The 114358-nt window shown below is 62.6% G+C and carries 101 protein-coding genes and 2 pseudogenes (2 of these 103 only partly in view); 62 read left to right on the top strand and 41 right to left on the bottom strand.

Annotation, left to right across the window (positions count from 1 at the left end):
* The 5 genes from AC0L2M_RS16010 to topA all read right to left on the bottom strand — a co-directional run.
* A protein-coding gene (locus tag AC0L2M_RS16010) for an MFS transporter (protein WP_473535325.1) crosses the window boundary here: on the bottom strand, window positions 1-1016 show its 5' portion. 160 nt of this gene lie to the left of the window's left edge; only the first 1016 of its 1176 coding nucleotides appear in the window; it begins with the start codon at window positions 1014-1016; its stop codon lies off the left edge, out of view.
* A gap of 21 nt (window positions 1017-1037) precedes the next feature.
* A complete protein-coding gene (locus AC0L2M_RS16005; protein WP_473535324.1) occupies window positions 1038-1772 on the bottom strand; it encodes an NUDIX hydrolase in 735 nt (244 codons plus the stop codon).
* Between the two features lie 73 nt (window positions 1773-1845).
* Window positions 1846-2298, bottom strand: coding sequence for a DUF983 domain-containing protein (locus tag AC0L2M_RS16000; RefSeq protein ID WP_128244821.1), 453 nt, complete (start codon window positions 2296-2298; stop codon window positions 1846-1848).
* The gene (gene rnr, locus AC0L2M_RS15995; protein WP_128244822.1) at window positions 2298-4604 is read right to left on the bottom strand and encodes a ribonuclease R; all 2307 of its coding nucleotides are present in this window, start codon (window positions 4602-4604) and stop codon (window positions 2298-2300) included. The genes AC0L2M_RS16000 and rnr overlap by 1 nt, the downstream gene beginning before the upstream one ends.
* Before the next feature lie 6 nt (window positions 4605-4610).
* The gene (gene topA, locus AC0L2M_RS15990) at window positions 4611-7250 is read right to left on the bottom strand and encodes a type I DNA topoisomerase (RefSeq protein WP_128168997.1); all 2640 of its coding nucleotides are present in this window, start codon (window positions 7248-7250) and stop codon (window positions 4611-4613) included.
* A gap of 429 nt (window positions 7251-7679) precedes the next feature.
* Here topA and AC0L2M_RS15985 point away from each other — a divergent pair, with 429 nt between their 5' ends.
* Window positions 7680-8426, top strand: a complete 747-nt coding sequence (locus tag AC0L2M_RS15985) for a cytochrome c biogenesis CcdA family protein (protein ID WP_023801091.1) — start codon at window positions 7680-7682, stop codon at window positions 8424-8426.
* A 68-nt stretch (window positions 8427-8494) separates the two neighbouring features.
* Here AC0L2M_RS15985 and AC0L2M_RS15980 read toward each other — a convergent pair whose 3' ends face one another.
* Complete coding sequence (locus AC0L2M_RS15980; protein ID WP_473535323.1) at window positions 8495-10177, bottom strand: caspase family protein; 1683 nt, start codon at window positions 10175-10177, stop codon at window positions 8495-8497.
* A gap of 383 nt (window positions 10178-10560) precedes the next feature.
* On the opposite strand from AC0L2M_RS15980, the gene glmU reads away from it, so the two are divergent.
* The 3 genes from glmU (at window position 10561) to AC0L2M_RS15965 (ending at window position 14742) form a co-directional block, all read left to right on the top strand.
* Entirely contained in the window at window positions 10561-11922 is a 1362-nt protein-coding gene (glmU, locus tag AC0L2M_RS15975) for a bifunctional UDP-N-acetylglucosamine diphosphorylase/glucosamine-1-phosphate N-acetyltransferase GlmU (RefSeq protein ID WP_023801093.1), read from the top strand.
* Window positions 11923-12080: 158 nt separating this feature from the next.
* On the top strand, window positions 12081-13904 hold the full coding sequence (glmS, locus tag AC0L2M_RS15970; protein WP_128168999.1) for a glutamine--fructose-6-phosphate transaminase (isomerizing): 1824 nt from the start codon (window positions 12081-12083) through the stop codon (window positions 13902-13904).
* Window positions 13905-13983: 79 nt separating this feature from the next.
* A complete protein-coding gene (locus tag AC0L2M_RS15965) occupies window positions 13984-14742 on the top strand; it encodes a DUF502 domain-containing protein (protein ID WP_031255660.1) in 759 nt (252 codons plus the stop codon).
* Here the strand turns inward: AC0L2M_RS15965 and recG are convergent.
* Entirely contained in the window at window positions 14694-16781 is a 2088-nt protein-coding gene (gene recG / locus AC0L2M_RS15960) for an ATP-dependent DNA helicase RecG (protein WP_473535369.1), read from the bottom strand. The two genes, AC0L2M_RS15965 and recG, sit on opposite strands and share 49 nt — an antisense overlap.
* Before the next feature lie 334 nt (window positions 16782-17115).
* Here recG and AC0L2M_RS15955 point away from each other — a divergent pair, with 334 nt between their 5' ends.
* The 5 genes from AC0L2M_RS15955 to AC0L2M_RS15935 all read left to right on the top strand — a co-directional run bounded on the left by AC0L2M_RS15955 (window position 17116) and on the right by AC0L2M_RS15935 (window position 23996).
* Window positions 17116-17403, top strand: coding sequence for an FAD assembly factor SdhE (locus AC0L2M_RS15955; protein ID WP_473535322.1), 288 nt, complete (start codon window positions 17116-17118; stop codon window positions 17401-17403).
* A 13-nt stretch (window positions 17404-17416) separates the two neighbouring features.
* Window positions 17417-20914, top strand: coding sequence for a transcription-repair coupling factor (gene mfd, locus AC0L2M_RS15950; RefSeq protein ID WP_023801099.1), 3498 nt, complete (start codon window positions 17417-17419; stop codon window positions 20912-20914).
* Between the two features lie 96 nt (window positions 20915-21010).
* Window positions 21011-22180, top strand: coding sequence for an IS5 family transposase (locus tag AC0L2M_RS15945; RefSeq protein ID WP_473535321.1), 1170 nt, complete (start codon window positions 21011-21013; stop codon window positions 22178-22180).
* A 240-nt stretch (window positions 22181-22420) separates the two neighbouring features.
* Window positions 22421-23794, top strand: coding sequence for a class II 3-deoxy-7-phosphoheptulonate synthase (locus AC0L2M_RS15940; protein WP_473535320.1), 1374 nt, complete (start codon window positions 22421-22423; stop codon window positions 23792-23794).
* Window positions 23685-23996, top strand: a complete 312-nt coding sequence (locus AC0L2M_RS15935) for a dihydrofolate reductase family protein (protein WP_473535368.1) — start codon at window positions 23685-23687, stop codon at window positions 23994-23996. The genes AC0L2M_RS15940 and AC0L2M_RS15935 overlap by 110 nt, the downstream gene beginning before the upstream one ends.
* On the opposite strand, the gene AC0L2M_RS15930 is transcribed toward AC0L2M_RS15935, so the two are convergent.
* Both AC0L2M_RS15930 and AC0L2M_RS15925 read right to left on the bottom strand, forming a co-directional pair.
* Window positions 23993-24781 carry an RES family NAD+ phosphorylase gene (locus AC0L2M_RS15930; RefSeq protein WP_473535319.1) on the bottom strand — a complete coding sequence of 263 codons (789 nt, stop codon included), beginning with the start codon at window positions 24779-24781 and terminating at the stop codon, window positions 23993-23995. The two genes, AC0L2M_RS15935 and AC0L2M_RS15930, sit on opposite strands and share 4 nt — an antisense overlap.
* Window positions 24741-25115: an MbcA/ParS/Xre antitoxin family protein gene (locus AC0L2M_RS15925; protein ID WP_091593990.1), complete on the bottom strand. Its 375-nt coding sequence runs from the start codon at window positions 25113-25115 to the stop codon at window positions 24741-24743. The genes AC0L2M_RS15930 and AC0L2M_RS15925 overlap by 41 nt, the downstream gene beginning before the upstream one ends.
* Window positions 25116-25350: 235 nt before the next feature.
* On the opposite strand from AC0L2M_RS15925, the gene AC0L2M_RS15920 reads away from it, so the two are divergent.
* From AC0L2M_RS15920 to AC0L2M_RS15910, 3 genes are all read left to right on the top strand, one after another.
* On the top strand, window positions 25351-25770 hold the full coding sequence (locus AC0L2M_RS15920; protein ID WP_473535318.1) for a GFA family protein: 420 nt from the start codon (window positions 25351-25353) through the stop codon (window positions 25768-25770).
* Between the two features lie 95 nt (window positions 25771-25865).
* Entirely contained in the window at window positions 25866-26225 is a 360-nt protein-coding gene (locus AC0L2M_RS15915; RefSeq protein ID WP_091593617.1) for a diacylglycerol kinase, read from the top strand.
* A gap of 97 nt (window positions 26226-26322) precedes the next feature.
* Complete coding sequence (locus AC0L2M_RS15910; RefSeq protein ID WP_473535317.1) at window positions 26323-26904, top strand: hemerythrin domain-containing protein; 582 nt, start codon at window positions 26323-26325, stop codon at window positions 26902-26904.
* 3 nt (window positions 26905-26907) lie between these two features.
* Here the strand turns inward: AC0L2M_RS15910 and AC0L2M_RS15905 are convergent, their stop codons facing one another.
* Both AC0L2M_RS15905 and AC0L2M_RS15900 read right to left on the bottom strand, forming a co-directional pair.
* Window positions 26908-27495 carry a DedA family protein gene (locus AC0L2M_RS15905; RefSeq protein ID WP_473535316.1) on the bottom strand — a complete coding sequence of 196 codons (588 nt, stop codon included), beginning with the start codon at window positions 27493-27495 and terminating at the stop codon, window positions 26908-26910.
* Window positions 27492-28055 carry a DUF1003 domain-containing protein gene (locus tag AC0L2M_RS15900; RefSeq protein ID WP_473535315.1) on the bottom strand — a complete coding sequence of 188 codons (564 nt, stop codon included), beginning with the start codon at window positions 28053-28055 and terminating at the stop codon, window positions 27492-27494. Before AC0L2M_RS15900 ends, AC0L2M_RS15905 begins: the two co-directional genes overlap by 4 nt.
* Window positions 28056-28144: 89 nt before the next feature.
* Between AC0L2M_RS15900 and AC0L2M_RS15895 the strand changes: the two genes are divergently transcribed.
* From AC0L2M_RS15895 to gltX, 4 genes are all read left to right on the top strand, one after another.
* A complete protein-coding gene (locus AC0L2M_RS15895; RefSeq protein ID WP_473535314.1) occupies window positions 28145-28858 on the top strand; it encodes a DNA-3-methyladenine glycosylase I in 714 nt (237 codons plus the stop codon).
* A 145-nt stretch (window positions 28859-29003) separates the two neighbouring features.
* Window positions 29004-30749, top strand: a complete 1746-nt coding sequence (locus tag AC0L2M_RS15890; protein ID WP_473535313.1) for an NAD+ synthase — start codon at window positions 29004-29006, stop codon at window positions 30747-30749.
* Between the two features lie 571 nt (window positions 30750-31320).
* Complete coding sequence (locus AC0L2M_RS15885) at window positions 31321-33126, top strand: ABC transporter ATP-binding protein (protein WP_473535312.1); 1806 nt, start codon at window positions 31321-31323, stop codon at window positions 33124-33126.
* A 195-nt stretch (window positions 33127-33321) separates the two neighbouring features.
* The gene (gene gltX, locus AC0L2M_RS15880) at window positions 33322-34695 is read left to right on the top strand and encodes a glutamate--tRNA ligase (RefSeq protein WP_473535311.1); all 1374 of its coding nucleotides are present in this window, start codon (window positions 33322-33324) and stop codon (window positions 34693-34695) included.
* Here the strand turns inward: gltX and AC0L2M_RS15875 are convergent.
* From AC0L2M_RS15875 to AC0L2M_RS15855, 5 genes are all read right to left on the bottom strand, one after another.
* Window positions 34613-35773: a DUF2865 domain-containing protein gene (locus AC0L2M_RS15875; protein WP_473535310.1), complete on the bottom strand. Its 1161-nt coding sequence runs from the start codon at window positions 35771-35773 to the stop codon at window positions 34613-34615. The genes gltX and AC0L2M_RS15875 overlap by 83 nt on opposite strands.
* A gap of 326 nt (window positions 35774-36099) precedes the next feature.
* Entirely contained in the window at window positions 36100-38442 is a 2343-nt protein-coding gene (locus AC0L2M_RS15870) for an NADP-dependent malic enzyme (RefSeq protein ID WP_236374289.1), read from the bottom strand.
* Window positions 38443-38807: 365 nt separating this feature from the next.
* The gene (locus AC0L2M_RS15865) at window positions 38808-39182 is read right to left on the bottom strand and encodes a type II toxin-antitoxin system VapC family toxin (protein ID WP_287343043.1); all 375 of its coding nucleotides are present in this window, start codon (window positions 39180-39182) and stop codon (window positions 38808-38810) included.
* The gene (locus AC0L2M_RS15860) at window positions 39182-39400 is read right to left on the bottom strand and encodes an AbrB/MazE/SpoVT family DNA-binding domain-containing protein (protein ID WP_268929459.1); all 219 of its coding nucleotides are present in this window, start codon (window positions 39398-39400) and stop codon (window positions 39182-39184) included. Before AC0L2M_RS15860 ends, AC0L2M_RS15865 begins: the two co-directional genes overlap by 1 nt.
* 70 nt (window positions 39401-39470) lie before the next feature.
* On the bottom strand, window positions 39471-39668 hold the full coding sequence (locus AC0L2M_RS15855; protein WP_473535371.1) for a hypothetical protein: 198 nt from the start codon (window positions 39666-39668) through the stop codon (window positions 39471-39473).
* A 283-nt stretch (window positions 39669-39951) separates the two neighbouring features.
* Between AC0L2M_RS15855 and AC0L2M_RS15850 the strand changes: the two are divergent.
* Window positions 39952-40341, top strand: a pseudogene (locus AC0L2M_RS15850) (alpha/beta fold hydrolase); the annotation flags it as partial.
* 186 nt (window positions 40342-40527) lie between these two features.
* On the opposite strand, the gene AC0L2M_RS15845 reads toward AC0L2M_RS15850, so the two are convergent.
* Complete coding sequence (locus AC0L2M_RS15845) at window positions 40528-41475, bottom strand: LysR family transcriptional regulator (RefSeq protein WP_473535309.1); 948 nt, start codon at window positions 41473-41475, stop codon at window positions 40528-40530.
* A gap of 139 nt (window positions 41476-41614) precedes the next feature.
* Between AC0L2M_RS15845 and AC0L2M_RS15840 the strand changes: the two genes are divergently transcribed.
* Complete coding sequence (locus AC0L2M_RS15840) at window positions 41615-42583, top strand: MBL fold metallo-hydrolase (protein WP_473535308.1); 969 nt, start codon at window positions 41615-41617, stop codon at window positions 42581-42583.
* A 354-nt stretch (window positions 42584-42937) separates the two neighbouring features.
* On the opposite strand, the gene AC0L2M_RS15835 is transcribed toward AC0L2M_RS15840, so the two are convergent.
* Both AC0L2M_RS15835 and AC0L2M_RS15830 read right to left on the bottom strand, forming a co-directional pair.
* Window positions 42938-43843: an alpha/beta hydrolase gene (locus AC0L2M_RS15835; protein ID WP_027155121.1), complete on the bottom strand. Its 906-nt coding sequence runs from the start codon at window positions 43841-43843 to the stop codon at window positions 42938-42940.
* A 317-nt stretch (window positions 43844-44160) separates the two neighbouring features.
* Window positions 44161-44571, bottom strand: coding sequence for a DUF1761 domain-containing protein (locus tag AC0L2M_RS15830; protein ID WP_287175236.1), 411 nt, complete (start codon window positions 44569-44571; stop codon window positions 44161-44163).
* Window positions 44572-44729: 158 nt separating this feature from the next.
* Between AC0L2M_RS15830 and AC0L2M_RS15825 the strand changes: the two genes are divergently transcribed.
* Entirely contained in the window at window positions 44730-45278 is a 549-nt protein-coding gene (locus tag AC0L2M_RS15825; RefSeq protein ID WP_287289736.1) for a TetR/AcrR family transcriptional regulator, read from the top strand.
* Between the two features lie 132 nt (window positions 45279-45410).
* On the opposite strand, the gene AC0L2M_RS15820 is transcribed toward AC0L2M_RS15825, so the two are convergent.
* The gene (locus AC0L2M_RS15820) at window positions 45411-46190 is read right to left on the bottom strand and encodes an SDR family oxidoreductase (RefSeq protein WP_473535307.1); all 780 of its coding nucleotides are present in this window, start codon (window positions 46188-46190) and stop codon (window positions 45411-45413) included.
* 119 nt (window positions 46191-46309) lie between these two features.
* On the opposite strand from AC0L2M_RS15820, the gene AC0L2M_RS15815 reads away from it, so the two are divergent.
* Window positions 46310-47140, top strand: a complete 831-nt coding sequence (locus tag AC0L2M_RS15815; protein WP_473535306.1) for a UDP-2,3-diacylglucosamine diphosphatase — start codon at window positions 46310-46312, stop codon at window positions 47138-47140.
* Between the two features lie 236 nt (window positions 47141-47376).
* Window positions 47377-48594 (top strand): annotated as a pseudogene (locus AC0L2M_RS15810) (MFS transporter).
* Here AC0L2M_RS15810 and dgcA read toward each other — a convergent pair.
* Complete coding sequence (dgcA, locus tag AC0L2M_RS15805) at window positions 48565-49548, bottom strand: N-acetyl-D-Glu racemase DgcA (protein ID WP_287258019.1); 984 nt, start codon at window positions 49546-49548, stop codon at window positions 48565-48567. The pseudogene AC0L2M_RS15810 and the gene dgcA sit on opposite strands and share 30 nt — an antisense overlap.
* Window positions 49549-49648: 100 nt before the next feature.
* On the opposite strand from dgcA, the gene AC0L2M_RS15800 reads away from it, so the two are divergent.
* The 4 genes from AC0L2M_RS15800 (at window position 49649) to AC0L2M_RS15785 (ending at window position 53774) form a co-directional block, all read left to right on the top strand.
* Window positions 49649-50836 carry an ABC transporter permease gene (locus tag AC0L2M_RS15800; RefSeq protein WP_027155114.1) on the top strand — a complete coding sequence of 396 codons (1188 nt, stop codon included), beginning with the start codon at window positions 49649-49651 and terminating at the stop codon, window positions 50834-50836.
* Between the two features lies 1 nt (window position 50837).
* Complete coding sequence (locus AC0L2M_RS15795; RefSeq protein WP_473535305.1) at window positions 50838-51656, top strand: ABC transporter ATP-binding protein; 819 nt, start codon at window positions 50838-50840, stop codon at window positions 51654-51656.
* Window positions 51657-51670: 14 nt separating this feature from the next.
* Entirely contained in the window at window positions 51671-53044 is a 1374-nt protein-coding gene (locus AC0L2M_RS15790; protein ID WP_473535304.1) for an MlaD family protein, read from the top strand.
* Window positions 53045-53159: 115 nt separating this feature from the next.
* Window positions 53160-53774: an ABC-type transport auxiliary lipoprotein family protein gene (locus AC0L2M_RS15785; protein ID WP_473535367.1), complete on the top strand. Its 615-nt coding sequence runs from the start codon at window positions 53160-53162 to the stop codon at window positions 53772-53774.
* Between the two features lie 127 nt (window positions 53775-53901).
* Here the strand turns inward: AC0L2M_RS15785 and AC0L2M_RS15780 are convergent, their stop codons facing one another.
* A complete protein-coding gene (locus AC0L2M_RS15780) occupies window positions 53902-59736 on the bottom strand; it encodes a kinesin (RefSeq protein WP_473535366.1) in 5835 nt (1944 codons plus the stop codon).
* Window positions 59737-60039: 303 nt separating this feature from the next.
* Here AC0L2M_RS15780 and AC0L2M_RS15775 point away from each other — a divergent pair, with 303 nt between their 5' ends.
* From AC0L2M_RS15775 to AC0L2M_RS15760, 4 genes are all read left to right on the top strand, one after another.
* Window positions 60040-61164, top strand: coding sequence for a pentapeptide repeat-containing protein (locus AC0L2M_RS15775; RefSeq protein WP_473535303.1), 1125 nt, complete (start codon window positions 60040-60042; stop codon window positions 61162-61164).
* Window positions 61165-61380: 216 nt separating this feature from the next.
* Window positions 61381-61749, top strand: a complete 369-nt coding sequence (locus AC0L2M_RS15770; RefSeq protein ID WP_027151987.1) for an Hpt domain-containing protein — start codon at window positions 61381-61383, stop codon at window positions 61747-61749.
* A gap of 100 nt (window positions 61750-61849) precedes the next feature.
* A complete protein-coding gene (locus AC0L2M_RS15765; RefSeq protein WP_006334837.1) occupies window positions 61850-62170 on the top strand; it encodes a 2Fe-2S iron-sulfur cluster-binding protein in 321 nt (106 codons plus the stop codon).
* Between the two features lie 207 nt (window positions 62171-62377).
* Complete coding sequence (locus AC0L2M_RS15760; RefSeq protein ID WP_287320811.1) at window positions 62378-63406, top strand: NAD(P)/FAD-dependent oxidoreductase; 1029 nt, start codon at window positions 62378-62380, stop codon at window positions 63404-63406.
* Window positions 63407-63448: 42 nt separating this feature from the next.
* Here AC0L2M_RS15760 and AC0L2M_RS15755 read toward each other — a convergent pair whose 3' ends face one another.
* Window positions 63449-64066, bottom strand: a complete 618-nt coding sequence (locus tag AC0L2M_RS15755) for a DUF922 domain-containing Zn-dependent protease (RefSeq protein WP_031255671.1) — start codon at window positions 64064-64066, stop codon at window positions 63449-63451.
* 84 nt (window positions 64067-64150) lie between these two features.
* Here AC0L2M_RS15755 and folP point away from each other — a divergent pair, with 84 nt between their 5' ends.
* The 3 genes from folP (at window position 64151) to folK (ending at window position 65958) form a co-directional block, all read left to right on the top strand.
* Entirely contained in the window at window positions 64151-64993 is an 843-nt protein-coding gene (folP, locus tag AC0L2M_RS15750) for a dihydropteroate synthase (protein ID WP_473531022.1), read from the top strand.
* Between the two features lie 109 nt (window positions 64994-65102).
* On the top strand, window positions 65103-65462 hold the full coding sequence (gene folB / locus AC0L2M_RS15745; protein ID WP_023801135.1) for a dihydroneopterin aldolase: 360 nt from the start codon (window positions 65103-65105) through the stop codon (window positions 65460-65462).
* Window positions 65446-65958, top strand: a complete 513-nt coding sequence (gene folK, locus AC0L2M_RS15740; protein WP_473531021.1) for a 2-amino-4-hydroxy-6-hydroxymethyldihydropteridine diphosphokinase — start codon at window positions 65446-65448, stop codon at window positions 65956-65958. Before folB ends, folK begins: the two co-directional genes overlap by 17 nt.
* A 48-nt stretch (window positions 65959-66006) precedes the next feature.
* Here the strand turns inward: folK and AC0L2M_RS15735 are convergent, their stop codons facing one another.
* Together AC0L2M_RS15735 and AC0L2M_RS15730 are read right to left on the bottom strand one after the other, a co-directional pair.
* Window positions 66007-66555: a DUF924 family protein gene (locus tag AC0L2M_RS15735; protein WP_031255672.1), complete on the bottom strand. Its 549-nt coding sequence runs from the start codon at window positions 66553-66555 to the stop codon at window positions 66007-66009.
* An 18-nt stretch (window positions 66556-66573) separates the two neighbouring features.
* The gene (locus AC0L2M_RS15730) at window positions 66574-68409 is read right to left on the bottom strand and encodes a monovalent cation:proton antiporter-2 (CPA2) family protein (protein WP_091593667.1); all 1836 of its coding nucleotides are present in this window, start codon (window positions 68407-68409) and stop codon (window positions 66574-66576) included.
* Between the two features lie 253 nt (window positions 68410-68662).
* Here AC0L2M_RS15730 and AC0L2M_RS15725 point away from each other — a divergent pair, with 253 nt between their 5' ends.
* Window positions 68663-68929 carry a hypothetical protein gene (locus AC0L2M_RS15725; RefSeq protein WP_023801139.1) on the top strand — a complete coding sequence of 89 codons (267 nt, stop codon included), beginning with the start codon at window positions 68663-68665 and terminating at the stop codon, window positions 68927-68929.
* A gap of 263 nt (window positions 68930-69192) precedes the next feature.
* Here AC0L2M_RS15725 and AC0L2M_RS15720 read toward each other — a convergent pair whose 3' ends face one another.
* The 4 genes from AC0L2M_RS15720 to AC0L2M_RS15705 form a co-directional block, all read right to left on the bottom strand.
* Window positions 69193-69747, bottom strand: coding sequence for a hypothetical protein (locus tag AC0L2M_RS15720; RefSeq protein WP_023801140.1), 555 nt, complete (start codon window positions 69745-69747; stop codon window positions 69193-69195).
* Between the two features lie 190 nt (window positions 69748-69937).
* Window positions 69938-71026 (bottom strand): YcjF family protein, encoded by a 1089-nt coding sequence (locus tag AC0L2M_RS15715; RefSeq protein WP_128172363.1) that lies wholly within the window; start codon window positions 71024-71026, stop codon window positions 69938-69940.
* On the bottom strand, window positions 71023-72537 hold the full coding sequence (locus AC0L2M_RS15710; RefSeq protein ID WP_128172364.1) for a YcjX family GTP-binding protein: 1515 nt from the start codon (window positions 72535-72537) through the stop codon (window positions 71023-71025). The genes AC0L2M_RS15715 and AC0L2M_RS15710 overlap by 4 nt, the downstream gene beginning before the upstream one ends.
* 228 nt (window positions 72538-72765) lie before the next feature.
* Window positions 72766-73269: a SixA phosphatase family protein gene (locus AC0L2M_RS15705; protein ID WP_128172365.1), complete on the bottom strand. Its 504-nt coding sequence runs from the start codon at window positions 73267-73269 to the stop codon at window positions 72766-72768.
* A 264-nt stretch (window positions 73270-73533) separates the two neighbouring features.
* Here AC0L2M_RS15705 and dksA point away from each other — a divergent pair, with 264 nt between their 5' ends.
* Complete coding sequence (gene dksA, locus AC0L2M_RS15700; RefSeq protein ID WP_006202025.1) at window positions 73534-73950, top strand: RNA polymerase-binding protein DksA; 417 nt, start codon at window positions 73534-73536, stop codon at window positions 73948-73950.
* A 98-nt stretch (window positions 73951-74048) separates the two neighbouring features.
* Here the strand turns inward: dksA and AC0L2M_RS15695 are convergent, their stop codons facing one another.
* The gene (locus tag AC0L2M_RS15695) at window positions 74049-74795 is read right to left on the bottom strand and encodes a flagellar biosynthetic protein FliO (protein WP_287175215.1); all 747 of its coding nucleotides are present in this window, start codon (window positions 74793-74795) and stop codon (window positions 74049-74051) included.
* Between the two features lie 369 nt (window positions 74796-75164).
* Here AC0L2M_RS15695 and cckA point away from each other — a divergent pair, with 369 nt between their 5' ends.
* Both cckA and AC0L2M_RS15685 read left to right on the top strand, forming a co-directional pair.
* Complete coding sequence (gene cckA / locus AC0L2M_RS15690; protein ID WP_287183352.1) at window positions 75165-77735, top strand: cell cycle histidine kinase CckA; 2571 nt, start codon at window positions 75165-75167, stop codon at window positions 77733-77735.
* Between the two features lie 188 nt (window positions 77736-77923).
* On the top strand, window positions 77924-78634 hold the full coding sequence (locus tag AC0L2M_RS15685) for a purine-nucleoside phosphorylase (RefSeq protein ID WP_128183088.1): 711 nt from the start codon (window positions 77924-77926) through the stop codon (window positions 78632-78634).
* Here the strand turns inward: AC0L2M_RS15685 and AC0L2M_RS15680 are convergent.
* The gene (locus AC0L2M_RS15680; RefSeq protein WP_287175211.1) at window positions 78631-78936 is read right to left on the bottom strand and encodes a ribbon-helix-helix domain-containing protein; all 306 of its coding nucleotides are present in this window, start codon (window positions 78934-78936) and stop codon (window positions 78631-78633) included. The two genes, AC0L2M_RS15685 and AC0L2M_RS15680, sit on opposite strands and share 4 nt — an antisense overlap.
* Before the next feature lie 267 nt (window positions 78937-79203).
* Here AC0L2M_RS15680 and AC0L2M_RS15675 point away from each other — a divergent pair, with 267 nt between their 5' ends.
* From AC0L2M_RS15675 to AC0L2M_RS15665, 3 genes are all read left to right on the top strand, one after another.
* Window positions 79204-79599, top strand: coding sequence for a VOC family protein (locus AC0L2M_RS15675; protein ID WP_128244852.1), 396 nt, complete (start codon window positions 79204-79206; stop codon window positions 79597-79599).
* 79 nt (window positions 79600-79678) lie between these two features.
* Complete coding sequence (locus AC0L2M_RS15670; RefSeq protein WP_128244853.1) at window positions 79679-80227, top strand: gluconate 2-dehydrogenase subunit 3 family protein; 549 nt, start codon at window positions 79679-79681, stop codon at window positions 80225-80227.
* Between the two features lie 44 nt (window positions 80228-80271).
* A complete protein-coding gene (locus tag AC0L2M_RS15665; protein WP_287138575.1) occupies window positions 80272-81843 on the top strand; it encodes a GMC family oxidoreductase in 1572 nt (523 codons plus the stop codon).
* 67 nt (window positions 81844-81910) lie between these two features.
* Here the strand turns inward: AC0L2M_RS15665 and AC0L2M_RS15660 are convergent, their stop codons facing one another.
* Window positions 81911-82306 (bottom strand): hypothetical protein, encoded by a 396-nt coding sequence (locus tag AC0L2M_RS15660; RefSeq protein ID WP_473531132.1) that lies wholly within the window; start codon window positions 82304-82306, stop codon window positions 81911-81913.
* A 292-nt stretch (window positions 82307-82598) separates the two neighbouring features.
* Between AC0L2M_RS15660 and urtA the strand changes: the two genes are divergently transcribed.
* From urtA to AC0L2M_RS15630, 6 genes are all read left to right on the top strand, one after another.
* Window positions 82599-83909, top strand: coding sequence for an urea ABC transporter substrate-binding protein (gene urtA, locus AC0L2M_RS15655; protein ID WP_473508514.1), 1311 nt, complete (start codon window positions 82599-82601; stop codon window positions 83907-83909).
* Window positions 83910-84034: 125 nt separating this feature from the next.
* Window positions 84035-85651, top strand: coding sequence for an urea ABC transporter permease subunit UrtB (gene urtB, locus AC0L2M_RS15650; RefSeq protein ID WP_473535365.1), 1617 nt, complete (start codon window positions 84035-84037; stop codon window positions 85649-85651).
* A complete protein-coding gene (urtC, locus tag AC0L2M_RS15645; RefSeq protein WP_473496682.1) occupies window positions 85648-86880 on the top strand; it encodes an urea ABC transporter permease subunit UrtC in 1233 nt (410 codons plus the stop codon). The genes urtB and urtC overlap by 4 nt, the downstream gene beginning before the upstream one ends.
* A gap of 3 nt (window positions 86881-86883) precedes the next feature.
* On the top strand, window positions 86884-87630 hold the full coding sequence (urtD, locus tag AC0L2M_RS15640) for an urea ABC transporter ATP-binding protein UrtD (protein ID WP_473531016.1): 747 nt from the start codon (window positions 86884-86886) through the stop codon (window positions 87628-87630).
* 70 nt (window positions 87631-87700) lie between these two features.
* A complete protein-coding gene (urtE, locus tag AC0L2M_RS15635; RefSeq protein ID WP_091593695.1) occupies window positions 87701-88396 on the top strand; it encodes an urea ABC transporter ATP-binding subunit UrtE in 696 nt (231 codons plus the stop codon).
* Between the two features lie 449 nt (window positions 88397-88845).
* Complete coding sequence (locus AC0L2M_RS15630; RefSeq protein WP_287222160.1) at window positions 88846-89022, top strand: hypothetical protein; 177 nt, start codon at window positions 88846-88848, stop codon at window positions 89020-89022.
* A 31-nt stretch (window positions 89023-89053) separates the two neighbouring features.
* Here AC0L2M_RS15630 and AC0L2M_RS15625 read toward each other — a convergent pair whose 3' ends face one another.
* From AC0L2M_RS15625 to AC0L2M_RS15600, 6 genes are all read right to left on the bottom strand, one after another.
* Window positions 89054-89860, bottom strand: a complete 807-nt coding sequence (locus tag AC0L2M_RS15625) for a DUF72 domain-containing protein (protein ID WP_473531015.1) — start codon at window positions 89858-89860, stop codon at window positions 89054-89056.
* Between the two features lie 201 nt (window positions 89861-90061).
* On the bottom strand, window positions 90062-92983 hold the full coding sequence (gene uvrA, locus AC0L2M_RS15620) for an excinuclease ABC subunit UvrA (protein ID WP_473535302.1): 2922 nt from the start codon (window positions 92981-92983) through the stop codon (window positions 90062-90064).
* A gap of 763 nt (window positions 92984-93746) precedes the next feature.
* On the bottom strand, window positions 93747-93965 hold the full coding sequence (locus tag AC0L2M_RS15615; protein WP_473531130.1) for a hypothetical protein: 219 nt from the start codon (window positions 93963-93965) through the stop codon (window positions 93747-93749).
* A gap of 157 nt (window positions 93966-94122) precedes the next feature.
* Window positions 94123-94728 carry an ATP-dependent Clp protease proteolytic subunit gene (locus AC0L2M_RS15610; RefSeq protein ID WP_027151958.1) on the bottom strand — a complete coding sequence of 202 codons (606 nt, stop codon included), beginning with the start codon at window positions 94726-94728 and terminating at the stop codon, window positions 94123-94125.
* 21 nt (window positions 94729-94749) lie between these two features.
* Window positions 94750-95208, bottom strand: coding sequence for an SRPBCC family protein (locus AC0L2M_RS15605; protein ID WP_473535301.1), 459 nt, complete (start codon window positions 95206-95208; stop codon window positions 94750-94752).
* 19 nt (window positions 95209-95227) lie between these two features.
* Entirely contained in the window at window positions 95228-95542 is a 315-nt protein-coding gene (locus tag AC0L2M_RS15600) for an ArsR/SmtB family transcription factor (protein WP_287214918.1), read from the bottom strand.
* A gap of 237 nt (window positions 95543-95779) precedes the next feature.
* On the opposite strand from AC0L2M_RS15600, the gene AC0L2M_RS15595 reads away from it, so the two are divergent.
* On the top strand, window positions 95780-96295 hold the full coding sequence (locus tag AC0L2M_RS15595) for a single-stranded DNA-binding protein (RefSeq protein ID WP_023801162.1): 516 nt from the start codon (window positions 95780-95782) through the stop codon (window positions 96293-96295).
* Window positions 96296-96427: 132 nt separating this feature from the next.
* Window positions 96428-96853, top strand: a complete 426-nt coding sequence (locus AC0L2M_RS15590) for an OsmC family protein (RefSeq protein WP_473531010.1) — start codon at window positions 96428-96430, stop codon at window positions 96851-96853.
* 86 nt (window positions 96854-96939) lie between these two features.
* On the opposite strand, the gene AC0L2M_RS15585 is transcribed toward AC0L2M_RS15590, so the two are convergent.
* Both AC0L2M_RS15585 and AC0L2M_RS15580 read right to left on the bottom strand, forming a co-directional pair.
* A complete protein-coding gene (locus AC0L2M_RS15585; RefSeq protein WP_023801164.1) occupies window positions 96940-97569 on the bottom strand; it encodes a MarC family protein in 630 nt (209 codons plus the stop codon).
* Window positions 97570-97647: 78 nt separating this feature from the next.
* Window positions 97648-98184 carry a hypothetical protein gene (locus AC0L2M_RS15580; RefSeq protein WP_473490241.1) on the bottom strand — a complete coding sequence of 179 codons (537 nt, stop codon included), beginning with the start codon at window positions 98182-98184 and terminating at the stop codon, window positions 97648-97650.
* An 85-nt stretch (window positions 98185-98269) separates the two neighbouring features.
* Between AC0L2M_RS15580 and AC0L2M_RS15575 the strand changes: the two genes are divergently transcribed.
* Window positions 98270-99124, top strand: coding sequence for a helix-turn-helix transcriptional regulator (locus AC0L2M_RS15575; RefSeq protein WP_473531009.1), 855 nt, complete (start codon window positions 98270-98272; stop codon window positions 99122-99124).
* 189 nt (window positions 99125-99313) lie between these two features.
* Window positions 99314-102124: a DNA gyrase subunit A gene (gyrA, locus tag AC0L2M_RS15570; RefSeq protein ID WP_473531008.1), complete on the top strand. Its 2811-nt coding sequence runs from the start codon at window positions 99314-99316 to the stop codon at window positions 102122-102124.
* Window positions 102125-102184: 60 nt separating this feature from the next.
* Here gyrA and AC0L2M_RS15565 read toward each other — a convergent pair whose 3' ends face one another.
* Entirely contained in the window at window positions 102185-102337 is a 153-nt protein-coding gene (locus tag AC0L2M_RS15565) for a hypothetical protein (RefSeq protein ID WP_128168117.1), read from the bottom strand.
* Window positions 102338-102662: 325 nt separating this feature from the next.
* On the opposite strand from AC0L2M_RS15565, the gene coaD reads away from it, so the two are divergent.
* The 13 genes from coaD to AC0L2M_RS15500 form a co-directional block, all read left to right on the top strand.
* A complete protein-coding gene (coaD, locus tag AC0L2M_RS15560) occupies window positions 102663-103163 on the top strand; it encodes a pantetheine-phosphate adenylyltransferase (protein ID WP_473531007.1) in 501 nt (166 codons plus the stop codon).
* 73 nt (window positions 103164-103236) lie between these two features.
* The gene (locus AC0L2M_RS15555) at window positions 103237-103827 is read left to right on the top strand and encodes a peptidylprolyl isomerase (RefSeq protein ID WP_091594018.1); all 591 of its coding nucleotides are present in this window, start codon (window positions 103237-103239) and stop codon (window positions 103825-103827) included.
* A 28-nt stretch (window positions 103828-103855) separates the two neighbouring features.
* Window positions 103856-104368, top strand: a complete 513-nt coding sequence (locus AC0L2M_RS15550) for a peptidylprolyl isomerase (protein ID WP_091593716.1) — start codon at window positions 103856-103858, stop codon at window positions 104366-104368.
* A complete protein-coding gene (locus AC0L2M_RS15545; RefSeq protein WP_473531006.1) occupies window positions 104365-104763 on the top strand; it encodes a hypothetical protein in 399 nt (132 codons plus the stop codon). Before AC0L2M_RS15550 ends, AC0L2M_RS15545 begins: the two co-directional genes overlap by 4 nt.
* 12 nt (window positions 104764-104775) lie before the next feature.
* Window positions 104776-105891, top strand: a complete 1116-nt coding sequence (gene queA / locus AC0L2M_RS15540) for a tRNA preQ1(34) S-adenosylmethionine ribosyltransferase-isomerase QueA (protein WP_473535300.1) — start codon at window positions 104776-104778, stop codon at window positions 105889-105891.
* Window positions 105884-107014, top strand: a complete 1131-nt coding sequence (gene tgt, locus AC0L2M_RS15535) for a tRNA guanosine(34) transglycosylase Tgt (RefSeq protein WP_473535364.1) — start codon at window positions 105884-105886, stop codon at window positions 107012-107014. The genes queA and tgt overlap by 8 nt, the downstream gene beginning before the upstream one ends.
* A gap of 231 nt (window positions 107015-107245) precedes the next feature.
* The gene (locus tag AC0L2M_RS15530) at window positions 107246-107482 is read left to right on the top strand and encodes an Lrp/AsnC ligand binding domain-containing protein (RefSeq protein WP_095492825.1); all 237 of its coding nucleotides are present in this window, start codon (window positions 107246-107248) and stop codon (window positions 107480-107482) included.
* A 419-nt stretch (window positions 107483-107901) separates the two neighbouring features.
* Window positions 107902-109314, top strand: a complete 1413-nt coding sequence (locus AC0L2M_RS15525) for a circularly permuted type 2 ATP-grasp protein (protein ID WP_473535299.1) — start codon at window positions 107902-107904, stop codon at window positions 109312-109314.
* Window positions 109315-109515: 201 nt separating this feature from the next.
* Window positions 109516-110457 (top strand): alpha-E domain-containing protein, encoded by a 942-nt coding sequence (locus tag AC0L2M_RS15520; protein WP_023801177.1) that lies wholly within the window; start codon window positions 109516-109518, stop codon window positions 110455-110457.
* A gap of 61 nt (window positions 110458-110518) precedes the next feature.
* Window positions 110519-111313, top strand: a complete 795-nt coding sequence (locus AC0L2M_RS15515) for a transglutaminase family protein (RefSeq protein WP_023801178.1) — start codon at window positions 110519-110521, stop codon at window positions 111311-111313.
* A gap of 32 nt (window positions 111314-111345) precedes the next feature.
* Window positions 111346-112077 (top strand): proteasome-type protease, encoded by a 732-nt coding sequence (locus AC0L2M_RS15510; protein ID WP_023801179.1) that lies wholly within the window; start codon window positions 111346-111348, stop codon window positions 112075-112077.
* 55 nt (window positions 112078-112132) lie between these two features.
* A complete protein-coding gene (locus AC0L2M_RS15505; RefSeq protein WP_473535298.1) occupies window positions 112133-113542 on the top strand; it encodes a pyridoxal phosphate-dependent decarboxylase family protein in 1410 nt (469 codons plus the stop codon).
* Between the two features lie 126 nt (window positions 113543-113668).
* Window positions 113669-114358: the 5' portion of a DeoR/GlpR family DNA-binding transcription regulator gene (locus tag AC0L2M_RS15500; protein WP_473535297.1), read on the top strand. 78 nt of this gene lie beyond the right edge of the window; 690 of the gene's 768 nt are visible here — the first part of the coding sequence; the start codon lies at window positions 113669-113671; the stop codon falls past the right edge of the window.

Here is a 114358-nt window from a genome sequence, read left to right as displayed (position 1 = left end):
GCAGCGTTGGCCGAGGCCAGGTCGTGGCCGGAAAGCTGCGAGCCGAGATGGGCCAGGCCGATCGTGTACATGGCGGCGACGACGCCGCCCCAGACGAACAGAAGCGCCGCCATCAGATGCCAGTTCTGCGCGAAGTGCGGCATGAAGATGGTGCCGGCAAGCCCGATGGTTGCACAGGCCAGAAGCAGATAGCGGCGGTCGCTGACACGGTCGCTGATCATGCCGAGCGGGATCTGCAACAGCACGTTGCCGAGGCCGATCATGGTGAGCAGCAGGGCGGCATCGGCCTCGGAGTAGCCGATGCGGTTGCCATAGACGGGAAACAGCGCAAAGCCACCGGTCTCGACCGCGCCGAACACCAGCACCGCAGCGGTCGCCGTCGGCACCAGCCAGATGTAGCGCAGGAAGTTGCTGGTTTCGCCGTTGGAGACGATCGTCGGGCTCTCGTTGCGTGCCGCCAGAACTGGAATGGCGGCCAGCGTCACCAGCGCCATGATGACGCCGAAGGGCAGGAAGCCGGCGCTGCCGAGTTGGGCGAACAGCCACGGCCCGGCGGCAAAGCCGAGCGACAGCACGGTGGCGTAGATGCCGAGGACGAGACCGCGCCGGTGCGGCGGCGCCGATGTGCTGATCCAGAATTCCGATAGGATGAAAAGCACCGTCAGCGCGATGTGCAGCAGGACGCGCAGCGGAAACCACATCCAGAAGTCCGGTGCGAAATGGAAGCCGACAAAGGCCAGCACTCCGGTCGCGATCATGGCGAGCATCGTCCTGGCGACGCCGAACCGCATCGCCAGCGGGGTGGCGAGCGGTGCGCCGGCGATCGAGGCGAGGCCGGCGACAGCGGTGTTGAAGCCGATCATCGACGCCGAATGGCCACGCGTTTCGAGAATGACGCTGAGCAGCGGCATGCCGAGGCCGATGGCGATGCCGACGACGCTGATCGACGAGATCGCCGCGATCATCGGCAGCCAATGGACGCGATCTTCGACCTCTTGCTGGGTATCGACTGTCATGGGATGTGAATGCTCTATGCTCTAAAGAATTTCGCGAACGAAGCGATTGCCGACAAGCCGGTAGAACGGCACGAAACCACCGGGGCGCAGCAGCGGATCGTCGAGGAGCCGCTTGTCCAGCTCCCCCAGGATAGCCCTGGTGATGTCGGGCACATCAGCTTCTCTGGCCTTGGCGAGCGGCAGCCAGACCAGTTCCTCCAACTCGTTGGTCGGACCGCCGTCGGGCAACTCCACGACGACGTCTTCGCGCCAGGCGCTGAAGAAGCGCGTGTCGAAGCGCCGCACCTGGTTCGGCGGGGTGATGGCGCGCGCGATGAAGCGCAGCGCTTCCAGCGACGGTCTCACGCCGTGCTCGGCAAAACCCTGCCAATCGCGCCTGGTCGTGGCGAAGGCGCCCTTCTGGCCGATCAGCAGGCCGGCTTCTTCATAGGTCTCGCGAATGGCCGACAGGGCGATGGCGCGGGCGCGGGCCGGGCTGGTGCGGCCGACGCCGGCGGTCAGCCTCGCCTGTTCCTCAGGGTGCAGCGCTGTGGCAACGGGAATTCGACCGTCGGCCGGATCGGTGCGGCCACCGGGAAAGACGAATTTCCCCGGCATGAAGGCGTGACCGGCGTGGCGCCTGCCCATCAGCACCAGGAACTCGGCGCCCTTGCGGTCGAGCAGGATCAGCGTCGCGGCGTCACGCGGGCGTATAGGCCTGGCGTCGAGCGCGATCGGCTCAACCTTGTCGACTTCCGCCTTGGTCATAACGTCCATGCGCACGACCTAGCGGAATCTTCTTCGATGCGAAAGTGGCGTCCAGCCATGCCGATTTGCGCCAGCCTCGGTTTCAAGCCTCGGGATGCGACTCGATCAGATCTTCTTCCCCGCCGAAGCCGTGCATATAGAACGCCCATTGCAGGCCGATGACGGCGCCCTTGACCGGCTGCAGCAAGACGATCGCCATGAGGATGGTCAGCGGCACCCAGATGGCGACGTGCTGCCATGTGGACAGAGTGGAGGCCGCTTCGACACCCATGAAGGCGCCGAGCACGATGTGGCCGACGATGGCCACCACCAGGTAGGCCGGCAGGTCGTCGGCGCGGTGGTGATGAAGCGCCTCGCCGCAATGATCGCATTTGTCGACGGTCTTGACGAAGGCGCGAAACAGCTTTCCCTCGCCGCAATGCGGGCAACGGCCAAGCGCGCCACGCTTCATCGCCGTCCACAGCGGGCGGGCGATCCGGCCCGAGTGCTGTTGGCCGCCGAAAACCTGTTCGTTCTTTTTCAGATCGCTTGGCATTACCGTCTCCTGCCGCGCGAGCCTGGACGCGATTGCGACGCACGGGCGCGGCCCTTGGCCTTGTGAAACGACCGTTTGGAGCCGGGCAGCGGCTTTGGGTCGGTCAGCATCTCGAAACGCATCGCGCCGGCCATAGGCGCCACCTCGATCAGGCGAACCTCGACGCGGTCGGCAAGCTGATAGCCCTTGCCGGTGCGTTCTCCGAAAAGCGATCGGGCAGTTTCGTCGTATATATAGTAATCGCCGCCCAGACTTGACACCGGAATGAAACCATCTGCGCCATACTGCGGCAATTGGACAAATAGTCCCGATTTGGTGACGCCCGAAATGCGTGCATCGAAGCGATCGTCGACACGCTCTGCCAGATAGGCGGCGATCAACCGGTCGACCGTGTCGCGCTCGGCGGCCATGGCGCGGCGCTCGGTGGCTGAGATCAGCGCAGAAACTTCTTCCAGCCGCTCCGCTTCATCCTGCGTCAGTCCGCCTGCACCGAAGCCGAGCGCGGCAATCAGCCCGCGATGCACGATCAGGTCGGCATATCTGCGGATCGGCGAGGTGAAGTGCGCATAGCGTTTCAGGTTGAGGCCGAAATGACCGATATTGCTTGGCGAATATTCGGCCTGCATCTGCGTGCGCAGCACCACCTCGTTGACCAGCCCCTCATGGTCGGCGCCGCGGACGCGATCCAGGATGCCGTTGAACTGGTTTGGCCGCATCTGGGCGCCGCGCGCCAGCGAAAGGCCAAGCGTCTGCAGGAATTCACGCAGCGATTCCTGCTTGGCCAGCGAAGGTGCGTCATGGATGCGGTAGACCAGCGCCTGTCGTTTCGCCTCCAGCGTCTCGGCCGCCGCGACATTGGCCTGGATCATGAATTCTTCGATCAGCTTGTGCGCGTCGAGCCGCTCCGGCACGACGACGCGGTCGACGGTGCCGTCCTCCTTGAGCAGGATTTTCCGCTCCGGCAGTTCGAGCTCAAGCGGCTGGCGCGTCTCACGACCGCGCTTCACCACGGCATAGGCGTCCCACAGCGGCTTCATCACCGTGTCGAGAATCGGGCCGGTCTTGTCGTCCGGCGCGCCGTCGATCGCGGCCTGCGCCTGGCGATAGGCGAGTTTTGCCGCCGATTTCATCATGATGCGGTGGAACGAATGCCTGAGCTTGCGGCCATCGGCCGAGAAGGTCATGCGGACCGCCAGCGCCGGGCGGTCCTGGCCTTCGCGCAGCGAACAAAGGTCGTTGGAGATGCGCTCCGGCAGCATCGGCACGACGCGATCCGGGAAATAGACCGAGTTGCCACGCTTCAGCGCCTCGCGGTCGAGCGCGGTGCCATAGCGCACGTAAGCGGCGACATCGGCAATCGCCACGGTAACGACCACGCCGCCGGGGTTCTTCTCGTCTGGATCTGCTGTCGCGAACACGGCGTCGTCATGGTCCTTGGCGTCGGCCGGATCGATGGTGATCAGCGGCAGGTCGCGCCAGTCTTCGCGGCCGGCCACCGTCGCCGGTTTGACCGCCTCCGCCTCGGCGATGACGTCTGCCGGGAAAATATGCGGAATGTCGTGCGCGTGGATGGCGATCATCGAGACCGCCTTTTCGCTGGTCAGCGAACCCAGCACCGCCAGCACCTTGGCCCTGGGCAGCCCGTAGCGGGAGGCCCGCGCCGGCTCGACCTCGACCAGATCGCCGTTCTTGGCGCCGTTCTGGAATTCCTTGTCGACGACCAGCTCCGGCTGGCGCCTTTCGACAGGCTCGATGCGGAAGGTACCGTCCTGCAGCACGCGAAAAACGCCGAGAACAGCATCGGTGCGCTTCTCGAAGATCTTCATCACCCGCCCGGTATAGGCAGGGCCGGTCGCATCATCGGTTGGAAAGGTCTTGGCCAGCACGCGGTCGCCAATGCCCGGTGTCGGGCCGCCGCCGCCGCGCGACACGCGTATCGCTATGACAGGAGGCTCGCCGTTGCCCACCGCTTCGGTTGGGTGCGCCAAAAGGACGCCGTCGGCATCGCGGCCAAAGATGTCGAGCACGGCGACATGGGCGAGGGAGCCGACGCGGGCGAGCCGCTTGCGCTCCTTGGTCAGCAGGCCTTCATCCTGCAAGTCGCGCAAAACGTCCTTCAGCCAGATACGGTCCTCGCCGCGCAGTGCGAACGCCTTGGCGATGTCGCGTTTGCCTGAGCGATCCGGATTTTCGGCGATATAGCGTAGGATTTCGTCGCGGGACGGCCGGTAATCATCCTTGACCTTGGCCCGGGTGTCGGCGGTGCGCAGATCGCCATGACTTCTTCCGGATACCCTGCGCGCCACGATGCACTATCCCTTTTTGTTGGCCACTTTCTTGGCCGCCATTTTTTGGGCCGCCGGTTTTTTGGCCGCAGGCTTTTTGGCAGGTGCGGCCGCTTTGCGGAAGGGCTTTCTGCCGCCATTGCCGCCCTTGGCTTCCTTTTCGGCAATCAGCGCCACCGCGTCTTCGATCGTCACCGACTGCGGGTCCTTGCCCTTCGGCAGCGTCGCATTGACCTTGCCGAAATTAACATAAGGCCCGTATTTGCCGTCACGCACGACGATCTTGCCGCCGCCCGCCGGATGCTCGCCAAGTTCCTTCAAGGCGGCGGGCGTGCCGCCATTGCGACCGCCGGGGCCTTTCAACTGCTTCTCGGCGATCACCGACACGGCGCGGTTGAGACCGATCGAGAACACGTCCTCGATGTTGTCGAGATTGGCGTAGGTGCCGTCATGCAGCACGAACGGACCGTAGCGCCCCAGCCCGGCCGAGATCATCTTGCCGGATTCCGGATGCTTGCCGACGTCGCGCGGCAGCGACAGCAGGGCGAGGGCTTTTTCGTGGTCGATCGAATCGACGGTCCAGCCCTTGGGCAGGCTGGAGCGCTTGGCTTCCTTGCCGTCGCCGCGCTGGACATAGGGCCCGAAACGACCACTGCGCAGCGTGATTTCCTCCGCTGTGTAGGGGTCCTTGCCCAGCACCTTGGTGCCATCCTCGCCATTGCCGTTTTCGGCATTGGGGTTGGCGGCGTCGCCGAGCTGGCGGGTGAAGGAGCATTCGGGATAGTTCGAGCAGCCGACAAAGGCGCCGAATTTGCCGAGCTTCAGCGACAGGTTGCCGGTGCCGCATTTCGGGCAGATCCGCGGATTTGAACCGTCTTCCCGTGCGGGAAACACCAGAGGCGCCAGTTCCTCGTTGAGGGCGTCGAGCACGTCGGTGACGCGCAATTCCTTGATGTCGGCGACGGCGCCTGAAAAATCCTTCCAGAAATCGCGCAGCACATCCTTCCAGGCGAGCTTGCCGTCGGAAATCTCGTCGAGTTTTTCCTCGAGCGAGGCGGTGAAGTCATATTCGACATAGCGCTCGAAGAAGCTCTCGAGGAAGGCCGACAACAGTCGGCCCTTGGCCTGCGGCAACAGCTTGCGCTTGTCCATGCTGACGTAGTCGCGGTCCTCCAGCGTCTTCAGGATCGCCGTGTAGGTCGACGGCCGGCCGATGCCGAGCTCTTCCAGCTTCTTGATCAGCGAGGCTTCCGAATAGCGCGGCGGCGGTTCGGTGGTGTGCTGGGTGGCGTTGATGGCCTCGCGGTCGAGCTGTTCGCCGGCACGGATCTCGGGCAGACGGCGGTCTTCCTCGTCTTCCGCATCCTCGTCCTTCTGGTCGGTATAGGCGGCAATGAAGCCATCGAAGCGAACGACCGAACCGACGGCGCGAAGCTCCGCGCTGCGGGCGCCGTTGACCGCCTCGATTTCGACCGTGGTGCGCTCGATCTCGGCTGGCTGCATCTGGCTGGCGATGGCGCGTTTCCAGACAATCTCGTAAAGCCGCGCCTGGTCGGCATCGAGATATTGCCTGACCGAAGCCGGCGTGCGCATGAAGTCGGTCGGGCGGATGGCTTCGTGCGCTTCCTGGGCGTTCTTGGCCTTGGTGGTGTAGTTGCGCGGCTTTTCGGGCAGGTATTTTGGGCCGAACTCTTTTGCGATCGCATCGCGCGCGGCTGATATCGCCTCGGGCGCCATCTGCACGCCGTCGGTTCGCATATAGGTGATCAGGCCGGTGGTCTCGCCGCCGATGTCCATGCCTTCATAGAGCCGCTGCGCCACCTGCATGGTGCGGCTTGCCGAAAAACCGAGGCGCGAGGAGGCGGCCTGCTGCAGCGTCGAGGTGGTGAAGGGCGGGCCTGGATTGCGCCTGGTCGGCTTGGCTTCGACCGACAGCGCCTTGAAGGTCGCGCCATCCAGCATCGCCTTGATGTCGTCGGCCTGCGCCTTGTTCGAAATGTCGAGCTTTTGCAGTTTCTTGCGATCGAAGGCGGTCAGCCGCGCCTCGAAATTATCCTTGCGCGGCGTGCCGAGAATGGCGGCGATCTGCCAGTATTCCTCGCGGATGAAGCGCTCGATTTCCAATTCGCGGTCGCAGACGAGGCGCAGTGCCACCGACTGGACGCGGCCGGCGGAGCGGGCGCCCGGCAGCTTGCGCCACAGCACGGGCGACAGCGTGAAGCCGACGAGATAGTCGAGCGCGCGGCGGGCGAGATAGGCGTCGACCAGCGGCGCATCGATCTGGCGCGGATTGGCCATCGCTTCCAGCACCGACGATTTGGTGATGGCGTTGAAGACGACGCGGCTGACCGGCTTGTCCTTCAGCGCGCGCTTCTGCTTCAGCACTTCCAGAACATGCCAGGAAATGGCTTCGCCCTCGCGATCCGGGTCGGTGGCGAGGATCAGGCCGTCGGCGTCCTTGACCGCCTTGGCGATGTCGGCAAGACGTTTGCTCGAGGCGGTGTCGACAGCCCAGGACATGGCAAAATCCTCGTCCGGACGCACCGAGCCATCCTTGGCCGGCAGATCGCGGACGTGGCCGAACGAGGCCAGGACCTTGTAGTTCTTTCCGAGGTACTTGTTGATTGTCTTCGCTTTGGCCGGCGATTCGACGACGACGACGTCCATGAGGTCTCATATCAGCTGTGGTGCGGCAGAAGAATTCCGCTGCGCGCGACGAAATCTCGTATAATTGTCGCTCACATGGCCGTGCTTTTGCATCCGGTCAAGGGGAAGCGCCCAAAATGCAGTCCTGCTTTGAGCGCGCAACCTAGGGATGCGTCATGTGATATCCGCTATCCTGGATAGGGAGAGCGGCTGCCCTGATCGTTGGACAAACCGGCAATGAATCCGGGAGAACGGGACAAATACTTCCGCCGATATAAGAGAAACATCGATCACGCGCCAGCCCTGGTTTGAAGAGACGGGCGGCATGATGCGACGTTGACGGGCGAGACAGGCGTGGCAAGCGGCCGTCTGCGACTTGCCACGCGATGGTGATTGGCGGATCGGCGCGGTCGCGGCTATATGGCAGCGCAAACCATCAGGAGTTCGGGAATGGCGTTGGATATCGGCTATGTCAGCGCGGTCGGGGCGGGGGCGATCTCGTTCCTGTCGCCTTGCGTGCTGCCGCTGGTGCCGCCCTATCTCTGCTATATGGCCGGCGTGTCGGTCGATGATTTCCGCGGCAATGCCGGCGTCACCGCCAAGGCCGACGCACGCGGCGCGCTGCTTTTTGCCTCGATCGCCTTTGTTCTCGGCTTCTCGACCGTCTTCGTGGCGCTGGGCGCCGGCGCCTCGACCATTGGCCGGCTGCTGCGCGTCTGGCAGGAGCCGCTGGGGATGGCGGCTGGCGTGCTGATCATCCTGATGGGTCTGAACTTTCTCGGCATATTGCGCATCCCGATGCTGTCGCGCGAGGCGCGCTTCCAGTCGCAGGGCAAGCCGGCCAGTATCGTTGCCGCCTATGTCATGGGACTGGCCTTCGCCTTCGGCTGGACACCCTGCATCGGACCGGTGCTGGGGCCGATCCTGACGCTGGCCGGCGGCCGCGAGACGGTCGGCGAGGGCGCGGCTCTGCTTGCCGCCTATTCGCTTGGCCTCGGCATACCGTTCCTGGTCGCGGCGCTGTTTTCCGGCGCCTTCATGCGCTTTCTCGCAAAATTCCGCGTCCATCTCGGCCGCGTCGAAAAGGCAATGGGCGCGCTGCTGGTCGTCGCGGGCGTGCTTTTTCTGACCGGCGGCGTGCAGGCTGCATCCTACTGGCTGCTGGAGAATTTCCCGGTGCTGGGGCAGTTGGGGTAGGTCTGTACCCGCAAACCCATGCTGGCCCACAGAATTTGACCTATACTCAATCTGCGACAAAGATACTGCTACTGAATTGGTGCCATTTTGTCTATTTCAACAACGCCTGCACACTCTCCGCCTACATGGTAGAATTTCCCTTTACCTCTGTTACCGTTTATCTTTCCGTTTAAAATATTGCTTTCTTTTTTCCCCTCGTGAACAAAGCGATGTATTATTCTTAAGGTGCCATCGCTCGCGATTTTTCCTTCCCACTTTGGGGCAGAAATCTTACCGCTTTTGATCGAAACATTTGCTGTAATCTCCCGCCACCCGCACAACGAATTGGTGGCACGTCTCGTCAAAGCCCATCTTCCGTCGAAAGCACTTAAACCGGCAGACCCTGCACCCGTGCAACGACCCTCTCGTGCCTCCATTCCGTCAGCACAAAGAAGGGGGCAGACCCTAGCCCGAATTGCTTTCAGCCCTTTTAGAAGGTCGCCCGTCGGCTCGACCGACGCGAGCTTAATCCCTTGCCGCTTCGCATAGTCGTTCAAAGCTTTCTGGCTGGCGGAACCCCATTTTCCGTCGACCTGGCCAGTAAGGCATCCGATTCGGGCCAACTCCCTCTGGGTGGAAAGAGCAAGTTCGCCGGAGCCATCAGAATCTACTGAAGACCTCTCCGGTTGGACTTCCGGATTGGGATGTTCAAGCCTGGCGACGGTCTTGACGTCGTCTGAAGCCTTTGCGACAGGCCTCCCTTGCACGCGATCTTGTTCTGCCTTTTGTCGATCAGTCGCCTGCCGTTGCAAATCGACCCGACTGTTTATTGCGTCGATCTTTAACTTGGCTAGGGCTACAAACGCGCCATTCGGATATTGCTGTAGGTACGCTTGAAAGAAACTCTTGTCCGCCGAGTCCTTGATCGTTTCCCAATAAGCGATCTCAACCGCATTGTCAGGCCCGACTGGTACCGGCGTGCGGGCGGATTCCGCCTTCGGCTCCTGAATCGGGAGAGGATTCAACACCACATCGCCCGTGAGCGAGGAATTGTCCCATGGAACTTGCTTTCCATACGTCGCTTCGAGCACATCTCGTCGCACATGAACGAGGTCGCGGGTGATATCCTGCCCCGGCGTGCCGAGATGCCTGAGCAATGCAGTTGTGAAGGGGGAGTTTCTACCTGACCCGTCGAATGCCACGTTGCCCGGCTGCGTTGCGAATGCGATGAGAGAACCGACACCGCTGCCAAGCTTGGCTAGACCCCGACCCACAGAACCGGATCGTGTTCCCATCGACCGGGCAAGATTCTCGGCGAGCGGGTTGTCCCGGCAGGCATCGAGGAAGACAAGATTGACCTTAGAAGCGCGCTCCATCGCCGCAAGAACAAGGTCCATCGGCAGTGTCTCGAAATCGAGGTCGTCATAGGACGACAGGTGAGCATCCACAGGCGCCATATAATTGTTGCCGTTAACCTGCAGGCCATGCCCGGAATAATAGAACAGCGCAATGTCCGCCCTATCGAGCTTCTTGATAAAGTTCCGTATCGTGACACGCATCCTGGCCAAATCGAGATCCAGACCGGTCACTACCTCGAAGCCCAAATCTTTCAATTTGGCGGTCATGTCGCTGGCATCGTTCGTGGGGTTAGGAAGTCCGTGTACGTTTTGGTACGCCGAATTACCCATCACCAGCGCAACGCGCCTATCTGCGAGCGCATCCGCCGAAACAGCTGTAAACAATAAGATGAGGATAAAACGAACGCTGCGCATGGCAGGAACAACTCCCCCCGAGCGAACGTATCAGATGCTAATATAACGGAAAAGACCTATCACTGGCAGGAAATGGCCAGATCATTGCCCATGCTTCCACGTAAGGAGCGTAAGTCGTGCAGGGTGGCTGTTTGAATTCATTCCATCTCCGATGCCAATTTCCGCGCAAACGCCAAGGCTTGGCGGCTGCAGCCGCTGCAAAAGCTGAAACCGGAGATGTAGGGTAACCACCTGATCGCCCGCCTAGACCTACTGATCAAAAGTCAGTTGCTCGACCACCTCACCGGAATTTAACCGCATTGGTGCAGCATGGCGCCAAATGCTAGTGAAATTCTGGGCTAGACATGCCTTGATTCCCAACCCTCTTCATACGGTCGGATTCCATGAGCCAGAGAACCTGCCTGTCCGTCATTCTCGCCGCCGGCGAAGGCACGCGCATGAAAAGCGCCGTGCCAAAAGTGCTGCACCCGATCGCTGGCCTGCCGATGGTCGCCCATGTCGTCAAGGCTGCGGAAGCCGCAGGCAGCGGCGATCTGGCGCTGGTGATCGGCCATGGCGCCGACGAGATGCGCAAGGCCACGCAAAAGTTCGCGCCGAAGGCGGAGACCTTCGTCCAGGACAAGCGGCTCGGCACGGCGCATGCCGCGCTGGCGGCTCGCGATGCGATCTCAAAGGGTTACGACGACATCCTCGTCATGTTCGGCGATACGCCGCTGATCGATCCGGAGGTGCTGACGGCTGCGCGCCTGAAGCTGACTGATGGCGCTGCCGTCGTTGTGGTCGGCTTCCGCAGCTCAAATCCGTCCGGCTATGGCCGGCTGATCGAAAAGGGCGGCAAGCTCATCGCCATCCGCGAGGAAAAGGACTGCACCGACGAGGAGAAGAAAATCACCTTCTGCAATGGCGGGCTGATGGCGGTTGCAGGCAAGCACGCGCTGCAGCTGCTCGACCAGGTCGGCAACGACAACGCCAAGGGCGAATATTACCTCACCGACATCGTCGAGATCGCAAGCGGGCAAGGCCTTAATGTCATCGCCGCAGAAGCCGGCTTTGAGAATGTGCTCGGCATCAACAACCGTGCCGAACTCGCTGCGGCGGAAGGCATCTGGCAGGCGCGCCGGCGGCGCGAAGCCATGCTCTCCGGGGTTTCCCTCATCGCGCCCGAAACCGTATTCTTTTCATACGATACCGAGATCGGCGCCGATACGATCGTTGAGCCCAATGTCTGGTTCGGACCGGGCGTGACAATCGCCACCGGCGCCAGGATCCATGCCTTCAGCCATATTGAGGGCGCCACGATCGCTTCGAATTGCGATGTCGGCCCGTTTGCACGGCTGCGGCCGGGCGCCGATCTCCGGCAAAAAGCCAAGGTCGGCAATTTCTGCGAGGTCAAGCAGGCGACGGTCGAGGAGGGCGCCAAGGTCAATCACCTGACCTATATCGGCGATGCTCGCGTCGGCGCCGGCGCCAACATCGGCGCTGGAACCATCACCTGCAATTATGACGGCTACTCGAAGTTCTTCACCGATATCGGCGAGGGCGCTTTCGTCGGCTCGAATTCGTCGCTGGTGGCGCCTGTCACAATCGGCAAGGGCGGCTACATCGCTTCGGGCAGCGTGATCACCGAAAGCGTGCCCGACGATGCGCTCGCCTTCGGCCGCGCCCGCCAGAGGACGCTGCCCGGCAAGGGCAAGGAATTGCGCGAGCGTTTTGCTTCGGCTGCGGCTGCCCGGAAAAAAGGCTAGCCTGGCTGCGGTAATCGGATTGCCAGCGCACTCGGTCATGGTGCATCTGTGCAGAACCGTTCCGGCTGATACGGAACAAAACGCAATGTGATTTTCGCGGCAGCCCGGCCAACCCTAAATAGCGCCGGGTTTTCATGCCGGAATCGGGGGCAACGTCTATGTGCGGTATCGTCGGAATCGTCAGTCACTCGCCGGTCGCGCCACTGATCGTCGATGCGCTGAAAAGGCTCGAGTATCGCGGTTATGATTCGGCCGGCGTCGCCACCGTCGAGCACGGCCAGCTGGCGCGTCGCCGCGCCGAGGGCAAGCTGATCAATCTCGAACGCCGGCTGAAGGACGAACCGCTCGACGGCATGATAGGCATCGGCCATACGCGCTGGGCGACGCATGGCGTGCCCAACGAGACCAATGCGCATCCGCATTTTTCCGACGGCGTCGCCATCGTCCACAACGGCATCATCGAGAATTTCGCCGAATTGCGCGACGAACTGATGCGCGACGGCTACACATTTTCATCGCAGACCGATACCGAGGTCGTCGCACACCTGGTGGGGCGCGAACTGGCCAGGGGCCTGCAGCCGGTCGAGGCCGCGCACCAGGCGCTGAAGCGGCTGGAAGGCGCCTTTGCGCTGGCCATCATGTTCACGGGAGACGAGGATCTCATCGTTGGCGCGCGCAACGGCCCGCCGCTGGCCGTAGGCCATGGCGATGGCGAGATGTTTTTGGGCTCCGACGCCATCGCGCTTGCCCCCTTCACCAATTCGATCACCTATCTGGAGGATGGCGACTGGGCGGTGGTGCGCCGCAACGACGTCGCCATCTTCGACATGGACGGCAACAAGGTCGACCGCAAGCGCCAGCAGTCGCTCAGCACCAGCTTCATGGTCGACAAGGGCAACCGGCGCCATTTCATGGAGAAGGAAATCCATGAACAGCCCGAGGTGATCTCGCACACGCTGGCGCATTATGTGGATTTCGTTGGCGGCGTCTCGAAGCCGCTCGACTTGCCGTTCGATTTCGCCAAAATCGACCGGCTGGCGATTTCGGCCTGCGGCACTGCCTATCTGGCCGGCCTGATCAGCAAATACTGGTTCGAGCGCTATGCGCGGCTGCCGGTCGACATCGATGTCGCTTCGGAATTCCGTTACCGTGAAATGCCGCTGTCGAAGACAGACGCCGCCTTCTTCATCTCGCAATCGGGCGAGACCGCCGACACGCTAGCCTCGCTGCGCTATTGCCGCAAAGCGGGCATGAAGATCGGCGCGGTCGTCAATGTCCGCGAATCGACGATGGCGCGTGAATCCGACGTTATCCTGCCGACGCTGGCCGGGCCGGAGATCGGCGTCGCCTCGACCAAGGCCTTCACCTGTCAATTGTCGGTGCTGGCCTCGCTTGCCGTGCGGGCCGGCGTGGCGCGCGGTACGATTTCGCAGGAACAGGAAACGACGCTGGTCCGCCAACTGTCGGAAGCGCCGCGCTATGCCAACCAGGTCCTGAAACTCGACGGCCAGATCGAAAAGGTCGCGCGCGACCTCTCGCACTACAAGAACGTGCTCTATCTTGGCCGCGATACCAATTTCCCGCTGGCCATGGAAGGCGCGCTGAAGCTCAAGGAAATCTCCTATATCCATGCCGAGGGCTATGCTGCCGGCGAGCTGAAGCACGGGCCGATCGCGCTGATCGACGAGAACATGCCGGTGATCGTCATTGCCCCGCATGACCGGATTTTTGAAAAAACCGTGTCGAACATGCAGGAAGTGGCGGCGCGGGGCGGCAAGATCATCCTGATCACCGACAGCAAGGGTGCCGCGCACGCCACGGTGAAGACGATGGAGACGATCGTGCTGCCGGACGTGCCGGAAATCATCTCGCCGATCATCTACGCGCTGCCGATCCAGATGCTGGCCTATTTCACCGCGGTGTTCATGGGCACCGACGTCGACCAGCCGCGCAACCTGGCGAAATCGGTGACGGTGGAATAGGCGTGGTTTAAAAAATTCGCAGTTCCAAAGCCGGATGCGGTTCATTAATGTCGCGCCGCAATCAGCGCTGCGGTGAACCATGTCCGATGCTTCCAAGACCTCAGGCATGACCCGGCTGCGGAATTACTTTCTGACAGGCTTTGTCGTCTGCGCGCCGCTGGCGATCACCGCCTACATCGCCTGGTCGTTCATCGGCTGGGTCGATTCCTGGGTGAAACCCTATATTCCGGCGCGTTACAACCCCGATAGCTATCTGCCGGCGCCGGTTCCGGGATTCGGGCTGATTGTCGCCTTGATCCTGATCACCCTGATCGGTTTCCTGACCGCCAATATCGTCGGCCGGGCTATCGTCCTGTTCGGCGAGCGGCTGCTCGGCCGCATGCCGCTGGTGCGCGGCATCTATGGGTCGCTGAAGCAGATCTTCGAGACCGTGCTGTCGAACAAGGGCGACATGTTCCGCCAGGTCGGGCTGGTCGAATACCCGCGCAAGGGCGTCTGGTCGCTGGTCTTCGTTGCCAGCGAGAAGGAAACCGAGATCAACCAGAAGCTCGACCAGGAGGGTGATCCGCTGATCGCGGTGTTCATGCCGTGCACGCCCAACCCGACCACCGGCTTCCTGATGTATGTGCCGAAATCCGATATCGTGCTGCTCGACATGACGATCGAGGACGGCGCCAAGCTGATCGTTTCGGCAGGGCTGGTGGCGCCGGCGGTCAAGACGAACATGGTGACGTTGAACGGCAAGCCGATCGGCGGCCAGATCGGCAATCCGCCGGTGGATGCCGAGCCTCAGCCGGCGCGCAAGAGCCGCACCGCCTCGTCGCGTCCGAACAAATAGAGCAGCATGCGAAGGGCGGCGCCGCGTTCGGATTGCAGTTCCGGATCGCGCGACAGGATCAGCCGCGCGTCGTCGCGAGCGGCTTCGAGCAGGTCGGCATGCGCCTCGATGCGCGCCACCTGGAAGCCAGGGGTGCCGGACTGGCGGGTGCCGAGCAACTCGCCTTCGCCGCGCAGCTTCAGATCCTCCTCGGCGATGCGAAACCCATCCTCGGTTTCGCGCATCACCGACAGCCGGCGCGTTGCCGTCTCGCCGAGCGGATCCTTGTAGAGCAGCACGCAGGACGACGGTTTTTCGCCGCGACCGACCCGGCCGCGCAACTGGTGCAACTGAGCGAGGCCGAAGCGCTCGGCATGCTCGATGACCATGATCGTCGCATCCGGCACATCGACGCCGACCTCGATGACCGTGGTGGCGATCAGGATGCGTGTCTCGCCGGCCTTGAAGGCGCGCATCGCCTCGTCTTTTTCGGCGCCCTTCATGCGGCCGTGCACCAGGCCGATCCGGTCGCCGAACAGCGGCTTCAAGGAGGCAAAACGGTCCTCCGCCGACATCAGCTTGATCTCTTCGGACTCCTCGACCAGCGGACAGATCCAATAGATCTTCTGGCCGTCGGCGACTGCGTCGCGCATGCGGCCGACAAGTTCGTCGAGCCGCTCGAGCGGCAGGGTGACGGTGCGGATCGGCTGGCGCCCGGCCGGTTTTTCCGTCAGCTTCGACACATCCATGTCGCCGAAAGCAGTCAGCACCAGCGTGCGCGGGATCGGCGTCGCCGTCATCACCAGCATGTCGGGCGCGTCGCCCTTGGCGGTGATGGCCAGCCGCTGGTGGACGCCAAACCGGTGCTGTTCGTCGATGACGGCGAGGACGAGGTCGTGGAACGTCACCGTTTGCTGGAACAGCGCATGGGTGCCGACGACGATGTCGATCTCGCCACTGGCCAGGCCGGTCAGCGTCTCGGCGCGCTCGCGGCCCTTTTCGCGGCCGGTGAGGATGGCGATGCGCAGGCCGGCTTGTTCCGCCAACGGCGCAATCGTCGCAAGATGCTGACGCGCCAAAATTTCGGTCGGCGCCATCAATGCCGCCTGGCCGCCGGCCTCGACAGCGCGCGCCATGGCGAGCAGCGCGACAACCGTCTTGCCTGACCCGACATCACCCTGCAGAAGGCGCAGCATGCGTTCGGGGTCACCGAGATCGGCATTGATTTCGGCAAGCGCCATTTCCTGCGAATTGGTCAGCGAATAGGGAAGGGCGGCGCGCAGCTTTTCGACGAAGCGGCCGTCGCCGACCAGCGGCCGGCCGGACAGGCGGCGGACTTTTGCGCGCACCAGCGCCAGCGACACCTGGCCTGCCAGAAACTCGTCATAGGCGAGACGCCGCCAGGCCGCGCCGTCGACGGACACGTCGATCGGGTCGGCGGGATTGTGGATGCGGGAGAGAGCATCACCGAAGGCGGGAAAGCTGCGGCGGCGCAGAAACTCACCCTCCTGCCATTCCGGCAGCACCGGCAAGCGAGCGAGCGCCTGGCCGATTGCCCGGCGCAGCACTTTTCCCGAGAGGCCGGCGGTGAGCGGATAGACCGGCTCGACCAGCGGCAGGTTTTCCACTTCGCTGGCCAGCGCGATGTGGTCGGGATGAACCATGGTCGGGCGGCCGTTGAACCATTCCATGCGGCCGGAGACCACGACATGCTCGCCCTCCGGCATCGCCTTTTCGAGATAGGCGGCATGCGCATGGAAGAACGTCAGCGCGATCTCGCCGGTGTCGTCATGGGCGTAAACCCGGTACGGCACCGATCGGTTGCCGCGCGGCGGCGGCTGGTGGTGATCGATGCGCACTTCGAGGGTGACGATCGCGCCTTCGACCGAACCGGCGATGCCCGGCCGGTTGCGGCGGTCGATCACCGAATGCGGCAGCACGAACAGAAGATCGCCGGCACGTGCGGGGCGGCGGTCGCCGAGATCGGCCGGCACGATTTTCTCGATCAGGGCGCCGACCTTCGGCCCGACGCCGGCAAGCGAGGTGATCGGGACAAACATCGGATCGAGGAGGGAAGGTCTCACGGGTGAGAGACCACGCGATGTCGGCGCTCACCCCCCTCTGGCCTGCCGGCCATCTCCCCCTCAAGGGGGGAGATCGGCAGCTTTGCCGACAGCGTGCCTTCTACAGCATTGGAGATTTGCGAAAGCAGAAACAACATCCAATCTCCCCCCTTGAGGGGGAGATGTCCGGCAGGACAGAGGGGGGTCTTAGCGCCGACGGTGTCAGGAGTGTATGTCACACCGGGATGTTAGACACCCGCCGGACCGTTGCAAGGCTGACACCGCGCTCTATCCACGCTATATGCGCCGCTTCAGGCAAGGATGCTGGACAATGACCGGAACAAGACGATCAAGCGAGGGGCTCGACGCCCGCCGCCGCAAGCTTCTGTTTCGATCCTGGCATCGCGGCATGCGCGAAATGGACCTTATTCTCGGCAGTTTCGCAGACGACGAGATCGGCGGCTTGACCGGCGACGAACTCGACCAATATGAGAGGCTCCTCGAAATTGCCGACACCGAATTCCTGCCCGTGATCACCGGCGAGCGGCCGATTCCGGCTGACATCGACTGTGCCGTCCTGCAAAAAATCCTGGCGTCGCGCCAGGCGATGACATTCTGAAATACGTGATTCCATGAGCCTGATCCCCACAATCGGCCTGCCGAAAGGCCGCGCCGGCCAGTTCATCGTCGACGGCGTCGCCGATGGTTACGAAGCCTTCGCGCTGGTGCAGGCCGCGCACGAGATCGCGCCCGACAAGCCGGTGCTGTTCGTGGCACGTGACGGCCAGCGCCTGCCTGCGATCGTCGAGGCGCTTTCCTTCGCCGCGCCTGGCCTGCCGGTGCTCGGACTGCCGGCCTGGGATTGTCTGCCCTATGACCGCGTTTCGCCCGGCTCGGATGCAGCCGCGCGGCGCCTGGACGCGCTCACCGCGATGATCGCGTTGGCAAAAAACCCGCACCGCGCCGTCATCCTGACCACCGCCAACGCGCTGCTGCAGCGCATTCCGCCGGCAAGCCTTGTCGAGGCGCAGACATTTCACGCCAAACCCGGCAACCAGATCGACATGAACGCACTGGCGTCGCGGCTGGAGATATCAGGCTTCGAGCGGGTGCCGACCGTGCGCGGCGTCGGCGAGTTCGCCGTGCGCGGCGGCATTCTGGACCTGTTGGCGCCGGGCTGGACGGAAGCGCTCAGGCTCGATTTCTTCGGCGATACGCTGGAATCGATCCGCGTCTTCGACGCCGCCACGCAGCGCACCACCGGCCAGCGCAAGTCGATGGCGCTGCAGGCGATGAGCGAAGTGGCGCTGACGCCGGAGACCATCAGCCGCTTCCGCCGCTCCTACATCGACGCTTTTGGCGCGCCCTCGCGTGACGATGGGCTCTATGCGGCGGTCAGCGAGGGACGGCGTTTTGCCGGCATGGAGCACTGGCTGCCGTTCTTCTACGAGCGGCTGGAGACGGTGTTCGACTATCTGCCGGACACGCCTGTCGTGTTCGATCATCTGGCGCATGAGGCGCTGGCGGAGCGCCATGCGCTGATCCTCGACCATTACGAGGCGCGCAGGAAGCAGGCCGACGGCGCGCTGAAGGACGCCGTCCCCTATAAGCCGGTGCCGCCCGACCTGCTTTATCTGTCGCCGGAAAACCTCATCGCCTCGCTTGGCCCGCGCGAGGCGATCGACTTCACGCCGTTCGACGCGCCCGACGCCGGCGCCAGGAAAATCTTCCATGCCGGGTCGCGGCACGGCCGCAGCTTCGTCGAGGAACGCGCCGACCCCAACGTCAACGTCTTCGACGTCGTTGTAAAACACATCGCCGACGAGCGCGCCGCCCGCCGTCGCGTCGTCGTCGCCGGCTGGACCGAAGGTTCGCTCGACCGGCTCGGCCAGATCCTGGCCGAGCATCATCTCGGCAACCTCGAGCCGGTGGCTACGCTGGCCGAGGCGGAAAAGCTCGAACCGGGGCAGGCGGGACTTGCCGTGCTGCCGCTCGAATCCGGCTTCGAGACCGAGAAACTGGTCGTCGTCGCCGAGCAGGACATTCTGGGCGACCGGCTCATCCGTCGCTCGAAGCGCAAGAAGCGCCCTTCCGATTTCATCGCCGAGGCCTCGGCTTTGTCCTCCGGCGACATCGTCGTCCATAGCGACCACGGTATTGGCCGCTTCATCGGGCTGCGCACCATCGAGGCGATCGGCGCACCGCATGATTGCCTCGAAATCCATTACGCCGGCGACGACCGGCTGTTCCTGCCGGTGGAGAACATCGAGCTTTTGTCGCGCTATGGCTCGGATTCGGCCGAAGCGACATTGGACAAGCTTGGCGGCGGCGCCTGGCAGTCCAGAAAAGCGCGGCTGAAGCGGCGGCTGCTCGACATGGCCGGGCAGTTGATCCGCATCGCCGCCGAGCGGCATATGCGCGCTGCCCCTTCGCTGGTGCCGGCAGACGGTCTCTATGACGAATTCGCCGCGCGGTTTCCCTATGAGGAGACCGACGACCAGCAGACGGCGATCGATTCGGTGATGGGCGACCTGGGCGCCGGCAAGCCGATGGATCGGCTGATCTGCGGCGATGTCGGCTTCGGCAAGACCGAGGTCGCACTTCGCGCCGCCTTCATTGCGGCGATGGAAGGCTTTCAGGTCGCGGTGGTGGTGCCGACGACGCTGTTGTCGCGCCAGCATTTCAAGACCTTCTCGCAGCGCTTCTCCGGCCTGCCGATCCGCGTCGCCCAGGCCTCGCGGCTGGTCGGCGCCAAGGAACTGGCAGAGGCCAAGAAAGGCATCGCCGACGGCACCGTCGACATCGTCATCGGCACTCACGCGCTGCTCGGCTCGTCGATCTCGTTCAAGAATCTCGGCCTGTTGATCATCGACGAGGAACAGCATTTTGGCGTCAAGCACAAGGAACGGCTGAAGGACCTGAAGAGCGACGTGCATGTGCTGACGCTGTCGGCGACGCCGATCCCGCGCACGCTGCAACTGGCATTGACCGGGGTGCGCGAACTGTCGCTGATCGCCACGCCGCCGGTCGACCGCCTGGCTGTGCGCACCTTCATCTCGCCCTTCGACCCGCTGGTCATCCGCGAGACCCTGCTGCGGGAACGCTACCGCGGCGGTCATTCCTTCTATGTCGTGCCGCGCATCAGCGATCTGGCGGAAATTCATGATTTCCTTCGTGAATCCGTGCCCGAGCTAAAGGTGGCTGTCGCTCACGGCCAGATGCCGCCCGGCGAGCTCGACGACATCATGAACGCCTTCTACGACGGCCAGTACGATGTGCTGTTGTCGACCACCATCGTCGAATCCGGCCTCGATATCCCGACCGCCAACACGCTGATCGTGCATCGCGCCGACATGTTCGGCCTGTCGCAGCTCTACCAGCTGCGCGGCCGCGTCGGCCGCTCGAAGGTGCGCGCCTATGCGCTGTTCACGCTGCCGGCCAACCGCAAGCTGACCGATACCGCCGAGCGCCGGCTGAAGGTGCTGCAGTCGCTCGACACGCTCGGCGCCGGTTTCCAACTCGCCAGCCACGATCTCGACATCCGCGGTGCCGGCAATCTTCTCGGCGAGGAGCAGTCCGGCCACATCAAGGAGGTCGGCTTCGAGCTCTACCAGCAGATGCTGGAAGAGGCCGTCGCCGAGGTCAAGGATTCCGGCGAGGTGCAGGATGGCGGCTGGTCGCCGCAGATCGCCGTCGGCACGGCGGTGATGATCCCCGAAAGCTATGTTCCGGACCTGCAGCTGCGGCTGGCGCTCTACCGCCGCCTCGGCGATCTCGAAAACACCGAGGAGATCGACGCTTTCGGCGCCGAGCTGATCGACCGCTTCGGACCGCTGCCGGAGGAAGTGAAGCATCTGTTGAAGATCGTCTTCATCAAGGCGCTGTGCCGCAAGGCCAATGTCGAAAAGCTCGATGCCGGGCCAAAGGGCGTCGTCATCCATTTCCGCAAGCGCGAGTTCTCCAACCCCGTCGGGCTGGTCACCTTCATCGGCGAGCAGGGTTCGCTGGCCAAGATCCGGCCGGACCACAGCGTCGTTTTCGTCCGCGACTGGCCGACACCTGAAAAGCGGCTGGCCGGTTCAGCGGTCGTCATGACGCAGCTGGCAAGGCTGGTGGAGAAGGCGGCTTAGCGCGGCTCAGCTGGCTCCCCCTTCTCCCCTAGTGAGGGCTTTGCACAGAATCGGATTGGTGATTCCGTGGGCAAGGAAGAGAGGGAGATGATTCGGATGGTCGATCGTGTTCTTGGTCAACTGAGTCTGGCGGACGGGCTGGCGTGGTCGGATACGACGCAGCTCGACCAGATTGCGACCGTCATCGACTGGATGCCGATCCGGGCACTTCTTGGTCAGCGCAGCGGGCCGGGCAAGGGCAACACCAGCTATCCAGCCGAGACATTGCTGCGCTGTCTGTTTTTGGGCGTGTGGAACAATCTCAGCGACCCCGCCCTTGAGATGCAACTGCGCGACCGGCTGTCGTTCCGCCGCTTTGCCGGCTTCAGCCTGTCGGACCGCACGCCGGACCATTCGACGCTGTGGCGCTTCCGCGAAGAGCTGAAGCGCGACGGGCTGATTGATCGGGTGTTCGAAGAGATCACCCGGCAGTTTGAGCAGAAGGGCCTGATCCTCAAGCGCGGCACGCTGATTGATGCATCGTTCATGCGGGCCGCCGCCCGCCCACCGGCGAAGCCGAAGAAGGGTGAGGAGACGTCGGCGAGGCCATCGGCCGACCCCGATGCGCGTTGGGGACGCAAGGGCAAAAAGACGGTGTTCGGCTATAAGGTGCACAACGGCGTCGACGAGGCTCACACGCTGATCCGGCGGATGCACTTCACCGATGCTTCGATCACCGACACCGAGCCGGCCGACACGTTGATCTGCGGCGACGAGGAGGCGGCCTATGGCGACCAGGCCTATTACACCCATGCCCGGCATGCCCGGCTTAAGCAGGCCGGCATCAAGGACCGGTTGATGCATCGGCCCAACAAGCACCATCCGCTGACGCCGCGCCAGAAGCAGCGCAACCGCCTGATCTCCAAGGTGCGGGCGGCGGTGGAGCGGCCGTTTGCGGTGTTCAAGCAGCGCTACGGCATGCGGCGGCCGCGCTTCTTCAACCTGGCGACCAACCGGACGCAGTGTGCTTGCCGGCTGCAGCTACAATCTGCAACGGGCGACCGCCGTTCTCTTCCCGGTGAGGAAGCCGGCATGAGGGGGCGGAGTCTGCCCAAAATCCGCCGAGGGGGGCCAATTGGGCCCCCGAGGCGGCAAAAATGCCCTGCAACCGGGCGAATGTGGCTTGATTGCGGTTCAAAAAACGCCCCATGCGCCATCTGCGTCAAACTTCGGCCCCCGTGCAAAGCCCTCCTTGTGGGAGAAGGTGGCCGCGAAGCGGTCGGATGAGGGGTGTTCCAGCTTGGCAACCGTGCTCCGGCCAACACCCCTCATCCGTCTTGGCGCTGCGCGCCAATCCACCTTCTCCCACAAGGGGAGAAGGAAAGACAGGCGGCGAGCTTGCGCCATTCGCCACCACCGAAATTCCGGTCTAGAATAGGAAATCGGCTTCGTGTATGGAGCCGCGATCCCGTATTGGGGCGAAATGGCGGGCTATAACACCCGCTGGAAGGAATTTTGGGTGCAACGATGACGAAATGGTCGCCGAATTCGTGGAGAGCAAAGCCGATCCAGCAGGTTCCTGCCTATCCGGATCTTGCCGCGCTGAAGAACACGGAAGCCCAGCTCGCCACCTTTCCACCGCTGGTTTTTGCAGGTGAGGCACGCAAGCTGAAGAAGCAGCTTGCGACCGTCGCTGCCGGTGACGCATTCCTTCTGCAGGGCGGCGATTGCGCCGAGAGTTTTGCCGAACATGGCGCGGACAACATCCGCGACTTCTTCCGCGTCTTCCTGCAGATGTCCGTGGTGCTGACCTTCGCCGGCGCGCAGCCGGTGGTGAAGGTCGGCCGTGTTGCCGGCCAGTTCGCCAAGCCGCGCTCGTCGGACGCCGAGACCAAGGGCGGCGTGACCCTGCCCAGCTATCGCGGCGACATCATCAACGGCATCGAGTTCGACGCCAAGTCACGCATTCCCGATCCCGCACGCCAGGAGATGGCCTACCGCCAGTCGGCGGCGACGCTCAACCTGTTGCGCGCTTTTGCGCAGGGCGGCTACGCCAGCCTGGAGAACGTGCATCAATGGATGCTCGGCTTCGTGTCCGACAGCCCGCAGGGCGAGAAATACGAGTCGCTCGCCAACCGCATCACCGAGACGATGGACTTCATGAAGGCTGTCGGCATCACCTCGGAGACCAATTACGCGCTGCGCGAGACCGACTTCTACACCAGCCACGAGGCGCTGCTGCTCGGCTACGAGGAGGCGCTGACCCGCGTCGATTCGACCTCGGGCGACTGGTATGCAACCTCCGGCCACATGATCTGGATCGGCGATCGCACCCGCCAGCCCGACCATGCCCATGTCGAATACTGCCGTGGCATCAAGAACCCGCTGGGCCTGAAATGCGGCCCGTCGCTGACGCCGGACGGCTTGTTGCAGCTCATCGACCTGCTCAATCCGGAAAACGAGCCCGGCCGGCTGACGCTGATCGCGCGCTTCGGCTCCGACAAGGTCGCGGAGCATCTGCCGAAGCTGGTGCGCGCAGTGCAGAAGGAAGGCCGCAGCGTGGTGTGGTCGTCGGACCCGATGCATGGCAACACGATCGAGGCCGCCGGCTACAAGACACGGCCGTTCGACCGCATCCTGAAGGAGGTGCAGAGCTTCTTCGAGGTGCATCGCGCCGAAGGCACGCATCCGGGCGGCATCCATATCGAGATGACCGGCAAGAACGTCACCGAATGCACCGGTGGCGCCCGCGCCATCACCGCCGAGGAATTGCAGGACCGCTACCACACCCATTGCGACCCGCGCCTCAACGCCGACCAGGCGATCGAACTGGCGTTCCTGGTCTCGGACCTGCTCAAGAAGACCCACCCGGTTCAGCACAAGCAGGCCGTCAACGGCTGATTTCAGTCACCATCGATCAGATCTTGCCGCGCATCTGGCACGCGCCGGTCTGATCGACGAGTACCGGCTATACATCCACCCGGTCGTGCTTGGCGGCGGCAAGCCGTACTTCCAGTCCGGCCTGTCGCTGACCTTGAAGCCGCTCGGTAAGGAAAGCCTTACCCAGGGCGTGACGCTGCTGCGCTACGCACCCGCCGGCTAGCGCCCGCGCTTCCAGCGCAGTCCGTCGAGCCGGGGATCGGCGGCAAACGCCGTCCTCGAAAACTCGATCCGCCTTTGCGGGAACTCGCAGATCGCCTGCACGCCGAAGGCGCCCAGCCTGATGCGCCAGGTGTGGGGTTCCAGCGGTTTCGGCTTGGCAAAGCCGCTGCATGCCAGCAGCGCCACATTAGCGCCTTTCGGGTCGCGCACGGAGCGATAGCGGATCGCCTCCAGCCCGGCTTCGCGAGCGACATCGGCAATATTTTGGCAGGCCGCATAGTCGGTCGGGTGCGTCCACGCCGCTGCGTCGCGGTCGAGCGGCGGCCGCGCCAGGTCGATCACCTTTGTGCTGCGTATCGCTGCGGCGAAGGCGGTGTATTCGGCGGCGTCGCGTGGCCACGGCGTAGCCGGCGATTCGGCGAAGAACAGCAGGCGGTAAAAAGCCATCTCAGAGACGGCGGTCATAATGGTTTCCGCCGCATAGTAGACGCCCTTGGTCCTGCCGGCGCGGCGGAAGCGCGAACCGTGCGGATAGATCGAGCCGTAGCGGAAGGGCGTTGCCAGGAGATAATGCAGATGCCGGCATTCCAAGGGGATTTGCGGCTTGGTTTCCTCGATCAGGTCTTCGAGGACGGCCTGCTCGTCGAGCGTGTCAACGACTTTCAATGTCGAGACGCGGTGCTGCGCCTCGACCATGCGCCAGTATTTGCCATCGAGCCCATGCTTGCCACCTCGTTTGGCGGCTTCAGACGAGAGCGCGTCGGGAGTCCAGATAGGCGATGACATCGACAAGCCCTGATATCGTCACGATTTTTTCGAGCGGGGTGCCATCGAAGGCCGTGTTGGCATTCTTCAGCCATGCCCGGGCGACGGTCTCGTCGCCGCCGACAATGGCGTCGAGCGAGCGGAACAGGCGGACGAACAGCACGGCAAGCTCGAACGGCTTGGTTCCACGCTCAAGCAGGAATTCCTGCCTGCGCATGCGCGAAACCGTGGCTTCCGAAACCCCGATGATGGAGGCCAGCATCCTGGCGGTAATGTCCAGCAGGTCGGCGGCGCGCAGCGTCGCCTTGGTCAGCACTGCGTTTTCGGCCGTGTTGGCGGCGAGATTGGGTTGCATTGTCGGCAGCGTCTCCTTTCTGATGAAAATATAGCGCACAAAAATTCATATGGAAAGATATTGCTTTAACAATTGGCGGACCGTCGAGAGGCTGTTGGCGCGGCCTGCCGCTTTGTCCAAACCGTGCTGTGCGGAACACGCCCCTCGAATGTCGCATTCGCTTGAGCACGGCCGCTGCAAAACTGGAATCCTGGCAAGGGACGCCGAGGATCACGGCTGCGTCGGGAGGCCCGAGATGGACAACACACATAGCGGCTCTTGCCTGTGCGGGGCTGTCCGGTTCAAGACGCGAGGGGCCTTGCGCGGCGTCATCTACTGCCACTGCTCGCAGTGCCGGAAGCAGAGCGGGCATTTCTACGCTGCAACCAATGTTGCCAATGCAGACATCACGATTATGGGCGCGGAAAGCATCACCTGGTACGAAGCATCTTCGTTTGCCAGGCGCGGTTTCTGCAAGACATGCGGCTCGTTACTGTTCTGGAAGCCGCAGGATGATGAATATGTCTCGGTTCTCGCCGGACTGTTCGACAAGCCCACCGGACTTCAGGGCCAATACCACATCTTCGTCGGCGACAAGGGCGACTACTACACGATCGACGATGGGCTGCCGCAGTTCGAAAAGTCGACGTCATCGATCAAGGTCGCCGATGAGTGACAAGCTCGCCGGCAAATGATTTTTGCGGCGATCGCCTTATTCCCTTGATCCGGCCATTGCGCTATCCCCCTGCCGGTGGTTCGGAAAGGTTTGGCATGCAGCGGCTGATCGATGCTTTCTACAATTCAGTGCGGGCATTTCGCAAATTGGCTTCCAGCGAAAAAGCCTTCCAGCAGGAGCTGATGCTGCTCGTGCTGGCGCTGCCGCTCGGCTGGTTTGTTTCGGTGTCGTGGCGCGGCTATGCGCTGCTGATCGGCGCGGTGCTGCTGCTGATCATGGTCGAAGTGCTGAACACCGGCATCGAGGCCGCATGCGATGCGTTCAGCCGGGAGTTCAACGTCGATATCCAGCTCGCCAAGGACTGCGGTTCGCTGGCGGTGCTGATTTCGGTGGTGATCGTTGCCGGCGTCTGGGGCATCGCCATCATCGAGCGAATCATGGGGCTACCGATCTAGCCATCAAACCCCTACATGCCGGTCACCACAACCTGATCCATGATCTGTTCCGAAACCCGGTATCCACTTTCCGGGATCATGGTCTGAGGAGACCGACATGACCGCCGATTCCCTGCTGCTCGAACGCGCAGGCCTGCCGGACGATTTGCGCTGGCTGGCTGAAAAATACCCGCGCGAGGTCTGGCAGGGCCACGCCAATATCCATGGCATCGCCACTATGTGGCTGCAGCGGCACGACATGTTCCGCGAGCTCGGCGGCATGCTGACCAACGGCACTGACGACTATCGCGAGGGCCGGCTGACGGCGCCGGAGTTCGCGCGCTGGTTCGCGCCGCGGCTCAATCATTTTCTTGGGCACCTCGACGGCCACCATAATGTCGAGGATATCCATTATTTTCCGGTCTTCGCCAAGGCCGAGACCCGGCTGAAGCGCGGCTTCGAGATTCTCGATGCCGATCATCATACGATCCATGAAGGGCTGGAGCGCAATGCCGAGGCGGCAAACGCTTTCATCCGCACGCTAAGCGAGAGCAAGGACAAGCAGCGCTTTGCCGCCGATGCCTATGCCGACGAGAACAGCCGGCTGATCGCCATGCTGACCCGGCATCTTGCCGACGAGGAAGACCTGATCATCCCGCTGATCCTTGATCGCGGCGACCGGGCGCTCAGCATCGACTGATCCTCACGTCTCCTTGCTGCGCTCCTTCTTAGCAATGGTGTGAGCGATGAACCAGGCGAGGATCGCTGCTGCCAGGCCAATCGCCAGGGCGATCAACAATCGCTCGTGACGGACCAACGCCTGGCCGACGATGCGCTCCGCGCCCAGCCCGAACACATAGCCGACGGTGGTGAACAATCCGGCCCAGACCATCGATGAAATGGCGTTGAGAATGACAAAGCGCGTCACGGCAATGCCGGACAATCCGGCCGCGATGCCGCCGACAAGGCGCAGGCCATAGATAAAGCGGTTCGTCAGCACGAAAATGTCGGGATGGGTGGAAACAAGATGATAGGCGTGGCTGAAACCCGGGCGGCGCTTCAGTTTGACCACGAACGGATGGTCGGCGAAGCTTCGTCCGAGGATAAAGAAACAGCTGTCGCCGGCAAAGGCGCCGATGGCGGCCGCCAGGAACGCATGCCACAGGACGAAAACATGCTGATGCGCGAAAAAACCGCCGAGGAGGGCGGCACTTTCGCCCTCGGCGACACAGCCCAGGAAGACGGCAATCAGCCCATATTGCTCGATGAGATTGTGGATGGCATCCGTCATGAAGGCGTCCGCTGCTTCGACAGTATCTCGTCGATCCGCTTCACCTGTTCGGCCAGCTGCGCGATCTCGTCGCGCATGCCAACGATCTGGCTGTGGCGCAGTTCGTCCAGCTTCTCATGCAGCGCCATGATCTCGATCTCGGCCTTGAGATTGACCTCGTAGTCGTGGGCGGCGTCGATGCGGTCGCGCTCGGCCTGGCGGTTCTGCGCCATCATGATCACCGGCGCCTGCAGCGCAGCGACCATCGACAGGATAAGGTTGAGGAAGATGAAGGGATAGGGATCGAAGGCGTCGCGCGACAAAAGCCAGGCATTGCCTGACGTCCACAGGATCAGGAAGGCGATGAAGACCACGATGAAGGACCACGAACCGCCGATCCGGGCGATGGTGTCGGCGAGGCGGTCGCCAAACGTCTGGTGAAAAGCGACGGCCTTGTTGGTGTCCTTCGCGATCGTGGTGCGTTCGAGCGTGCTTTGCAGCACCTGGCTCTCGACCTGGCTGAGGCCATCCGGCCTTCGCCGTAGCCAGCGGTTTGCCAGATCTTCGATCGTCTTGTTCATTGTCGCCTCCGTCGTCAGCGTCCGCATAGACCTAGAGGCTGCCGGTTCGCGCGGGAAGTGGTAGATTGACGCGACAGGGTGAGGAAACAATGATGGATTTTCAGAAAATCCGCGCCCGCGCGGCCAAACGCAAGGGCGGGGAAGCGGTGCTGGCATCGCTGCTGGGGCCGATGCCCGACAATGCCGCGGTGGCTGACATTAGCGATGACCGCATCCTGTCGACGATGGCCGAGCGTGTTTTTGCCGCCGGTTTCGTCTGGCGCGTCATCGAGCAGAAATGGCCGGGTTTCGAACAAGCGTTTCTCGGCTTCGAGCCGAAGCGGCTGTTGTTCCAGCCTGACGATTTCTGGCACGAGCTGACGGCCGACGAGCGCATCGTGCGCAATCCGCAGAAGATCAAGGCGGTTCGCGACAACGCGGCTTTCGTCGAGCTTGTGTCGAAGGAGCACGGCGGCTTTGGCAGGTTCCTCGCCGACTGGCCAGAAGACGACCAGGTTGGACTGATGGCCTATCTCGGCAAGCATGGCAGCCGGCTCGGCGGCAATACCGGCCAGTATTTTTTGAGGTGGCTGGAGTGGGACGCCTTCATCATCTCAGGCGACATGGCGGCCGCACTGCGCGACGCCGGCCTGGACATCGCCGAACACCCGACATCGAAGCGGGATCTCGACAAGATTCAGAACCAGATCAATGCCTGGGCGGCGCAGACCGGGCTGCCGCGCCGGCATATTTCGCGCATCCTGGCGATGTCGATCGGCGAAAACCACTCGCCGCAGGCTCTGCGCGAATATATGGGCGAATAGGACGCGATCGGTATCCGGCGGTCCGATCGGTCTTACGAATGACATGTGTCATACGGTCTGACACGAATGACCTAGGTCATTCGGTCTGGGGTGGTCCAAGCAAACGCCATTGCCCGGCCAATTCTGTCGCGCTAAGTCAGCAGGCATGACCGACAAGACCGCTTCCGACATATTGCGCATCGCCGTCGCCCAGCTCAATCCAACGGTTGGCGATGTCGCCGGCAATCTCGCCAAGGCGCGCGAGGCGAGGGCGGATGCCGCTCGCCAGGGCGCCGACATCGTGCTGTTCACCGAGCTTTTCCTTGCTGGGTATCCGCCCGAAGACCTGGTGCTGAAGCCGGCGTTCCTGAAGGCCTGCGAGCGGGCGGCGCAGGATTTCGCTGGCGATACTGCCGATGGCGGGCCTGGCTTCATTATTGGCACCCCGCTGAAGCGCAAGAGCGGCACGCACAATTCGATCATCTTTGCCGATGGCGGCAAGATCCTTGCCGAGCGCTACAAGCTCGATCTGCCGAACTACGGCGAATTCGACGAGAAGCGCGTCTTCCAGGCCGGCCCAGAAATCCAGGGGCCGGTCAATTTCCGCGGCGTACGCCTGGGAATTCCGATCTGCGAAGACATCTGGGGCGATGTCGGCGTCTGCGAGACGCTGGCCGAAAGCGGCGCGGAAATCCTGCTGGTGCCGAACGGCTCGCCCTATTATCGCGGCAAGGTCGATGTCCGCCACCAGGTCGTCATCCGCCAGGTCATCGAATGCGGGTTGCCGATCATCTACGCCAACCAGCTTGGCGGCCAGGACGAGCTGATCTTCGACGGCGCGTCGTTTGCCATAGGTTCCGACAAGACGCTGGCCTTCCAGATGAGCCAGTTCGAGGAAACGGTCAACGTCACCACCTGGAAGCGCAACCGCGCCGCCGCAGGCGCGCAAAATAGAAATAACGCCGCCGCAGGCGCGCAAAATGGAAATGGTCCTGATGGCTGGGTCTGCTCCGAAGGACCGATGTCAAAAATCCCGGAAAAGGAGGAGGCCGATTACCGCGCCTGCATGCTGGGCCTGCGCGACTACGTCAACAAGAACGGTTTTAGGAATGTCGTGCTCGGTCTTTCCGGCGGCATCGATTCGGCGATCTGCGCAGCACTTGCCGTCGATGCGCTCGGCGAGGAGCGGCTGCGCGCCGTAATGATGCCCTACCGCTACACCTCGAAGGACTCGCTCAAAGACGCCGAGGATTGCGCCCGCGCGCTCGGCTGCCGTTACGACATCGTGCCGATCTTCGAGCCGGTCGAGGGATTCCTGCATACGCTGACGCAGCTTTTCGAGGGCACCAAGGAAGGCATCACCGAAGAAAACCTGCAGAGCCGCGCGCGCGGCACCATTTTGATGGCGATCTCCAACAAGTTCGGCTCGATGGTGGTCACCACCGGCAACAAGAGCGAGATGTCGGTCGGCTATGCCACGCTCTACGGCGACATGAATGGCGGCTTTAACCCGATAAAAGACCTCTACAAGATGCAGGTCTATGCGCTGGCGCGCTGGCGCAATACGCATGTGCCGCCGGGTGCGCTGGGCCCTTCCGGCGAGGTGATCCCGAACAACATCATCGACAAGGCGCCGTCGGCGGAACTGCGTGAGAACCAGACGGATCAGGATTCGCTGCCGCCCTATCCGGTGCTGGACGACATATTGGAGTGTCTGGTCGAGAACGAGATGGGTGTCGACGAGATCGTCGCCCGCGGCCACGACCGGGCAACGGTGACGCGCATCGAGCACCTGCTCTACATTGCCGAATACAAGCGCCGGCAGGCAGCGCCGGGCGTGAAGATCACCAAAAAGAATTTCGGCCGCGACCGCCGTTATCCCATCACCAACCGGTTCAGGGACGGCGGATAGATCGCCGTTTTTTGCTGCTGTGAAATGGTTGCGGCCGCACGATCAGTGGCACAGCCATGTCGACCTCATTCCGGGCCGCCTGACCGTGGAAATCATACAACCCGCGATTGTTGCAAAATCGCCTCACCAGTTGGACCAGATGCGCTTCAGCAACCTGCTGGCTTGGCGCAGCGTTGGCGCGTCTCTATAAAGGCGTCTCCGCGATCCCTACGCATCGGCCTGAAAATCGGAATCGATTTTCAGAAAGCACGATGCGCAGATTCAAGAAGTTAGAGCGTACTTTGTGCGTCCGAATAGACGCACGTCGCTCTAATGGGAGGACCGAATGCCAGGATTTCACATCGTTATGCGAGGCCGCGAAGCCTAGGTCTCAGAGGGCGCGCCGGAAGGTTTTTCAGCTTCACGGCCAGGCAATCTGACAGCAGGCATTCGTCGATGCCGGTCGCCGCCCGTATTCGGGCGAGCCGCCAATATGCCGAACCTTCCGCATTCCCGGGCACTAACGCGCCCAACGCGGTTTTCTCAATTTCGACCTTACCGGGACCGGGCTCGTTTGCGCCCGATTGACATCATGGCTCGTTTTCAGATCGATTTGCGCGCCGGCGCCTTTCGCAGCGTCCTTGGCTTCACGCTTAGTCATTGGCGGCGCCAGCCGTGGCGGCTTTCGCTCATCATGGGCACATTCCTGCTGTCGACCTTGGCCGACGTGCTGACGCCGCTCTATTCCGGCCGGCTGGTCGACGCCGTCGCCAGCAGTGCTGCGGCCGACGACGTCGCCTGGAACGCGGCGATGGCGGCCTTTTCGATGCTGGTGGCGCTGGCGCTCACCGGTGTCGTGCTGCGCAACCTCGCCTTCATGGCCATCGTCGAACTGACCCTGAAGATGATGGCGGATATCGCCGCCGACGCCTTCCACCGCGTCCAGCGCTTCTCCACCGATTGGCACGCCAACAGCTTCGCCGGATCGACCGTGCGCAAGATAACCCGTGGCATGTGGGCGCTCGACCTGCTCAACGACACGATCCTGATCGCACTGCTGCCGTCCGTCGTCATGCTCGTCGGCTCGACGCTGCTGCTCGGCTGGTTCTGGCCGCTGATGGGTGCTGTCGTCGCCGCAGGCTCGGTGCTGTTCATCGCGGTGACGGCGCTGCTGTCGCTTGGCTTTGTCGCGCCCGCGGCAAGGCTTGCCAATGCTTGGGACACGCGCCTGGGCGGCTCGCTGGCCGATGCGGTGAGCTGCAATGCCGTGGTCAAGGGTTTTGGCGCCGAGGAACGCGAGGAAACGCGCCTCGCCAAGGTCGTCGCCAGATGGCGCGCCCGCACGCGCCGCACCTGGGTGCGCGGCACCATCAACGGCACCACGCAAGGATCGATGCTGCTGCTTCTGCGAACAGCGGTGGTCGGATTTTCGCTGCTTTTGTGGTCGTGGGGGCAGGCGAGCGCCGGCGATGTCACCTTCGTGCTGACCTCGTTCTTCGTGCTGCAAGGCTATCTGCGCGATATCGGCACCCATATCCGCAATCTGCAGCGCTCGGTCAACGACATGGAGGAACTGGTCGACTTCCAGTCCGAGCCGCTCGGCATCGAGGATGTGCCCGGCGCCAGGCCGATCCGCATCACCGACGGCCGCATCAGCTTCGATAACGTCACCTTCCATTACGGCAGCCACCGACTGCCGCTCTATCGCGACTTTTCGGTGGACATCGCGCCGGGGGAACGTGTCGGGCTGGTCGGCCATTCGGGCTCGGGCAAGACGACCTTCGTCAAGCTGATCCAGCGGCTTTACGACGTGAACGCGGGAACGATCCTGATCGACGGCCAGGATATCTCCGTGGTGGCGCAGGCGTCGCTGCGCGGGCAGATCGCTATCGTCCAGCAGGAGCCGATCCTGTTCCACCGGTCGCTGGCCGAAAACATCGCCTATGCCCGGCCGAGCGCGACGCAGGCCGAGATCGAGCGTGCCGCACGGCTGGCAAGCGCGCACGACTTCATCGTCGATCTGCCGAAAGGCTATGGCACGCTGGTCGGCGAGCGCGGCGTGAAACAATCGGGCGGCGAGCGTCAGCGGGTGGCGATCGCGAGGGCTTTCCTCGCCGATGCGCGGATCCTCATTCTGGACGAGGCGACTTCGAGCCTCGATTCGGAATCGGAGGTGCTGATCCAGCAGGCGATGGAGCGGTTGATGGTCGGCCGCACGACGCTGGTCATCGCGCACCGGCTTTCGACGGTGCGAGCGCTTGACAGGCTTCTGGTGTTCGATCGCGGCCGCATCGTCGAGGAGGGCTCGCATGATCAGCTGATCCGGCTGCAAGACGGCATCTACCGCCGGCTGTTCGAGCGCCAGGCGCTCGAATTGACCAAGGGGCTGGCGATCTGACGACTTGCAGCGCCGCGCGCGTCCAACAACTTTGAATCTGCGCATCGTGCTTTCCGCAATCGGTTCCGATTTTCGGGCCGATGCGCTAAACGCGCGGCGCTGCCGCCTTTTCATCGCCTTCGTCATGTCTTATGTCTGCGGCCAAGCGCGGGGGCGTGTCTTGTCAACAGCAAAACCATCCGGTACGCCCCATTCATGACAGTTACCGTCCGTTTCGCCCCATCACCCACCGGCCGCATTCATATCGGCAATGCGCGCACTGCGCTGTTCAACTGGCTGTTCGCCATGAACAACAAGGGCCGCTTCATCCAGCGCTTCGACGACACCGACGTCGCGCGCTCGACGCAGGAATTCTCCGACGCCATCCTCTACGACCTGCATTGGCTTGGCATCTTTCCGGACGCCACGGAATACCAGTCACGGCGCTTCGAGTTCTACGATGCTGCGGTGGAGAAATTGAAGGCGGCGCGCCTTCTCTATGCTTGCTACGAAACACCGGAAGAGCTCGATCTCAGGCGAAAGGTGCGCCGCACGCGCGGCTTGCCGCCGGTCTACGGCCGCGAGGCGCTGACGCTGACGGCTGAGCAGGTCGCCGAATACCAGGGGGATGGCCGCCGGCCGCATTGGCGCTTTCTCCTGCCCAACTTCACCAGCGACCCGTTACAGCCGGAGCGCACCGAAATCCACTGGAACGATCTGGTACGGGGCGAGGAAACCGTCGACCTCGCCTCGCTTTCTGACCCGGTTCTGATGCGCGAGGACGGCACCTATCTCTATACTCTGCCTTCGGTGGTCGACGACATCGAGATGGGGATCAGCCATGTCCTCCGCGGCGACGACCATGTCACCAATACCGGTGTGCAGTTGGCCTTGTTCCAGGCGCTGGGTGCCGAGCCGCCGGTGTTCGGCCACCACAATCTGTTGACCACCGCATCGGGCGAGGGCCTGTCGAAGCGGAGCGGCGGGCTGTCCATCGAAAGCCTGCGCGAGACCGGCATCGAGCCGATGGCGGTCGCCTCGCTGGCGGTGCTCGTCGGCACCTCGGAAAACGTCGTCGCGGTGCAGACGATGGCTGAGCTTGCCGAGCGCTTCGATCCGGCGGCGACATCGAAATCCCCGGCCAAATTCGATCCGGACGAGCTTTTCGTGCTCAATCGCACGCTGCTGCACCATATGCCGTTTTCCGAGGCGCGCGACCGGCTGATCGTGCTCGGCATTTCCGGCGAACAGGCGGAGCCCTTCTGGCTGGCGGTGCGCGGCAATCTCGACAGGCTGGCCGATGCAGCAATCTGGTGGCGCACACTTCGCGACGGCCCGCAGGAGCAGCCGGACTTTTCCGACCCCGACCGCGAGTTCCTTCGCCAGGCGTTCGACCTTTTGCCGGAAGACCCCTGGAACGGGTCGGTCTGGATGGAGTGGACCGGCAGGATCAGGGAAGCAACCGGCCGCAAGGGCAAAGCGCTGTTCACGCCGCTCAGGCTGGCGCTTACGGGCCAGCCCTCGGGGCCGGAGCTTGCAGATCTGTTGCCGCTGCTGGGTCGGGAAGGAACGTTGGCCCGACGACCCTGACCTTGCGCTGCTCCGGCGGCGGCAAGGTCGTCGGCGAGGGTTTTGCGGCACGGGGCTCGATGGCTTCGCGATCGAGCCGGCCTTCGCCATTGGCCAAACTCGCGGGGTCGGCGGGGTCAGGCTGTTCCGGGCCTGGCGGGTTGCCGGCAATGATCTCGAAATTTCGCGCGGCGTTGCAGCCGCAGGCCGGCGGACGCGCGGGCTGCTTGTAGAGATAGGCGGTCGGCAGCTCGCTGTAGGGCCTGCCGGTTACCGAAGACGTCATGCCGCCCGAGTCGTCGCCAAAGCCGCGCGCATAAAACACCTGCATCTCGGTGCCGGGGCAACTCGAATCGCAGTTCTTCTGGTCGCGCTCGAAATCGCCCAGCGAGGCGGCGTTCGACATCGGGAAGAAATAGCCGTCGCAGGTGCGCACGCACATGGTGCGGAATTCGCCGTGCGGCTGGCCTATGTCGTCGGCATTATCGAGCATGGTGCGGATGTCGCGCGGACCCATGGCTTGATCGGGCTCTTCAGGCCGGTCGGACGCGCCGGGTCCAATTGCGTCGCTGCCCAAAAGCTGGTCGAGCAAGTTTTTCTCGCCGGTTCCACGGCTGTCGTCGCGGCCCGGTGCCGGCTTTGGCGGCGCCGCATCATCGCGGCAGCCATTGGCGTCGAGCGAAGCCAATATGCGTGCGCGATTGCGGTGCGAGCCGTCGCCGGCGAGTTCAGCGCGCGTGGCTTGCAAGCCGTCGAGATTGGCTGCCATGCGATCGATGGTGGCGTCGAGTGTGGCGCATGCGTTGGCGTTGCGGCGCGACAGCGAAAAGCCGCAGCCGGCGCGGCTGGATTGGCTGACGGCCTTTGAAATCTGCTGGCGCTGCCGCACGATTGCATCGTCATATTTCCTGAGCAGGGCTGGCTTGGTGCCGCCACCGCGCGAAGCGGCCGCGAGATCGGCTTCCAGCTGCCGGCAAACACCGGAGGCGGCCTGCAGTTCGGTGGCGGCAAAGGCTGATAGCGCCAGGGCACCGAGCAGCGCTGCGGCACGCGTCAGTTTTAGCGGTTTCTCGCCCCGGGCGTTGGTGCTGCCCCTCACCTGCCTGCCGGCATCCTCTCCCAGTATAGGGACGGGGAGAGGGGCGCTTTTGTCACCGGTTTCGCCAATCACCAGCGTCGCAGTAAGGGAGCCGAGACTGCGGCCAGCCCCCTTCTCCCCGTTACCATACGGGGAGAAGTACCCGGTCCACCCTCCGCAGCTGCAGCGCAGCTGCTGCGGAGGACGGCCAGGGGGTTGAGCGGCGGTGCCGCCTTTGACAGTTGATGCGGCGGCATGCGTCAGCTTCCACCTCGCGCCCATCCGGAACTCCGCTTGCCTCGTCGGTTGCGAAGGTTACCGCGTCTGCGGTTAACTGTTCATTTAGCTTACCGCGAAAGGCCGGCTTCGCCCAGAGTTACGACCGCCTGCGCCTTGTGGGCCGCTTCGACCACCGCGAGCGCCGTCATGTTGACGACGCCGCGTGACGTCACCGACGGCGTCAATATATGCGCCGGCCTGTCGGTGCCGAGCAGGATCGGGCCGACATGCAGCGCGTCCATCATCGCGCGCAGCGCAGTGAGCGTGATGTTGGCCGAATCGAGATTGGGGAAGACCAGCAGATTGGCTTCGCCCTTCAGCCGCGAATGCGGATAGACCCGCTGGCGCAGCGGCTCCGACAGAGCCGAGTCGGCATGCATCTCGCCGTCGCATTGCAGGTCCGGCGCGATGCGCGCCAGGATCGCCGCTGCCTGCCGCATCTTGAGCGCGCTTGGCGAGTCGCGTGAGCCGAAATCCGAATGCGACAGCAGGGCGGCCTTTGGCTCGATGCCGAAGCGCTGGATTTCCTCGGCCGCCAGCACCGTCATCTCGGCGATCTCCTCGGCGGTCGGATCGACGGTGACATGGGTGTCGGTGAGGAAAATGATGCCGCGCTGCGAGATCAGCATCGAAAGCGTCGACAGGTCGTGATCCTTGATGCCGGCGCGCGGGCCGATGATCAGGGTGACATTGCGCAAATGCCGCTCGAAACGTCCTTCCAGGCCGCAGACCATGGCGTCGGCGTCGCCACGCTTGAGGGCAAGTGCGGCGATCACCGTGTTGTCGGTGCGCACCATGGTGCGCGCGGCCTCCGTCGTGACGCCACGCCGGCCGGCGAGTTCGATCAAAAGGTCGACATAGTGGCGATAACGCGGATCGTCCTCGGGATTGATCAGGCCGAAATCGACGCCCGGCTTGATGCGCAGCCCGTAGCGTTTCAGCCTGACTTCGATGACATGCGGGCGGCCGATCAGGATCGGCTCGGCGATGCCTTCCTCCAGCACCACCTGGGCGGCGCGCAGCACGCGCTCGTCCTCGCCGTCGGCATAGATGACGCGCTTGGCGCTCGACGTCTTGGCCATCGTGAACACCGGCTTCATGACCAAGCCGGAGCGGAAGACGAAGCGGTTGAGCGTGTCGATATAGGCGGCAAAGTCGGTGATCGGCCGTGTCGCGACGCCGGTGTCGCAGGCGGCCTTGGCCACCGCCGGCGCGATGCGCAGGATCAGCCTGGGATCGAACGGCGAGGGGATCAGGAAATCGGGCCCGAAGATCGGCGTTTCGCCGGAATAGGCGCGGGCGGCGACGTCAGACGGTTCCTCGCGGGCAAGGGCTGCGATCGCCCGCACCGCAGCCATCTTCATCTCTTCGTTGATGGCGCTGGCGCCGCAGTCCAGGGCGCCACGGAAAATGTAAGGAAAGCAGAGTACGTTGTTGACCTGGTTGGGAAAATCGGAACGGCCGGTGCAGATCATCGCGTCGGGTCGCGCCGCCCGTGCCGCTTCCGGCATGATCTCGGGGTTGGGGTTGGCCAAGGCCAGGATCAGTGGTTTTGGCGCCATGTGCTGGAGCAATTCCGGTTTCAGCACGCCGGCGGCCGAAAGGCCCAGGAACACGTCGGCGCCCGGCAGCACATCGGCCAGCGTGCGCGCCTCGGTGTCCTTCACATAGGGGTCCTTCCAGCGGTCCATTTCGTCGACGCGGCCCTTGTAGGCGACGCCGAAACGGTCGGTGACCCAGATGTTTTCGATGCGCGCGCCGAGCAAAACCAGCAAGTTGAGGCAGGCGAGGGCCGCTGCCCCGGCGCCGGAGGTGACGATCTTGATGTCGGAGATCGTCTTGCCGGCAAATTCCAGCCCGTTGAGCACCGCGGCGGCGACGATGATCGCAGTGCCGTGCTGGTCGTCGTGGAAGACCGGTATGGCCATGCGCGCCTTCAGCCGTTCCTCGACCTCAAAACATTCGGGCGCCTTGATGTCCTCGAGGTTGATGCCGCCGAAGGTCGGCTCCAGCGCCGAGATCGTCTCGACCATCCGCTCGATGTCAGGCGCGTCGATCTCGATGTCGAAGACGTCGATGCCGGCGAATTTCTTGAACAGCACCGCCTTGCCTTCCATCACCGGCTTGGAGGCCAGCGGGCCGATATTGCCCAAGCCGAGCACCGCCGTACCGTTGGAGACGACACCAACCAGATTGGCGCGCGCCGTGTAGTCGGCGGCGGCTGCCGGATTGTCGCGGATTTCCAGACAGGGCGCCGCGACGCCCGGCGAATAGGCAAGCGCCAGATCGCGCTGGTTGCCGAGCGGTTTTGTTGCCTGGATTTCAAGCTTTCCAGGGCGTGGATGCTTGTGGAAATAAAGTGCGGCTTCGTCGAGGTCCGACCGGGCTGCTTTTTTGTTTTCGCCTTGCATGCCGGCCGCTCCTCAGTTCAGTCCGTTTGCTGTTTTGAGTCTCTTAGCATGCAGCCGAGGCTTTTCGAGAGGTGATATGTCGCAAAGTGCGGCCTTTGGGTTCGCATAGCGTCCCGCTGCGTTGTCCCATTGAAATGCTGGACGCGGGGCGGCGCGCTGCGGCGAGCCACGCCGACATCCCAGTTTGAATGTCTGCAACGGGTGGAAAACGACCTTCACGCGCGAGCCGCATCGAATACGAGCGCGCTTCTGTTCGCTTGGGCGGAGGAGAAAATTCTACGTCTTGACCGACGTGCCGAGTTTTCACACGCCCTCGGTCGTGAGCTGCCGGAGCGACATCACCCCGCGGCCCAACAATGTCAGCGCTAGATCTTTTCGATGAGGGTGACGACTGGCAGGCTCTCGAAATGCTTGTCGCAAGTCAGGAGCGTCGCGTCATGGGCCCGAGCGGTCGCGAAAATGATCGCATCTGCGGTCGCCAATTTGTGCTTCCGGCAGGCTTCGGCGGCCGCTAGGGCGATTTCCGTGTCAAGCGGGACCACCGTACAGACCTGCGTAAAGGCGATGGTCTGATCGGCTTTGTCTTCGCCTACTTCGCGAGTGAGCCATTTTGCGAGTTCCAACTGCACAATGGTCGGAACGAGCCAGTCGGCTCGCTCGGGCAGATGCTCTGCCACCTGCTCTCCAGTCGGAGAGGCTATCAGCCATTCGATCCAGGCGGAGGTATCGACGAGCACCATCAGAAACGGTCCGACCGGTCGCGATATTCCGTCGCCGAAGCGCCCTTCGCCAGCCCCTTCAGCGCTTCCCGCTTCGGCACAGGGACGAGTAGCACGCCCGTTCCCTTCGGGATGAAGGCCAAGGTCAAACCCGCTTCCCAATGCTGGGCGGTCCGGATCGCCTTGGGGATCGATATCTGGAACTTCGAGGACAGGGTTGCAGTCTCCGGCATTATCATACCCTCACTTGATCGATCCGCCAAACGTAAGACGCAATGAGGGCCGATGCAAGGAGCTTACGGCAGCCGTCTAGTCTCGGATTTCGAGACAGGGCACCGCCACGCCGGGCGAATAGGCGAGCGCCTGGTCGCGCTGGTTGCCGAGCGGCTTTGTCGCCTGGATTTCAAGCTTTCCAGGGCGTGGATGCTTGTGGAAATAGAGGGCGGCTTCGTCGAGGTTTAGCATGCAGCGCAGGTTTTTCACGATGCCAAATGACGCAACCGCCATTGGGGGGAAGGATCGTGGAAAACCATACCATGTCAGATTGTTGCGCTGAAATCCTCACCTGCCTTGTCGCGGCCGGCGCGGATGTCATCGCGGCCGGGCGTGTCCAGTCGCGGGCGGTCAACTCACGTCTGAACGAGCCTCAAGCAGTTTCCAGACGCTATCGACAATCGCCGGCCGTGGCCGCCGTTTCGCGATCACCGCAAGTGGCCAGGCGGGCAGCGATACGTCTGCGATCGCTGCATAGCGGACGCCCTGAAACACAAGGCGCTGGGTCGATCGTGGCAGCAGCCCGGTCGCGGACAAGGCTCAGTGGCGCGATCCCGCGGTGGCCGCGGCCTATGGTGATGCGGCACTCGCCTCCGACGAGACGGCGTCGACGCGCCAGCCGCCGAGTTTCCGGTCACCGAGCGGCGCCATGGCCGACAGCTTCGAACTCGCGTTCGATCGCCGGCAATGGTCGGCGGCGCTCACCATGCCGGTGCTCGTCATCCGTTCCGGACGGGATTTCTGGAGCCGACCGGAGGATGCGAAGGCAATTGAGGACGAAGCACCAAAAGCGGAACGCCTGAACATCCCGGACGCTACCCACTTCGTGCATCTCGACCGCGAGGCCGCAGGGCGCGGTGTGTTCCTCGGCGCCGTGAAGCGGTTTCTCGATCGGCAGGAGGAATGACCATGAAGGGCAGTTCATGTGTCCTGCGGGAGCCGTAGCCGCAACGGTCGACCGCCTCCGGGCTTTGCGGCTACCGTCCACCCGACAGCTACTCACTGCGCGGTTGCGGGGCTACGCCTATCTCCGCCGCGCCACATCTCGACTCCCCCGTCTCCGCCATTTCCCTGCGCGTACAAACGTCAGACTTCACTGGGCCGGCGCCGTTTCCTTGGATGTACATGCTTTTTTGTCATCGATGAACGCACCCATCGCGGCGAGGTGGTCGGCGAAGCCGGCAACGAACCGCCTAACCTTCAACGGAATGAAGCGGTTCGATGGATAGACCGCATGCACATGGTGCGGCGCATAGTGCCAGTCCGGCAGCACATGTTCGAGCAAGCCTTCGGCGATGAGCGGATCGAGTGTCACCCTGTGCCCGAGGCCGATGCCGACGCCGGACAGCAACGCTTGATGATTGAGCAGCGAATTGTCGGAGCGCATGGCCGGCCGGATTCGCACCTCGGCCTTTTCGCCGCCCGGGCCGGTGAGGGGCACGACATCGCGCTTCCTGATGTGGGCGTAAAGCAGATAATCATGTTCGGCGAGATCTTCCGGGCGTCGCGGCCGGCCCCTGCGGTCGAGATACTCTGGCGTTGCCGCAAGGCAGCGCCCGATCACCCCGAGCTTGCGCACGATCAGCCGGTCGTCATCGATGGTCCCCATACGGATCGCCACGTCGAGCCCCTCTGCGATCACATCGACGAAACTGTCGGTCAGCGCCACGTCGAGCAACAGTTCCGGATAGGCGCGCTTGAACTCGATCAGATAGCTGCCAAGCACGCCGGCGCCGAAGCTGGCCGGCGCGCCGACGGCAAGACGTCCGCACATCTTCGATTCGAGGCAGCCGACGCTGCGGTCCGCCTCCTCGATGCGCTCAATGATGTCGCGGGCGCGCTCCAGATAACGCCGGCCGGCTTCCGTCGGCGAAACATGGCGGGTCGTACGGTCAAAGAGCCGGACGCCTAGACGCGTTTCCAGTGCACGGATCTGCTGGCTGACGGCCGGCTGGCTCAAGCCCAACTCGCGCGCTGCCGCCGAGAAGCTGGCGGTATCGCAGGCGCGTACGAAGCTGGTCAGCTCGGTCAAGCGGTCCATGATGGCAACTCTCCGTCGTGATTAATAAACAAGAGTAATAAGACATATAAGGAATTGGCAAGTTCAAAAAGCTGAGCCTATGGCATAGACCCGCCTTGCTCCGCCTGGAGCTCTAGATCCCCAAACTGGAGACGATGCAATGCCGCTTTCCCGCCGTCATTTTCTCGCCGGTGCCGGCCTAACCGGCGGCACTCTCCTAGCCAATGTCTCCGTTCCGGCGGTGGCCCGCGCGCCGCTGGTCGACGCCGCAACCCTTGGCGCGCTGCGCCGCAACGTGGGATCGGTCCAGGTTACGGCGCTACTAGATGGCTATATCGACCTTGGTTCCGAGCTGGTCATCGGGCTCGCTGAGGCCGATGCGGAGCGGCTGGCTGAGGCCAGCTTCCAGAAGCCCGGACCGCGCCGCGCACCGGTCAATGCCTATCTTATCAATCTGGGCGACCGTCTGGTGCTCGTCGACGCCGGTACGTCGGACAGCATGGGCCCGTCACTCGGCCGACTTCCGGCCGCTATCGAGGCGGTCGGCGTCTCTCCGGACCAGATCGATACATTGCTGATTACCCACATGCATCCCGACCATATCAACGGCGTTCTAACTCCCGCCGGCCAGGCGCTGTTTCCCAATGCCGAGCTCGTCGTCACCGCTGCCGATTACGCCTTCTGGCATGACGACGCGAACATGAACCAGGCGCCGGATGGGGCAAGGCAGTTCTTCATCGGCGCCCGCCAGGCCGCCGCCGCCTATGCGAACCGCGTGCGGCAGGTGGACGGCGAGCGCGAGGCGGTCGGCGCGATCCGCACCGTGCCGCTGCCCGGCCACACTCCGGGCCATGCCGGCTTCATCGTGGAATCGGACGGCGAGGCGCTGTTCATCTGGGGCGATGTCGTGCACATGGCGACCTACCAGTTCGCGCGCCCGGACTGGAGCATCGCCTTCGATGTCGATTCCAAGCTGGCTGCCGAAACGCGCAAGCGGACGCTCGACCGGGTCGCTGCCGACCGGATGCTGATCGCCGGCATGCATTTGCCGTTCCCCGGCATCGGCCATGTGGCGCGCGATGGCGACGCCTATCGCTTCGTGCCGGACGAATGGCCCTATGCACTGTAGCGGCGGCCAGCGCAGGATGGGTGCCATCATAGCCCCGCTGCTCAACACCACACCCGGCCCCTCGCCAGCGCAGCCGATGTCTTTGAGACTTCGGACGATAAATCGGCTCCTTATGGTCTGGCACGGCACCTGCAACGCCTGCGTTCAGAGCCGTCACTTCCTGACAAGAACGGCCGAGATGGATCGCCTCCCGGCGTTCCCAGCGGGTACCAAGCGTTAGGTACTAAAACGCGCTGACGTAGAGGCCGCCATCGCCCAGTTTGATGTCTGCAACGGGTGCAGCCTGCGGAATGCTGTCATTCGTCTCGTCGATTGGGAACGAGAAAGTGGCGCCAGCAGATGCCTCACCCAGGGTTATAAATATTCGCGGACAAACACGCCCGCGCTGTGAAGAGTGCGGCGACCGGCACTCAATCCTGCATTCCAAACCGGCCAAGCGTGAATCATATACGGCCAAATTTCGAGACGTACTTTGACGTCAGCCGCGCCAGCGGCTTCCGCGAGCCGAGTTGCGTCCGACAACAGCGCCTCGGCCGAACCGACTTGTATCAGCATTGGGGGAAATCCGCTCAGATCGGCGAACAACGGCGAGATCAGGGGATCGCGCCGACCAACGCCATGGGGAACATAGGCGGTGGCCAGTTCCTCCAAATACGCCCGGTGGATGATAGGGTCGATTGCGTCCTTAGTTGATAGTGTCGCGCCGGCCATCGAAAGGTCCGTCCAGGGCGAGACCAGCCAAAGACATCGCGGCAACCGCTCCCCTGCCGCGCACAATATATTGACCAAGCACAGGGTGAGGTTGCCGCCCGCACTGTCTCCGCCAACCACGATGCGGTCCGGCGCGATCCCTTGCCGGCTCAGAAAGCGCCATGCGGTGAGTGCGTCTTCATGTTGCGCAGGGAAAGGATGTTCCGGTGCGCGTCGATAGTCGATCGCGAGGGTGCGCATTCCCATTGCTCGACCTGCCTCGGTGACCATTCGACGATGACTTTGGAGAGAGCCGGAGCAGTAGCCACCACCGTGGAAGAAGAGCAGAACCTTATCCCTGTCACTCTCAGGCGCTAGCGACCACTCTCCCCCAAGGCCGTCGAGAACCGCATCCTCGCATCGGATGTCGTCCGCAATCGGCCACACCGAACCAACCTCGTCGAGCCGCGCCCGGCGTTCGCCCCAGTCCACCGGTCGTGGCTTTGACGTCAACAACCTGCGGACGGCGTTGATCTCCGTCAGATCGAGGTGTTCGTCCACATCGCTCATTTTGCTTCCCTAGCCTCATCAAACCGGCGGACAGCAACAGCCAAACGTCATCCATAAAGTGCCAATGCCAGCGCTTGGGGAATTTCGTTAGAATCGCGCCAGGGCCCGTAAACCCGCTCGTCATCTTTTAGCACTGCCCCCGCTATGGTCGAATATTTCCATCTGATATTTGGCCGCTTCGGGTCCATGAGCGCTGGTTGCGTTCAATGTCCGGTTTCGGGAAGGAAAATCGGTTCCGGAAGGTCGCGTTTGGGTCAACTTGCGCCGCAGAGCGAGCAAATCCGGATGCCTGGAACAGGTCGACAACAGCGCCTTTGTTAGCGCAACACGGTCAGGATCACGCCCATTGCCATCATGCTGACCAAGCGATAGCCGGCATTGATCGCATAATAGCGCAGAGGCCGGTGCTCATAGGTCACCGAATGCAGCAGCGTGACAGCGACGAAGCCGAGCCAGAGCAGGAAAGTGCAGAGGACGGTCGAGACGATCGTCAGCGCGCCCCAGGCGTGAAGTACCTGATCGAGGATAAACGCCATGACCGCAAACGAGGCAAGGTCGACCGCAATCGCCCGCCGCAGGCCGGCGGCGAATTTCGCGCCGTCGACGCCCGACATCTCTGCCCACGGTCGGATAAAGAGCAGCGGCGAATACCAAAGCCCAGCGACAGCCCAGGCTGCGAGTACCGCAGTTCCGATCCCCCAGAGGTTTATCGGCACAAACTCGATCATGCTGCTCCTCCTTCCAGCCTACCGATTCAATGATCTGGCGGTTATATTGGGTATAGCTTACTATATCCAATATGAATGACAGTTCAAAGACCCGCAGGCGCTACGACGCACGGCTGCGGTCGGAGCGCGCTTCCGGCACGCGTCAACGCATTCTCGATGTGGCGAAAGAGCTTTTTACTGCGCGCGGAGTGGAAAAGGTCACGATTAATGACATCTCATCAGCCGCCGGTGTTTCGGCACCGACCGTCTATGCCCTGTTCCAGTCGAAGACCGGCATTCTAAGAGCCGTGGTCGACCGTTCCTTCTTCGGCCCGCGCTATGCGGAGATAGCTAAGCAGGCCGAGAACGCGAGAGACCCCGAGGAAATTCTGCGTATTACTGCCTCGATCTCTCGGGTCATCCTTGATGCTGAACGTGAGGAGATCGGCCTTATGCGAGGCGTCTCGGCCCTGTCTCCCGAGCTGAAGGCGATCGAGACGGAGTTGGAGACCGTCCGCTTCAAGCTCCAGGAAGCGCGTGCCAACCTTCTCGTCGCATCCGTCACTGTCGCGCGCCAACTCGGCTTAGCCCGCGTGCGCGACATCCTATGGATGTATACCGGCCGCGACGTATATCGCATGCTCGTGTTGGAGCGGGGTTGGTCTTCGGACGAATATGAAAGCTGGCTCGCCGAGACGCTGATCAAGACGCTGATGGGGCGAGACTAGTCGCACTCTCATCAGAGCGTGGAGGCGGATCAGGGGCGGCCGCAGCAAGCCTCGGGATCCGTCGTGAAAGACGGTCGGAAAAACATCCTTTTTCTCGCCGCTCCCAGCCGCTATCAACCCTGGATTCTGCCACTAGAACGCACTGACGTAGAGGCCGCCATCCACCGGTATGTTCTGCCCGGTCAGGTAGCCGGCGTGAACCGAGCACAGGAAGGCGCAAATCTGGCCGAATTCCTCCGGCGTGCCGAGCCGCTTGGCCGGAATGTTGACTGCTGCCTGGGCCTTGCGTGCGGCGGCAGCAGCCGGATCTTCCGGTGTGCCGGCTTCATGCGGGGGACGCAGCCGGTCGGTGTCGAGCTTGCCCGGCAGCATGTTGTTGATCGTCACATTGCGGTCGATCACCGTCCGCGCGACGCCGGCCAGTAACGAGGTCAGGCCGGCGCGCGCGCCCGACGACAGATCGAGGCCGGGAATGGGAACATAGACCGACAGCGAGGTGATGTTGACAATGCGGCCGAAGCCGCGCTCGGCCATGCCGTCGATCACAGCCTGAACCAGCTCGACAGGGGTCACCATGTTCTGGGTGACGCCTTCGAGGATCTTTTCGCGGTCGAGCTCGCGGAAATCGCGAAGCGGCGGTCCGCCATTGTTGTTGACGAGGATATCGGGATCGGGACAGGCGGCAAGCAGCGCCTTCTGCACCTCGGGCTTCGACACATCGCCGACGATCTCGGTCACCTCAACGCCGAATCTTTCGCGCAGTTCGGCGGCGGTCTTGGCCAGTTGGTCGGAGTTGCGCCCGTTGACGACCAGATCACAGCCCGCTTCGGCCAGCGCCATGGCGCAACCGCGCCCAAGGCCTTTGCTCGAAGCACAGACGATGGCCTTTTTTCCGCGAATACCGAGATCCATGGCGATTTCTCCTCTGATTTGGGTCGCAACCTACTCTTGCGGCTGGACCAATCGCAACCGTCATACGGTTGTTGCATGAATCGAGGCATAGCCTGTTCGGAAGCAACGGTGAGAATCCAATGCCTGGCGCAGAGCCCCGCACATTCCGCAGCATGTTCATCTCCGACGTCCATCTCGGATCGAAGGCGGCGAAGGCCGAGTTCCTGATCGATTTCCTGCGCCATCACGACGCCGATATCATCTATCTCGTCGGCGACATCGTCGACGGCTGGCGGCTCAGACGGAACTGGCACTGGCCGCAAAGCCACAATGACGTCGTCCAGAAATTGCTGCGCAAGGCGCGCAAGGGCGCCAGCATCACCTACATCGCCGGCAATCACGACGAATTCGCGCGCCAGTTCCAGGGCGTGCATTTCGGCGGCATCGTCGTCGCCGACCGCGTCGTCCACGAGACTGCCAACGGCAAACGCTTTCTCGTCATCCATGGCGACCAGTTCGACACCGTCGTCCACAATGCGCGCTGGTTGGCCTATCTCGGCGACTACGCCTATGATGCGGCGATGCTGGTCAACCGCGTGGTGACGCGGCTTCGCCAGCTGCTTGGCCTGCCTTACTGGTCGTTTTCGTCCTGGGCCAAGGTCAACGTCAAGAAGGCGGTGAATTTCATCGGCTCGTTCCAGACCATGCTGACCGAGGAAGCGCGCCGCTCGCATGTCGACGGCGTGATCTGCGGCCACATCCACCATGCCGCGATCGAAAATTATGGGGACGTGCAATACATCAACACCGGTGACTGGGTGGAGAGCTGCACCGCAGTGGTCGAGCATTTCGACGGCCAGATGGAGATCCTGCACTGGGCGCACGTCCTGCCGGAGGCTCCGGTCGGCGGCGAAGTGCTGGTGCCGATCGACATCGTCGCCATCAAGGGCAGGGCAGTCCAGGCTGCCTGACGCGATGATGCGTTCATGCATGTCGCGCAAAAGCATGCCCTCGGGCCTGACACGAGGGTGTGCAGCGGTTTTGCGATAACGACATACTAAAACAAGAACCTAAAGCGCGTCGCATGAGGCGGTCAAACGGGACGCGCTTTAGCGCAGCGGTTTCATCGCTTTTTTTGCCATGTTATGGGATCGGCGTGCGTTGGCTGGCCGGCCGGTCGAATGCTGCGCCGACGGATTGCCTGCTGATGTCCTCCCTGCCGCCGCTTTTACTCGAACAACTCGTCAAGCCGCGTCAGTTCGAGCTGCGCATGGGCCTGATCTTCTTCACGCTTTTCGTGCCGCTCGGGATACATTTGCCGTACTTTCCGCTGTGGCTGCAGGCAAACGGTTTTGATGCCGAGCAGATAGCGATCATTCTCGCGGCACCGATGTTCCTGCGCGTGGTGACGACGCCATGGCTTACGGCACTGGCCGACAGGACGAGCGACCGCGCCCATGTCTATGTCGCGCTGACGGCCGCATCGCTGGCGCTGTCCGCCGGTTATTTCCTGACGCCGACCTATGCCATGGTGCTGGCCGTTTCGCTGGCGCTCACCGTCGCCTGGACGCCGCATTCGCCGATCGCCGATTCGCTGGCGCTGTCGGGGGTGCGCCGCTTCGGCTCGAATTATGCCAACATGCGCAAATGGGGATCGATCTCCTATCTGTGCGCAAATCTTGCCGGCGGTTTTATCCTGTCGGCGACCGGCGCCCAGGCAGTTCCGGTGATCATCTTCGTGGCGTTTGGCGCCGCACTTGTCGTCGCACTGATCGCGCCGCGGCTCGGCCGTCCCCGCCGTGCCTCGCCGCTTTCGGCTGCCGACATCCAGCAGTCGGCGCCAAAACTCCTCAACGGCTATTTCCTGTATTTCTCCGTCGGCGTCGGCGTCATCACCGCCAGCCACGCGTTCTTCTACGGCTTCGTCTCGATCTACTGGAAATCGATCGGCATCGGCGACTCTGTGGTCGGGCTGCTTTGGGGTTGGGGTGTCCTGGCCGAGATCGGCATGTTCATGATCTTTACTCGGGTTTTCGGTTCCTTCTCGGTCGTATCGATCATGGTGATGGCGGGAATAGGCGCGATCGTGCGCTGGATTGCCTTTCCCTTGATCTGGCCGCTTGGCCTTGGCGTAGGTGGGTTTTTCGCAGTCCAGACGCTGCACGCGGTCTCGGTGGCGCTGGTGCTGATCGGCCTGCAGAAAATGATCGGTGAGACGGTCGCGGAGGAACGCACCGGGGCCGCGCAAGGCATCGCCTAATTCTCCAACGGCTTTTTCACCGCTGTGGTGACGCTCCTGTGCGGCCCGCTTTACGACCGCTTCGGCGTCGACGGCTTTTTTGCCATGATCCCGATCGCCCTGGTCGGCCTTGTGCTGATCGGGCTTGCGGCGCGTTCAGCCCCACAGCACCGGATCGGGCGGTGACACCAGCGAACCTTGGTAGACAAGGCCAGGCGCACGGTCGCGGGCCAGCAGCAGTGGACCGTCGAGATCGACGAAATCGGCATCCTGGGCCAACAGCACCGCCGGCGCCATGGCCAATGACGTGCCGACCATGCAGCCGACCATGACGCCAAAACCCAGTTCGCGGGCGCGATCGCGAAGGACGAGGGCAGCGGTCAAGCCGCCTGACTTGTCGAGCTTGATGTTGACGCCATCGTAAAGGCCGACAAGCGAGGCAAGGTCTTTAGCCTCATGCAGGCTTTCATCGGCGCAGATCGGCACCGGATGGGCGATGTTGCGAAGGATGCCATCACGGCCCGCCGGCAGCGGCTGTTCGATCAGCGCGATGCCGTGCTCGGCGGCAAAGGCCAGGTTTGCAACGATGTTGTCGTCGCTCCAGCCCTCATTGGCGTCCAGGATGATGCGGCTCGCCGGTGCCGCCTCCCTGACCGCGCGGATGCGGGCCATGTCGTTGTCGCCGCCGATCTTGACCTTGAGAAGCGGGCGCAGGGCATTGGCGCGGGCCTGGGCTGCCATGGCTTCGGGCTCGCCGAGCGACAGCGTGTAAGCCGTTTCGAGCGCCCTCGGCGGCGCCGTGCAGATGCTGGAAGCCACCGGCTTGCCTGCGATCTTCGCCTCCAGGTCCCATAGCGCGCAGTCGACGGCGTTGCGCGCCGCGCCCGCCGGCATGGCGTCGAGCAGCGCGGCCCGGCTGATGCCGTCTTGAACCTGCTCCCGCATCGCCTCGATCGCATCGCGCACACCCTCGATGGTTTCGCCATAGCGTTTGTAGGGGACGCATTCGCCGCGCCCGCTCTGGCCGTCCTCGCGGATCGTCACTGTGACGACCTCGGCTTCGGTTTTCGAACCGCGCGAGATGGTGAAGGTCCCGGCGATGGCAAAGCGCTCGGACTCGACCGAAATGACACGCGCCATATTTTTCTGCTCCGGCTGTGCGACAACAAGCTTGTCGGCAAATCGACAGGTGGGTTCTGTCAGGTTAAACAGATCGGCCCGTCAGGCTAAACAGGACGCCATGTTGACGATCCGCAAACGCGACGCAAGCGGCACGACCGCCAAGGAGGCCGACCACCAGCCGCGCGTTGTGGTCGGCGAGGACGGCGGCGTCCTCGGCTGCGCTTTCTCCGGCACCTGGACGACACGCACCGTGGCGCTCGTCGATGCCGAGATGCGCAAGATCGAGCAACGCAGCGGCTTTCAGACATTGGCGCTCGACCTCTCGCATATCGAGAAGATGGACACCGCCGGGGCCTGGGTGATCGACCGTCTGGTTAGCGCCTTCGAAAAGCAGGGTGTGAAAATCACGATGCAGGGGCAAAGCGAGGTTGCCTCGATCCTGCTCGGCGCCGTCGGCGACGCCGTTCGACGCGAACCTGATTCCGGCATCGTTGGGCCGCCGAACATCGTCATTCGCGCGCTCGAGGCGGTTGGCCGCCGCGTCTATGAGATGCGTGACGATTTCCTGGCCGCGATGAACATACTGGGCGCGACGATACGCGGCGCGCAGATGAAGCTTGGCCGCGGCCATGCGGTCAATCCGGCGGCGATCTTCAACCAGATGGACCGCATGGGCGTCGGCGCCATCCCGGTGGTTGTGCTGATGTCGGCCATCGTCGGGGCGATCGTCGCCCAGCAAGGCGCCTATCAGCTCAGCTATTTCGGCGCCGATATCTTCGTCGTCGACCTTGTCGGCGTGCTGATCCTGCGCGAGCTCGGCGTGCTGATGACTGCGATCATGATCGCCGGCCGTTCGGGCAGCGCCATCACGGCTGAAATCGGCTCGATGAAAATGCGCGAGGAGGTCGACGCGCTGAAGGTCATCGGGCTCAATCCGATCGGCGTTCTGGTGTTTCCGCGGCTGGTCGCGCTGGTGATCGCACTGCCTTGCCTGACGATCATTGCCAATTTCGCCGCACTCGGCGGCGGCATACTCGCGGCATGGCTCTACTCCGACATCGCACCGGCCGCCTTCATCGACCGGCTGCGCGTTGCCATCGATCTCAGCACCATCTTTGCCGGGCTGATCAAGGCGCCGTTCATGGCCATGATCATCGGCACGATCGCCTCGGTCGAAGGCATGAAGGTCGGCGGCAGCGCCGAATCGCTCGGGCAGCACGTGACTGCTTCGGTGGTGAAGTCGATCTTCGTGGTGATCATTCTCGACGGGCTTTTCGCCATGTTCTACGCAGCGATCGAGTTCTGACATGGCGCTGCTTGGCACAAAGCCGACCACGACTACGCAAAGGGCCGACGAGCACGAGATCGTGCTTTCTGCGCACGACGTCACCGTCTCCTTCGGCGACAAGGTCATTCTCGATAAATTGTCGCTCCATATCCGGCGTGGCGAAATTCTCGGCTTCGTCCGCGCCTCCGGCGCCGGCAAGTCGGTTCTGCTGCGCACCATTCTCGGCCTGGTGCACAAGCAGTCGGGAACGATCAAGCTGTTCGGCGTCGATGTCGAAAAGGCGAGCGAGAGGGAGCGCCTTCGCATCGACATGCGCCTTGGCGTCCTCTTTCAGCACGGCGCGCTGTTTTCGGCGCTCACGGTGCTCGAAAACGTGCAGGTGCCGATGCGCGAATATCTCGATCTGCCGAAAAAGCTGATGGACGAGTTGGCGATGCTCAAGGTCGAACTGGTCGGGTTGCCGCCGGATGCGGCGCAGAAATTCCCGTCCGAGCTTTCCGGCGGCATGATCAAGCGTGCGGCGCTGGCGCGCGCGCTGGCGCTCGACCCCGACATCGTATTCCTGGACGAGCCGACATCCGGCCTCGATCCGATCAGCGCGGCTGAGTTCGACGAACTGGTCGTCAAGCTGCGCGATACCATGGATCTGACCGTATACATGGTCACGCACGATCTCGACACGCTGTTCACCGCTTGTGATCGGGTGGCCGTGCTCGGCAACAAGAAAGTGCTGGTCGAAGGCACGATCGACGACATGCTCAAGAGCGAGGAACCCTGGGTGAAATCCTATTTTCGCGGAAAACGTGCGCGGCAACTTGATCTTGCGGCCCGCGCGTAGCCATAAGTGGATAAATGGAAACCAGAGCCAACTACGTCATTGTCGGCATTTTCACGCTAGCCGCGATCCTGGCGGCATTCGCGTTCGTCTATTGGACGGCCGCGATCGGCGACAGGGGTGAGACGGCGATGCTGCGGGTGCGCATTCCGGGATCGGCTTCCGGCCTCGGCCGCGGCAGTTTCGTGCTGTTCAACGGCGTCAGGGTCGGGGATGTCAGGCGCGTCTACATCGACCCCGCCAATCCGAACGACGCCATAGCCGAAGCCGAAGTAGGCCGCACGACGCCGATCACCAAATCGACGCAGGCCGATATCGGGATCGTCAGCCTCGCCGGCCAAGCGAGTATCGAGCTCAGGGGCGCTGACCCCAAGGAGGTCAACCTTCTCGACCAGGCGGAGCAGGAGGGCCGCGTCGCCGAGATCGTCGCCAACCCGTCAGCGGTCACCAACCTGTTGCAGACGGCGCAGAACATCTTCACCCGCGCCGATACGGTTCTCTCCCAGCTCGAAGGCTTCACCAGCGACGTTCGCGGGCCGCTGACGCAGACCGTCAACAATGTGCAGACCTTCTCCGATGCGCTGGCCAAGAACTCCGACGGCATCGACAAATTCCTCGCCAGCGTCAGTTCGCTGTCGGAGGAACTGAGGGGCGTCTCGGGCAAGCTTGACGGCACGCTGAAGGCGGCGGAAGGGCTGCTCAACGCCGTCGACAAGGATCAGATCAAGAGCATCGTCGCCAACGTCGATACGGTGACCGAGAACCTGAAGGAAACCAGCAAGCAGTTCGACACGGTCGTCAGGAATGTCGACACCGCGGTGGGGTCGATCAACGATTTCGCCCAAAGGACGCAAGGCACGCTGGCCAAGGTCGACGGCGTTCTCGACGGCATCGATCCGGCACAGGTCCGCACCGCGCTGGCCAGCATCCAGAAGGCCAGCGAAAACGCCAACGAGGCTGCCGCCGACATCGCCAAGGTGACCAACAAATTCGCCAACCGGGCCGACGATATCGACCAGACGATCAAGGACGCGCAGCAGCTCGCGGAGCGCCTCAACGACGCTTCGGTGCGTGTCGACGGCATCCTCGTCAAGGTCGATACATTGCTCGGCTCAGGCCAGGCCGACGGCATGATAGCCGACGCCAGGAATACCCTGAAATCGTTCAAGCAGGTCGCCGACACGCTGAACGCCCGCCTCGGCACCATCACCGACAATCTGGCGCGATTCTCCGGCCAGGGCCTGCAGGACGTCGAGGCGCTGGTCCAAGACAGCCGTCGCTCGATCAACCGCATCGAAGAGGCGGTAACGGATCTCAGCCGCAATCCGCAGCGAATCCTGTCAGGCGGCGAAGGTGAGGTTCGGCAATTCGATGGCAGGGCGCGGCGTTGACTTCGGCTTTCGCCGGCCCCAAGAACGGCAGGCAAGTACGCTGCGGGTGCGATTTGCTCATTCGATTCGGGGACAACGGGGATCGCGTGTGAAGTCGGTCGTGCTTAAATTGGGCGTGCTTAGATTGGGCGGGGTCAAAGCGGGCGGGCCCACTGCGTGTGTGGCATTGCTTGCGCTTTCGCTGGCCGGCTGCGCGTTTTTGCCGGGCGGCGGGCCGGCGCCCCTGGACACATTCGAACTGTCGGCGCCGTCGCTCGATGCGCGCGGCCGCGGCCGCCAACAAATCCTCATCGCCCAGCCTTCCGCGCTCAAGGCGCTGGACAGCCAGAACATCGTCATCAAGCCGTCGGTGCGCTCGATCCAGTACCTCAAGGGAGCGCAATGGGCCGACCGGCTGCCGCTGATCGTGCAGGCGCGACTGGCCGAGACATTCCAGCGCTCGGGCAGTTTCGCCGGCGTCGGCAAGCCGGGCGAGGGCCTGGCGATCGACTATCAGGTGATCGTCGAGGTCCGTTCCTTCGAAGTCCGCGTCGACGGCGGCCAACACGCCGAGGTCGAGCTGTTCGTGCGGATATTGAACGACCGCAATGGCGAGGTGCGCGCCTCCAAGAGCTTCAACGCGACCGCGCCCGTCTCCGGCAGCGGCAACCAGGCCTATGTCGATGCGCTCGACAGGGCGTTCGGCGATGCCGCCAAGGACATCGTCCGCTGGACCGATTCGGTGATCTGACCACAGCCGGAACGGCCGGGCACTCAATTGTCGCTGCCAACGCCGGTAGCGATGTGAAATTCAAATCCGAAGCGATTGCCCTAAAAGACGGGAGTTTCCCGCCTTTTTCTGTTCGCTTATCGTCTGATCAATGCAGGCGGCCACTGGCGTGGGCAAGCATCGTATAGACCTTGCCGGTGTCCGACGTCAGGTAGGTCTGCGCCATCATGTTGTCGCGGTCGTTGCGCGAGACGTCCTTGAGTAGCTTTTCGAAGTCGTCGCAGTAACGGTCGACGGCGGCGCGGAATTCCGCCTCCATTTGATATTTGCGGCGAATTTCGTCGAACGTCTGCTGGCCCTTCAGCGTGTAGAGACGCCGGGTGAACACGTCACGCTCGCCGCTCCGGTAGCGGTTCCACAGTTCGATCGAGGCGTCGTGATCGATGGCGCGAGCGATGTCGACGGAAAGCGAGTTGAGCGACTCCACGACATGAAGCGGCGAGCGCTGGGCAGGGGCCGTCGAGCGTGGCGCTTCCGAAGGTGCCGCCGGCTTGGCGGCCTCTTCGCGCGACGCCCCGGTCAAGAGATCGCGCACCCAGCCGCCTTGCGGCGCACGGCCATTAGGGTCGCGCTGGCGCGGCGCCGTCTCCGGCGGGCGTTCCAGGTCGCCGCGCAGTGTGGTGTCACCCGACGGCGCCTGCGGGGCAAGGGGTTCCGGGGCCGGAGGCCGGCGTAGCGGCTCAGTCGCGCGCGGGGCAGGCGTCTGCTGTGCTGGACGCAGGTTGCGCGGCTCGGAGGAGTCGGTGCTGCGGCCAGATTTCGCAACGATGTCAGAGAGTTCCTTCAGCGCGTTGATCTGCTCGGAAACGGCACGGCGGATGGCCGTGGTCGATTCCTTTGCCTCTTCCGGCATCTCGATGACACCCTTCTTGAGCTCGGCGCGGGTAAGGTCGAGCTCGCTCTTGATCGAGCTGGCGGTGCGTCGCATCTCCTCGGTCGCGTCGGCAAAGCGCTTGGTTGCCGAATCGACGACGTCGGCAATGGAGGTACGGATCTTGTCCGCCGACTCCAGCGTCTTGCCTTCGGCGTTCTGCAACGTCTGGCCGACCAGATCCTCGAACGAGCGCATGACTTTTTCGAGATCCTCCGACTTCTTGACCAGGCCGACGGCGAGGTCCTCCAGCGACGACTGCCTTTCCAGCGTGTGTTCGAGGTTGCTCTGGGCCGAGCTCAACAGGTCCGAAGCACTGGACAGCAACCGGCTGTGCTCGTCGAACTTGGTGGCGATCGAGGCAACCTCGCGCAAGGTCGAGGATGACAGCTCGGTAAGCCGTGTCGTGTTCGAATCGACCAGACGCGCCGAGCTGGCAAAAGTCTGCGCGGCTTTTTCCGTTGTCGCCGCAAAGCTTTGCGTGCTGCCGGTCAGGCGTTCGTCGACCTGGCCGAGATTGGCCGCCGCCTGTTCGATCAGCTGGCCGAGCTGTGCGCTCGAGGTGCTCATGCGGCCGATGAGATCGGCGACGCTGTCGGCAAGCGTCGAGCGCGCCCCTTCGACGGCCGACAATGTTTCGGCCGTGCGGCTGGCGAGCGCGTCGACCAAGGCGGCGTTTTCGCTGCGCAGCTTCTCGGTGGCGCGTTCGGTCACCTCTTCCATGCTCTTTTGCAATTCCGAGCCGCCGTGGGCGAAGCGCTCGACCAGAGGCCGTGCCGTTTCGTCAAGGATTTTCGAGATCTCGGCCGAACGTGCCGCAAGCATGGTGTTGAGTTCGCGGGTGTTGGTGCCGATGGTCTTGGCGGCGTCGTTGGTGCTCTGGCCGATATGCTGGCCGACCGCAGTGAAGGTTTCGGCGATCGAGTTGGCGCGCGAAATGAGCTGCGCCTCAGCGGTCGAAACCTGCTCGTTGAGCTTCTGGCCTATCGTTTCGGTGGTGTTGACCAGACGGTTTTCGACGCCGGCAACCTGTTCCTCGACGCGAGCCGCCGCGGCCGCCGCGCTGGAGGCCAGGCGCTCGTCGGCGCCCGCGAGCGCCTGCTCGATCTCACGGGCGTGGACGGCCAGGTCCTGCCCGGTCTGCTTTGCACGTTCGGCAACCCGCTGCTCGGTGCTGGCGAAGGCCCCGACGATGTTGTCGGCATGTTCTCCGATCGTCGACGTGCTGTCGGCGATACGCGACACCAGGCGGTGATCCGCCTCATCGAAGATGCGGCCGATCTCGGACGCGCGGGCCGACAACGCTTCCGAACCTTCGGCGATGCGCGAGATCAGCTGCTGGTCGGCAGCATCGAAAATGCGGCCAAGGTCCGATGCACGCGCTGCAAGCGCTTCGGCCGATTCGCCGATGCGCACACTGAGCCGTTCGTCGGCACCTTCGAAATTGCGCAGGATGTCGCCGGCGCGTTCCGCAAGCGACTGTGCCGTTTCGACCGCGCGGGCAACCAGCTTCTGGTCCGCCGCATCGAATGTACCGGCGATCTCGCTGGCACGGGCAGCCAGCTGGTCGGCCGTCTCCTGGGCGCGCGCCAGCAACGAGTTCGAGGTGTCGTCGACGCGGGCCATGATTGCGCTCGATGCACCCTCCGCCCGCGCAACGAGCGCGCTCGACGTGTCTTCGGCACGTGCGGCGAGGCGGCGATCCGCTTCCTCGAAGGTGCGTGCGATATCCTCCGCCCTGGCGAGCAGGGCAGCAGAGGTCTGCTCCGCCCGATCGGCGATCTTGCGATCGGCGTCACTGAAAGCCGCGCCTGCCTGCTCATGCAGTGCGCTGGTGACTTCCATGACCTTTTCGCGCAGCGCTCCGGCAACGAAGACGGCGCTCTTTTCGAGCACGTTGCGGACGTTGTCGACGCCGGTCGACAGCGCGCGCTCCATGGTCCCGGCGCGCTCTTCGATGATGCCGGTCTGGCGGCTGAACGCCTGCTCGATCTTTTCGACGTCGGCGGCAATGGCGTCCGAGATGTCGGTGCTCCTGGCGGCGATATGGTCGATATGGCCGGACAGAGAACGGTCGACTTCCTTGCGCGTGTCGGCGAGCTTGGAGAGGTCGTCCTCCAGCGCACGGGTCAGCGCGTCGCGGCCTTCGGTCAGCTTGCCGACGTGCCCGGCGATGATGTCGTCTATGTCGCTGCGGCTTGCCGCAATTTTCTGCAGGTCTGCTTCCAGCGCACGTCTGAGGATGTCGCGGCCTTCGGCCAGCTTCTCGACCTGGCCGGAAACCAGCCCGTCGATGCTCGACCGGCTTTCCGCCAGCTTGGCGAGATCGTCTTCGAGCGCCTTGGACAGGATCGAGCGGTCCTGGATGAGCTTCTCGGCGTGGCTGTTCACAAGACCGTTGACGCTGCCGAGGTCGGCCTCCAGCGCCCGCGCAAACTCTGCGCGATTGTCGGTCAGCTGCTGAGACTGGTCGGCGACGACACCCTTGATGGTGTTGAGGTCTGCTTCCAGCGCACGTCTGAGGATATCGCGGCCTTCGGCCAGCTTCTCGATCTGGCCGGCAACCAGCCCGTCGATGCTCGACCGGCTTTCCGCCAATTTGGCGAGATCGTCTTCGAGCGCCTGGGACAGGGTCGAGCGGTCTGCGGCGAGCCTGTTCATGTGATCGGAGATCAGCCCGTTCACATTCTGCAGGTCGGTCTCCAAGGCTTGCGACAGTTGACCACGATCTTCCGCCAGCTTTTCGGACTGGCCTGAAATGACGTCCTTGATCGTGTTGAGATCGGATTCGAGCGCGCGCTTGAGGATGTCGCGGCCTTCGGCCAGCTTCTCGACCTGGCCGGCAACCAGCCCGTCGATGCTCGACCGGCTTTCCGCCAGCTTGGCGAGATCGTCTTCGAGCGCCTTCGACAGGATCGAGCGGTCTTCCACAAGCTTTTCCGACTGGTCCGATATAACGCTTTTGATCGTGTTGAGATCGGATTCGAGCGCGCGCTTGAGAATGTCGCGACCCTCGGCCAGTTTCTCGACCTGCCCGGTAACCAGCCCATCGATGCTCGACCGGCTTTCCGCCAATTTGGCGAGATCGTCTTCGAGCGCCTGGGACAGGGTCGAGCGATCTGCGGCGAGCCTGTTCATGTGATCGGAGATAAGGCCGTTCACGCTCTGCAGGTCGGTTTCCAACGCCTTCGAGAGCTGATCACGGTCTTCCGCCAGCTTTTCGGACTGGCCTGATAGGACCTCCTTGATCGTGTTGAGATCGGATTCGAGCGCGCGCTTGAGGATGTCGCGGCCTTCGGCCAGTTTCTCGACCTGGCCGGCAACCAGCCCGTCGATGCTCGACCGGCTTTCGGCCAGCTTGGCGAGATCGTCTTCGAGCGCCTTCGACAGGATTGAACGGTCCTCGGCGAGCCTGTTCATGTGATCGGAGATAAGGCCATTCACGCCCTGCAGGTCGGTTTCCAACGCTCGCGCCAATTGACCACGATCTTCCGCCAGCTTTTCGGACTGGTCTGATAGAACGCTTTTGATCGTGTTGAGATCGGATTCGAGCGCGCGCTTGAGGATGTCGCGACCTTCGGCCAGTTTCTCGACCTGCCCGGTGACCAGCCCATCGATGCTCGACCGGCTTTCCGCCAGCTTGGCGAGATCGTCTTCGAGCGCCTTCGACAGGATTGAACGGTCCTCGGAGAGCCTGTTCATGTGATCGGAGATAAGGCCATTCACGCTCTGCAGGTCGGTTTCCAACGCCTTCGAGAGCTGACCACGGTCTTCCGCCAGCTTTTCGGACTGGCCTGATATGACCTCCTTGATCGTGTTGAGATCGGATTCCAGCGCGCGCTTGAGGATGTTGCGGCCTTCGGCCAGCTTCTCGACCTGACCGGCGACCAGCCCGTCGATGCTCGACCGGCTTTCCGCCAATTTGGCAAGGTCTGCCTCGAGCGTTTGCGAAAGCAGGCTGCGATCGTCGGCGAGCCTGCCCGAATGGTCCTCGATCAGGCCTCGGATGCCCGACAGGTCGTCTTGGAGCGAACGCGAAAGCTCGCTGCGGTCTTCCGCCAGTTTGGCGGAATGGGTCTCGATGAGACCCTTGATGCCGACAATGTCGGTTTCCAGCGCCTTGGCGAGCAAGGCGCGACCTTCGGCGATCTTCTCGACCTGGCCAGCGACCAGGCCGTCGATGCTGGCGCGACTGTCGGCCAGCTTGCCGAGATCGGCATCGAGAGCGCGTGAAAGAATGCTGCGGCCTTCGGCAAGCTTTCCAACATGGCCGGCAACCATTTCGTCAATGATCGTGCGGGCTTGCACAAGTTTTCCGGAGTCTTCATTCAAGGCCTGCGAAAGCCTGTTGCGGCCCTCTTCGAGCCGTTCGAGATGGCTGCCGAGCGACGCATCGATGGCGGCGCGCGACTCGTTGACCTTGCGCAGATCCTCCTCGAGGGCGCGCGAGATCAGATTGCGGCCTTCGGAAAGCTTCTGCACCTGGTCGGTGACAGCCGCGTCGATGCCGGCGCGGCTTTCGGCGAATTTCTCCAGATCGGCCTGCATGGCCGCCGTCATGTGTTCGCGGCTTTCGGAAAGCTTGCGGCTGTGGTTCTCGACAGCCTCCTCGATGCCGACGCGGGCATCGGCAAGCCGCTGGATGTCGGCGTCGAAGGCGCGCGACACCACATGACGGGCCGCTTCCATGCGGCCGGCGAAATCGCCGGCGCGTGCTTCGAGCATCGACGAGGTCGACGAAACGATGTCGGCCATGTCGGCGCCGATCTGGGTCTTGCCCTGATCGATCATCGCCGAAAGCGTCTCCTTGCTCTCCTGGAAGGTATGGGCGATTTCGCGCGCGCGCTCGACCAGGGTCTCGTTGATCTGGCGTGCGCGGGCCTCGAGCGCGGCGTTGAGCTTTTGGGTGCCGGTGTCCAGCGCCTCGGCGCGGGTCTGGAACTCGCTGATCAGCACTTGGCCGCGTTCGGCCAGCGTCCGCTCGATGCCGTCAAGGCTGGCTTCAAATTCGGAGTTGAGCGTGCGTGCGGCGCCGCCGAGCAGCGACACCATGCCGGAGGTCCGATCGTCGAGCAGATCGGTCAGCGACCGGGTGAGGCCGTCGGTCGTCTCCGTCAGCTTGGCAATGCGTGTGTCGAGAAGGCTGGCGAAGGCTTCGCCGGAGGTCGACAGCCGGTCAGTGATGGATTCGAGCCGGCCTTCCACCGAATCGAAGATCGACAGCGAGCTTTGGTTGATCCTGTCGATCAACGTGTCGCCGGAATTGGTGATGGTCATCGACAGGTTGGTCGAGGCGTTGAGGATGCTGTCGCGAATGATGTCGCTGGCAGCCCCGATTTCGTCCTTCAGCGTCTCATGCGCGCCGGTGATCGAGGCGCGCACGCGTTCGGCGTGGGTGACCACCGCTTCGCGCTCGCTGCCCAGCCCGTCGACAAGCGAGCGGATGCGGGATTCATTCTCCGAATAGGAGCGCTCGATCTGGTTGACCTCGCTGTGGACCAGGGTTTCGAGCTCGACGGCACGTGCAAGCGTGCGCTCGATGCCTTCACCCATGGCCGCAACCTCGCGGCGCACGGCTTGCCCGATCATCATGACGCGATCCTGGGCGATTTGCTCCGGCTCGGTCAGGCGGAAAGCCACTTCCGTCATCGACTGAGCGGCGATGCGCATCTCCTGCGCGCGGCGAATCATGGCTGCAAACGCCCAGAACAGGAGGACGGGCAGGATCGCAGCGATTGCCAGGCCAATCAGTTCGGGACGGGCGAAAAACTGGCCGGGGGTGCGGATTTGCCAAATGCCTGGGCCAAACAGCAGGTTTGCCAATGCACCGGCGCCAGCGACCCAGGCGAGCGAAACGAGCGCCACGACCCAGTAGATCGTGTTCGAGGCACGCCGATTGAGGGTGTGCAGCAGCGTCTTGTAATCTTTTTGACGAGGATCGTTGGCCGGCGTGAAGCCGGCCGACTGCGTGCCATTGCGCGTTTCAACGGGGCGCGTTTCAACAGGGCGCGTCTCAAAAGGGCGCGTTTCAACAGGGCGCAGCTCAGCAGGGCGCGGTTCAGCCGGCCTGGCGTTTGCCGCCTCTCTCTGGTCCTGGGCTTTCTTGTCCTGATTGGCGGCAAGCTCGGCATTTTGGCTCTGGTTGACGACAGGCTCGGCATTCTGATTCTGGTTGGCGACAGGCTCGGCATCCTGGCTCTGGTTGGCGACAGCCTCGGCATCCTGGTCACGGCCCTCGCGTGCCAACTCGTCGGCGGCCTGCGATATCTGCGCTTCCAAATCCTCCATCGACGCGGCGATGTCGAGGTCGCCGCCGGCATCGCCGTTCAGATCGATTTCAAGTGCTTTTTCGAGTTCCCTGGCTACGTCGTTGTCGAGCGTTCTTGTCGTCGTTGTTTTCTTCGCCATGCCTTCGCTACCCTGTACAAGCTGCCGCGGGACTTGTTGATTTTGCTTTTCGTGTCCCACGCAAGAGGCTGAAAATGGACCTTTCGTATCGTAATGACACACCGGGGTAAAGAAAACATGCATTCGGTACGATACGTAAAACTTTAAATATAAGGTTAACAGAACTGTGATTCCGGCGCCGCTATCGCAACATTTTTCCGGGCCAATCGTTAACCCGTCGTCCACAGGATGGGCCTATTTTTTGGCGGCTGCCTATTTTTGGCGACTGGAAGAACGGAGTGCAGAGTCATGCGTGGCGAAAACGGCATTGCCTTCTCGATGCCCGGCGGCGATGTGTCGGGAACGGCTGGGTCGCGGCCCGTGGACTTGGCGCATCTGGCGCGCCAGACGATGGGCGACCGCAGCCTCGAACAGGAGGTGCTGGCGCTGTTCGTGCAGCAGGCATTGTCGGTTCGCGACAGGATCGTCGACGCCGATGTGAAACAAAGACTGCTCCTGGCGCACGGGCTGAAAGGCTCGGCGCGCGGCGTCGGCGCCTTCGCTGTTGCCGATTGCGCCGGCGCGATCGAACTTCAACCTGAAGATACCAATACCCTCAAGCGGCTTGGCTCCCTGATCGAAGAAGTCCGCGATTTCGTCGCCGCCATCAGCCGTTAAACCCATTTCCGAAAAAAACGGTATAGAGCGCCGCTTTCGCGCCGCAGTTGACTTGTCTGCGGGAGTGATTATCTCGGCTGGGACTCCCTTCAGGTGACAAATGACCAAGCTGACCTTCATCGCCCATGACGGCACACATTTTGACGTGGATGCCGAAAACGGCTCGACCGTCATGGAGAACGCGATCCGCAACGCCGTGCCGGGGATCGAGGCCGAATGCGGCGGCGCTTGCGCCTGCGCGACCTGCCATGTCTATGTCGATGAGGCATGGACGGCGGAGGTCGGCGAGCCGGAAGCGATGGAAGAGGACATGCTGGACTTCGCCTACGACGTCCAGCCGAACTCACGGCTCTCCTGTCAGATCAAGGTGCGCGACGCTCTCGACGGCCTGGTTGTGCGCGTGCCCGCCCGCCAGGGCTGAAGCGTGGAGGCTTAAGCGGGGGATATAGCCGATTTTTCCGGCGCCGGCTTGGCAGCGGGCCAATGGTCATGCAGTGTCGCGCCGTTCTCTACAGCGCCGCACGTTCCCTGGACCACGCAAAGCACGCTGTAGCACGGTGATTTGGCGCAGGATCCCCGGCGAGAATCGATTCCGATTTTCGGGGTCATGCGCATCGAAGGCGCATTCATGACCGATATCATCAAGACGGACGTATTGATTGTCGGGGCGGGGCCCGTCGGCCTGTTCGCCGTGTTCGAGCTCGGCCTCTTCGACATGACATGCCATCTGATCGACATACTCGATCGGCCCGGCGGGCAATGCGCCGAACTCTATCCGGAAAAGCCGATCTACGACATTCCCGGCTGGCCATCGATCTCGGCCCAGGGCCTGGTCGACAGACTGCTTGAGCAGATCGCGCCGTTCAAGCCCGACTTCACCTTCAACCGCATGGTCTCGAGCCTCGAAAAGCTCGAGGACGGCAGCTTTCGCGTCATCACCGACGAGAACGAGGTGTTTGAAGCCAAGATTGTGGTTATCGCCGCCGGCGGCGGCTCTTTCCAGCCGAAGCGGCCGCCAATTCCGGGCATCGAGCTTTATGAGGGCAAGAGCGTCTTCTACTCGGTGCGCCGGATGGAGGAATTCCGCGGCCACGACCTGGTTATCGTCGGCGGCGGCGATTCGGCGCTCGACTGGACGCTGAACCTGCAGCCGGTGGCCAAGAGCGTGACGCTGGTGCACCGGCGGCCGGAGTTCCGCGCGGCGCCAGACAGCGTCAACAAGATGTACGCCATGCAGGAGATGAAGGAACTGGATTTCCATGTCGGGCAGGTGACCGGGTTGACCGGCACGGACGGCCATCTCTCGGCGGCGACCATCAAGGGACCCGACGGTGACACCGAGGTGCCGTGCACTCGGTTGCTGCCGTTCTTCGGCCTGACCATGAAGCTCGGACCGATCGCCGAGTGGGGGCTCAATCTTCATGAGAACCTGATCCCGGTCGACACCGAGAAATTCCAGACGTCGGTACCGGGCATCTTCGCCGTCGGCGACATCAACTGGTATCCCGGCAAGCTGAAGCTGATCCTGTCGGGCTTCCATGAGGTCGCGCTGATGGCGCAGGCGGCCAAGCGCATCGTCAGCCCCGGCGAGCGCATCGTATTCCAGTATACGACGTCATCGACCAGCCTGCAGAAGAAGCTCGGCGTCGCCGGCTGAGTCTCTTACTCGACGAGAATCGCCCTTACCGTCTGGCCGAAGCTAACCCGGCAGCCGGCCGTTTTCGATGCGCTTCATGCGATAGCGCAGCAGCCGCAGGATGCGGCTTTCGAAATTGATGGTTTCGACGCGATCGAACTGCATCTGAGCGCGGTCGTGCTTGGCAAGAATAGCGGCGGAGATCTCCGCTGCCTTGGCCTTGGCCTCCTGGCACGTCTTGCGCGGGTGGGTCGCCTTCAGCGCATCCTCGAGTTCGCCGGCATGGTTCTTGGCGATCTCGACATGGCGGTCCTCATGACGCTTGATGTCGGCCGACAATGTATCCCAAAACAGCCTTACGCCGGCATCAGCCTTGCGCGGGCGGCGCCACTCGGGAAGGATCACCTTGACCTTGACGGTGACATCGGCGTCGGCAATCGCGCAGGAGTTAGATCTTTCCGCATAGCTGACGCGGGTGGTGAACGCCATCTGCGTGGCGCCTGGATGCCGCATCCCGGTGCTTTTCACCCGAGGTCCAAGTTTCGTAAGCTGGGATCCGATATCATCGAGCGTTCTGCCGCCGATGCTGAAATAGCTATATGTCTTCACCAAATTCGCCGTGCCCGCCGGCAAGGCGGAACAAGCAAGCATCAGGGCGCAAAGCAGGGATCGTTTCATCATGTTGCCTCTTTGCCTACCTTGCGCTACGGCCGTTGCCGACGCAACGGAATTGATCTTTGGTGGATCACACATGGTTTATCGACAATGACGACAGGGCGATGGCAGCTGGCGCATGGGCGCCATCTCGACCTTGGCGGCAAGGCGGTGATCGTCGGTATACTCAATGTCACGCCGGACAGTTTTTCTGACGGCGGACTGTTCGTCGCGCCCGAACAGGCGATTGCCCAGGCGCGCCGGATGGCGGAAGCAGGGGCCTCCGTCATTGACGTCGGTGGGGAATCGACACGCCCCGGCGCATTTCCGGTAGCCATCGAGGAAGAGCAGGCCCGCGTGCTGCCTGTCATCAAGGCGCTCGCCGGGCTCGGCGAGGCGCTGATTTCGGTCGACACCTATCGCGAGGACACCGCCCGGCTTGCCGTCGCCGCCGGCGCCCACATCCTCAACGACGTCTGGGGCCTACAACGCGAACCAGGCATCGCGCGGGTCGCGGCCGAAACCGGCGCCGGCCTTGTCATCATGCACACCGGGCGTGACAGGCAAAAACTGCCCGACGTGATCGAGGATCAGTTTTTCTTCCTCGGCAAGTCCCTGGAAATCGCCCGGCGAAGCGGCGTTGCCGACGACCAGATCGTGCTCGATCCGGGCTTTGGCTTCGCCAAGGAAACCGCAGAGGAAAATCTCGACCTGATGGCACGGTTTTCCGAGCTCGATGTCTTGGGCTTTCCGCTGATGGCCGGTACATCGCGAAAGCGCTTCATCGGCGCCGTCACCGGCCGCGACGCCTCGGCCAGAGACGCCGGAACAGCGGCGACGAGCGTCATACTGAGGCTCAAGGGCGCGCGGCTTTTTCGCGTCCACGATGTCGCAATCAATGTGGATGCGCTGGCGGTTGCGGATGCTATGCTGGCGCGTGAAACCGCCGCATAGCTCGCAAATCGAAATCGATTCCAGCAGGATGCGTAGATTAAAACCCTTAGAGCGTAGTCTGTGCGCCCAAGCGGACGCGCATCGCTCCAATCGAGCAGGACGCTGAGCGATGTATATCATCCGCATGAAAAATTGCGCCTTCTTCGCTCGGCACGGCGTGCTGGATGAGGAGGAGACGCTCGGCCAGCGTTTCTATGTCGACGCTGCGCTCACCGTCGAACCCGGCCGCGCGCTGGTCGATGATTCCATTGAGGATACCGTCCACTATGGCATTGCCTTCGGGGTGATCGAAAAGATCATCACCGGGGAGAGGCGTTTTCTGATAGAAGCGCTGGCGCTGGAGGTGGCCCGGGCGCTGACAGCCCGCTTTCCCCAGATAAAAAAGGCCGAGATCACTGTGCGCAAGCCGAACGCGCCGGTGCCCGGCGTGCTCGATCATGTCGAGGTGACCGTTGCCTGGCCCCAATAACACGGTCTACCTCAGCCTTGGCGGCAATCTCGGCGACCCGGCAAGGTCGATGGGCGCGGCGCTGCGCATGCTGGACGCCGACGGGAACACGCGCGTCGTTGTCGTCTCCTCGCTTTACCGCACGCCGCCCTGGGGCAAGCTCGACCAGCCGGATTTTCTCAATGCGGCCGCCGAAATTTCGACCGTGCTCGCGCCACATGCATTGCTCGATCTCTGTCTCGACGTCGAGCGCAGGCTGAAGCGGGTGCGCGAGGAGCGCTGGGGTCCACGGCTGATCGACATCGACATTCTGGTGTTCGGCGATCGGATCATCCACGAAACCGGGCTGGAAGTGCCGCATCCGCGCATGCTGGAGCGCGCCTTCGTTCTGGCGCCGCTGGCCGAGATCGCGCCTGACCTCACCGTCGACGGCAGAAGCGTGACGGAGCGGCTTGCCGCTCTCGACAGCGCCGGCATCGAGCGACTGTCGTCCGGCCGGAATTGGTGGCTGACCTAAAGCATCGAACCAAAACCTCTAACCATTTTTGGCTCCGATGCACTGAGCTCAGCCGGAAAACCCGCCGCCGTCGAGGAACACCTGTTCCTCCGGCGTCGTCTCGCGGCCAAGCATCCTGTTTCGATGCGGAAAACGGCCGAAGCGCTGAATGATCTCCAGGTGCTCGACGGCATACTTCAGATAGGATTGGGCTTTGGCGGTGGTGAGGTCCACCGATTTGAGCTGGTCGGCGAGATGCTCCGAATGCTCATAAGGCAAATAGAGGAAGACGCGAAGCTCTTCGTCGAGCGCCAGATCCTGGCCGGCGGCGATCGCCTTTTCGGCAAAATGCCTTGCCAGCGGGTCGGTGGCATACATATGGCCGGTGCCGCGAAAGCAGTTTCGCGGGAACTGGTCGAGCAGGATCATCAGCGCCAGTGAGCCTTCGGCATGCTCCGACCATCCGTCGCATTCACGCCGCGCGGCAGCGTAATGCAGCTCAAGAAACCAGTTGCGGAACTCCGCGTCGAAGGCGTCATTCTTCTCGAACCATGCATCTTTCCCGGCGTCACGCCAGAATTTGGTGACGGAGAGCGCGCGCTCGTCCAGTTCGATCATCTGTTTGCTCTCCAATGTTTAGTCGGCAGGCTCGGATTTGTGCAGAACGCCGGCGGTTTCTTCATTGAGCGCCTGACCGGAGCGGCGCGGCTGGCTGAGCGGTGTCGGAATGGGTGTGCCGATATTGCCCTTGAGGAAGCGCGCTCCGGCGCGAACCCCTTCGGCGAGCTGCAACTCGAAACGGGCGGAATCGCGGTGGCGGACGTCCTCGATCACCTCGGCGACTTCCTCGGGGTCGACGCCCAGTGCTTCCAGCGTGGAGCCGCCGAAGACAAGCGCTGATTCGAAGGTTTCGCGAATCTGGAAATCGACGTCGGCACGTATCAACTGCAGTGCGGTTCCGCGGTCGAAAGCGCGTGCCAGCACGGTGAGCAGGGGAAACTCCGCCTTGATCAGCTTTGCGATGCGGACGGCGACATCGGGCTTGTCGACGCAGATCAACACGGCGCGCGCGCGGCCGGCGCCGGCGGCACGCAGAATGTCCAGCCGCGTGCCGTCGCCATAATAGACCTTGAAACCGAAATCGGCCGCCGCCTGGATCATCTCGACCTCATTGTCGATGATCGAGACGTCGATCCCGCGCAGCAGAAGCGGCTGGCTGGCGATTTGGCCGAAGCGGCCGAAGCCGATGATCAGCACGCTGCCGGTCAGGCCATCGGCGATGTCGACGCCTTCGAGCGACTGCTCGTCGCGTGGCGTCAGATACCGCAATGCCAGAATGGCCAGCGGCGTCAGCACCATGGAGATGATGACGATCGCCGTCAGCGTCGCGTTAGCCTGGCTGTCGATGATGCCGACCGCCGCCGCGGCGGAATAGAGAACGAAGGCGAATTCGCCGCCTTGCGCCATGAAGACGGCGCGCTCGAGCGCCTCCCGGTGGCCGGTCTTGAGGATGCGGGCGACGAGATAGATGCCGATCGCCTTTATCACCATGTAGGCGACGACGTAGATGGCGACAAGCCGCCAGCTCTGGGCAACCACGTGCAGGTCGAGCGACATGCCGACAGCGAGGAAGAACAGCCCGAGCAGCACACCGCGGAAGGGTTCGATGTCGGCCTCGAGCTGATGGCGGAAGGTGGATTCCGACAACAGCACGCCGGCCAGGAAAGCGCCCATCGCCATCGACAGGCCGCTGAGCTGCATGGCAAGCGCCGACCCCAGAACGACCAGAAGGGCGGCGGCGGTCATCACTTCGCGGGCGCGGGCATCCGCCAGGATGCGGAAGAACGGATTGAGCAGGTAACGCCCGGCCAGCACCAGCCCGACGATGGCGGCAAGACCGATGCCCACCTCCGTCAGCCGCTGCGTCAAGCTCATATCGGCGCCGCCCGGTGCCAGGAAAGCGATCAGCGCCAGCAGCGGCACGATCGCCAGGTCTTCGAGCAGCAGGATGGAGACGATGCGCTGGCCTTTGGGCGCGGCCATCTCACCGCGTTCCTCCAGAAGCTGCATGACGATCGCCGTCGAGGTCAGCACGAAACCGGCGCCGGCGACGAAGGATTGCGAGACCGGAAAACCTCCCGCCAGTCCGACCCCGGTCAGCAACAGCGCGCACACGCCGACCTGCAATGCGCCAAGGCCAAAGATCTCTCGCCTGAGGCCCCACAGCCGTGATGGCTGCATCTCCAGCCCGATGATGAACAGGAACATGACGACGCCGAGCTCGGCGACGTGAAGAATGGCTTCCGATTCGGAAAAGATGCCGATGCCGAACGGGCCGATGACCACGCCGGCCGCCAGATAGCCGAGGATGGAGCCAAGCCCGATGCGCTTGAAGATCGGCACGGCGACAACACCTGCGGCGAGCAGCGCCACGACGTGGATCAAATCGCTGCCCGCTGCTTCTGCCGCCATGCCTGCCGTTCCGTTCTCTCTAGGGACCGCTGCACGTGCTGCGGCATCGAGCGGCAAAGATAGGGGCTTCGGTTGAGATCGAACAGTCCGAATCCGGAAACTGGTGCAGCAGTGTTGCAGGCGCGCTCCACAACTTTATCCACCGGCTGCGTTGTGTGTTGCAGAAATCGGGCGCTAAGGACGCCGCGGCCTTGGCCGTGAGGGGCGGATGACGATTAAGTCGGCCGCCTTTTTTTTGAGGGAGACGACTGACATGAAGACATTTTTGCTTGTTGCCGTTGGCATCGCGGCGCTTGCCGGATCGGCCTGCTCGAAGGCGCCGGACTGCACCACCGAAATGCTGACCAAGAAGGCCCAGGACATGACCGCAGCCCTTCAGGAGGCAATTACCAAGGATCCGGCCAAGGCAGCCGATCTCACCGCCAAGGTCCAGGCGGTCACAACCAAGTATCAGGGCGCGACGACGGCGGAGGAGGCCTGCAAGGCCTATGACGAGCTGACTGCCGCCATCAAGGCCTGAGAATCGATTTGAGTTTTGCTAAAAGAAGCGGTGGCCGTGGCTGCCGCTTTTTTGGTGAATAGTGAATAGTGAATAGTGAATAGTGAATAGTGAATAGTGAGTAGTGAGTAGTGAGTAGTGAGTAGTGAGTAGTGAGTAGTGAGTAGTCAGTAGTCAGTAGTCAGTAGTCAGTAGTCAGTAGTGAATATCTAATTCCATTCACCATTCACCATTCACTAAATTGCACAGCGCGTTGCATTTTCACTGGATGCGCAGACGATCGTTCAGTTCGGCGCGATGGAGCCGACTTCGAGCGTATCGACGCGCTTCAGCTTCATGCCGATGACCGGCACCAATTGCTGGTCGACGCGCACCGCAACCGTCACTGTCATCGAATTGTCGTTGGGGACAAGAGCCTGCATGACGCCGCGCAACTGGTTACGGTTGATGGTGAAGACGACCTTGTTGGCGCTGACCACATTGCCGCCGATGATGTCGAGACCGGAACCGGCGGCACCGCCCATGAAGCTGCCCTTGTAGCCCTCGCGGCCCTTGTGCTGGATCGTCGCCGACATCTGCTGGGTGAACATGCCGACCCGGCAACCGCCGTCGAGCGACATGCCGATCTTGCCGTCCGGCGTCGAACCGGTGAAATTGCAGGTGAATTTCGTGCCCTTGTATTTGCCGGCGACGATTTCCCCCGGGCCGACCCATTCGCCTTTCACCGATTGAAAGAACTTCTTGTCCCGTTCTGCCGCAAAGGTCTTTTCGGCCATGCCGGCGGTTGTTGAAACCACGACTGCCATGGGCAGGACGCTAGACAAGATCACGCTTTTCATCGACGACACCCGGCAACAAAGAGACTGGTTTGGAACCCGTCCGACCATGAACAAGATTGGTTAATGCTTCGTCACCGGTTGCGGATGACCCCGAAAATCGGACGCGATTTGCGCTGGGATCATGGGCAAAACAAACGTGTTGCAGCATCCCTTGGCGCGCCACCAGGACGTGCCGCGTCGGAGACGGTCGTCAGGTGTCGGAAGCGGATGTTTCCTTCTGCTTTTTGGTTGCAAATGATGTCAGCGCGGACAGGAAATCGCCCATGCCGGGCCGCCTCGCGGCGCTGAAGGGCAGGGGCCTTGCGGTCTCCATCGCAGCAATGCCGATGCGCGCCGTCATCATGCCGTTGACGACGCCTTCGCCAAGTTTTGCCGAGAGCCGGGCGGCAAGGCCATGGCCGACGATCTGCTGCACGAAACTGTCGCCGACGGCAATCGAGCCGGTCACCGCCAGATGGGCGAGAACGCTGCGTGCCAGCCGGAAGAACCCCAGTGTGCCCGGCCGGCCGCCATAAAGCTCCGACAGGCGGCGAATCAGCCGGCCGGCTTCGAACACGACATAGGAGACGTCGACCAGAGCGCGAGGGCTGACCGCCGTCACCAGCGACACACGCTTTGCCGCTTCGAGGATCATCACCTTGGCGCGTGCATCAAGGGGGCCGAGGATTTCGGTCTCGGCCAGGCGCACCAGATTGCCGCCGTCGATGATCTCGTCGCGCAAGTCTGCCAGGGCGCGTCTGCCGGCCGCGGTTTCGGGTTTGGCCGCGACAAAGGCCGACAGTTCCTCGACCACGGCGCGAGCGGCTTTCGGATCGTCGCGGGCGATGGCGTCGAGCGCCCGCATCTGCAGCTTTTCGACCTCGGCGAGGCGGGTGATCGCCAGGAACTCGCGGACGAGGATGACCAGAAGCGCGAGCAGCGCGACCACGGCCATCCCGGCGGCCAGCCAGCCCAGCCATTCGGCACGGGCGAACAGATCGCGAATCAGCCGGTCGGTCCAAAGGCCGAGGGCCAGCGAAACCAGAACGCCCAATGCGCCGAAGAACAGGCTGACTGATATCGAGCGCTGCCGCGGCGCGGTCGCCGGCGGCGGTTCGGCGGCGATGATGTCCGGCTCGTCGAATACGTCGATTTCCGCCGGCGTGACGACGGCAAGGTCAGCGTTCACGGTGCGTGGTTTTCTGGCCGCAGCGGCGTCGGGCTGGCGCGAGGCCGCCTGTTGCTTTGGCGGGGCTTCCGGCTCGATGCGAAATGCCGCCGGCTTGCGGGGCGCGGTCATGCCAGATGATCTCCGATCAGGAACTGCAGGGCACGGTCGAGCCTGATATGCGGCAGCGACAGCGTGACGCCTTCGGCAGTGCGTTCGAGTTTTGGCGGGCGAAAGCGCACGAAACGGATCGCCGGGTCCTCATTGGCCTGCCGATGGCCTGGGCTCTGCCGATGGCCCCGGTTCTGCTGACGGTCTGGTCCGGAGACATCGAACAATGCATCAATTTTCTCCGGCAAGTCACCGGGAAATATGGCTGTTTCTGTTCTGCCATCAAATGTTTCGCCGTTGATCTTTTCACCTTTCAACGGTGTGCCGATGATGACCGGCAGCGTTTCGCGGCCTTGCTTGACCGTGCCTTCCCGAGTCGCTCGCACCGCCGCCAGGGCGACCACGTCGACATCAGCGCCGGTGAAATTCGCCCGCGCCACGGCGCGGTCGGCGAGCCGCCGCACGATCGCCTGCAGCCGGTCATGGCTTTCGTGATGCAGATGGTCCGCCTTTGTCGCCGCCACCAATATGCGGTCGATGCGCCTTGAAAAAAAGTCCGTCAGGAAATTGCCGCGACCGGGGCGGAAGCAGGCGAGGATTTCGGTCACCGCACGTTCGAGATCGGCCATCGCGCCGGGCCCGGCATTCAAGGCCTGCAAGGCGTCAATCACAACGATCTGACGGTCGAGGCGCGTGATGTGCTCCCGGAAGAACGGCTTTACGACATGCGTCCTGTAGGCCTCGTAGCGCCGCTCCATCATAGCCTGAAGCGACCCGGGCCGCGCCCGCCGCTCGCTCAGCCCCGGCAACGGCGCGAAGGTCAGCGCCGGTGAGCCCTCAAGGTCGCCGGGCATCAGGAAACGGCCGGGTGGCAGGGTCGAAAGCGCCCGCTCGTCGAGCTTGCATGCCTTGAGATATGCGGCGAAGCTCTCGGCGAGGCGTCGCGCCGTCATCTCATCGGCGTCGGCATTCGGGTCGATTGCGGCGGAGAGCGCGCGCCATTCCTGCGAAAGGTCGGCGCGCACCGGCAGCACGGCCATGTCAAAGGCTTCGCGTGAGAAATCGGCGTAGGATTTGCCGAGCAGCGGCAGGTCAAGCAGCCATTCCCCAGGATAGTCGACGATATCGATCGACAATCTGCCTGATGAGAACATGCGGCTCCAGCCGGAGGCCGATTCATATTCGATGGTAAGCCTCAGCTCGGAAATGGCACGTGTCGAATCCGGCCACAGGCGGTCGTTGACCAAGGCCGCGATGTGGTCCTCGTACTGGAATCGCGGCACGGCGTCATCGGGTTGCTCTTCGAGGAAGGCACGGGCAACACGCCCCGATTTCTGCGCCTCGAACAGCGGCAACCGCCCGCCGTGGATCAGATTGTGGACAAAGGCTGAGATGAACACCGTCTTGCCGGCGCGGGAGAGGCCGGTAACACCCAGCCGCAGCGATGGCGAAAAAAGCCCGGTAGCGCGCCCCGACAGCGTATCCAGGGCAATCTTCGCCTCGTCGGTGAAAGTGGTCAGCGATGATGCCAAAATGCGGTCTCTCGGGGCGTCGGTCCGCCCCGATATAGGCGCTGGCGGCTAGTGTGGCGAATCCGAAATTCGCAGTACCTTGGAGCATCGCAGTGAGCGAATTTCGGATTCTAAGTCACACTGGCAAACCATCGTTTCTAGCGTGGTTTTGGAATTTGAAGTTCCTGAACGCTGACGCCATTGAAGTGGCAGGAACGTCAAATCCACCACGCTACGTTTGAAAAGGCGTCAGATATCGGCCGGCGACAGGAAGGCTTCGAGATAGCCGGTGCCTTGCGCGGCGTTGGCAAGACTGCCTGGAAAACGGACGACCGCGAGGCCGGAGGTCGGGAAGCCGTGGTTCAGCATTCCCCTGGCAGCCTCCTCGCCATCGCCCGAAAGCGCGATGGTGAGATCTTCCGTCATTGGATTGTGGCCGACGACGAGCAGCGAGCCTGGCTCGCCATTGCCGCGGATGAGCTTGAGATAGCCGGCGGCATCCTCGCTGTAGAGCGTCTCCAGGAACAGGACCCGGCCCGTATCGGTGTGACCGGCCAGGCCCTCAAGCGTTTGGCGCGCTCGCTTTGCATTCGAGCAAAGGGTCAGGTCCGGAATGTAGTTGCAGGCCCGCATGACCGCACCCATCGTTTCGGCGTCGGCGACGCCGGATGCGTCGAGCGGACGATCGAAATCGCGCATGCCCGGCAGGGCCCATCCGGCCTTCGCATGCCTCAGCAGATAAAGCTTGCTCACCGGTCCCTCGCTTGTGCCAAACACCGAAACTCGTCAAAAGGCGCTGCGGGATTAGTCATGAGAAACGCCTTGCGCACAATGGCCGGCGCCCTACAAACCTAACGAATCATACGCGAATTCGGTCGCGCCCTTCATGCGAATGATGCGGCCCATGGCATTTTGGCCGAGATTAACAATTGCGTGAATCTGTCGTCGATTGCGCTTGTGCAGCATTCGGTCCGTGAATATATAGGCGCCAAATTTGGGGCTGTCTGGGTGAGTCGAATGAACGACATCGTTACCGCCGATTACGTACCCTCCGAAGACGAGCCGTTCATGAACGAGCGGCAGAAATCCTACTTTCGCCTGAAGCTCGTCACCTGGAAGAACGACATACTGCGCGAAGCGCGCGAAACTCTCGAAATCCTGCAGCAGGAAAACGCCAACCACCCCGATCTCGCCGATCGCGCCTCTTCGGAAACCGACCGCGCCATCGAACTTCGCGCCCGAGATCGCCAGCGGAAACTCATTTCAAAGATCGATTCTGCGCTTCAGCGCATCGATGAAGGCACTTACGGCTATTGTGAGGAAACCGGCGAGCCGATCGCGCTGAAGCGGCTCGATGCGCGTCCGATCGCGACCCTGTCGATCGAGGCGCAGGAGCGCCACGAACGCCGCGAGAAGGTCTACCGCGACGACTGAAGCACGGGCGAAGCGTCCAAGCGGGCGAAGCGTCTAAAAGCAGCCAGCGAATTTGTCATGGCCGGTCTCCGGCCATTTTTTTATTGGCTGTTGGCCGGTTATCTCTTCTGGCTGGACAACTCGCCGAGAAGCTTCGTCATCTCGTCATCGAGAGACGACGGCTCTTTCGCCGCCGGCTTGCTCTCCGGCTTGGCGGGGTGCGGGTCATCAAACGGGACCTCGAGCTCCCTCATCAGCGTATCGTCGATGGAATCCTCTTTTGCCGGGGAATTCGGCTTTGCCGGGGAATCCTGTCTTGCCGGCGATGGCGCGTACCGAACGGCATTGGTGTAGGCGGGCAGCGGCGTGATGGTCGTCGATTGAGGGCTTTGCGCTGCTGGCCTCGGCGCCGGGGCGGGCTGATGCGGCCGGCCCGGCGTTGGGGCGTTGCTTGCCGGCTGCGGAGACGGTGTTTGCCTCACTGGCGCGGGAGCCGGTTGCGGCGCGCGCGGCGGCGGTGCCGGCTGATGGCCGCCGCCATCTCCGGTCAGTGCAGGACGGCGCAGCGCCGACAGCCTGATGTCGCGTTCGACGACGACGTCGGTCGGGCCGCCGATCAGCAGCAGGTGCTCGATATCGTCGCGGCGCACCAGCACCAACCGGCGGTGACTGTCGACTGCGGTGGCGTCCATCACCGCCAGCCGCGTCTTGCGGTTCCTGCCGCCGGCAACGAATGTTCCAAAAGTCAGATTGCGGACCAGCTTGATGATGAGGAGAACGATGACCACAAGGACAAGCGCGACAACGGTCCACAGGATCGCCGCGGCATAACCGGGACCCGCCACGCTATCCAGCCACTGCAGCATTGGTGCACCCAAAATCAGCTTTCGAAGAAGACGCGACACTAGACTGTTGCGGCACGCGACTGCAAGTTACGTTTCGCGCTTCGTGAACAGCTTGAAACACCCATTTTGTGGATTTCAAGCTCCTGCGAATTGAGGGGGTCTGCGTTCCCACTTCAATCCACGACGCTGGATTTTCAGCAAGTTGCTGGCGTGGTGAATCCAAAATTCGCTCGCGTCGGACCAGGAATGATGCGAATTTCGGATTCGCCGCACCAGGCGCCGAACGGGTGTCATTTTTAGCGGACAGTGGCCGCCAAGGCCTTTTCCGGACCCTGAGAATGTGATTCAACCGGGCAGGGGCAAGTACCGGAATTCACGAGCAGGGGGCACATGGCCAAGGAAGCGCGCGGCGATTTCTATCCGGTACCGATCGTCGACCAGAACACGCGACCGGGCGCGGTCACCCGGCTCATCGTCTTCATCGTTGTGCTGACAGGAGCGGCGATCGTTTTCGGCCTTTTCCGAGAACGTCTTGGCGATCCATTCCTGCTTGGAATGCTTGGCGTGCTGGCGATGATCGGTGTCGGCTTCCTGTTCGCCACCGCCATCGGCTTCGTGCAGATCACACCGCGCTCGACGAGTGACGAGCTGTCGAAAGCCTTCGTCGATTCAATGTCGCAAGGCCTCCTGGTCACCGACACCAAGGGTCGTGTCGTCTACGCCAATCGGGCCTATGCCGAGATGACGGGCGCGGCTTCTGCGGCGGATCTAAAGACCGTCGAAGGGTTGCTGTCCGATGTTCCCGAGGCCTCGGTGACCATATACCGGCTCGCCTCCGGCCTGCGCGACGGCCAGCCCGGCGACGGTGAGTTTAGGCTTGCCCAATCCATTCGACCCGGCGCTGAGCCGGGCGCGCGCTGGTACCGTGTCCGCGCCCGCGCCTTCAGCGTTCCGGGCCAGCGGCTGCCCTTGCTCGCCTGGCAACTCGCCGACATCTCGAAAGAACGGGCCGAGCAGGAGCGCTTCTTCCTTGATCTGCAGGAGGCCATCGACCATCTCGACCATGCGCCTGCCGGCTTCTTTTCGGCCGACCAGGAAGGCCGCGTCACCTACATCAACGCCACGCTTGCGGAGTGGCTGGGCATCGACCTGACTAGCTTCACGCCTGGTGCCGTCACGCTTGCGGAGATCGTCGCCGGCGACGGCATGGCGCTGGTCCGCTCGGTCAAGGCCGATCCCGGCACCACCCGCAATGCGGTCATTGATCTCGATCTGACGACAGTGAAGGGCGAGGCGCTGCCCGTGCGTTTCATGCATCGGGTTTCGGCCAGCCGCGAGGGCGCCAACGGTCCGACGCGCACCATCGTGCTCAACCGGACGCAAGGCGAGGACGCTTCCGCCGATCTGCGCGCCTCGGAGATCCGCTTCACCCGCTTCTTCAATTCGACGCCGATGGCAATAGCGGCCGTCGACAACCGCGGGCGCATCCTGCGCACCAACGCGCCTTTCCTGTCGCTGTTTTCCTCCGTCGTCGACGGGGACGCGGTCGATCGGCGCGTGCGGCTGGACACTGTGATCCATGAGCGTGACCGACCCGCCTTTGCCGCGGCGTTCGAAAAAGCGCGACAACGGCAGGCCGATATCGAACCGATCGATACGCTGCTGCCCGGCAATGAAGAACGGCACATGCGCTTCTACGTCAACGCGGTTGCCGACGGCACCGGCGAGGGCGCCGAAGAATCGGCCATCGTCTACGCCGTCGAGACCACCGAGCAGAAGGCGCTCGAGGGCCAGATGGCGCAAAGCCAGAAGATGCAGGCGGTCGGCCAGCTTGCCGGCGGCATCGCACACGACTTCAACAATGTGCTGACCGCCATCATCATGGCGTCGGACCTGTTGTTGACCAACCACCGCCCGTCGGACCCGTCGTTCCCCGACATCATGAACATCAAGCAGAACGCCAACCGGGCGGCCTCGCTGGTGCGGCAGCTTCTGGCCTTCTCGCGCAAGCAGACGCTGCGGCCGGAGGTGCTCAACCTGACCGACGTGCTTGCCGATCTGCGGATGCTGCTGGCCCGTCTGGTCGGCAACGACATCAAGCTGAAGGTCGATCATGGCCGCGATCTGTGGCCGGTGAAGGTCGACATCGGGCAGTTCGAGCAGGTGGTGGTCAATCTGGCGGTCAATGCGCGCGACGCGATGCCGAACGGCGGCGAGCTCATCGTGCGCACCCGCAACGTGACCACACAGGAGAGCAAGAGCCTTCCCTACCGCGAACTTGCGCCTGCCGATTATGTGGTGGTCGAAGTTGAAGACACAGGCAGCGGCATCGCCCCCGAAGTGCTCAAGAAGATTTTCGAACCCTTCTTCACCACCAAGGAGGTCGGCAAGGGCACCGGCCTCGGCCTGTCGATGGTCTATGGCATCATCAAGCAGACAGGCGGCTTCATCTTCTGCGATTCCGAGGTCGGCAAGGGATCGGTGTTCCGCATCTTCCTGCCGCGCTACATTGCAGAGGCGCGAACGGCAGGCGAGCCCGGCGAGGCGCCGGCTGCACCGGCAAAGGTCGCCGACGCAGCCAAGGACCTGTCAGGTTCGGCCACGGTGCTGCTCGTCGAGGACGAGGATGCCGTGCGCATGGGCGGCATGCGGGCGCTGACGTCGCGCGGTTACACCGTCCACGAAGCGTCCTCGGGCGTCGAGGCGCTGGAAATCTTCGAGGCGCTCGGCGGCAAGGTCGACATTGTCGTTTCCGATGTGGTGATGCCGGAAATGGATGGGCCGACGCTGCTTGGCGAATTGCGCAAGCGGCAGCCGGACATCAAATTCGTCTTCGTTTCCGGCTACGCGGAGGACGCGTTCGCCAAGAACCTGCCGGCAGACGCGCATTTCGGTTTCCTGCCGAAGCCGTTTTCGCTCAAGCAACTGGCCACGATCGTCAAGGACGTGCTGGAATCTTAATGCATGTCGCGCAAAAGTGTGCAGCGGTTTTGCGATAACGACATGCATAAAACGACAACCTAAAGCGCGCCGCATGAGGCCGGTCAAACGCGACGCGCTTTAGGGCTCACTAATTCGCACTTGCGAAATGGCGTGAGACTGCCATGATTATGGGGCCAAACAGACGGCGGGTTTTGGGGGAGCATGCCGTGACGCCGCACAACGAGGCAGGCAAGGGTGATTATGCGGCAACAGTGCTGTTGCCGGGCGATCCGCAGCGTGCCGAATGGATGGCGGAAACCTTTCTCGAGGCGCCGCGCTGCGTCAACCGTCGAAGGCAGGCCCTCGGCTTTACCGGCCTGTTTCGCGGCAAGCCCGTCAGCATCCAGTCCACCGGCATCGGCGTCTCGTCATTCCTGATCTACGCCCATGAATTGCTGGACTTCCATGGCGTGAGGACACTGATCCGCACCGGTACCTGTGGTGCCCTGACTGCCGCGGTCAAACTGCGCAGTTTAGTGATATCGCAAGCGGTGCGGGGTGAGAGTGCCGAGAGCGGCCAGGTTTTTGGGCTTTATGGTGCTGATGCCGGACCCGATCCGGATCTGGTTTCCCAAGCCCTGGCCCGGGCTGCCGAAATCGGCATCGAACATCAGGCCGGACTGACCATCTGCAGCGACATATTCTATCACCCCAAGGGGCGCGACCGCTTCGCCGAAGCGCAGGCACAGGGCGCGCTGGCCGTGGATATGGAGACCAGCGCGCTCTATCGCATCGCCGCGCATTTCGGCGCCAGGGCCTTGTCGATGCTGACTGTCGTCGACAATGTGGTGACCGGCGAGCAAACCGATTATTCCGAACGCCAGGCGCTCTTCACCGATATGACCCGCCTGGCGCTCGATGTCGCGATCGAAAGTTAAGCTGCTTGCCGCTTCGGCGCCGTGTGTTCTTCGATGCCGGGCCGATGGCCGCGCAGATAGAGAGCACAGGTCGTGCGCAGCATCGAGGCGAAGTTCGGAATCTGGCCATTGATCTCGATGGCCTCGTCATAAAGCTTCGAGATGAATTTCGGCGTCGTCAGGCCCTGGCTGTTGGCGATCTCGTCGAGCAATGCCCAGAACGTCGCCTCGAGCTGGATGCTGGTCGAATGCCCGTCGATACGAATCGACCGGTTGATCTGCCGGTAGCCGTCCGGATCCTGCCCGGCAAAAACCCTGCACATCGTTACCTCCCGTTCTTATTGATCTGGCCGTTCTTATTGATTTTGGGCGCAACCGGCAGTGATTCGCGCCTTTGGCAGTGCCTGTCGTGGCCATTTATCTTCAACTGGAAAGCGGAAAACAGCAATCGGAGTTTCGTCCTTAGAGACTCTTAGCGGTTCCCACCCCGTCGTTAGATTAGCGCGTGGTAATCGGCTGCCACCACGTTTGCCGCAACCCGCGCATAATCACGCCGACGCGCACATCGCGCTTACCGCACGGAGTGTCATTTGGCGAAGGCGATCCACACCATGATCCGGGTTCTCGACGAGGCCCGGTCCGTCGACTTCTACCGGAAAGCGTTTGGACTGGACGTCGCCGAACGGCTCGATTTCGAAACCTTTACGCTCGTCTATCTGAGCAATGCCGAGGCGGAGCTCGAGGTCGAGCTCACCGTCAACAAGGGCCGGCAGGAGCCTTATGCGCTCGGCGACGGCTACGGCCATCTCGCGGTTTCGGTCGCCGATCTGGACAGCGAGCATGACCGGCTCGGCGCGCTTGGCCTGAACCCGAAGAAGATCGTCGAGTTCAACCGCGACGGAGCGGTGCTCGCACGCTTCTTCTTCATCGAGGATCCCGATGGCTACAAGATCGAGGTCCTGCAGCGTCAGGGCCGGTTCAAATAGGAGATACGACGGCCGCGCCGGCCAGCGCGGCGCCAGCCAGGGCACCTTCGGGTGCAGACAGCAAGCAAGGGAGGAACAATTGGTCACAATTTATGAGAGCAAGCCGGTCCATGAAACGAAGCCAGTTCTATCGCGCCGCGAGCTACTGAAGCGCGGCGGTGTCGGCGCGCTGCTGGTCATTTCAGGCAGTGCCGTCATCAGCCCGGAACATGCCTGGGGTCTCGAAACATCCGCGCTCAAGCCCGAAACCATGGCGACCCTGATCCAGATGGCGCGCGACATCTACCCGCACGACCAAGTGCCTGACAAATATTACGCAATCGCCGTCAAGGCGCATGATGAGCAGGCCGGCAAGGACCCTGCCCACAAGGACCTTGTCGAAAAGGGCATCGCCGATCTCGATTTGAAATCGGGCAAGGACGGCTACACCGGTCTCGGCTGGGAGGAGCAGCGCGTTGCGGTGCTCAGGGATATCGAGGACACGCCGTTCTTCCAGGCCGTCCGCGGCGGGCTTGTCGTCAGCCTCTACAACCAGAAGGAGGTCTGGCCGATCTTCGGCTACGAGGGCGAGTCCTACTCCAAGGGCGGCTACATGGCGCGCGGGTTCGACGACATCGAGTGGCTCTGAGCCCCGTCGTCGCAACCGCACACAGACATCAATGGGAGGAAACCTTGGCAGCACCATTTGATCTCAACAACGACGGCGTGGTCGTCATCATCGGCTCGGGCGCCGGCGGCGGCACGCTCGGCAATGAACTTGCGCAGAAGGGCATCGATGTCGTCATGCTGGAGGCGGGCGCCCGTCACGAATACGAGGATTTCATCAATGACGAGTGGGGTTCATTCGCCCAACTCGCCTGGACCGACAAGCGCACGACCTCGGGCGACTGGCGGGTGGCGAAGGATTTCCCCAACCTGCCGGCATGGATCGTCAAGGCGGTCGGCGGCTCGACCACGCACTGGGCGGGTGCCTCGCTGCGCTTTCAGGAGCACGAATTCAAAACGCTTTCGACCTACGGAAAACTGGAAGGCGCGAACCTGCTCGACTGGCCGATCACGCTTGCCGAGCTCGAGCCCTACTACGCAAAGGCCGAAGACAAGCTCGGCGTGACGCTCACCAACAACATCCCGGGCCTTCCCGGCAACAACAACTTCAAGGTGATGAAGGCCGGCGCCGACAAGCTCGGCTACAAGGAGTGCCACACCGGCCGGATGGCAATCAATTCCGAGCCGCGCGACGACCGCAATGCCTGCCAGCAGACCGGCTTCTGCTTCCAGGGCTGCAAATGGGGCGCCAAATGGTCGACGCTCTACAGCGAAATTCCCAAGGGCGAGGCGACCGGCCATCTCGAGGTCAGGCCGAATGCCATGGCCATCAAGATCAACCACGATGCATCAGGCAAGGTAACCGGCGTCGTCTATGCCGACAAGGACGGCAAGCTGAGGGAACAGAAGGCCCGCATCGTCGCCGTCGCCGGAAATTCGATCGAGAGCCCGCGGCTGCTGCTCAATTCGGCATCGAGCCAGTTTCCCGACGGCCTTGCCAATTCGTCGGGGCAGGTCGGCAAGAACTACATGCGCCACACCACGGGCTCGGTCTACGGCATCTTCGACAAGCCGGTGCATATGTATCGCGGCACCACCATGGCCGGTATCATCCGCGACGAAGCCCGCAACGATCCCTCGCGCGGCTTCGTCGGCGGCTACGAACTCGAGACGCTGTCGCTCGGCCTGCCGTTCATGGCCGCCTTCCTCAATCCCGGCGGCTGGGGGCGTTCCTTCACCACGGCGCTCGACCACTACGACCACATGGCCGGCATGTGGATCGTCGGCGAGGACATGCCGCGCGAGGAAAACCGCATCACGCTGCATGCCGATATGAAGGACGCGCACGGCATGCCGGTGGCGGACGTCCATTTCGACGACCATGCCAACGACACGGCGATGCGCAACCACGCCTACAAACAGGGCTCGGCGCTCTACGAGGCGGTCGGGGCGACGCGGACCTTCCCGACGCCACCCTATCCCTCGACCCACAATCTCGGCACCAATCGGATGAGCGAGAAGGCGGCCGACGGCGTCGTCAACAAGCATGGCCAGGCACACGACATCAAGAACCTGTTCGTGTCGGACGGCAGCCAGTTCACCACGGGCGGGGCTGAAAATCCGACATTGACGATCGTGTCGCTGGCGATCCGTCAGGCCGAGTACATTGCCGGACAAATGTCGGCCAAAAGCATTTAGCCATAGCCTCCCGACTGCCTGCTGGCGCGGAACCTCACAAGGTTTCGCGCCTCTTTCTTGTCGGCTGTCAACGCTTCGTGCAAGTCGAGGCGGTGAAGGCGCCGTCAGGCTGCTTCATGATGATGTCGAAGGACGGGCTGGTTTGGCCGTCCAGGGTGGCTTGCGTGAGCGAGATCGAGTTGCCGCCGGTCGTGTAGCCGCCCAACGGGCCCAACCAGGTGATCTCGCCATTTGCATTCATCTGATAGTTGTAGCCCTGCCGGGCGGTTCCGAAGCTCACCGGGCCGCTATAGACATTGCCCTTGACGGTGATGTCGCCAAGGCTGAGGAACATGCCAAGCAGATAGACTTCGCAGTGATAGGTGCCGTCCGGCAATTTGCCATCGGTGAAGTCGGCGCGGGCGCTGCCGGTTGCCGCAACCAGAAGCATGGTGCTGAAAATGCGAGGAATCCTGGAGGTCATGCGGTCGCTCTTTTGAAGATCGATCTTGCCCCATTTTCCTGCAGCGCCGCAACGGTTCGCCGTCTTTTGCTCAAAATTCATGCATTAATTCGCGAGTGATCAAAAATTGGGCGATAGCGGGGGACTTTTTCTCAAGCAGAGCACTGGCAGCGGCGCTTATCTTTGGCGGCTAATATATTAACCGGCTGACAGGGCTACGAAATCCAGACCCGCTTGATTTTGCTCCTGCGGTTGGCACAGCCGTTGCATGGTCTGTTCGCGATGCGATCAACCAGTCAGGGAGTTTTGAAATATGCGGGGCAGTTTCTCGACAATAACAAAAATGTTTTCGGCAGGCGCGGTCACGGCCGGCCTGCTGATGAGCGTCCCGGCCAGGGCGGCTGACGACACGATCAAGGTGGGTATCCTCCACTCGCTGTCGGGGACCATGGCGATTTCGGAGACGACGCTGAAGGACGCCATGCTGATGCTCATCGAAGAGCAGAATGCAAAGGGCGGCCTGCTCGGCAAGAAACTCGAAGCGGTCGTCGTCGATCCGGCTTCGAACTGGCCGCTGTTCGCCGAAAAGGCGCGCGAGCTGATCTCCAAGGACAAGGTCGCGGCGGTGTTCGGGTGCTGGACCTCGGTGTCGCGCAAGTCGGTGCTGCCGGTGTTCAGCGAACTCGACAACATCCTGTTCTACCCCGTCCAGTATGAGGGCGAGGAGAGCGAGCGCAACGTGTTCTACACCGGCGCGGCGCCGAACCAGCAGGCAATTCCGGCTGTCGACTATCTGATGAGCGAGGACGGCGGTTCGGTGAAGCGCTGGGTGCTTGAAGGCACCGACTACGTCTATCCGCGCACCACCAACAAGATCCTCGAAGCCTATCTGAAAGCCAAGGGCGTCGCTGCCGAAGACATCATGGTCAACTACACGCCGTTCGGCTTCTCCGATTGGCAGACCGAGGTCGCGGCGATCAAGAAGTTCGGCTCCGCCGGCAAGAAGACCGCCGTCGTCTCGACGGTCAATGGCGACGCCAATGTGCCGTTCTACAAGGAGCTTGGCAACCAGGGCGTCAAGGCCGAGGACATCCCGGTCATGGCCTTCTCGGTCGGCGAGGAAGAGCTTGCCGGTCTCGATACCGCGCCGCTCGTCGGTCATCTCGCCGCCTGGAACTATTTTCAGAGCATCGATACGCCCGAGAACGCCAAGTTCATCGCCGACTGGCACAAGTTCATCAAGAGCGACAAGCGCACCACCAACGACCCGATGGAAGCCCATTATGTCGGCTTCAACATGTGGGTGAAGGCGGTCGAGAAGGCCGGCACCACCGATCCTGACAAGGTCATCGACGCCGTGATCGGCGTCTCGGTGCCGAACCTGACCGGTGGCTACTCGACCATGATGCCGAACCATCACATCACCAAGCCGGTGCTGATCGGCGAAATCCAGGCCGATGGCCAGTTCGAGACCGTGTCGCAGACGCCTGGCCTGGTGATGGGCGACGAGTGGTCCGACTATCTGGCCGATTCGAAGGACCTGATCTCCGATTGGCGCGCGCCTCTGTCCTGCGGCAACTTCAATGTCGCGACCGGCAAGTGCGGCGGCAAGGGAACCAACTGATCCTCCCGGGTCTGACGGTCGTGGATTTCTCCACGACCTGGACCGCGACGCGTCCGGGCGAACTCGTCCTCTCCTCCAGTCCGCCCGGACGCGAAGTTTCAACCCTCAAGAATCGCAAGAAATCGATGATCCTCACCCGCGCGATCGGCCTGACGCTGCTGCTCCTCCTGGGGATGCTGTCGCCGTCGAACGCTGCCGAAGCGGATCTGCGCGCCATCATTGCCAAATTTGCCACTGCCTCGAATTTCTCGGCCACCGAAGCTGTCGTGCGCGAGCTGGCGGCTACCGGTGATACTGCCGTCGAACGTCCGCTTGGCGCGCTTGCCGAGGGCGATCTTTACGTCCGCAAGGCCGATTCGCTGGTTTTCATCGGCAAGGCAGCTGGCGGCAGCGTTGAGCTGCTCGACCCGCTGAGCGGTGAAAAATCCGGTGACGCGGCCAAAAGCGAGATCACCAAGATCAAGGTCAACAACACGCTGCGCCGCGCCATCCGCGATGCGCTGGGCACGCTGACGCTCGGCGCAAAAGATCCGGCCGCGCGCATTGCCGCCGCCGACACCATGTTCAGGACGCCCGACGCGACAAACATCCAGCCGCTCGATGCCGCAATCGCCAGCGAGAGCGTGGCAAGCGTCAAAGCGCTGCTCGAACAGGCCCGCGCCGCATCGGTTCTGGTGTCCGACAGGCCGGAGGCCGACAAGCTGGCGGCGGTCGCCCTGATCGGCGGGCGCGGCGATCGCAACGCGCTGTCCCTGCTCACCGCTGTCGAGGCCAATTCCGAAGGCGCGGTCAAGGACGCGGCGACGGCGGCGATCGCCAACATCAATGCGACGCTGGCGCTGTGGGATGCCGGCCAGAACATCTGGTACGGCATCTCGCTCGGATCGGTGCTGCTGCTGGCGGCGATCGGTCTCGCCATCACTTTTGGCGTCATGGGCGTCATCAACATGGCGCATGGCGAAATGGTGATGCTCGGCGCCTACACGACCTTTGTCGTGCAGGAGGTGATCCGAACCTCCTTTCCCGGCCTGTTCGACTGGTCGCTGGTTATCGCGCTGCCGCTCGCCTTCTCGGTCGCGGCGTTCGTCGGCCTCGTCATCGAGCGGGGCGTGATCCGTTTTCTCTACGGCCGGCCGCTGGAGACGCTGCTGGCGACATGGGGCGTCTCGCTGATCCTGCAGCAGGCCGTGCGCACCATCTTCGGGCCGACCAACCAGGAGGTCGGCAATCCGTCGTGGATGTCGGGTTCGTTCGGCATCGGCCAGCTTGCGGTGACCTGGAACCGGCTCTGGATACTGGTATTCGCGCTCGGCGTGTTCGCGGTGCTGCTTTATGTGATGAAGCGCACCCCCTGGGGCCTGCAGATGCGCGCCGTCACCGCCAATCGCCGCATGGCCGCTTCGATGGGCATCAGGACGCCGTGGGTCGACGCGCTGACCTTTGCACTGGGATCCGGCATTGCCGGCATCGCCGGTGTGGCGCTCAGCCAGATCGACAATGTCTCGCCCAATCTCGGTCGCGGCTACATCATCGACAGCTTCATGGTCGTCGTCTTCGGCGGTGTCGGCAATCTCTGGGGCACGCTGGTCGGCGCCTTCTCGCTCGGCATCGTCAACAAATTCCTCGAACCCTATGCCGGGGCGGTCCTCGGCAAGATCGTCGTGCTCGTCCTCATCATCCTGTTCATCCAGAAACGCCCGCGCGGCCTGTTCGCGCTGAAGGGCAGGTCGGTGGAAGCATGATCACCGGACGCTTCTTCGCCGCCGGCGCCGACCGCCGCATCGCCATCACGATCTTCATCCTTTTGGCGGTCGCCATCATCGTGCCGCTGCTCAATCTTGCGGTCTCGCCGACGAGTGCGTTCTACGTGCCGTCCTATGTCGTCGCGCTCACCGGCAAGTATCTCTGCTATGCGCTGCTCGCCCTGGCGCTCGATCTCGTCTGGGGCTATTGCGGCATCCTTTCGCTCGGCCACGGCGCCTTCTTCGCGCTCGGCGGCTATGCGATGGGCATGTATCTGATGCGCCAGATCGGCTCGCGCGGCGTCTACGGCAATCCGCTGCTGCCGGACTTCATGGTGTTCCTGAATTATGGGGAATTGCCGTGGTTCTGGTACGGTTTCGACCAATTCTGGTTTGCCGCGATCATGGTTCTTGCGGTGCCCGGCCTGCTCGCCTTCGTCTTCGGCTGGTTCGCCTTCCGCAGCCGCGTCACCGGCGTCTATCTGTCGATCATCACCCAGGCGATGACCTATGCGCTGCTGCTTGCTTTTTTCCGCAACGACATGGGTTTCGGCGGCAACAACGGCCTGACCGACTTCAAGGATATTCTCGGCTACAACGTGCAGGCCGATGCGACACGCTCGGCATTGTTCGCGGCCAGCGCCGTCACCCTGGCGCTCGCCGTCTTCGTCACCTGGGCGATCGTCGGTTCCAAATACGGCAAGCTGCTGATGGCGGTCCGCGACGCCGAGAGCCGCACGCGCTTTCTCGGCTGGCGGGCGGAAAACGTCAAACTGTTCGCCTTCACCGTGTCGGCTGTCATGGCCGGCATTGCCGGGGCGCTCTACGTGCCGCAGGTCGGCATCATCAATCCAGGCGAGTTCGAGCCGTCCAATTCGATCGAGGTCGTGGTATGGACGGCCGTCGGCGGGCGCGGCACCATCGTCGGGCCGATCATCGGCGCGCTCGTGGTCAATGCCGGCAAATCCTGGTTCACCGGCGTGCTGCCGGCGTTCTGGCTGTTTGCGCTGGGCGGACTGTTCGTCGCCGTCACGCTGTTCCTGCCAAAGGGCATTGTCGGCATGTGGGATTCCTGGCGCGGCAATGCCAGGGCGCTGCGCGCAGCCTCGATTGCCGAGGAGGCCGGCACCGACCCTGACGTCCCGCCACCGCCGAAGATCGTTCGCTCGGCTGCGAGAACGCCTGGCGACTGGTCCGCATCCGGCCCCGAACCGCAGCCGGCGGAGTGAGCAATGTCGAAGAGCAACACCATCCTCTATCTCGACGGCGTCTCGGTTTCCTTCGACGGCTTTCGCGCCATCAACAATTTGTCGCTGGTGCTCGACAAGGGCGAGATGCGGGCGATCATCGGTCCCAACGGCGCCGGCAAGACCACGATGATGGACATCGTCACCGGCAAGACGCGCCCCGACGCGGGCGAGGTTTACTTCGATGGGCAGGTCGACCTGACGAAACATGACGAGGCCGAGATCGCCATGATGGGCATCGGCAGGAAATTCCAGAAGCCGACGGTCTTCGAAAGCCACACGATCGAGGACAACCTGATGCTGGCGCTGAAGGGCCCACGCTCGATCTTCCCGGCACTGTTCCATCGCCGCTCGGCTGCGGAGGCGCGGCGGATCGACGACATCCTCGGCATCATCCGGCTCGGTGACAAGCGCGACGAGCTCGCCGCCAATCTCAGCCACGGCCAGAAGCAATGGCTCGAGATCGGCATGCTTTTGGCGCAGGATCCGAAACTGCTTTTGGTCGACGAACCGGTCGCCGGCATGACCGACGCCGAGACCGAGGAGACCGCGCGGCTGCTCAGGGATATTGCCCGCGACCACTCGGTCATCGTCGTCGAGCACGACATGCATTTCGTGCGCGAGCTCGGCGCCAAGGTCACCTGCCTGCACGAAGGCTCGGTGCTTTCCGAAGGCTCGCTCGAGTTCGTTTCGGCCGACGAACGTGTCGTCGAAGTCTATCTGGGGAGATGATCATGGTCTGGCGCGTTCCGTTCCATCATTTCGATCTTTCGTTCTTCAGGCGCTGGAGAAGGCGCTGACCATGCTCGAAGTCTCCAACGCCACGCTGCACTACGGCGCCGCCCAGGCGCTGCGTGGCGTCTCGCTGAAGGCCGGCGCCGGCAAGATCACCTGCGTGCTCGGCCGCAACGGCGTCGGCAAAACCAGTTTGATGAGATCGATCGTCGGCCACCACCGGCTGACGAGCGGAAGCGTTGCCTTCGAGGGGAAGGCGCTCGACCGGAGCGCGGCGTATGATCGCGCCCGGTCGGGCATCGCATTCGTGCCGCAGGGCAGGGAGATCTTCCCGCTGCTCACCGTGCGGGAAAACCTCGAATCGGGCTTTGCGCCATTGAAGCGCGCCGACCGCAACATCCCCGGCCACGTCTTCGAATTGTTCCCGGTGCTGAAGCAGATGCTCGGCCGCAGGGGCGGCGACCTTTCCGGCGGCCAGCAGCAGCAGCTTGCCATTGGCAGGGCACTGGTGATGCGGCCGAAACTGCTGGTGCTCGACGAGCCGACCGAGGGCATCCAGCCGTCGATCATCAAGGATATAGGCCGCGCCATCCGCTATCTGCGCGACCAGGCCGATATCGCCGTGCTGCTGGTCGAACAGTATCTCGATTTCTGCCGGGAATTGGCCGACGAGGTCAACATCATGGACCGCGGCCTGATCGTCCACACCGGCCCGGCCGAGGATCTCGACCGGGCGGATGTGAGGAAATTTCTTACGGTGTAGGTTCATCCCATCGTCATCCTGGGGCGAAGCAAGGAGCAAAGCGACGCGGCGCACACCCCAGGATCCATGCCGTCCAGTCAGCCAAAGAGTGCAGCGGTCAAGAACAGAAGCCGTTTTCCAGCGTACAGTATCCTGGATTCTGCCCCGTGGCGACGCTCTGAAGTTACGGCATGGATCCTTGGGTCTTCGCTCCGCTTCGCGTCGCTGCGCCCAAGGATGACGAAGTCGCGAGATCTGCTCAGTTTTTCTTCAACGACACCGTGTGCAACTCTGGCGCGCTGAAGATTGCGTGCTAGGCTTTACTTGGCCTTGTTGAGTCGGCCGCTTTCCGTATCAGTCACGTCGACAGATCAGGCGCAGGCTCAGCCGGCACGTTTCGTGCAAACAGCCTCCTCCTGCGATCTGATCGTTGTTCAAACGCATTTGGGGCACTTGGGCCAGGGCAGCCGATGGAACGTTACGTCGAGGACTACCAGAAACGACGGCTTACCGAGCGCGTCGACATCATGACCGCCATCGATATTTTGAAATCGCAAGGATACGACCACGACGAACTGATCGCGGAGCTCACCAAGGTGTTCTTCGTCGATCTCGATGCCTACAACGAAGTCGTGGTTGCGGCATGACCGAAGGGGTGGACGCGATGTGCCGCCAACGTCAGCCTGTGACGCGCTTCATCAGCGCCATGGCGCCGAACGGCGCGCGGGCCTTGCCTTCGGTGATGAAGTAGACGAACACATCACGCGGTTTGAGCGGCGCTTCGGTTGAGGGATCGGCACACGGCAGGTCGGCCGGCGCCTTGCCCTGGGCCCAGATCTTTGCCCGCGCCGCCCATTCGTCGAGCGTCTTTGGCGTGTAGCAGTCGGGATTGTCGTCGCTGCCGGTCTGCAGCCGGGCATAGATGAAATCGCCGGTGACGTCGGCTATTGCTGGATATTTGGCGTGGTCGGCATAGACGATCGCGACCTTGTATTGGCGCGCCAGGGCGGCGAATTCCGGCACGACGAAACTGTCGTTGCGCACCTCGACCGCATGGCGCAGCGCAACGCCGTCCTGCTTCTCAGGCAACAGCTTGAGGAAAGCCTCGAAATCGTCCGGGTCGAATTTTTTGGTTGGCGCGAACTGCCACAGGATCGGCCCGAGCTTGTCGCCGAGCGCGGCGACGCCCGATCCCAGGAAACGCGTCATCGACTCGCCGGCTTCACCGAGCACGCGGCGGTTGGTGACGAAACGGTTGCCCTTCAGCGAATAGACAAAACCGTGCGGCGCTTCGTTTGCCCATTTGACGAAGGTCGGCTCCTTGAAACTCGAATAATAGGTGCCGTTGACCTCGATGCTTGGCACCTGCCGGGTTGCATAGTGCAGTTGCTTCGCCTTGGACAACTTGTCCGGGTAGAAAGACTTGTCCCAGGGCTCGAAGGTCCAGCCGCCCATGCCGGCGCGGATTTTTCCAGATTGAGTCATGGTCGTCCTCCCGAGTTGAAATGGATCAGACCGTAGCGAGCGTCTCGACAGCTTTAGCCATGTCGACAAGCGTCAGCCGGTACGAATTGGGCGTAGGGCGCAAAGACGGCTTGCGTCAGCCGGACGACAGCATCAGGATCACCGGCAAGCGCTCTTCTGATCTTCATTTGAAGGTTCTTCCAAACGCCAGCCAGTCTTCACTCACTCCGCCGCTTCGCGCTTGCCTCCGGGGCGCCGCTCCAAAAGTTCCCTGAGGAACTGGCCGGTGTAGCTGCGTTTTTCGCGGACGATATCCTCCGGCGTGCCTGAGGCCACCAACTCGCCGCCGCCGTCTCCGCCCTCGGGACCGAGGTCGAGCACCCAGTCCGCGGTTTTTATCACCTCGAGATTGTGCTCGATGACGACCACCGTGTTGCCCTGGTCGACCAGCTCGTGCAGCACTTCCAAGAGCTTGGCGACGTCGTGGAAATGCAGGCCGGTGGTTGGCTCGTCGAGGATGTAGAGCGTCTTGCCGGTCGCCTTGCGCGACAGTTCCTTGGCCAGCTTGATGCGCTGCGCCTCGCCGCCCGACAAAGTCGTCGCCTGCTGGCCGACATGGATGTAGCCGAGGCCGACCTGCTTCAGCGTCTCCAGCTTGTCGCGCACGCCGGGCACGGCGGCGAAGAAATCGACGCCTTCCTCGACCGTCATGTCGAGCACGTCGGCAATCGACTTGCCCTTGAACAGGACGTCGAGCGTCTCTCTGTTGTAGCGCTTGCCGTGACAGACGTCGCAGGTGACATAGACGTCGGGCAAAAAGTGCATCTCGATCTTGATGACGCCGTCGCCCTGGCAGGCCTCGCAGCGGCCGCCCTTGACGTTGAACGAGAAGCGACCTGGCTGATAGCCGCGCGCCTTGGACTCCGGCAGCCCGGCGAACCAGTCGCGGATCGGCGTGAAGGCGCCGGTATAGGTGGCGGGATTGGAGCGCGGCGTCCGCCCTATAGGCGACTGGTCGATATCGATGACCTTGTCGAGGAATTCGAGGCCCTCGATGCGGTCGTGCTCTGCCGGGTGCTCGCGCGAACCCATGATGCGGCGCGACGCTGCCTTGAACAAGGTCTCGATCAGGAAGGTCGACTTGCCGCCGCCGGAGACGCCGGTGACGGCGGTGAAGGTGCCGAGCGGGATTTCGGCGGTAACATTCTTCAGATTGTTGCCGCGCGCGCCGACGATCTTCAGGCGCCGGTTCTTCTTGGCCTCGCGCCGCACCGCCGGCGTCGCCACTTCGAGCTCGCCGGACAGATATTTGCCGGTGATCGAGGCGGGGCTGGCCATGATCTGCTGCGGCGTTCCCTGCGCGATGATGTGGCCGCCGTGGATGCCGGCGGCCGGGCCGATATCGACGACATAGTCGGCATGCAGGATGGCGTCCTCGTCATGCTCGACGACGATCACCGTGTTGCCGATGTCGCGCAAATGCTTCAGCGTGTCGAGCAGGCGCGCATTGTCGCGCTGGTGCAGGCCGATCGACGGCTCGTCCAGCACATAGAGCACGCCGGTGAGGCCGGAGCCGATCTGCGAAGCCAGCCGTATGCGCTGGCTCTCGCCGCCCGACAGCGTGCCGGAATTGCGCGACAGCGTCAGGTAGTCGAGCCCGACATCGTTGAGGAAGCGCAGCCGCTCGCGGATTTCCTTGAGTACGCGCACCGCGATCTCGTTCTGCTTGTCGCTGAGTGCGGCGGGCAGCTCGGTGAACCATTGGTCGGCCTTGCGGATCGACAGCTCGGTGACCTCGCCGATATGCTTGCCGGCAATCTTCACCGCCAGCGCTTCCGGCTTCAGCCGGTAGCCGCGGCAGGCCGGGCAAGGCGTGGCCGACATGAAGCGCTCGATCTCCTCGCGCATCCAGGCGGATTCGGTTTCCTTCCAGCGCCGCTCGAGATTGGGGATGACGCCTTCGAATGTCTTTGTCGTCTGGTAGGAGCGCAGGCCGTCATCGTACTGGAAAGTGACCTCGCGCTCGCCGGTGCCGTGCAGGATGGCTTGCTTTGCCTCTTCGCTCAGGTCGCGGAACTTGTCGCCGAGCTTGAAGCCATAAGCCTTGCCCAGCGCCTCGAGCGTCTGCACGTAATAGGGTGAGGTCGATTTCGCCCATGGGCTGACGGCGCCGGCGCGCAGCGACAGATTGTCGTCGGGCACGATCAGGCTGGCGTCGATGGCGCGCTGGCTGCCGAGGCCGTCGCAGGTCGGGCAGGCGCCGAACGGGTTGTTGAAGGAAAACAGCCTGGGCTCGATCTCGGGAATGGTGAAGCCGGACACCGGGCAGGCGAATTTTTCGGAGAACAGGATGCGCTCATGCGTCTCATTCTTCGATTTGTTGACCGAATCCTCGCCGGTCTGGCTGGCGTCGAGCGGCCGGTCGGCGAATTCGGCCACCGCCAGCCCGTCGGCGAGCTTCAGCGCGGTCTCGATGGAATCGGCAAGCCGCGTCGCCAGATCGCCGCGCACAACGATGCGGTCGACGACGACGTCGAGGTCATGCTTGTACTTCTTGTCCAGCGCCGGCACGTCGGCGATTTCGTAAAAAACACCGTCGACCTTGACGCGCTGAAAACCCTTTTTCTGCAGCTCCAGCAGTTCCTTGCGGTATTCGCCTTTGCGGCCTCGCACCATCGGCGCCAGGATGAACAGACGCGTGCCTTCCTCGACCGCCAGCACGCGGTCGACCATCTGCGACACCGTCTGGCTCTCGATCGGCAGGCCGGTGGCCGGCGAATAGGGGATGCCGACGCGCGCGAACAGCAGCCGCATATAGTCGTAGATCTCGGTGACGGTGCCAACCGTCGAGCGCGGGTTCTTCGACGTGGTCTTCTGCTCGATGGAGATGGCCGGCGACAAGCCGTCGATCTGGTCGACATCAGGCTTCTGCATCATTTCGAGGAACTGCCGCGCATAGGCCGACAGGCTCTCGACGTAGCGGCGCTGGCCCTCGGCATAGATGGTGTCGAAGGCAAGCGACGACTTGCCTGACCCCGACAGCCCGGTCATGACGATCAGGCTGTCACGCGGCAGGTCGAGATCGACATTCTTCAGATTGTGTTCGCGCGCCCCGCGAATGGAAAGATATTTATGGTCGGCCATCGCCGGTCGCCGCCTCAGATCTGGAATCTCGTGGGATGGCAGGTTGTCCCGACCATCCCCTATGTAGGTAATTTCGCCACCGTTTCGAGAGAACTCTCGACCAAGCCTTTAACCGTCTTTCGCGCGGGCGAGCAAGCGGAAAGAACAAAGGCCGAACACGCTCCTGACAAATGCGTTCATGTAAACCACAGCCGACGTCGCGCTGCTCAAAACGGATGCAAAGTTCGGATTCGCCACACAAGCGATCACGTTTTTGGTAAATCGGCTATCCAACTGTTGACGTCTCGGGCTCAGGGGGGCAGACTCCAAACGTCAACCGAAGCCGACCGTCTTTCGATGGCCTCGCCGCCCCAAGGCGGCCTGCGAGACGCCGCAGGCTTTGCGATATGCGCTTCGGACGACACCAGTCGCAATGGACAGAAAAGGAGAGCAAAGGAATGACTCCACCGGACAGTCCCTTGAGGCTCCACGTGTCGCTGGAGCCGCGGCAGGCATAAGTGCCAGGGCCAGGCGTCTGCGCCGCCCGACAAACCGTGACCTGCCGATCCCATTAAAATCAGAGACTACTAGTCGGATCGTCGGCTGAATGCCGCGAAGCATCCGAAATCAAAAGCCGGCAGTGTACTCCCGGCAAGTTTGGATTTCAGATCCAAAAAAGCCCCGACCGTTTGCGGAAGCAGCGGCGGGGCTGTTCGTTTCAGAGCCGCAGGCGCACGAGTGCCTTGAGATTGTGGCAGCGATGAAGGCCGATGGAGGTGTCCTATCACCGGGGGGCCTTCATCGAGCCCGCGCCGACATCGAAGGTTATGCTGCCGGAAATCCTGACATCGGTATCGCCGATCTTGAACTGGCCGTTGCTGGACACGGCCTCGTCGGGTTCGGCAGCCGGCTTGGCGATGCGATAGTCGTTGGTCACACCGGGCAGCGTGCCGTTCTGCGAAGGCGGTGAACTGTCTTCGGCGAACGCCGCGCCGGAGGTCATCGCCGCGACGGCGATACCGATAATCAGCCGGTTCAAGCAAATGCGTGAGATCTCAGACATCGGCGGACTGTATCGCCGCACTCTGGCCGAAGCCAGACCGGTGGCGATCAAACTAGCCGAACGGCTGACCGACGTTGCTTATGAGCCGGCTACCCTTTCACGCCGCTCTCTTACGCGTGTCAAAAACATGGTCGACAAGGCCCCATGTCTTTGCCTCCGCGGCGGTCATGAAATGATCGCGGTCGAGCGTGCGTTCGACTTCTTCGAACGTGCGACCACAGTGGTGCGCGTAAAGCTCGGTCATGCGCCGCTTGGTCCTGAGGATGCCTTCGGCGTGGCGCTGGATGTCGGAGGCCTGGCCCTGGAAACCGCCTGACGGCTGGTGCAGCAGGATGCTGGCGTTGGGCAGCGCGATGCGTCGCCCCGGTGTGCCGGCCATCAGCAGGAACGAGGCCATCGAGGCGGCAAAGCCCATGCAGACGGTGGATACCGGACTGCTTATATACTGCATCGTGTCATAGATGGCGAAACCGCTGGTCACCACGCCGCCCGGCGAATTGATGTAGAGGGAAATTTCCTTATCGGGATTGTCGGATTCCAGCGACAGGAGCTGGGCACAGACCAGCGCCGACACATTGTCGTCGATCGGACCGTTGATGAAGACGATGCGCTCGCGCAGCAGCCGCGAAAAAATGTCGAAGGCGCGTTCGCCGCGGCTCGACTGCTCGATCACCATCGGCACCAGATTGGCAAAACCGCTCATCGCTTTTCTCCGTTGTGCTGCTCAGGCCGCGCGCAGGACGAGGCGAGGCGTGTTTGCGGCTATGGTCTGTCTGGGGCTATGTGCGTTGAGCGAAACCCGGCAACCGGCGCCGGCAATCGCAGGCGTGGCTACTCGCGCAAAGCCGTTGTGGACGATGCGCAGATGGGTGCCGCCCGACACAGTGCGGTCGAGCGTGAAGGTGACGATACTGTCCAGCGGGCTGGTGAGCGGATCCGCTGTATCGCCAAGCGCCGGCCGCTCCCGCCAGGAATAACGCAGCAGGCGTTCGGGCTCGGCGTCGAGGATTTCGCACTCGATCGGTGCATCCGCCTTGGCAACGGCAAAGCGGCCGCCGATCTCCGGCTTGATGTCGTTCGGCATCATCCAGGCCGCGAGCAGGTCCGGCACAGTCAGCGCCCGCCACACTTTTTCCGGCGGATCTGGAAGCTCGCACTCGAACTCGATTGAATCTGCCGCCATGTCGGAATGCTGTTTGCCGTCATTGGTCCATATCCTTCAAAACCGCCTTGAGCCGTTCGATACGCTCGGGCCAGAACGCACGGTAACGCTCGATCCAGCCGAGCAGAGGGTCAAGCCCTTGCGGATCGGCGCGATAATAGGCGTTGCGGCCGGCTCGCCGCTCGGCCACCAGGCCGGCGCCGCGCAGCACTGCAAGATGCTGCGACACGGCCGGTTGCGACACGCTCATGCCGCTGCGCAGTTCCGACACCGTCATCTCGCCGGCGGCGAGCCGTTCGTAGACGGCGCGGCGCGTCGGGTCGGCAAGCGCTCGAAAAATCTCGGCTTCGATCATGCCGGAAGCATAAGTCTACGCTTATTGATTTGGCAAGCAGTCTTTTCGCGCCCATATGGAACGGTACGGCGGAACCCATCGATTGCTGACATTCCTTGACAAAACGGATTGATGGTTATAGAACGAAAAGAGAACAAAAACCTTGTGGGAAAAGCCAGCCACGGCAGGCGGGGAATGTCCGCAGTCTATAAGGTGAGAGCGAGAAAAAATTGTTTCGGATGAGCGCGGAGAAGTATCATGGCGGGTAGCGTCAACAAGGTCATTCTGGTGGGCAATCTCGGGGCGGACCCGGAAATCCGCCGTTTGAATTCGGGTGAGCCGGTCGTCAATATCCGCGTCGCCACGTCGGAAAGCTGGCGCGACAAGACTTCCGGCGAGCGCAAGGAAAAGACCGAGTGGCACAATGTCGTGATCTTCAACGAGCAGCTCGCCAAGGTCGCCGAGCAGTATCTGAAGAAGGGTGCGAAGGTTTATGTCGAGGGCCAGTTGCAGACGCGCAAATGGCAGGACCAGACCGGCAATGACCGCTACACGACCGAAATCGTGCTGCAGAAATTCCGTGGGGAACTGCAGATGCTCGACGCACGCGGGCAGGGCGAGGGCGGTCAGGTCGGCAGCTATGCCGGTGGCGGCAGCAGCCGCGGTTCCGATTTCGGCCAGTCCGGCCCGGGCGAGAGTCTCAATCGCGGCGGCGGCGGCAACAAGGGTGGCGGCGGTTCGTCGCGCGAACTCGACGACGAAATTCCGTTCTGATCGCTTGGAGCGAGCGGCTCTGCGCGAGCTGACAGCCAGCTATTTGAGGCCACGCATTGGCGTCCCGAAAATCTATCTTGGATTTTCGGGACGTTGTGCGTTTGAGCGGTGTGCGGTGAAAGGACGTATCAGGTGAAAGCACGGGTCAAATGGGTCGAGGAGCGCACTTTCGTCGGCGAGTCCGGCAGCGGTCACAAGATGGTGCTGGGAACCGCGTTCGGACCGGACGGCAAGACGCCGGGGCCGAGCCCGATGGAACTGGTGCTGCTCGGCACTGGCGGCTGCTCGGCCTATGATGTCGTCCACATCCTCGAAAAGGGGCGAGAGGCGGTCGAAGACTGCGTGGTCGAACTCGATGCCGACCGGGCGGAGAAGGAGCCGCGGGTGTTCACCCGCATCCATATGCGTTTTGTCGTCAAGGGCCGCGCGCTTTCGCCTGACAAGGTCAGGCGGGCAATCGATCTTTCGATCGAAAAATACTGCTCGGCCTCGGCAATGATGGCCAAGACCGCCGAGATCACCCACGACTTCGAAGTTATTGATACGACGGCGAAGTAGGATAGCGTCCAGTGGCGGTTCGTTGCGCGAGCTGGACGACGAAAATGACGGCCTCGGCGGCGATCAAGCGCGAGACCGCCTCATTTTCATGCTGCCATCAACGCTTTGACGCCATCGGCGACGAACTGAACGGCAAGCGCCGCCAGGATGACGCCGAGCAGCCGTGTCAGGATCGAGCGGCCGGTCTGGCCGAGAATACGGTCGATGCGCTCGGCCAGCACGAACACCAGGTAGGTGATGACAAGGCAGATCGCGATGATGCCGACAAGGGCTGCCTGCGCGCCAAGACCTGGAAACGAGCCGGACAGCAGGACCGTCGCTGAAATCGCTCCCGGACCGGCGATCAGCGGGATCGCCAGCGGAAAGGCGGCGATGTTGTGGATCATGTCCTTGGTGATGGCGACGTCGCCGATCTTCTCCTTGCGGTCCTGCCGGCGCTCGAACACCATTTCGAAGGCGATGAAGAACAGCAGGAACCCGCCGGCGACGCGGAACGCCGGCAGCGTGATGCCGAACACCGACAGGATCGATGCGCCGGCGATTGCAAACAGCGCCATCACCAGGAAAGCGATGATCGAGGCACGCACGGAAACCTGGTTGCGCTCCTCGCGGTTCATGCCGCGCGTCACGGCGAGGAAGAGGGGCGCCAGGCCAGGCGGGTCGATGGTCACCAGAATGGTGACGAAGGCGTTGAACAGGCTGTCGAAGCTCGGCATCTCTGACCCTCCCCGCCGGGCAGTGCCCGAGATCCCAGCATTGGTAGAGCAAAGCGGCGTCAGGGGAAACCATGCAGGTCAGGCGCTGGCGGTGCGCCGCGCCAGGAACTCGACTTCGAGCCGCCAGGTCGCGCCGTCGTCCTGCGAGCGTTCGCCTAGCCAGCGGAACGAATTTTCGGTGATCCGGGAAAAGCTCCAGCGCACCGAGGCGCCGGTGCCGTCGGCGCCTTGCTGGACGATGGTGTCGCCCTCGGCGCGGCCGAGCTGGCGGCTGTAATACTGGGTGCGCGGATCGCTCCAGAAGATATGCCAGGCGTCGACGCCGGGGTCATAGACGCGCAGTGTCGTGCCATAAAAGGTCCATTTGCCGAGCGAGCTCTGTGCGCCACTGTTCCGCACGGGCAAGATCCATACGTCCTGGATCGCGCGGCCCTCGAGCACCCAGCCGAAATGCACCTCGCCGCGTCCGGTCAGCACCTGGCCGTCTTCGAGATGGCGCGTGGCATCGAACGTCCAGGCGCCGACGAAGCGGCCGTAAAGGTTCAGTTTTTCGGCAAGGCCTGCGGCTGGCCCGTCACTGTGCAGGGCTTCGGCAAAGGAGGATGAATTGAACATGGTTTCTGCCCACATTGTCAGGAGACCGGGAAGAATAGGCCCTGGCAGTCTTCTTGCGCTTGGGAAAAATTGCTATCTTTCGGCCATGACGACGAGCGTGCATACACTGGCGTCCGGAAAAGGCTGGCGGGTGTCGGACGTGGTCTGCACTGCCGGCGTCGCTGATCGCCCGTTCGAGGAAGAGCATCGCACCTTCTGTGTCGCAGTGGTGACCAACGGCACCTTCCGCTACCGCGCACGCCAGGGCACGGCGATGCTGACGCCGGGCGCAATTCTGCTCGGCAACCCCCGCACTTGCTACGAGTGTGGGCACGAGCATGGCGCCGGCGACCGCTGCATCTCCTGTCATTTCAGCCCGGCCTATATGGAACAGATCGTCGCCGATGTGCCGGGCGCGAAGAAGCTGGCCTTCAAGACGCCGCTTCTGCCGCCCTTGCCGGCGCTGGCACCGCTGCTGGCCGAGGCGGAAGCCGCGCGCGAAATGGCCGATAACGAAGCGTTCGAGGAACTCGGACTGCGGATTGCCGGCGCAGCCGTCGCCTCCGGTCTCACGCCCGCTGCCCGGTCACCGAGCCGCCGCGATCAGAAACGCGTCGCGGAGGCGGTGCGGCGCATCGAAAAGGATGCCGAAAGCCCGGTCTCGCTCGCCGAGCTTGCAAGCGAAACGGCGACCAGTCCTTACCATTTCCTGCGCAGCTTCCGGCATGTCGCGGGCATGACGCCCTACCAGTTCGTGCTGAAAACCCGGCTGCACAGGGCGGCGGTGCGGCTGCGCATGTCGGACGAGGCGATCTCGACGATCGCCTTCGAGGCCGGGTTCAACGATTTGTCGACCTTCAACCGCCGTTTCCGCCGCGTGATGGGGGAGGCGCCCGGTGCCTACCGGCTCCGGCGGCGAGGCGATAAATTGCCGAACGCGTCCGTGGTTCCGGCTTTGTGAAGCAAAAATGCCTGACAATGAGCTTTGCCCCGGCGGCCACGAAAGCGCCTCGGCCATATCGTCGCAATCAGTGATATCCTTTTGAAATCACCACAAAAACCGACACTGGAAAACTGCCGCGGACGTTGGAGTTTCGGCCCGGCTTCCTATATAAGCACCGAGTGATTCCCGATTTGATTGTGACCTGATTTGACCGACCAGAAGACACCGCGCGGCGCCGACGGCGGGCCCACCGGCATCGAGCCGATATCCATTATCGAGGAGATGCAGCGCTCCTATCTCGATTACGCGATGAGCGTGATCGTCAGCCGTGCGCTGCCCGACGTGCGCGACGGGTTGAAGCCGGTGCATCGCCGCATCCTCTATGCTGCCCACGAGAGCGGCTATCACTGGAACCGCAAATATGTGAAGTCGGCCCGCCCGGTCGCCGACGTGATGGGTAAATACCATCCGCATGGCGATGCCTCGATCTACGACGCCTTGGTGCGGATGGCGCAGGACTGGTCGCTGCGCGTGCCGCTGATCGACGGGCAGGGCAATTTCGGCTCGATCGACGGCGATCCGCCGGCGGCGATGCGTTACACCGAATCGCGACTGACCAAGGTCGCGCATGAGTTGCTGGAAGACATCGACAAGGACACCGTCGATTTCCAGGACACTTATGATGCGTCCGGCAGCGAACCGAAAGTCCTGCCGGCGCGCTTCCCGAACCTGTTGGTCAACGGCTCCGGCGGCATCGCCGTCGGCATGGCCACCAACATCCCGCCGCACAATCTGGGCGAGGTCTGCAACGGTGCCATTGCCCTCATCGACAATCCGGCGATCGATCTGCCGGCGCTGATGGAGATCATTCCAGGGCCGGATTTCCCGACCGGCGGCATCGTGCTCGGCCGTTCCGGCATCTACAGCGCCTATTCGACCGGCCGCGGCTCCATCGTCATGCGCGGCCGCGTCAACGTCGAGGCGCGCGGCAACGACCGTGAATCGATCGTCATCACCGAGGTTCCCTACCAGGTGAACAAGTCGTCGATGATCGAGAAGATGGCCGAACTGGTGCGTGACAAGCGCATCGAAGGCGTTTCCGACATCCGCGACGAGAGCGATCGCCAGGGCTACCGTGTCGTCATCGAACTGAAGCGCGACGCGGTCGCCGACGTCATCCTCAACCAACTCTACCGTTTCACGCCGCTGCAGACGTCGTTCGGCGCCAACATGGTGGCGCTGAACGGCGGCAAGCCGGAATTGCTGACGCTGACCGACATGCTTAAGGCGTTCGTCGCCTTCCGCGAGGACGTGATCAGCCGGCGCACGAAATTCCTGCTGCGCAAGGCGCGCGACCGTGCCCATGTGCTGGTCGGCCTCGCCATAGCCGTCGCCAACATCGACGAGGTGATAAAGCTGATCCGCAGCGCGCCGGATCCGCAGACGGCGCGCGAGCAGTTGATGGAGCGGCGCTGGCCCTCGGGCGACGTCGAATCGCTGATCCTGCTGATCGACGATCCGCGCCACCGCATCAACGAGGACGGCACCTACAACCTGTCCGAGGAACAGGCGCGCGCCATCCTCGAACTGCGCCTGCAGCGGCTGACCGCGCTCGGCCGCGACGAGATCGCCGACGAGTTGAACACAATCGGCGACGAGATCAAGGATTACCTGGACATCCTGTCGTCGCGCGCCCGCATTCAGCAGATCGTCAAGGACGAGCTTGCCGCCGTGCGCGACGAGTTCGGCACGCCGCGCCGCACCGAGCTGTCCGAGGGCGGGGCGGATATGGAAGACGAGGACCTGATCCAGCGCGAGGACATGGTCGTGACGGTCAGCCATTCCGGCTACATCAAGCGTGTGCCGTTGTCGCTCTACCGGGCGCAGCGCCGCGGCGGCAAGGGCCGCTCCGGCATGTCGACCAAGGAAGAGGATTTCGTCACCCGGCTGTTTGTCGCCAACACGCACACGCCGGTGCTGTTCTTCTCCTCGCGCGGCATCGTCTACAAGGAAAAGGTCTGGCGCCTGCCGATCGGCAACCCGCAGTCGCGCGGCAAGGCGCTGATCAACATGCTGCCGCTGGAGCAGGGCGAACGCATCACCACCATCATGCCGCTGCCCGAGGACGAGACCAGTTGGGGTGAGCTCGACGTGATGTTCGCCACGACGCGCGGCACGGTGCGCCGCAACAAGCTGTCGGATTTCGTCCAGGTCAACCGCAACGGCAAGATCGCCATGAAGCTGGAAGAGGAGGGCGACGAGATACTCGGCGTCGAGACCTGCACCGACAATGACGACGTGCTTTTGACCGCAAGCTCCGGCCAGTGCATACGCTTCTCGGTCAGCGACGTGCGCGTTTTCCAGAGCCGCAACTCGGTCGGCGTGCGCGGCATCGCCATGGCTGCCAGCGACCGGGTGATCTCGATGGCGGTGATCGAACATGTCGATGCGTCGCCGGCCGAGCGCGCCGCTTATCTCAAGCGGGTGGCGGCCGAACGGCGGCTCGCCGCCGGCATTGCGGCGGGCGAGGACGAAGACTTCCAGCTCACCAATGAGGAGGTCGGCGAGGAGACGGAGCTTTCCGACGAGCGCTACGAATTCCTCAAGGCACACGAGCAGTTCGTGCTGACGGTGACGGAATATGGCTACGGCAAGCGCTCGTCTTCCTATGATTTCCGCCAGATAGGGCGCGGCGGCAAGGGCATCCGCGCCACCGATGTGTCGAAAGTGGCTGAGATCGGCCGTCTGGTGGCGACTTTCCCGGTCGGCAATGACGACCAGATCATGCTTGTCTCGGATGGCGGCACCGTCATCCGCGTGCCGGTCAACGGAATTCGCTTCGCCAGCCGCGCCACCAAGGGCGTGACCATCTTCAACACTGCTGACGGCGAGAAGGTCGTTTCGGTGGAGCGGATAACGGAACCGCAGTCGGACGAGGAAGCCGAAGAGAGTGTCGAGGGCGACGCAACTCTGGATACCGGTACTGAAGGCGCTGGCCCGGACAACAACGCCGAGTAGGTCTTGATTTGGGGAGTGCCGGCCAGATGGGGCCGGCGCCGTCAACAAATAGCAGCCGCTTCAGAAGTGGCGTGAAGGCTTGCGGATACCGAAGCCTCCGAACCGCTTGGCATTGGACTTGGCGCGGACGCGCTCTGCTTCCTGATGCAGCCCGAATACGGTGGCGATCAGCATGGCGACGGTCATTGCGGTGGCGAGCATGTAGATCAGCATGTGCGTGTTCTCCTGCACCTAGCAACGATCAAATGGGGTTTTGGTTTCATCTTCTGAAGCTGCAATCTAATGAAGGCTGCGTGAAGCCTTCGTGATCGGCCCATTCATTGGTCGTTCATCTCGGCCAAAAGGTTCACTCAAAGCGCATCGCGATTACCGTGGCTCAGGCGATGCGCTTTGAAGCCCCGTTTGGGTGGATGCCGTTGTTCCAAACCGCTGCGCACCCTCGGGTCAGGCCCCAAAGGCAGGCGTTTGCGGCGACTTGCATTGGCGGCTCGCCGATCGGATTTGCCTTTGCGAGAGAGGCTCGCTAGAAGCACCTGCCATGACCGAACGCATCGCCCTTTATGCCGGCTCCTTCGACCCGCCGACCAACGGCCATCTCGACGTCCTGAAGGCGTCGCTGGCTGTGGCGGACACCGTCTATGCAGCGATCGGCATTCATCCCGGCAAGAAACCGCTGTTCTCGTTCGAGGAGCGGGTCGGCCTCATCGAAGCTGCGACGAAGGCCGAATTCGGCCGCGACGGCGCGCGCATCAAGGTCGTCGCTTTCGACGGGCTGGTCATCGACGCTGCCAGGAAGCAGGGCGCCTCGATCATGATCCGCGGTCTGCGCGACGGCACCGATCTCGACTACGAGATGCAGATGGCCGGTATGAACGAGACCATGGCGCCTGAACTGCAGACGGTTTTTCTGCCCGCCAGCCCTTCGGTGCGAACCATTACCGCCACACTTGTCCGTCAGATAGCCTCGATGGGCGGCGACGTCCGCGCCTTCGTGCCGGCGGCCGTGGCTGGCGCACTCACCGCCAAATTTGCGAAATAATGCATGTCGCCCAAACGTGGAACCCGGTTTGAGCAACGACATGCGTGAAACAAAGGTTTTCGGAGAAAGATCCATGCAGCTCAAAAGGCTCGCCACCTGCTTTGTCGTTCTTTTCGGTCTTGTGACCGCATCCGTTTCGGCGTTCGCCGCCGATCCGGAAAACACCATGATCATCACGCTTAAGGACGGCGACGTGACCGTCGCGCTCAGGCCCGATCTCGCGCCGAAGCATGTCGAGCAGATCAAGAAGCTGGTGCGCCAGGGCGCTTATGACAACGTCGCTTTCCACCGTGTCATCGACGGCTTCATGGCGCAGACCGGCGACGTGAAGTTCGGCAACATGAAGAACGGCTTCAGCGCCGACGCTGTCGGCACCGGCGGTTCCGATCTTCCCGACCTGCCGGCCGAATTCTCTCAGACCGAGCGCTATCAGCGTGGCGTGGTCGGGATGGCCCGTTCGCAGGACCCGGATTCCGCCAATTCGCAGTTCTTCATCATGTTCGCGCCGGCGCCGCCGCTCGATGGCCAGTACACCATCGTCGGCAATGTCGAGAACGGCATGGAGTTGGTGGACAAGATCAAGAAAGGCGACGCGGCGCAGAACGGGGTCGTCACCGATCCCGATCGCATGATCAAGGTGCGCATCGCCGCCGACGGCAAGTAAACCCATTTATTTCAAAGGATATTCTGAAATGGCCGAGATCAAGGACCGCGAGAACGCACTCATCATGGAAACGACCAAGGGCAAGGTCGTCATCGAACTGTTTCCCGATCTGGCGCCTGGCCATGTCGGCCGCATCAAGGAACTGGCGCGCGAAGGCGCTTATGACGGCGTGGTGTTCCACCGCGTCATCGACGGTTTCATGGCGCAGACCGGCGACGTGAAATTCGGCAATTCCAGCAAGCCCTCTTTCGCACCGGCGCGCGCCGGCACCGGCGGCTCCGACAAGCCCGACCTGAAGGCGGAGTTCTCCAACGCCAATCACGGCCGCGGCACCTGCTCGATGGCACGCTCGCAGAATCCGAACTCGGCCAACTCGCAGTTCTTCATCTGCTTCGACGATGCCGCCTTCCTCAACCGCCAATACACGGTCTGGGGCCAGGTCATCGAGGGCATGGACAATGTCGACAAGATCAAGCGCGGCGAGCCGGTGCCGGATCCCGACAAGATCGTGTCGCTGAAGGTCGCGGCCGACGTGAAATGACCTACCGGGTTGTCGCGGCTATCACTCTGATGCTTGTCGCGGCGGCCACTCCGGCGTTGGCGACGGAATCGATCGTTTGCAGCGCTGAAGACGACGCGGCATCGATCGACGTCCTGATGGGGCACACTGCCGTCATCGCGGTTGCGCGTGTATGGCTTGAGGCCGGCGGCAGGCACTGGACCACCGACGGTCAGCCGGGTTCGACAAAAGTCATCGTCGGACAGGCATTCGAGGACGACCAGCACATGGCGATCGATCTCACCGATGAGGGCATCAGCTCGATCGTCGCCAGATTGCGACTGGTCAAGGCCAGCGAACAGTCCAATTTCGCGATGGGCGGCACGCTGAGCATCGGCGGTGTTGGCGCCTGGGCGGTGACCTGCCCGGAATTTTGAGGCGGGATTTTCTTGCGCGTCGATCTTTTCGACTTTGATCTGCCGGAGGAGCGCATTGCGCTTCGACCGGCCGAACCGCGCGACAGCGCCAAAATGCTGGTTGTCAGGCCGGGTGAGAGGCTCGAGGACCGGACGGTTCGCGAGCTGCCGTCCCTGCTCGAGGCTGGTGACGTGCTGGTCTTCAACGACACCAAGGTTATTCCGGCACAGTTGAAAGGCATCAGGCGGCGCGGCGAAGCGGCGGCGCAAGTCGAAGCCACGCTGCACATGCGGGTGGCTCCCGATCGCTGGCTGGCTTTCATGCGGCCGGGCAAGCGCATCGCCGCCGGTGACCGCATCCATTTCGGCCATGACGCCAATTCCTGCTTTCTCGGCCAACTCGATGCCACGGTGATCGAGAAGGGCGAGGCCGGCGAGGCTTTGCTCGGCTTTGATCTGTCAGGTCCGTTTCTCGACGAGGCGCTGCACGCCGTCGGCCACATTCCGCTGCCGCCTTATATCGCTTCGAAGCGCGACGACGACGAACGCGACCGCAGCGACTACCAGACCATATACGCCAGGGAGGAGGGGGCTGTCGCCGCCCCCACGGCCGGCCTGCATTTCACGCCCGAGCTTTTCGCCGCTCTCGATGCCAAGGGCGTCGAGCGGCGCTTCGTCACCATGCATGTCGGCGCCGGCACGTTCCTGCCGGTGAAAGTCGACGACACCGCCGACCACAAGATGCATGCCGAGATCGGTTCTGTCAGCCCGGAAACCGCCGCGGCGCTCAACGCGGCGAAGGCGCGCGGTGGGCGCATCATCGCCGTCGGTACGACGTCGCTGCGCCTGCTGGAGAGCGCCACGCGGGAGGACGGCACATTGGCCGGATGGTCGGGTCCGACCGACATCTTCATCACGCCCGGCTATCGTTTCAAGGCCGCCGACATGCTGATGACCAATTTCCATCTACCGCGCTCAACGCTGTTCATGCTGGTTTCGGCGTTTTGCGGTCTGAAAACAATGCGTGCGGCCTATGCGCATGCCATCGAGACCCGCTACAGGTTCTACTCCTACGGAGATGCAAGCCTTCTGTTCAAAGAGGAGAACGATGGACGCGCGCCCGGTATACGACAAGAATTCAATGACTAAGGCGTTCACCTTCGAGGTGCTGGCGACCGACGGCAAAGCGCGGCGCGGCTCCATCACCATGCCGCGCGGAGAAATCCGCACGCCGGCCTTCATGCCGGTCGGCACCGGCGGCACGGTCAAGACCATGTATATGGATCAGGTGCGCGGCGTCGGCTCGGATATCATCCTGGGCAACACCTATCATCTGATGCTGCGGCCCGGCGCCGAACGTGTGGCGCGGCTTGGCGGCCTGCATGAATTCGCCCGCTGGCCGCACCCAATCCTGACCGACAGCGGCGGCTTCCAGGTGATGTCGCTGTCGAAGCTGAGGAAACTGAACGAAAAGGGCGTTACCTTCCGCTCGCATATCGACGGCGCCGCCCATGAGATGTCGCCCGAGCGCTCGATCGAGATCCAAGGGCTGCTCGATTCCGACATCCAGATGCAGCTCGACGAATGCACCGCGCTGCCGGCCATGGAGAAGGAGATCGAGCGGGCCATGGAGCTGTCGCTGCGCTGGGCCGAGCGTTGCAGGACGGCGTTCGGCGACCAGTCCGGGAAGGCAATGTTTGGCATCGTCCAGGGCGGCGACATACCGGCCCTGCGGCTGCGCTCGGCGCAGGCGCTGAAAGCGATGGACCTCAAGGGCTATGCGATCGGCGGGCTGGCGGTCGGCGAGCCGCAAGCGGTGATGCTCGAAATGCTCGACATCACCTGCCCGGAACTGCCCGCCGACAGGCCGCGTTATCTGATGGGTGTCGGCACGCCCGACGACATATTGAAATCGGTGGCGCGCGGCATCGACATGTTCGATTGCGTGATGCCGACGCGCGCCGGCCGCCATGGCCTCGCCTACACTCGGCGCGGCAAGGTCAATCTGCGCAACGCCCGCCATGCCGACGATCCGCGTCCGCTGGACGAGCAAAGCGACTGCCCGGCCGCCAGAGATTATTCACGCGCCTATCTGCATCATCTGGTCCGCTCGCAAGAGGCGCTGGGGGCGATGCTTCTGACCTGGAACAATCTTTCCTACTACCAGAGGCTGATGCAGGACATTCGTGCCGCCATCGACGCCGGCGCCTTCGAGGCGCGGGCGGCGGAAATTTGCGTGGGCTGGGCTAGGGGCGATATCCCGGCGATGTGATCGAGCGCTCAGGTGCTCAGCGAAGTGCCACGCGCAGGTTGCAGCCAGTGATGCGGGAACTGCCGTCGGGTAATCCTTGCCGTCCGGCCCGACGATCAGCGGGCGCGAACATTTCGGCGATTGGCTGCACTTAAGTCGGGTTCTGCCTGAGCGCCGTCCTGATGCTTGAAAGCCGGGCGGCAGTCTGCCACAAGGGCGGCCTATGCGTGCAAGCTTGAGCAGGACCGGGCAATGAAGGCATTTTTCGTGCAGATAAAGTGCGATCTGGGCAAGTCCTATGACGTTGCCGGCGCGTTGGCCGATGCCGAGATCGCCTCGGAAATCTACTCGACAGCCGGCGACTACGATCTGCTCGCCAAATTCTATGTCGACGACGAGGAAGACATCGGCCACTTCGTCAACGAGAAGGTGCAGATTCTTCCCGGCATCAAGGACACGTTTACAGTCGTCACCTTCCGCGCGTTCTGAGAGATCGTGTGGAAACTCTACTCTGGCGGCCATCTGATGGCGTTTTCTGCGCTTCCGGTGCTCACGGACCAGCGCATGACCCCGGAAACCGATTTCGGTTTCCGGAAAGGGATCATGCGCAAATGCAAAGTGTTAGAGCGTCCTTGCGCGTCCAATTGGACGCGCAGCGCTCTAATGTCCGCTGCGCGCCGGTTCTCGAAACCACCACCATATGACTCGCCAGAGCGAATTTCGAAACAGTCTCTGAGCGGCGCCGGCCGCCTGCCCGGGCACGAGGCAAAGCCTGACCCAGCCATATCGGCGATGCCCTAATTGTAGGCAGGTCGCGACATACTGATCGCCAGCATCCTACAAATCACCGATTGCGCTTGATTTTCTCGCGTGACGCCAGTGAAATGGCCTCACAGGGGAGTATGCGATTGGCAGCGTTCGACGAAATGCTTCCGGAAATCTCCGGATTGAGAAAACCGTATTCGGCTTACGACCGCTGGCTGAAGGACCAGGATCCGGCCAGGCTTAGCGAGAAGATGCAGGACGCCGAACGCGTCTTTCGCAAGACCGGCATCACCTTTGCCGTCTATGGCGAGCAGGAAGCCTCCGAACGCCTTATTCCCTTCGATATCGTCCCGCGCATCATTTCCGGCAATGAATGGCGACGGCTGACGCAGGGCATCGAGCAGCGCGTCCAGGCGCTGAACGCGTTTCTCGACGATATCTACCACCGCCAGGAGATCTTGCGCGCCGGGCGCGTCCCCAAGGAATTGATCGCCAAGAACGAGGCGTTCCTGCCGGAGATGATCGGGGTACGGCCGCCGGCCGGCGTCTACACCCATATCATCGGCGTCGATATCGTTCGCATCAGCGAGAACGAGTTCTATGTGCTGGAGGACAATGCGCGCACGCCGTCCGGCGTCTCCTACATGCTGGAGAACCGCGAGACGATGATGCAGCTCTTCCCAGAGCTGTTCCAGCAGATCAAGGTGCGGCCGGTGGAAAACTATCCGCAGCTCTTGCGCCAGTCGCTGGCAGCGGTGCGACCGCTGAGCACCAAGGGTGCGCCGACCATTGCCGTGCTGACGCCGGGCAGCTTCAACTCCGCCTATTTCGAACATGCCTTCCTTGCCGACCAGATGGGCGTGCAGCTTGTCGAGGGGCAGGATCTGCGCGTCGTCGATGGCCACGTCGCGATGCGTACGACCGAAGGCTACAAGCAGATCGACGTGCTTTATCGAAGGGTGGACGATTCTTTCCTCGATCCGCTGACCTTCCGTCCGGACTCAGCACTTGGCGTGCCGGGCATCATGGATGTCTACCGCGCCGGCAACATCACCATCGCCAACGCGCCGGGAACCGGCATCGCCGACGACAAGGCGATCTATTCCTACATGCCCGAGATCGTCGAATTCTACACTGGCCGCAAGGCAATCCTCGGCAACATCCCGACCTGGCGCTGCTCGGAGCCGGACAGCCTGAAATACGTGCTCGAACATATCGACGAGCTAGTGGTCAAGGAGGTGCATGGCTCCGGCGGCTACGGCATGCTGGTCGGACCGGCGGCGACCAAGAAGGAATGCGAGGATTTTTCCAGGAAACTTGCGGCAAGACCGTCGAACTACATCGCCCAGCCGACGCTGGCGCTGTCGACCTGTCCGATCCTGACCGACAAGGGACTGGCGCCGCGCCATGTCGATCTCAGGCCCTACGTGCTGGTATCCGACCGCATCCAGATCGTGCCGGGCGGGCTGACGCGTGTGGCGCTGAAGGAAGGCTCGCTGGTGGTCAATTCGTCCCAGGGCGGCGGGACGAAGGATACATGGGTGCTGGATGATTAGAGTGGGAAGTAGCGAGTAGTGAATAGTGAATGGTGAATAGTGAATAGTGAATAGTGAATAGTGAATAGTGAATAGATAAGGATGACATGTCGTCGATGTTGGTGAAATGCCCTGAAATGAAGCGCGCGGCGTCGTGCCCTGGAAAAATTTGGCCATTCACCATTCACCATTCACCATTCACCGTCCGAAGGACCGCGTAGAATGCTTCTCGGCCGCACCGCCAACGGGCTCTACTGGATGAACCGCTACATCGAGCGGGCGGAAAACATGGCGCGGCTGGTCGATGCCGGGCTGCGCATGGCGCTGACCCGCACCCAGAACGCCTCCGAAGAGTGGAATTCGGTGCTGCTCAGTGCCGGTTCGGACGCTGCCTTCACGCAGAAATATTCCGACTATACCGCCGCCAACGTTGCCGATTTCCTGCTGCGCGACACATCCAACCCGTCGAGCACGATGACGTCGATCGAAACGGCCCGTAACAATGCCCGCATGGTGCGCACCGCATTGACGCGCGAAACCTGGGAAAGCATCAACGAAGCCTGGATGTCGCTGAAGCGCATGCTGGCCAAGCCGATCGACGAACGCGATCTGCCCAGCGTGCTCGACGCGATCAAGCGCGAAACGGCACTGATCCGCGGCTCGTTCTACGGTACCATGCTGCGCAACGAGATCTTCGATTTCTCGCAGCTCGGCACCTATGTCGAACGTGCCGACAACACGGCGCGCATCCTGGACGTGAAATACTACGTGCTGTTGCCGTCGATCTCGTGGGTCGGCTCCACTCTCGACAACTACCAGTGGGAATCGATCCTGCGTTCGGTGTCGGCGCATCGCTCCTATCGCTGGGTCTACGAGGCCGACTACAAGCCGAGCAACATTGCCGACTATCTGATCCTCAACGTTCGCATGCCACGCTCGCTGACCTTCTGCTACCGCTTCCTGACGGAGCATCTCAGATTCCTGGGCGACGATTATGGTGAGCGCCATGCCTGTCATGTGACAGCCGGCAAGACCCAGGCCATGCTGGCCGCCGGCTCGATCAAGGACATATTCGACGCCGGCCTGCATGAATTCCTGGCCAATTTCATCCTCGACAACATCAGGCTCGGCGACGAGATCGCGCAGGACTACAGGTTTTATTGAGCATGATCCCGGAAAGTGGAAGCCGGTTTCCGGAAAAGATCATGCTCAGGGGACGAGAGCAATGCGGCTGAAGATCACTCACCGGACCGAGTACCGCTACGATGCGCCGGTGCACTATCTGTTGCAGCGGCTGCGGCTGCTTCCAGTCAGCGGTCCGACACAGACCGTCTTGTCCTGGGCGCTGAAGATCGAAGGGGCGCGCGAAGAGGTGCGCTTCACCGACCATTTCGGCAACGACACGCGGCTTTTGAGCGTCGAAGGTGAGCGCGATTTCATCACTGTCGAGGCATCGGGCGAGGTGGTGACACGCGACACATCAGGCGTCAGCGGGCCACATCAGGGTTTCGCGCCGCTGTGGTTGTTTGGCCAGGAAACGCCGTTGACCACGATCGGCGGCGGTATTCGCGAACTCGCGGCCTCGGTCGGCGAGGGGGCCGATATCGAAAGGTTGCACCGGCTGATGGCGGTGATCGGCGAGCGCGTGGCCTATACGATGGGCACCACCAACGCGGCGACCCCGGCCGAGGACGCGCTGGCGCTCAAGACCGGCGTCTGCCAGGACCACAGCCACATCTTTGCCGCTGCCGCGCGGGCCATGGGGTTTCCGGCCCGCTACGTCAGCGGCTATTTGATGATGGATGCGGCGGTCGAGCAGGCGGCGAGCCATGCCTGGGCCGAAGCGCATGTTGCGGGCCTTGGCTGGGTCGCGTTCGACGTCGCCAACGGCATTTCGCCCGACGAACGCTATGTGAAGGTGGCAACCGGCCGTGATTACCGCGATGCCACGCCCGTATCAGGAATTCGACTGGGACAAGCGGAAGAACAGCTTGCGGTGACCGTCACCGTGGAGCAGTAATCCCCGGCAAGATTTGCTGCCAAAGGGATTCGATGACCTATTGCGTCGGCTTGAAGATCGATCGCGGGCTCGTGTTCATGTCGGACACGCGCACCAATGCCGGCATGGATTCGATCTCTACCTTCAAGAAGATGCATGTCTGGGAGCAGCCGGGCGAGCGCGTCATCGTGCTGATGTCGGCCGGCAATCTGGCGACGACGCAAGCTGTCGTCAGCCTGCTCGACGAACGCACCAAGGCGGTGGCCGATCGCCACGCCACGCTGCTTGAAACGCCGTCGATGTACCAGACGGTGCGGCTGGTCGGCGACACCGTCAAGGAAGTCATCGCCAGTTCGTCGCCGGCGGGCGAAAAGGCCGATTCCTACTTCAATGCCTCCTTCATCCTCGGCGGCCAGATCAAGGGCAGCGCGCCGCGGCTGTTCATGATCTATCCGGAAGGCAATTTCATCGAATCGACCGAAGACACGCCGTTCTTCCAGATCGGCGAGACCAAATACGGCAAGCCGATCATCATCCGCGCCTATGAGAAGGCGATGAGTTTCGCCGAGACGGTGAAACTGCTGCTGGTGTCGTTCGACTCGACGCTGAAATCGAACCTGTCGGTCGGTCTGCCGCTCGACCTGCTGTTCTACGAAAAGGACGCCTTCAAGGTCAGCCTGAAGAAGCGGATCGCCCAGGACGACCAATATTATCGGACGATCTCGGACGGCTGGTCGAATGCACTGAAGGCTGCTTTTGCGAGCCTGCCTGACTTTCCCGAGTGAAAGCCTCCGTTTTTCGTGCTCTTTGATCGCTGGGCCCGATGCGACGGAGAGCAAGATGAATAGCAACGAATTCCGGGAATGGTCGCTGCGCGCGGCCGAATGGGGTGCCGACTACAGGAGCACACTTCGCGAAAGGCCGGTGCGGCCGCTCGTCGAGCCGGGCGAAATCTCCAGAAGCATCGAAGTCTCGCCGCCGGAACATGGCGAAACGATGCAGGCAATCTTCGCCGACTTCGAGCGCAAAATCCTGCCCGGCATGACGCATTGGCAGCATCCGCGCTTCTTCGCCTATTTCCCGGCCAATGCCGCACCGGTCTCGGTGGTGGCCGAATATCTGGTCTCGGTTATGGCCGCGCAATGCATGCTCTGGCAAACTTCGCCGGCAGCGACCGAACTCGAGACGCGCGTCGTCGACTGGATGCGTCAGGCGCTTGGCCTGCCGGAAGGGTTTTCCGGCGTCATGCAGGATTCGGCATCGTCGGCGACGCTCGCCGCCGTGCTGACCATGCGCGAGCGCGCGCTCGACTGGCAGGGCAACAAGAAGGGCCTGCAAGGCCAGCCGATATTGCGCGTCTATTCTTCCGATCAGGTCCACACCTCCATCGACCGGGCGATCTGGGTGTCGGGCGTCGGCGATGACAATCTCGTGCGTATTCCGGTTGCCGGCCGCTTTCGCGCCATGGATGTCGCAGCTCTCGAAGCGGCTGTCGTTGCCGACCGGCAGGCGGGCATGCTGCCGGCCGGCATCATCGCCTGCGTCGGCGGCACCAGCACCGGCGGCACCGATGATATCGCCGGCGTCGCCGCGGTGGCGAAACGGCACGGCCTCTATCTGCATGTCGATGCCGCCTGGGCCGGATCGGCGATGATATGTCCGGAATACCGGCATTTCTGGGCGGGCGTGGAGCAGGCGGATTCCATCGTCTTCAACCCGCACAAATGGCTGGGCGCGCAGTTCGACTGCTCGGTGCAGTTCATCCGCCGGCCGGAAGACCTGGTGCGGACGCTGGCCATCAAGCCGGATTACCTGGAGACGCATGGGCGCGACGGCATCATCAACTATTCCGAATGGTCGGTGCCGCTCGGGCGGCGCTTTCGCGCACTGAAACTCTGGTTCCTGCTGCGCGCCCACGGGCTGGAAAATCTGCGGACCATGATCCGCAACCATGTCGCCTGGAGCGAAGGGCTGGCCGAGCGGCTGGCCAGGGAACCGGATTTCGAGATCGCCTCGGAGCCGATGCTGTCGCTGTTCTCGTTCCGGCATCGGGCGGCCGGCACCGATTTGGACGAACACAACCTGCGGCTGGTCAACGCGATCAACGACGATGGCCGCATCTACCTGACGCAGACACGGGTGGACGGGCAGGTCGCGATCCGCTTTCAGGTCGGCCAGTTCGAGACGACGGCGGCGGATGTCGACACCGCATTCGGGGTCATCACCGAAATCTCCCGCCGGCTGGCCTGAATTGGTCGGCGAAGTTGCGTCGAGGTTTGTCTTTGGACGCATGCATTTTTCGTTAGCCGCCCCCATGCCTTTTCACCGCTTTCGTTTTTCGCTATAGACAAGGAAAACGAAAACGGGAGGTCCCCAATGTATCTGTCGTCGCGTCATTCCGAGATCATCCAGATGGCCAAGGACAATGGCCGCGTGCTGGTCGAGGATCTGGCAACGCATTTCAACGTGACGCCGCAGACCATCCGCAAGGACCTCAACGATCTGTGCGACCAGCGCCTGCTTTCCCGTATCCATGGCGGGGCGCTGTTCCCGTCCGGCATCGAGAACATGGAATATGAGGCGAGGCGCAAGATCGCCGCCGACGAGAAGGAGGCGATCGGTCGCGCCGCAGCCAGGCTGATACCGGACAACGCCTCGCTGTTCATCAATATCGGCACCACGACGGAGTCGGTCAGCAAGGCGCTTCTCGATCATGCCGGCCTGATGGTCATCACCAATAATATCAATGTTGCCAACAGGATGCGTATATATCCTTCCATCGAAGTTGTTATTGCCGGCGGCGTCGTGCGCGGTTCCGACGGGGGTGTGGTCGGCGAAGCGGCGGTCGATTTCATCAGGCAGTTCAAAGTCGACTACGCGGTGATCGGCGCCTCGGCGATCGACCATGACGGTGCGTTGCTCGATTTCGATTTTCGCGAGGTGAAGGTGGCGCAGGCGATCATCGCCAATGCCCGGCATGTCATCCTCGTTTCCGACCAGACCAAGTTCGAGCGGACGGCGCCGGTTCGCATCGGCCACCTGTCGCAGGTCAACACTTTCATCACC

This window comes from Mesorhizobium sp. WSM4806 (genome assembly GCF_055811635.1).
This window is presented reverse-complemented; position numbering and strand designations above follow the sequence as displayed.

Bases quoted from the DNA above. Each gene is read 5' to 3' on its own strand.
- AC0L2M_RS15820 (WP_473535307.1), bottom strand. From the start codon at position 46,190: ATGGATCTCGGTATTCGCGGAAAAAAGGCCATCGTCTGTGCTTCGAGC.
- AC0L2M_RS15520 (WP_023801177.1), top strand. From the start codon at position 109,516: ATGCTTCTCGGCCGCACCGCCAACGGGCTCTACTGGATGAACCGCTAC.
- AC0L2M_RS15915 (WP_091593617.1), top strand. From the start codon at position 25,866: ATGCAGCGGCTGATCGATGCTTTCTACAATTCAGTGCGGGCATTTCGC.
- AC0L2M_RS15815 (WP_473535306.1), top strand. From the start codon at position 46,310: ATGCCTGGCGCAGAGCCCCGCACATTCCGCAGCATGTTCATCTCCGAC.
- AC0L2M_RS15845 (WP_473535309.1), bottom strand. From the start codon at position 41,475: ATGGACCGCTTGACCGAGCTGACCAGCTTCGTACGCGCCTGCGATACC.
- AC0L2M_RS15800 (WP_027155114.1), top strand. From the start codon at position 49,649: ATGTTGACGATCCGCAAACGCGACGCAAGCGGCACGACCGCCAAGGAG.
- AC0L2M_RS15510 (WP_023801179.1), top strand. From the start codon at position 111,346: ATGACCTATTGCGTCGGCTTGAAGATCGATCGCGGGCTCGTGTTCATG.
- AC0L2M_RS15955 (WP_473535322.1), top strand. From the start codon at position 17,116: ATGACCGGAACAAGACGATCAAGCGAGGGGCTCGACGCCCGCCGCCGC.
- dksA (WP_006202025.1), top strand. From the start codon at position 73,534: ATGAACGACATCGTTACCGCCGATTACGTACCCTCCGAAGACGAGCCG.
- glmS (WP_128168999.1), top strand. From the start codon at position 12,081: ATGTGCGGTATCGTCGGAATCGTCAGTCACTCGCCGGTCGCGCCACTG.
- topA (WP_128168997.1), bottom strand. From the start codon at position 7,250: ATGGACGTCGTCGTCGTCGAATCGCCGGCCAAAGCGAAGACAATCAAC.
- AC0L2M_RS15630 (WP_287222160.1), top strand. From the start codon at position 88,846: ATGGAACGTTACGTCGAGGACTACCAGAAACGACGGCTTACCGAGCGC.
- AC0L2M_RS15835 (WP_027155121.1), bottom strand. From the start codon at position 43,843: ATGAGCGATGTGGACGAACACCTCGATCTGACGGAGATCAACGCCGTC.
- AC0L2M_RS15940 (WP_473535320.1), top strand. From the start codon at position 22,421: ATGACGAAATGGTCGCCGAATTCGTGGAGAGCAAAGCCGATCCAGCAG.
- AC0L2M_RS15660 (WP_473531132.1), bottom strand. From the start codon at position 82,306: ATGACCTCCAGGATTCCTCGCATTTTCAGCACCATGCTTCTGGTTGCG.
- mfd (WP_023801099.1), top strand. From the start codon at position 17,417: ATGAGCCTGATCCCCACAATCGGCCTGCCGAAAGGCCGCGCCGGCCAG.
- AC0L2M_RS15895 (WP_473535314.1), top strand. From the start codon at position 28,145: ATGATGGATTTTCAGAAAATCCGCGCCCGCGCGGCCAAACGCAAGGGC.
- AC0L2M_RS15945 (WP_473535321.1), top strand. From the start codon at position 21,011: ATGGTCGATCGTGTTCTTGGTCAACTGAGTCTGGCGGACGGGCTGGCG.
- AC0L2M_RS15720 (WP_023801140.1), bottom strand. From the start codon at position 69,747: ATGAAAAGCGTGATCTTGTCTAGCGTCCTGCCCATGGCAGTCGTGGTT.
- AC0L2M_RS15715 (WP_128172363.1), bottom strand. From the start codon at position 71,026: ATGACCGCGCCCCGCAAGCCGGCGGCATTTCGCATCGAGCCGGAAGCC.
- AC0L2M_RS15615 (WP_473531130.1), bottom strand. From the start codon at position 93,965: ATGACCTCCGGCGCGGCGTTCGCCGAAGACAGTTCACCGCCTTCGCAG.
- AC0L2M_RS15775 (WP_473535303.1), top strand. From the start codon at position 60,040: ATGCGCGCCGGTGATCGAGGCGCGCACGCGTTCGGCGTGGGTGACCAC.
- AC0L2M_RS15770 (WP_027151987.1), top strand. From the start codon at position 61,381: ATGCGTGGCGAAAACGGCATTGCCTTCTCGATGCCCGGCGGCGATGTG.
- AC0L2M_RS15725 (WP_023801139.1), top strand. From the start codon at position 68,663: ATGAAGACATTTTTGCTTGTTGCCGTTGGCATCGCGGCGCTTGCCGGA.
- AC0L2M_RS15580 (WP_473490241.1), bottom strand. From the start codon at position 98,184: ATGTTCAATTCATCCTCCTTTGCCGAAGCCCTGCACAGTGACGGGCCA.
- urtC (WP_473496682.1), top strand. From the start codon at position 85,648: ATGATCACCGGACGCTTCTTCGCCGCCGGCGCCGACCGCCGCATCGCC.
- tgt (WP_473535364.1), top strand. From the start codon at position 105,884: ATGACTAAGGCGTTCACCTTCGAGGTGCTGGCGACCGACGGCAAAGCG.
- AC0L2M_RS15930 (WP_473535319.1), bottom strand. From the start codon at position 24,781: ATGTCATCGCCTATCTGGACTCCCGACGCGCTCTCGTCTGAAGCCGCC.
- AC0L2M_RS16000 (WP_128244821.1), bottom strand. From the start codon at position 2,298: ATGCCAAGCGATCTGAAAAAGAACGAACAGGTTTTCGGCGGCCAACAG.
- AC0L2M_RS15890 (WP_473535313.1), top strand. From the start codon at position 29,004: ATGACCGACAAGACCGCTTCCGACATATTGCGCATCGCCGTCGCCCAG.
- AC0L2M_RS15555 (WP_091594018.1), top strand. From the start codon at position 103,237: ATGCAGCTCAAAAGGCTCGCCACCTGCTTTGTCGTTCTTTTCGGTCTT.
- AC0L2M_RS15730 (WP_091593667.1), bottom strand. From the start codon at position 68,409: ATGGCGGCAGAAGCAGCGGGCAGCGATTTGATCCACGTCGTGGCGCTG.
- AC0L2M_RS15885 (WP_473535312.1), top strand. From the start codon at position 31,321: ATGGCTCGTTTTCAGATCGATTTGCGCGCCGGCGCCTTTCGCAGCGTC.
- AC0L2M_RS15545 (WP_473531006.1), top strand. From the start codon at position 104,365: ATGACCTACCGGGTTGTCGCGGCTATCACTCTGATGCTTGTCGCGGCG.
- AC0L2M_RS15965 (WP_031255660.1), top strand. From the start codon at position 13,984: ATGTCCGATGCTTCCAAGACCTCAGGCATGACCCGGCTGCGGAATTAC.
- AC0L2M_RS15565 (WP_128168117.1), bottom strand. From the start codon at position 102,337: ATGCTGATCTACATGCTCGCCACCGCAATGACCGTCGCCATGCTGATC.
- AC0L2M_RS16005 (WP_473535324.1), bottom strand. From the start codon at position 1,772: ATGGACGTTATGACCAAGGCGGAAGTCGACAAGGTTGAGCCGATCGCG.
- AC0L2M_RS15840 (WP_473535308.1), top strand. From the start codon at position 41,615: ATGCCGCTTTCCCGCCGTCATTTTCTCGCCGGTGCCGGCCTAACCGGC.
- AC0L2M_RS15550 (WP_091593716.1), top strand. From the start codon at position 103,856: ATGGCCGAGATCAAGGACCGCGAGAACGCACTCATCATGGAAACGACC.
- AC0L2M_RS15780 (WP_473535366.1), bottom strand. From the start codon at position 59,736: ATGGTGTCGCTGCTCGGCGGCGCCGCACGCACGCTCAACTCCGAATTT.
- AC0L2M_RS15910 (WP_473535317.1), top strand. From the start codon at position 26,323: ATGACCGCCGATTCCCTGCTGCTCGAACGCGCAGGCCTGCCGGACGAT.
- folP (WP_473531022.1), top strand. From the start codon at position 64,151: ATGACGACAGGGCGATGGCAGCTGGCGCATGGGCGCCATCTCGACCTT.
- urtB (WP_473535365.1), top strand. From the start codon at position 84,035: ATGATCCTCACCCGCGCGATCGGCCTGACGCTGCTGCTCCTCCTGGGG.
- AC0L2M_RS15900 (WP_473535315.1), bottom strand. From the start codon at position 28,055: ATGAACAAGACGATCGAAGATCTGGCAAACCGCTGGCTACGGCGAAGG.
- dgcA (WP_287258019.1), bottom strand. From the start codon at position 49,548: ATGGCGCGTGTCATTTCGGTCGAGTCCGAGCGCTTTGCCATCGCCGGG.
- folB (WP_023801135.1), top strand. From the start codon at position 65,103: ATGTATATCATCCGCATGAAAAATTGCGCCTTCTTCGCTCGGCACGGC.
- AC0L2M_RS15860 (WP_268929459.1), bottom strand. From the start codon at position 39,400: ATGATAATGCCGGAGACTGCAACCCTGTCCTCGAAGTTCCAGATATCG.
- recG (WP_473535369.1), bottom strand. From the start codon at position 16,781: ATGTTTGTCCCGATCACCTCGCTTGCCGGCGTCGGGCCGAAGGTCGGC.
- AC0L2M_RS15530 (WP_095492825.1), top strand. From the start codon at position 107,246: ATGAAGGCATTTTTCGTGCAGATAAAGTGCGATCTGGGCAAGTCCTAT.
- AC0L2M_RS15600 (WP_287214918.1), bottom strand. From the start codon at position 95,542: ATGATCGAAGCCGAGATTTTTCGAGCGCTTGCCGACCCGACGCGCCGC.
- AC0L2M_RS15855 (WP_473535371.1), bottom strand. From the start codon at position 39,668: ATGGCGGTTGCGTCATTTGGCATCGTGAAAAACCTGCGCTGCATGCTA.
- AC0L2M_RS15585 (WP_023801164.1), bottom strand. From the start codon at position 97,569: ATGCCGAGCTTCGACAGCCTGTTCAACGCCTTCGTCACCATTCTGGTG.
- AC0L2M_RS15515 (WP_023801178.1), top strand. From the start codon at position 110,519: ATGCGGCTGAAGATCACTCACCGGACCGAGTACCGCTACGATGCGCCG.
- coaD (WP_473531007.1), top strand. From the start codon at position 102,663: ATGACCGAACGCATCGCCCTTTATGCCGGCTCCTTCGACCCGCCGACC.
- AC0L2M_RS15765 (WP_006334837.1), top strand. From the start codon at position 61,850: ATGACCAAGCTGACCTTCATCGCCCATGACGGCACACATTTTGACGTG.
- AC0L2M_RS15695 (WP_287175215.1), bottom strand. From the start codon at position 74,795: ATGCTGCAGTGGCTGGATAGCGTGGCGGGTCCCGGTTATGCCGCGGCG.
- AC0L2M_RS15575 (WP_473531009.1), top strand. From the start codon at position 98,270: ATGACGACGAGCGTGCATACACTGGCGTCCGGAAAAGGCTGGCGGGTG.
- urtA (WP_473508514.1), top strand. From the start codon at position 82,599: ATGCGGGGCAGTTTCTCGACAATAACAAAAATGTTTTCGGCAGGCGCG.
- AC0L2M_RS15985 (WP_023801091.1), top strand. From the start codon at position 7,680: ATGGCGTTGGATATCGGCTATGTCAGCGCGGTCGGGGCGGGGGCGATC.
- AC0L2M_RS15755 (WP_031255671.1), bottom strand. From the start codon at position 64,066: ATGATGAAACGATCCCTGCTTTGCGCCCTGATGCTTGCTTGTTCCGCC.
- cckA (WP_287183352.1), top strand. From the start codon at position 75,165: ATGGCCAAGGAAGCGCGCGGCGATTTCTATCCGGTACCGATCGTCGAC.
- AC0L2M_RS15920 (WP_473535318.1), top strand. From the start codon at position 25,351: ATGGACAACACACATAGCGGCTCTTGCCTGTGCGGGGCTGTCCGGTTC.
- uvrA (WP_473535302.1), bottom strand. From the start codon at position 92,983: ATGGCCGACCATAAATATCTTTCCATTCGCGGGGCGCGCGAACACAAT.
- AC0L2M_RS15595 (WP_023801162.1), top strand. From the start codon at position 95,780: ATGGCGGGTAGCGTCAACAAGGTCATTCTGGTGGGCAATCTCGGGGCG.
- AC0L2M_RS15865 (WP_287343043.1), bottom strand. From the start codon at position 39,182: ATGGTGCTCGTCGATACCTCCGCCTGGATCGAATGGCTGATAGCCTCT.
- AC0L2M_RS15795 (WP_473535305.1), top strand. From the start codon at position 50,838: ATGGCGCTGCTTGGCACAAAGCCGACCACGACTACGCAAAGGGCCGAC.
- AC0L2M_RS15905 (WP_473535316.1), bottom strand. From the start codon at position 27,495: ATGACGGATGCCATCCACAATCTCATCGAGCAATATGGGCTGATTGCC.
- urtD (WP_473531016.1), top strand. From the start codon at position 86,884: ATGTCGAAGAGCAACACCATCCTCTATCTCGACGGCGTCTCGGTTTCC.
- AC0L2M_RS15980 (WP_473535323.1), bottom strand. From the start codon at position 10,177: ATGCGCAGCGTTCGTTTTATCCTCATCTTATTGTTTACAGCTGTTTCG.
- AC0L2M_RS15925 (WP_091593990.1), bottom strand. From the start codon at position 25,115: ATGCAACCCAATCTCGCCGCCAACACGGCCGAAAACGCAGTGCTGACC.
- AC0L2M_RS15505 (WP_473535298.1), top strand. From the start codon at position 112,133: ATGAATAGCAACGAATTCCGGGAATGGTCGCTGCGCGCGGCCGAATGG.
- glmU (WP_023801093.1), top strand. From the start codon at position 10,561: ATGAGCCAGAGAACCTGCCTGTCCGTCATTCTCGCCGCCGGCGAAGGC.
- AC0L2M_RS15760 (WP_287320811.1), top strand. From the start codon at position 62,378: ATGACCGATATCATCAAGACGGACGTATTGATTGTCGGGGCGGGGCCC.
- AC0L2M_RS15790 (WP_473535304.1), top strand. From the start codon at position 51,671: ATGGAAACCAGAGCCAACTACGTCATTGTCGGCATTTTCACGCTAGCC.
- AC0L2M_RS15870 (WP_236374289.1), bottom strand. From the start codon at position 38,442: ATGCAAGGCGAAAACAAAAAAGCAGCCCGGTCGGACCTCGACGAAGCC.
- AC0L2M_RS15625 (WP_473531015.1), bottom strand. From the start codon at position 89,860: ATGACTCAATCTGGAAAAATCCGCGCCGGCATGGGCGGCTGGACCTTC.
- AC0L2M_RS15830 (WP_287175236.1), bottom strand. From the start codon at position 44,571: ATGATCGAGTTTGTGCCGATAAACCTCTGGGGGATCGGAACTGCGGTA.
- AC0L2M_RS15735 (WP_031255672.1), bottom strand. From the start codon at position 66,555: ATGATCGAACTGGACGAGCGCGCGCTCTCCGTCACCAAATTCTGGCGT.
- AC0L2M_RS15610 (WP_027151958.1), bottom strand. From the start codon at position 94,728: ATGAGCGGTTTTGCCAATCTGGTGCCGATGGTGATCGAGCAGTCGAGC.
- gltX (WP_473535311.1), top strand. From the start codon at position 33,322: ATGACAGTTACCGTCCGTTTCGCCCCATCACCCACCGGCCGCATTCAT.
- urtE (WP_091593695.1), top strand. From the start codon at position 87,701: ATGCTCGAAGTCTCCAACGCCACGCTGCACTACGGCGCCGCCCAGGCG.
- AC0L2M_RS15605 (WP_473535301.1), bottom strand. From the start codon at position 95,208: ATGGCGGCAGATTCAATCGAGTTCGAGTGCGAGCTTCCAGATCCGCCG.
- AC0L2M_RS15680 (WP_287175211.1), bottom strand. From the start codon at position 78,936: ATGTGCAGGGTTTTTGCCGGGCAGGATCCGGACGGCTACCGGCAGATC.